Consider the following 115,343-nt stretch of genomic DNA (forward strand, 5'->3'; position numbering starts at 1 on the left):
CGTCTGCCGGGCCACCTCACGGTCAGTGGGTGTCGGTGCGCTTTTCGAGGCGGGTGCCGTTGCGAAGGGTGATCGACATTAGGTCGCTGGGCGCCTCCAGCTCCAGGCGGTGCCAGCGGCCGCGGGGGACGATCACGGCGGCGCCTGCCTGCAACTGCACCATGTCCTCGGCGTCGCCGGGCCTGTCGGGACGGAAGTAGAGGCGGATACCGCCGGTCAGGCAACACACCGCTTCTGCTGCTTCCGGGTGCATCTCCCAGTAATCGGCGTGCACGTCGGCGTCGGTCTCGACGTGGAACGTGGCGATCTGCCAGGCGCCGGAGCCGCTGCTCGTCGTCTGCCGTTCGACGGCTCGGACGTCGCCGTCGGGGTGGAAATGCAGCGCCGAGGCGAACAGGTCGACGGTGGTGGTCGTCATCATGACGGTGTTCCTTCCAACTGGTTCTGGGTGGGGGCGGTGGATTGCGGGAGAGGTGTGACGGCCCGGCGGCGCGGCAGCACGCCGATTGCCACGACCGCCGCGAGCACGAAAATGGCGGCGGCGATGGCCAGGCCCGGGGCGACGACGAACTGGGCGACGGCGGCTGCCGCCAGCACCACTCCAGGTCTCCCACGAGAGTTTCTATACATGTAAGAAAAATTAGCCCAGAGAGGTGGCCCGTGTCGACACCTGGGGGATGATGGGGATGCCGCAACCGTCCGCACCGCGCAAAGTCCTGGGCCGACCTCCCCGTATCTCCCGCGAGGAGATCATCGAGACAGCCCGCCGGATCGTGGCCGAGCAAGGAGTGGACCGGCTGACCATGCGGCGGCTGGCCACGGAGATCGGCAGTACGCCTATGGCGCTCTGCCACCACGTCCGCGACAAGGAAGAACTGCTCGTCCTGCTGCTGGACGACTACGCCGCACGGACCCTGCGCCGACCCGAACTGCCCGCCCACCTCCGCGAGCGGGTCATTGCCGCCACCACCGCCATCCACTAGGCGCTCGCCGCCTGCCCCTGGATCGTGGAGGTACTGACCGCCGACGACCTGCTGTCCACATCCGCGCTGTGGTTCGTCGAGCAGATCGTCGACGGCCTGGTCGAATGGGGCCTCTTCCCCGACCGGGCCGTGCACGGCTACCGCGCGATCTGGTACTACACCGCCGAAGAGATCGTGGTCAGGACGACAGCGGCCCGACGGCGCGCAGACAATGACCGTGCGACCTACCGCGAACATGTCTTCGCCGAACTCGACCCGAGCGAGCTACCCCGCTCGGCACAGGTCGCGGACCGCTGGGCACCGCTGACCGCCGAGGACACCTACCTGGACGGGCTCCGGGCCCTGCTGGACTGCCTTCTCGCCGGCCGCTGACGACTTGCCGCCGGACCACTGGCCGGACACCACGGCTCTCAAGTGCCGTCAAACGAACGAATGACGACAGGCACCGTACGCGTCCAATGAACCCGGACATTCCGGGGCCCGTCGGCGGCTCGGATCCAATCAGATCCGATGACGGATGATGACAGGGTTTGCTGACAGCTAGGGTCGAATGCGACCACCGACACGGAGAGCGGCATGGCCAACCTGGTCTACAAACGGGTGTCGACCGACCAGCAGTCGACCGACCGTCAGAACCTCGTCTTGGGCGAGGCAGGGATCGAGGACCCGGTCGTCTTCGAGGAACATGCCGGCACATCCAGCCGCCTCCACCCGCTGGAACGGCCGAAGTTCGGCGAGCTGCTCGCCTACGCGCGGCCGGGCGACACCGTGCACATCTCCGAGATGTTCCGCCTCGTGCGCAGCACCGGGCACGTACTCGACGTCCTCCACCGCGACCGCCTCGCCCTGCGCATCCACGACGGCGCGCTCTCCGCCATGGACCTCACCGCCCGCCCCCGCGCACCGGAGAGCTGCTGTCCACGGTGAAGTTCATGGCGCAGACCCTCGCCGCCGGCGAACTCCAGCGCGAGCTGACGTACGACGGACTGCGGGCCGCCGACGCCAAGGGCAACAAGGGCGGCCGCCGGCCGGCCATCAAGGCCGACAAGACCGACGACGTGCGCGCCGCATACCTGGACGGCCGGTCCATCGCCGCCCTGGCCGGCGATCCCGGCACAGCGCAAGGCCCGCCGCGAGTACGAGAACCGCGTCGACGTGCTCATGACTGACACCCGGCACTGAGCGGAAGCCGGTTGCCACACCAGGATTGATCAATGGCGGCTTTCGAGCTCACCTCGGCGATACCCCTGAGGAGAACACGCTTCCCGACCTCGGCCCGGTGACCGGGCGGCCCCCGGCGGACCACCGGAATCGACGGGTGGACGCGGGCCGCGCACTGCTTGTGGCCGTCCCGTCCGGCTTGGAGGCCCGTGCCCGCTCCAGATGGACGTCGACCGTGATCGCGGCCCGGCCCTGATCGGTGACTCCGAGGGCGAAGCAGACACGGCTCGCGTCGACACGTCCGCACACGCGCCGGATGACAGCCTCGGGCCCCTGATACGGGACGCTGTACCGGCTGTCGGCACCGAGCGACCCCGCCTCCAGCAAGCCGGAGACGGGAGTGGCGGCACGCTCACGCCTTCGGAATCACCCCGGCCCCAGAACGCGGCTGCCAGTACGCCGCCCGCGACGAGTAGACCGAGGACAGCAGCATTCCGCCGAGGCGGGGTCCACAGCCCCCGGCCACAGCGCGACGCCGGGCCCGTCCTCCAGCCGGCGAATTCCCGCATCATCGCCGGCTGGTTCCGCAACTGCCATGACGGGGCCGGGCCGGCGACCAGCCCCGTAACACCCGGATCGGTGTCGGGGGCGCCCATCACGCTGAGCGTCTTCTTCGTGAGGGAAGCGCCTCTCGATTCCGGATCTCGTATCCTCCGCCTTCCCGGGACGGCCCGGAACATACCGGCGGTCCGGGCCGTCGTCGTGTTCGGGAAGCGAGCCGCAGCGGTGTTCCGTCAGACAGGATGCCTACGGATCCGCCAGAAGGAGAGGGCGGCCAGGAGGGCCGTCAGGGCGGCGAAGAGTGCGGTTTCCACGTACTGGAAGGTCCAGTAGCGGTCGGCCGGCTGCTCGGCGATCTCGACGTGGACGTCGCCTTTGGCCAGGCAGGCGGGCAGCTCGGAGAGTGAACTGCGCTCCATGCAGTCCTGGAACCACGTGGTGTGGCCGACCTCCTTGCCTGCGGAGTCGAGGATCGGGCTGGTCTCGACGACCCACGGTCCACCGGGGATTCGCAGGCCGCCGATGTCCCCGTAGGTGCCGATCTTCGTCAGGCGGCCGACCAGTTCTGCGGTGAGTGGCACCGAGGTGCGGGCGGGCGCCTCGTAGTGCGGGCGGATCATCGCGGGTACAGCGATCTGGAGCACGGCGAAGACCACCAGCGTGGCGGCCATGGCGGGCACGGTACGGCGAAGGACCAGGCCCAGGGTGGCGCCCAGGGTGAAGGCAAAGGCCGCGTAGCCCAGCGGAGCGATGTTGCGCGAGGCGAAGAGCGCCGGTTCGAAGCGGTTGTTGAGGACGTTGGCGACCGGGCCGGTCGCCCAGGTCAGCAGCAGGCTGTACAGGCCGGCGCAGGCCGTGCTCACCAGGCCCACCAGGCCGAGTTTGGCCGCGAGCCACCGGCTGCGGGTCACACTCTGGTTCCACACCATGCGGTGGGTGCCGGCCTCCAGTTCCCGGGCGATGAGAGGTGCGCCCCAGAAGACCCCGATGGCACCGGGGACAGCGAGCAGCAGGTAGCCGAGCAGGTCGGTCTGGAGGCTGTAGCGGTCGGCGAAGGCACCCAGCGGTCCGGTACATGCCTCACGGCTCGCGCAGTGGGCGAGGGTGTCGTCGTACGCGCCGTGGATCTGCCCGCCGAGCATGACGAGGTACACGGCGAGGAGCAGGAGCGCCCCGAGGGCCACCAGCGCCTGGGTTCGGAACTGACGCCAGGTCATCCAGATCATCGGTGGGCCTCCACGGCAGTCGGAACAGGTCGGCCATCGGTCCGGTCCGTCCGGCCGAGGTAGGCGAGAACCAGCTCTTCGAGGCCCACGTCCGCCGTCGCCCATGGACCACCGGCCAGCAGCCTGCGGTCGGCACGGACCAGGGCGGTCCTCTCCTGCTCGGTGCGGTCGGTGAGCGCGACGACATCTGCATCGGCGGGCAGGGCCGAGAGGGCGGAGCGAGCGCCGGTGATCCGGACGTGGCCGGCCAGCAGCTCTGTCACATCACCGGCCAGCTGGATCCGCGAGCCCGCCAGCACGATCAGGTGGTCACAGACCCGCTCCACGTCGGGCAGGGCGTGGGAGGAGAGGACGGCGGCGGCGCCCAGTTCGGTGACGGACTCCATCAGCTGGTCCAGGAAGGCACGCCGGGCCAGCGGATCCAGGGCGGCGGCGGGCTCGTCGAAGATCAGCAGCTCGGGTCGTTTGGCCGCCGCGAGGGTCAGGGCGAGCTGGGCACGCTGGCCGCCGGAGAGCCGGCCGGCCTTCTGCCGGGGATCGAGGTCTGTGCGGGCGAGGCGGCGCCGGGCAAGTTCCTGGTCCCAGCCGGGATTGAGCCGGGCGCCCATCCGCAGGTGGTCGGCGACGGACAGTTCGGCGTAGAGGGGTGTGTCCTGGGCGACGAAGCCGACCTTGGCCAGGTGGGCGGAGCCGGCGGCGGGTGTGGCGCCCAGTACACGGATCGTGCCCGAGCTGGGCGTGATCAGTCCGCCGGCCAGTTGCAGCAGCGTCGATTTGCCGGCGCCGTTCGGGCCGACCAGTCCGATCACCCGTCCGGGCGGGACGTTCAGGTCGCAGTCGGTGAGCGCGTGGTGGCGGCCGTAACGCTTGCTGAGCTTCACGGCTTTCAGTACCGGTGTCATGTGTCTTTCCCTCCGGGTCAGCCGCGAGGGGCGCGCTTTGCGCGCCGCGACTTGACGAACCGGTAGGCGCCGTAGCCGACCGCGATCAGCACGGCGAGGTTGAGCGCCCACCAGGCGTACAGCAGCGGGCTTCGTTCGGTCTCCTCGGCGTGCGCCGCCGCGGCGAGCAGGAGAGGTACAGAGGTGAAATCAGGCATGTGGCCAGCCTGTTGATCGGCCGAGGGCCGCGCACCGGCCGAAGGGACGCATCTGGGTGCACGGAGTCGTACTTTCGGCTGGTTCGGCGGTCCGCCGGGGCGGGCTAGCGTGAGCCGGGTGAGTACAGCAGAGCGGCCGGTCCGCAGGCCGACAATCGTGGTGAACGCGGTGCTGGGCGCGTTCTTCGCGCTCGTACTGACCGTCGTGGCGGTGCAGTACAGCATGCAGGGCCGCGTCTGGGCCGTCGATGCGTGCGTCGGCGCCGTCGTCTGCCTGATCGCACTCGGCAGGGAGCGCCATCGGGGCTGGGCCGCCGCGGCCGGCCTGGTCGTCGCGGGGGCGGGCGCGGTGACCGCCGGGGTCGCGGATCTGCCGGGCGAGCCCGGCGCCGGCGCCGTCGTGGGGCTGCTCGTCCTCGGCGGCTCCGCTGCGAGAACGCTTTCGTGGCGCCCGACCGTTGCCGTCGCTTCAGCCGGGCTGGCGCTGATGGCCGCCGGGCTGCTGACCGCCGAGGGTCCGGGAACGCCCTTCCGGGTGGGGATCGAGGGCTGGATCCTCGCGCTCGGGGCCGGGCTGGGGCTGCGCTTCGTGGACTTCCGCCGACGGGCCGCCACCGACGCGGTCCGGCAGGAGGAGCGGCTCGCTCTGGCAAGGGAGTTGCATGATGTGGTCGCCCATCACATCACCGGCATCGTCGTCCAGGCCCAGGCCGCGCGGATCGTGGCCGGGCGGCGGCCCGAGAGTCTGGACGCCACTCTCACCGACATCGAGGAGGCCGGTGGCGAGGCGCTCACCGCGATGCGTCGGGTGGTCGGGTTGCTGCGCGATACCGACGACGTCGCCACCACGGCTCCCACCGCACCCGGTCGGCACGAACTGACCGAACTCGTCCGCCGGTTCGACGGGCACGGCCCCGAGGTGCACCTGCGACTGCCCGCCGACCCCGCGCCCTGGGCACCCGAAGTGGCCACCACCGTCCACCGGATCGTCCAGGAGTCCCTGACCAACATCGCCCGCCACGCCGGGCATGCCCGCTCCGCCGTCATCGACATTGCCCACGGCCCGGACGGCGTCACCGTCATGGTCACCGACGACGCCCCACCCGGCCACACCCGACCCAAACACCACGGCGGCTTCGGCCTCATCGGCATGCGTGAACGCGTCGAGGCACTCGGCGGCCACCTCAGCGCCGGCCCTGGCCGGGACACCGGCTGGTCGGTCCGCGCAACCCTGCCCGCCCCCGGCAAGGAGACCCGTTGAGCATCCGAGTCCTGCTCGCCGACGACCAGGCGATGATCCGCAGCGGCCTGCGGCTCATCCTGGAGGACCAGGACGACATCACCGTGGTCGGCGAAGCCGCCGACGGCGCCGAAGCGGTCGAACTCGCCCGTCAACTGCGCCCGGACGTGTGCCTGGTCGACATCCGCATGCCCGCACTGGACGGCATCGACGTAACCCGTGCCCTGGCCGGCCCCGGAATCACCGACCCGCTCCGGGTGGTCATCGTCACCACCTTCGACCTGGACGAGTACGTCCACGGCGCACTGCACGCCGGGGCGGTCGGCTTCGTCCTCAAGGGCGCCGCCCCCGCCCTGCTCACCGAGGCCGTCCGGGCCGCACACGCCGGGGACGCCCTGATCTCCCCGTCCATCACCCTGCGCCTGCTCCGGGACCTCGCCCCGGCGCGGGCGGCGTCCGCAGCCCGGCCCGCACGGCCGCTCTCGGCACGGGAGATGGATGTGATCCGGGCCATCGCCCGGGGCCGCACCAACCAGGAGATCGCCACCGCGCTGTTCATCACCCTCAGTACCGTCAAGAGTCATCTGGCTACTATTCAGGACAAACTCGGCGTCCGTAATCGCGTCGAGGTCGCCGCCTGGGCCTGGCAGAGCCGTCTCATGGACTCCTGGGCACCACGCACCTGAGCACGTGAAGCGGGCTCGGTGCCGGTGCTGTTGGGTCTGGTCTCGTTCACTCCGGCGCGCTCCCATTTCACCTCGCGGACTGCGTGGACCGCGAGACTGCGCCGACACGCTGAAGAGGCGTTCTCAGAACTCGCCAACGTTCCAGGCATCACCGACGTGTTGATGCTCTCCACGCTCGGCTACAAGCGTTCCTCGCTCCCGCCTGCGTAGCCACAGCTCAGAGTCTGGCGCGATGCAGGGTTCAGCGGCGATTTGTTTCTGATCTTGTTGACGCGGCGATCGTTGTGGGAGCGATCGTGCGCGGCGGGGTGCTGAGAGCCGGTGGCCGCGTCGCATGGCCCCGCTGACGGTCATGCCAGGGCAAGGAAGAGTTTCTCCAGCTCCTCCTGCGACATGGGCGGGGTGTCAGGGTCTCCCGCGAGGCATTGCCTCATTCCGCTGGCGACGATCTTGAATCCGGCCCGGTCCAAGGCGCGGGAGACGGCGGCCAGCTGCGTCACGACATCCTGGCAGTCGCGACCCGCCTCGATCATCGTGATGACCGCGGCCAGCTGCCCCTGCGCCCGCCGTAGGCGGTTCAGGACGGGGCGCATCGATTCCTCGTCCACTTGCACGTCATCCTCCTTCGATCTCGACAACAATACCCAGTGGGGTATTAATCCGGGCATCAGTCGGCCCGGTCGACGGCTTGCGCCGCCCGGGATCTGAGCCGCGGAGCCGGGGTGGCCAACCTCTCGGGGGGCCCAGGAATCGCCAGTGCCGGCCGCGCAAGGCTTGTCCCGCACGGCGCGCTTCGGCGGCCTTGTCGCCTCGGGTCGAAGCGTCCAGCCGTGCGTCACCCCGGGTGTGTTCGCCGGGCGGTGCCTCCTCGATTCTTGATACCCCCCAGGGTATTTGACAATGCGGGCGGAGCTTCGTACGGTCGAAGGTGTAATACCCCATGGGGTATCCATTGGTCCGGGGGCTCGTGGCCCTCGCCGAGTCGAGCCCCGGCGGGTCGAGTCCCGGCGGGTCGAGAGCCGCATTCGGGCCCCGTCCCGTGCGCCGCCCTCGCGCCAGGCCGACTCTTGCTCGGATTAATACCCACCGGGGTATCTGGCCTGTCTTGTTCTGGAGGTTTCCGTGTTCTTCTCGCAGTACTACCTTGAGTGCCTGTCCCAGGCGTCGTACATGATCGCCGACGAGACCACGGGGCAGGCCGTGGTCGTGGACCCGCGCCGGGACGTGTCGGAGTACCTGAACGATGCCGAAGCCCGTGGTTTCACCGTGGTGGGTGTCATCAACACGCACTTCCACGCGGACTTCGTCGCCGGTCACCTGGAGGTGGCCGACCGCACCGGCGCGTGGATCGGTTACGGGCGCCGGGCCGAGACCGAGTACGCGATCCGCGAGCTGGCCGAGGGCGACACCGTCAGCCTCGGAGACGTGACGCTGAAGATCATGGAGACCCCGGGCCACACGCCGGAGTCGATCAGTGTGCTGGTGTACGAGCGTGCCGAGGATGCGGTCCCGTACGGCGTGCTGACCGGTGACGCGCTGTTCATCGGCGATGTCGGCCGCCCGGACCTGCTGGCCTCGGTCGGGGTGACCGCCGACGAGCTGGGCGCGATGCTGCACGACAGCGTGCAGCACAAGCTGATGGCCCTGCCCGACGAGGTGCGGGTGTTTCCCGCGCACGGCGCTGGTTCGTCCTGCGGCAAGAACCTGTCCACCGAACGGCAGTCGACGATCGGCGAGCAGCGCGCGACGAACTACGCGTGTGCGCCGATGAACGAGCGGGATTTCGTCGCGCTCGTGACCGCCGGGCAGTCGGCGGCTCCGGGATACTTCGCCTACGACGCGGACCTCAACCGCCGGGAGCGGGAGCTGTTCGACCCGGCGAGCGCGCCGCGGGCGCTGAGCACGGCGGATTTCATGGCCCGGCGTGCGGCGGGCGCGGTGGTGGTCGACGCGCGTGACCCGCAGGAGTTCGCCGCCGGTCACCTGCGCGGCGCGGTCAACGTCCCCGCCGACGGCCGGTTCGCCGAACAGGCCGGCACCGTGCTGCCACCCGGAACGGAGCTGCTGGTCGTGGCGCCGGGGGAGCGTGAGGAGGAGATCGTCACCCGGCTTGCCCGGATCGGCTTCGACCGGGTCGCCGGGTACCTGGCCTCCCCCGACGAGGCCCTGGAGGCGGTGGCTGACACGGTCACCCCGGCCAGCCGCCTGACCGCCGCCCAGCTGCGCGCAGAGCTGGACGGTGAGAACCCGCCGGTCGTCCTTGACGTCCGCAACTGCGGTGAGCGCGGCGAGAACGGGTTCATCGAGGGTGCCCTGCACATCGCCCTGGGTGAGCTCCCCGGCCGTCTCGACGAGATCCCGCGCGACAGGCCGCTGGTCCTGCACTGCGCGGGCGGTCACCGCTCTTCGATCGCCGCAAGCCTGCTGCGCCACCAGGGCTTCGAGGACGTCTCCGACGTACTCGGCGGATGGGCCGCCTGGGCCCTGCTCGACACGCCCGCCGCCTGACGCGCCACCCTCCCTCTTCCTTCGGCTGCCGGACTCCCGCACAGGACCTCCAGGTGTCCTGACGCCCCTTGCGCGGGCGTGCCTGCTCTCCACTTCCCGTCCCTGTTTTCGTTTCCTCTCCACGGAGTAGTTCTCATGACCACCGACGCTTCCCGCACCTCCGTCTTCACGCCCGCCACCCTTCAGCACCTGATCAAGACCGGCGAGGGCCCCCGTCTGATCGATGTGCGTACATCCGGCGAGTTCCAGACCAGTCACATCCCTGGCGCCTACAACGTGCCCCTGGACACTCTGCGCGAGCACCGTACGGAGCTGGGGCGGCACCTGGACGAGGACGTGGTGCTGGTCTGCCGCTCCGGAGCTCGCGCCACCCAGGCCGAGGAGGCGCTCGCCGATGCGGGCCTGCCCAACCTGCGAGTCCTCGACGGCGGCATGATGGCCTGGGAGGCTTCCGGTGCACCGGTCGACCGCGGCCAGCAGCGCTGGGAACTGGAACGTCAGGTCCGTCTCATAGCCGGCTCGATCGTGCTTGTCAGCGGCGTCGTGGGCTTCTTCGTCCCCGGCGTGCACCTGATCGGCACCGCGATCGGCGCCGGGCTGACCTTCGCCGCGCTCAGCAACACCTGTGCAATGGGCATGATGCTCTCCAAGCTGCCCTACAACCGCGGCCCGCGAACCGACGTCCGCACCGTCATCGCCTCCCTCCGGAACGGGTCGTGAGCATCGCGCACCCATCCTGGCCGGCGATCCTCCGACGGGAATCGCCGCAGCAGCCTCGCTCCCGGCGACCGCTGTGAACCCCATCTCCAACCCTGCCGGCCTCGCGTTCGGCCGGGGTTCGGACCCGGCGGCGACGTGCCGGGGAACACCCGAGAACTGAACAGGTCCCGGGCGTCACGTCCTGGGGGAGAGTTGCCCCACACCAAAATGCAAATACCCCCTGGGTATACTCGATTCAGTGGATACCCAGGGGGGTATTAAGGGGAAGGGAGCAGCTTCGTATTCTTCATCGACACCATCGAGTTTGAGGGACTTGGCAATCGTCACTGCACCGTGACCGTCGACGCCGGTCTCGTGCTGCGGGCCGTCGCCACCCGGGGACACACCCCGCACCACGCCGCGTACGCGCTGGAAGAAGAGGGCACCACCGTCGCCGAGTTCACCGGCGGTTCGCTGCTGATCGCCATCGGCACCGTGGGCCGCCCCGACCTGGTGGAGCCCCGGCCGACCGAGGAGCCGGCCCGAGCCCAGCACGCTTCCGTACACCGTCTGGCAGCCGAGCTGCCGGATGCGACGGCCGCCCTGCCGACGCACGGCTTCGGCAGCTTGTGCTCCTCCGCGCAGGCCGAGGGCGACCCCACCACCATCGGCCGGGAGAAGTCCGCGAACACGGCGCTCACCACCGACGCCACTTCCTCTGTCGCCGAGATCCTGGCCGTGCCTCGCGGACATCCCCGCCCACTACGCGCACATGGGCCCGGCAGGCACCGTGTGGGTGCGCTGCGCGGGTGGCATGCGCGCCGGAATCGCCGCCTCTCTCCTCGACGCCGCCGGCCGTGACGTGGTCGCCGTCGACGACGGCTTCGACTCCGCCACCACTGCCGGGCTGCCTGTGGTCACCAGCTGAGCAGACAGCCGGCCGATACCGCACGCGTCCCCCGGGCAACCGGTGGCCGCCCCGATTCCTGCATGAACTTCCTGCACGACTGCATTCGAGAGGTCCTGTGATGTCCCTGTTCTCCCAAGACAAGAAACGCCTCACCGTCGAGGAAGCCCATCGGCGCACCCAGGGCGCCCACGCCCCGGCTGTCCTGCTGGACGTACGTGAGCGGGGCGAGTGGGACGCCGGGCGGGCGCCCGGCGCAGTGCACGCACCGCTGTCCGCCCTGGTCGCGGGGGCTGCACTGCCACAGGCTGCCCAGGGACGGTCGCTGGTGGTGATATGTCGCAGCGGACACCGCTCGCAGCAGGCCGTCGAGCTGCTCCGCGCGCACGGCGCGGACACGGTGGACGTCAAGGGCGGCATGCAGGAGTGGGCTGCCGCCGGGTACTCCGTCGTCGACGGAAGCGGCAATGAGGGCTCGGTGGCATGACCGCCCTGATCATCGCGCTCGTAGCCGGAGCCGTCGTCGGCCTGGCGCTCGGCGGCCTAGGCGGTGGCGGCAGCGTCCTCGCCGTCCCCGCCCTGACCTACCTGATCGGCATGCCGCCGGCGCAGGCAATCACCGCCAGTCTGATCATCGTCACCCTGACGTCCATCACAGCGCTCACCGGGCACGCCCGGGACGGCAACGTGGTCTGGCGGACCGGGCTGCTCTTCGCAGCGGCGGGCATCGTCCCCGCCACGCTCGCCGGCACGGCCGCCGGCCGTCTGCCCCAGGCGGGGCTGACCATCGCCTTCGCCGTCGTCGCGGGACTTGCCGCACTGCGCATGCTGCGCCCCGCACCCGCCCCGGCCGCGGGCGAGGTGCGCCCCGTCAAGGCCGGCGCCGCCGGTGCCGGCCTCGGCGCCGTGACCGGGCTGCTGGGTGTGGGCGGCGGTTTCCTCGCCGTGCCAGCCCTGGCACGAGTGCTGAATCTCCCCATGCGCAGGGCCATCGGCACCAGCCTGCTGGTCATCACCATCAACTCGATCGCCGCGCTCGGCGCCCGGGCCGGTACCGGAATGCATCTGGACTGGTCCGTCATAGCGCCCTTCACCGCCGCCGCGATCCTCGGCGCCTGGGACGGCAAACGCCACGCACAACGACTCAGCGGCAACACGCTGCAACGCCTCTTCGCCTACGCCCTGCTCGCGGTCGCGGCCCTCATGCTCGCTGACGCGTTCATCTGACCCTCCGCCGTTCTCCTCCCGTCCGCCGTGCCGGTTCCCGGCCAGGTCCGCACCCGCACACCGCGAGGACAGTTCATCCTCCTGGTCGTCGTCGACGTCACCGTCGGCGGCCTCGTGGGCCTGGAACGCACCACCGTGCCGCTCATCGGCACTGACATCTTCGGCCTGACCAGCGACCCGGCGGTCTTCACCGGACTGTTCGTCCAAGTGGCAGGCTTCATCCTCGCCCTCGCCCTGCTCGGCCATCGCCGGCGTCTCCTCCGCCGGAGCACTCCTCGCGGCCATCCTCGGCCTTCACACCGCTGCGCGAGCAGGACCTGATCGCCGCCGGTCCCGGCCAGGCCGCCTGAACCGTGAGGTGAACTAGCTGGTGACGCCCTTCACGGGAGCGGGCCGGTATACGCCAGAATCCTGCCGCGAGGGTCAGTCGCCAACAACGTGGCCTGGGCAGGCGATCCGACACCGCTGCGGTGGGGACGGGGTCTGTGACGGTTCTTGTGAGTGCTCGCCGTATTTCATCAAATTTCATCAGAGTGACGCCCACACTGTTCTGCCAGCGGCAGAACACCGGCCGGACCGGGCTCGACGATCACTACAGTCCAGTCCCATGACGACGATTACGACGCGTACGGTCGAGTACCCGGCCGACGGTTTGACGATGATCGGGCACCTCGCGCTCCCGGCCGGTGTCGACCGCCGGCCCGCGGTGCTGCTCGGACCAGAGGGCACGGGACTCAGCGACGTCGAGCGCCGCCGGGCCGATGCTCTCGCCGAACTGGGATATGTAGTGCTGGCCTTCGACCTTCACGGCGGGCGCTATTTGGGTGACCCCGAGGAGATGCTGGCCCGTTGCATGCCACTGCTCGCCGACCCCGACCGGATGCGGGACATCGGCCATGCGGCGCTCGACGTGTTGCGTACCGAACCGCGGACCGACCCCGACCGGATCGCCGCCGTCGGCTACGGCACCGGGGGTGCCATCGGGCTGGAACTCGGGCGCGGCGGCGTCAGCCTGCGCGCGATCGCGACGGTCAACGCACTGACCACGGGCCGACCGGGCGAGGCGGCACACATTCGCTGCCCGGTGTGGGCCGGGGTCGGGTCGGAAGACCCGATCATGCCGCCCGCACAACGGGACGCGTTCACCGCAGAGATGCAGGCCGCGGGCGTCGACTGGCGCCTCGTGGTCTACGGCGGCGCCTTGCACGCCTTCCACCACCCGCCGGTCGACCACACCGTGCGCCCCGGCGTCGGCTACCACCCACGGCACGCACAGCGCGCCTGGCGCGACGTCGTCGACCTGCTCGCCGAGTGCATGCCCGTGACGGAGGATCTGGGGGCATGACCCAGGTAGGCATGCCGGCGCCGGGCCTGGTCGGCGCCGGGCACGCACCGTCCGTCCTCTCCACTTGAGACGGTGTCCTATGTGGTGAGTCGGAGGATTCGTTTGCAGCAGGAGAGGGTGGCGGCGAGGCCGGGGAAGTCCAGGTAGTTGCGGGGGTGGGGTTCGTAGCGGTGGTTGAGTCCGCGGTAGCCGGTCAGCCATGACATGGTGCGCTCGATGACCCGTCTGCGGCGTCGGAGCCCCTCGCCGCACTCGGTTCCTTTACGGGCCATGCATACGCCGATTCGTTTTCCGGGCAGTCATTTCCGCAGGTCAGGGATGTAGTACGCCTTGTCCGCGTAGAGCTTGCCGGGTCAGTAATGCCAGCCGCGGTGGGGGTCGTGTCTCGATTGGAGAGCGGCCACCATGGGCTTCAGGCCCCTCACTTGAGCGGGTCCTGGGCTCCCGGCTCGACCATCCGGCCGTGCTGGTTCTCCTTGAACACTATGGCTCCACAGCTCAGTTGAGGAAGGCCGCCCGGCGCGGCTGGTATCCCTGCTGCGGCCCAAGGCCCCGCGCACGGCCGAGCGTCCCGCCGAAGACATCTTCGCCGCACTGGACGAACAGACCGTGGTCACCCCGGTCACCGACGCTGCCGCACTGATCGTGCCCGGCCTCACCGGCTCCCTCCGGTTGGTACTCGACCAGCGGAAAATCCTCGCTACCAAGATCGAGGAACTGCTGGAGGCCCCTCTTTCCCAGTCCTGATCTCCATGCCCGGCATCGGGGTCAGGACCGCAACGAGGATCCTCATCGACATCGGCGACGGCAGTAACTTCAAGACCGCCGGACACCTGACCGCCTACGCAGGGCCAGGCCGTGTCTCCTTGGCCGGCTTCGGCTTCGGCTTCGGCTTTGGGTCCGGATCAGGATCAGGATCACGGCGAAGCTGGTGTACCACCCACCAGTCCTCCCCGAACGAGAATCCGGTTGCCTGGGCTGCCGGCCTGTCCGCAGACTCTCGATCATGATGCCTCACGCACGTGCCGTGGCCCTCGAACGCTTCCGGTGGATCGGCGGCCACGCCGACGTCTGGCCGATCTTCCGCGACCCCGGGGCGCTCGCCGTGGTGGTCCGCGGCCTGGCCGGGCCGTTCCGGGACGACGGCGTCACGGCCGTCTGCGGCGTCGAGTCGCGGGGATTCCTGCTCGGTGCGGCGGTGGCCGTCGAACTCGGCGTCGGCTTCGTCGCAGTACGCAAGGGCGAGGGGATCTTCCCGGGGGACAAGGTCACCCGGCGCAGCGACCCCGACTACCGGGGTACCCGTCAGGAGCTACGTCTGCAGCGGGCGGCGGTGGGCCACGGGGACCGGGTGCTGCTGGTTGACGACTGGATCGAGACGGGCAGCCAGGCGTCGGCCGTGCGGTCAATGGTCGAAGAGTGCGGCGGACAGTGGGCCGGCTGTTCCGTCGTCGTTGACCAAACGGCCCCGGCCCGGCGGGCGGACTTGGGCGTCCGCAGCATCGTCGCCGCTGCCGAACTTCCCGCCTGGGACGGGAAGTCCTGACACATGTCCGCTCGGCCGGTTGGTGAGTCAACTGGGCCTGTATGTCCGATTGGTGATCACTGATGCGATGTGGGACCGGATCGTGCCGCTGATGCCGGCCGATCCGGTTCGCGAACGGCGGTGGGCCGACCACCGCCGCACACGTGAGGCAATCGCATGGAGGTACCGCACCAGTTCGCCGTGGCGAGACCTCCCGGACGAGCTCGGCCCGTTCCGGACCGCGCACAAGCGCCTGATCGGATGGGCCGTCGATGGAACCTGGAAACGCACGCTCGCTGCCGTCCTGGCCGACCGTGCGTATTCCTCACGCGCCATCCGGACCCGCCTGCGGCGGCGAGGGATCCGCGCTGTCATTCCACAGCCGTCCGACCGGGTTGGCCACAGCCTGAGGCGGGGCCGACTCGGTGGCCGTCCGCCCGGCTTCGACAGCGAGGCGTACAAAAAGCGGAACACCGTCGAGCGGTGCATGTGCGCCACGAGGCGCCTTGTTGTATCCCCGGCACAGCCGGGAGGAATTGGAGGGATATTCCTGGGCCTGATGGCTCACCTGGATCCGAAAGGTGAAGGGGACCAGAGCATGCCAGAAAATCAGCGACCGGGCTCAGTTGCCAGGGGCGGTGCGCTGAGGGGCCCGCGTGATAGGGCGAAAGCTGGATTGCCTGAACCCCAATCTCCAGTCGATGAAAGTTCGCATCCATCGGAAAGGCTACTGAAACCGATGCCATGTTCTGTGACGGCTTTGATGCATGGCCGACATACCTTCCGTGACATGGGGCGATGTCCAGTGAGGACATTGAAGGAGATGAGTGGGGCACCTACGTCACGCTATGACGTACAACAAGGACGAACGTGGGATCGCCTACGGGGTGCGAACCCTAGGGCGACGGAGTGCCCGTAGTAGTCGCAGGAGTAACGACCTGCCGAGGAGAGTGGGAAAGCCGCTCACAGGGCGAAGGGGCACAGGTGACTGGATGCGAATGAGACCGGGAGGTATGCGAAATGCAGAGTGCCGACACGGTGTTGGGCATCCTTCGTGAGCGCGGCAGACGTGGTCTGCCGTGCAGTGAGCTGTATCGGCAAATGTTCAACCCGCAGTTATACCTGGTGGCTTACGGTCGCATCTACTCCAACAAAGGGGCGATGACGCCGGGAGTCACGCAAGAAACCGTGGATGGCATGTCGTTGGGGAAGATCGGTCGCATCATCGATGCGATGCGTCACGAGCGCTACCGGTTCAGCCCAGTAAAGCGAGTCAACATTCCCAAGAAAAATGGGAAGACCCGGCCGCTTGGACTGCCGACCTGGTCGGATAAACTCGTCGGCGAGGTGATGCGTCTCCTTCTGGAGGCATACTTCGAGCCGCAGTTCTCCGACCGTTCCCACGGGTTCCGACCCAAGCGGGGCTGCCACACCGCCTTGACGGAGGTGGGCAATACCTGGACGGGTACGACCTGGTTCATCGAAGGTGATATCTCTGACTGCTTCGGCACGATCGACCATCAAGTCGTTATCGAGACCCTGACAGAACGGATTCACGATGGCCGGTTTCTTCGGCTCGTGCGCAACATGCTTGAGGCCGGGTACATGGAAGATTGGACCTGGGGAGCCACGCTCAGCGGGGCACCTCAAGGCGGAGTACTCTCTCCGCTGCTGTCCAATATCTACCTGCACCGCCTGGACAGATTTGTCGAGAAGGTTCTGATTCCGCACAACACCCGAGGGCGAAGCAGGGCGCGCAACCCTGCCTACCTGGAGGTGGTCAACGCGATCGCGCGCGCTCGCAGGCGGGGAGATCGGGCTGAAGTCCGGTCACTTCGCAAGCAGCAGCGCAGTATTCCCAGCGTGGATCCCAACGATCCGGGCTTCCGGAGACTGCGCTATGTGCGATATGCCGATGACACCCTTCTTGGGTTCATCGGGCCGAGATCCGAGGCCGAGGAGATCAAGCGGCGTCTCGCGATATTCCTCCGAGAAGACCTCAAGTTGGAACTATCGCCGGAGAAGACACTGATCACCCATGCCCGTAAGGGCGCGGCATCGTTCCTCGGATACGAGATCACCGTGCAGCACAACGACAGGCAGGCAACCCGAGGCCGTAGGACGGCTAACGGTTCGATTGCTCTACGTGTGCCAGCAAAGGTGATCCGAGACAAGGCAGCCCTATATCTCAGTCGCGGAAAACCCGCGCACCGGCCCCAACTCCTGAACGATGACGACTACACCATCGTTAACATCTACGGGGCCGAATACCGGGGCATCGTCCAGTACTACCTCCTGGCCGGCAACGTATGCCGATTGCATCGGCTGCGTTGGGCCATGGAAACCTCGTTGCTCAAGACACTCGCAGCGAAGCACCACTCGACGGTGTCCAAGATGGCGGCCCGTTACAAGGCCAAGATCAAGACACCGAATGGGCCCCGCACATGTTTCGAAGCCAGCGTCCCCCGCAGCACAGGCACGAAGTCACTGGTCGCACGATTCGGCGGAATCTCACTCACGCGACAGAAGGCAGCGGTTCTCACGGACCGTCAAGCGGCCAACCCCCACCCCAGAAAAGAGCTGATTACCCGGCTCTTGAAGGGGAAGTGCGAGCTATGCGGGACGTCGGAAGACGTGCGGGTGCATCACATCCGAAAACTCGCTGACCTCGACAGGGTAGAGCCGCCTACCGAATGGCATCGGGTCATGGTGAAGAAACGGCGCAAGACTCTGGTTGTCTGCATCGGCTGCCATGACACGATCCACTCAAGAAAGCCAACCAGTCGCGTCACGAAATAGGTCACTGGAGAGCCCGTTACGGGGAAACTCGTACGGCGGGTTCGGAGGGGGGCCGTGCGGAAAAGGGCCTGCACATGGCAGGGACCTCGCCGCGCGGCCTACCCAACCAACCAGCTCAAGCCAATGGCGCGGCCTGGCCACACGAACCGATGAGCTCGTGATCGCCCACCAGGCCGCCCCGCACCTCGCGGGCATCCTCATCCGGGCCCGACGCCGACCAAAGAGACAGAACCTGGCCGTCGATTGTCACGGCCATGTCCTGGTGCCCGGTGATCACCTGGGCGATGTGCGGGGAGAGGGCCGTTGACGATGGCGTCGTGATGAAGATTCGGCGGCGTGGGCGAGGGCGAGCAGTGCGACGGCCGCCAGCAGCACCGGCGTTGTCGTGATGTGGCCGAGGAGCGTGAGGACGTACGGAGTGAACATGCCGAGGTACGCCGCCGTCCAGAACCGGGCCGTCCAGCGGGCGAGTTGGTGGGGCGGGGCGAGAGCTGCGGTGCGGGTGAGGCCGTAGGTGAGGGCCAGTCCGTAGCCCGCGCCGAGAACGATCGCGGCAAAGAGGGCGAGGAGCCGGCTCTCCGTCGCGGCGGCAACGGCGGCGGTCGCCGTTCCGACCGCGACGACCAGCAGGCCCGCAGTGGGCGTGGACCCAGCCCGCCGTGCGGTGAGCAGACCGGTGCCGGGGACGACGGCCGTCGCGACGCCCGTGAGGATCAGGCCGGTGTGAAGGGTGCTCGGCAGCGTGACGAAGCCGATGGTGGGGGCCGCGAAGACCCAGGGCGCCATGGGCAGGACCGTGCGCCGAAAGCGCCGGCCGTGCTCGTGGGCGGATTCGGAGCTGGATACCGGGAGCGGGCTGTACGTCTCCGGCGCGGCCAGGGCGAACCATCCCGCCGCCGCTCCGAGGACGACGTGCGGGACGTACGCCGTCACCATCGGCCAGGGCGCCCACTGTGCGACGAGCGCCGCCACGAGGCCGCCCGTCGCGAATCCGGCCGAGACGAACAGCCCGGGTCGGCGCGGCGAGTCGGACAGCTCCTTGATCCAGGCACTGCCCGCAGCCAGCAGCGCGCCCGCGCTGACACCGGTCAGGAAGCGGCCGGGCAGCAGCAGCCAGGTACCGCCCCAGGCGCCGCCCGCCATCAGGAGCAGGGTCGACAGGACGTTGAGGAAGAGAGCCACGAGCGCCACCCGGCGCCGCCCCCTGCGGTCCGCGAGCGGCCCCGCGATCAGCAGCGCCGGGATCAGACCGACGACGTAGACCGCGAACAGGCCGGTCACCGTGGACTCGGCCAGACCGAGGTGGCTGCGGTAGGCGCCGAGCAGCGCCGAGAACTGGTTCGCGCTCCAGCCGGAAGCCAGCATGATCCATGCGGCACGGGCGCCCCGGGAGCCGGTTGCCGCACGGACGGGCATGGCGGGCACGGGTTCGGCAGGAGCGGTGACGGGCGGTGCGGTGACAGGGGGTGCGGTCATGCCTCATTCGTACGTCCCCGGCCGTCCGGCCCGCGCCGCCTGCCCGGCTCCCCGTCTACCCTGGTCGTATGGCGCTTGACCTGCGACTGCTGTCGTCGTTCCTGGCGGTCGTCGAGGAGGGGCACTTCGGGCGGGCCGCAGCACGGCTGTTCCTGTCGCCGCCCGCCGTCACCCAGCACGTACGCCGCCTGGAGAGCCAGGTCGGCGCACGGCTCCTCGACCGGTCCGGTTCCCCCGTCGTGCCGACGGCCGCCGGAGCAAGGCTCGCCGGACACGCGCGCACACTCCTCGACGCCGCGAACGCCGCACTCGACGACCTGGCGGACGTCACACGGAAGACGGATGACGGGCGGCCACTGCGGGTGGGGATCATGGGGCACGGTTCGGCGGAGCTGACGCCCGCGGCCATCAACGCCTACCGGCGGGCCCGGCCCGGGATACGGGTGGAGATCCGGCAGCTGGACTTCACGGAGCATGTGACCGCGCTGGTGGAGGACCGGGTGGACGTGGCTTTCGTGCGGCCGAGCCCGGACGACGAGCGGCTCGTCGCGGACGTCCTCACCACCGAGCAGCGGATCGTCGTCGTGCACGAGCGGTCGCCACTGGCCGACGCCCGGACGTCCGGGGTGGGCATCGCGGACCTCGCCGAGCTGCCCCTGTTCCGCGTCCCGGGGCACACCCCTCACACGTTCACCGACTATCTGTACTTCGATGACCGCGCCCAGCGCCGCAGCTCCCAGTTCGCCGTCACCCCGCAGGAGGTGCTGACCGGCGTGGTCACCGGCCGCGCCGCGGGCTCCGGCCTGCACTCCTTCGCGCGGTACTACGCGTGGCCGGGCGCCGTCTTCGTACCCGTCCTCGATGCTCCGTGGGAGAGCAGCTATCTCGCGGTACGGGCCGACGACGACAACCCGGAGGTACGGATCTTCCGGGCGCTCGCGGTGGCCCTCGCGAAGGGCACGGGCCCCGGGACCCACTTCTCCACCCCGGGGTCCGGTTGACAGGACATGCGACCGAAGGCGTCGTGGAGGCAGCTCTCGGCCTGGCAGGAGTCCAGGATCAGAGTTCATCCGACGGCAGGCCGAGGTGGTCGTGCCATGCCTTGCGTCCGGCGGGTGTCACGAGGAGGGCACGGGTGGTGCCGATGCGCGTGATCCATCCGGCGGTGAGTGCGTGCGCGCGCAGTGCGGCGCCCACGGCACCGGCCAGGTGGGGAGGGCGTCCGGTCCGGTCGAGGCACGCGCGCACCGGTGGCCGACACGAGCCGACAGGCACCGTGATCCCGGATTCGGCCGGCCAGAGGGCGCCCTCGCCCGCGTTCTTCTGCCGGCCCGCCAACTCGCGGCGATCCACGCGCTACGACGCGTCGAGCGGCCCCGAAAGTATGTGGCGTTGACGACCGCCGACACCGTCGTCGTCCCGAAGGGCGCCGACGAGGACGTATGGGCCGCGGCGATCGACGTGATCCGCAAGCCCGCGCCGCCGTGCGAAGGGCGTATCCTCCACCGGGACTTCCAGCGGGGCGACGTGCTGTTCGACGTACCGCCTTCAAACCCGGAAGAACCGCCCCCGATCCCGAGGACGCACTCGCCTGCGCCGGCGTGGCCCGCGCCTGGACGGCCCCCGCCCTCGACGCGGACCAGGAGCCCGAGCCCGATGAGTCCCTGGGACGGCAGCCGGTCTGGAAGCGACCCCGAAGGCAGAAGCCGAAGTCGAAGAAGAAGCAGGAGCTGCGCAAACAACGACGGCGACTCCAGGGCGCCGGGGAACCCTGCTTTGCCGCCGCCGGGCAGTCGTGCCGGCCCGCTCCCGGCAGAACCGGATCGGCAACCCGGCCCGCGCGTCGGGACGCGCGCCGGGACGCCTGCGGCTTGTTCCGGTTGCGGCACTCCAATGCCTGACTGTGGTGACGACGCCGGGCACCGTCCACCGAGTGGAACGCCTGATGTTCCGCACCCAGTGGCGATGCACGACATCGGGTGGAGCCCCATGTCAGCGTGTTCTCGACATGGACGTTCAGGACGAGAACGCCGATGCCCGTCTGAGCGCTCCGCCCCTGGGCGCGTAGGGTGCGTGGGGCGTACGTCAACGGGTTCACGCAATGTGGATGAACACCTCGCCGTGGACTCTCGTCCCGCCCCGCCTTGCCCGGACCTTGGAGGCTCGCCCTGTGGCCGGCCCCGCAGAACACGCACTTACAGTTTGTCGCTCGATGCGGGGTGAGAGGCGGCGCGGTCCCTGTAGAAGGACGGCTGGAGTCGGCCGGTCAGCGCCAGGAAAGCGACGAGCGCGCCTGTGGCGATCCAGCCGGGCCATCCGACCATGCTCATGTGCAGGGGATCCAGTGTCGACTTGGAATCCGCGAACTCCGTGACCATGGCGACACTCACCGAGCTCACGAACGCATGGCCGATGACGGCGGGTACGACCGAGCCGGAGCGCAGCCGCAGCCATGTGAAGACCGGCAGGATGAGGAGGCAACTCACCACCATGCCGGGCACCGACACATACCAGGGCCGCCCCGGGTACTGGCCGCCCATCAGCAGCGTGGGCAGGTGCCACAGGGCGAAGGCCGCGCCGGTGATTGCGTACGCCCGTATCAGGCTCCGACGGTCACCGCCTTGTGCGAGGCGCGGAAAAAGGTAGCCCTGCCAGCCCAGTTCCTCACCGAAGAAGAGCGGAAGCGACAACAGCATGCCCAGCACTGCTGAGATCGCCCACGAGCCGAGCCCGTTCCAGTGCACTCCACCGAACTGGTAGCGGCCGGCGAAGGTGCTGATGACAAGAGCAGCGGCGGTGAGGCCGGCGGGGACGAAGAAAGCCAACAGGCACGCCCGTGCAGTACGCCCCCAGGGCTTCGACCAGCGCAGGGCGAGCGTGTCCCGCACCCGACCGCTGCGCTCGACCCAGCGGACGACGAGAATTGCGGCGAGGGCAGGTGCCAACATCGCGGCCGAGATGCACACCTCCTGCAGTGCACCGGTCTCCTCGCGTGCGTCACCGCGCTGGTAACCGCTGGCCAGGAGCGGTGACATGGCCGCCCACATGCCGAGGTAGGCGACACCGAGGAAGATGAACAGACCACGTCGCCGGTTGACAAGTGGTACGTGTTTGGTTGAAAGCGTCATGACGTGAAACCTACGGATCGGCGCAGCAGCGAGGAATCCAGCTAGAACGCATATCGACAGTGGAGCTGGCTCCCCTTCCTGCTGGGAGAACTCTCCACCCGTCGAAGACGGCCAGCGGCTGACTTCGAGGTTCATCAGGACTGGCCGAGCCGTAAGGGACCGGTGGCACCCGTCGCCACCCAGCCCTCCGACACCGCTCCGCGCCGACGCCGATACCGCCCCTGACACCGAGCGGGCGGAGCCGGGACCTGACCGCGTGGGTCTCCGCGGTCACCGCTGCATTGGGGCTGGTGCTCGGGTTCTTCGGGCTGCCAATCCTCGTGAACTCGCCGACGGCACGCTCCGCGACTCCGACAGTGACCGTGACTGTGACTGTGACCGAATCCGTCACGGCGCAGCCGCGGACTCCAAGCGCGTCGCGGGCGGCAACCACACCGGCCTCGCCTGCCGAGACGAGGGGGCTGACCGTCTGGCGTACCGTCCCTCCCGACGAGGCAACGAACAGCTCAAGAGAGCCTTCTGCCTCGCCGCCTTTGCGTCGCTGTCGCAGCCGGACTCACGCGCCCACTACGACTCCGGAACGATCCAACTCCACGTATCCCGCCCCATGAACAGCCCGACGAGCGATCACCACATAGGACACGGTCCAAGGATGAGCGGCGGCTGACAGCCATTCGCGCGGCCCTGTGAGAATGGCTGAGGGGCGGCCCCTGACGTGAGCTGACGGCCACCATCGTTGTTTCGATCGCCACTGAGCGCCCCACGCGCTCCCCGTGATCCACTGCGTCGAGCGGTACTGACTCCTGTCATGGGTGTGCCTGGTGCGCTCACCATCGCCCGCTTCCAATACTCCAGCTGCAGATCGCGATCTCGCTGATCGGAGAGGTGGTCATGGGGATGGATCGATATCGGATCGCCTGAGGCGGTCGTCAACTGGCAGGCTGCGTCCATGGATCACGCGGAAGTACTGCTCATCGGGGGGCGGGCCGGTGTCGGCAAGACGACGGTGGGGTGGGAGGTTTCGGCGTTGCTGCGCGCCGTGGCGGTCTCCCATGCGGTCATCGATGGTGACTTCATGGGACAGGTGCATCCGGCACCAGAGGGGGACCCGCACCGTTCGGAGATCACGGAGAGGAATCTGACAGCCGTGTGGGAGAACTTCAACCGGCTCGGCTACTGCCGCCTGATCTACACGAACACCGCGTGTGTGCTGCCTGAGGCGACCGGCATGTTCGAGCGTGCCATGGGGGCGAAGGTACGTATCACGCGAGTTTTGCTCACCGCTTCCGACGTCACCGCCGGCGAGCGGCTGGTCGGCCGGGAACTCGGCTCGGAGCTGGAGCAGGAGCTGGAAGGCGGTATCCGTAAGGCACGGCTTCTGGACCAGCGGGCCTGCGCGGGGACCGTGCGGGTGGTGACAGACGGACGGCCTGTCGTGGACATCGCGGGCGAGGTCGTGACCGCCACCGGCTGGGCCGGGAATGGACCTTTTGCTGCTCCAGCCACTTGAAGATTTCGGTCCTCTCGCAAAGGACCTTGGCGTTTCTGCCTCGGCCGAGCTTGTAGCCCTTCAAGCCCAATTTCGATGCTTCCCGATCGACTCAACTTGTGGACATGTTGAGCATCGCAGCGACCTCAGAAGTTCTCAGAAGGCGGTATGTGACGTGATGCCGTGTTTGTTGTCGCTGGAATGTGGGGCAGGTGCGTATCGGGGCTGATCGGGGTGTTCTGCCGTGGTGGAGTGTTCCTCATGAGCGACCGCCAGCCCTACAAGAGCGACTTGTCCGACGAGCGGTGGGCCCTGATCGAGCCCGTCATCGCTTCCTGGAAGGCCCGGCATCCCTCGGTCAGTGGCCACCAGGGCACTTACGAGATGCGGGAGATCGTCAACGCCCTGCTCTACCAGTCCCGTACCGGATGCCAGTGGAGCTACCTTCCCCACGACCTGCCCCCGGCCGGCGCGGTGAAGTACTACTTCTACAAGTGGCGGGACGACGGCACTGACCAGACCATCCATGATCTGCTGCGCTGGCAGGTCCGCGAGAGCCGGGGGCGCGAGGCCGACCCGAGCCTGGTGGTGCTGGACACCCAGAGCCTGCACGCGGCCGTCGGGGTGCCCGCCGACACCACCGGAAGGGACGCGGCAAATAATGTCCCGGGCCGCAAGCGCGGCCTGGCAGTTGACGTTCTCGGTCTGGTGATCGCGGTGGTGGTGCTGGCTGCGTCGGCGCACGACAACGCCGCTGGGATCGCTTTGCTGGACAAGGTCGCCGCCGACACCGACACGGTACAGAAGGCCCTGGTGGACCAGGGGTTCAAGACCACCGTCATCGATCACGGGCAGAAGGTCGGCATCGACGTCGAAGTCGTCGAGCGCAACCCGGCAGCCGGCGGTTTCGTCCCGCAGCCCAAGAGGTGGGTGCCGGAACAGGTGAACGGGATCATGATGCTGCACCGCAGGCTGGTACGGGACTACGAGCACCGGACCGCCTCAGCCGAGTCGAGGGTGTACTGGGCCACAAGCGACCGGATGGCCCGGATGCTTACTGCGAGCTCCACCCCCTCCTGGCGCGGCGCGTGAGCGACAGCCAGCTGACCTTGGGAGCCGTGCTGGCGCGCCTGGAGGAGCAAGAGCGCGAGATCGCCGCACAGAGCGAGGCCACTCGGGGACGCATCGCGGAACTCACTGCACAGCTGGAGGAGTTCGACCGGGCCGCCGAGGAGGTCCGCATCACCCGCAAGACCCTGTTGGCGCTGCCTGACCCGTCCACGCCGACGCCACCGGCCGCGAAGCTGCCGGACCATCCGGCCTACCGGCAGATCATGGCAGTGTTCGCCGCGGCCGACGCCCCGCTACGGGCACGAGCGGTCTGCGAGGCGATGGATCTGGAGATCGCACCCAACAACGTCAACAACGTCCGGCTGAAGCTCAAACGGCTGGCCGAGCGCGGAATCCTGGTCGAGACCGAGCAAGGCCTGTTCGCCCAGCCGCGGCCGTAGCCGCCCGGCGACGCCGCAGCCAGCGCGCTTCCACCCCCCCTGAAAGCGCGAAACGGACATCAGGTCACGTACCGCCCTCTCACAAAGGACCGCCTCAACCTCGCGCCATTCCGCAAACCCGGCAGCCACCGGTGGGAAAGTGGCAGCGCCCTCTCTTTGGGCCCTCTGGCTGTAGTCCAGCTCTACACCACCAACGCCAACCCTCTGATCGAGGGCAAGGGCCACTCGCCGCTGTGCCGGCACGCCCACGACAGCGCGGCGGTAGTGCGCGGAGATGACCTCCTGACCGTCGCCGATCTCATTGCGCGCACCGACTCCGATGGGTGCAGCAAGTGTGGCGGCTACGCTCTCCGCAGACTTACCGACACCCAGCTCTCCTACTACCGCGCGGCTCACCGTCTGCACGACATCAAAGAGCAGCTTGACAACCAGACCGGAGTACCCGACTCAGACCCCTCTGCGGTGATCGCCTGCCTGGACGAACTGGCGACCTGGCAGCCGGTCGATGAAGCAGAGTGGTGCAGCAGCGACTCCTGGCAATGGCAGGAAACTGTCCGCGAGCTCACGCGAATGGCCACCAGGTCTCATGCCGTTACAAGGCCCTCGTTAGTCCGCTACTTGACCTGCCGGCGGCCCTTGGGGGCGCGTGTGTCCTAGACACGCTGAGGGGACCCGGGACCGGTTCGTAACCGGCGCCTCGGCAAGCTCGCCGGCCCGGGTCCCCCTGCTCAGAGTCGGTGAGTTTGCCCCGGCACGACTCTCCTCAGAGCGGCGGGCTGGGCGACGGCTTAACCGAAGAGGGTGTGGCGGGGTCGATCGCGGGCATCGTCCGACTCCGGGCGAGGGTCACACAGTGTGCCCGGCACCGCGCAGCAGCGGCGGGTTGAGCAGCCAGGCGTCACCACGGCGGTAGAGGGCAGCCGGGCGGCCGGTGGGGGGGAAGCGTTGATCGCCGGTGGGCTTGACGAAGCCCGTGGTGTTGAGCACCTTGCGGCGGAAGTTACTCGGGTCCAGTTGCTGGCCCCAGATCACTTCGTAGACCGTGCGCAACTCGCTCAGGGTGAGAAGTTCCCCGCAGAAGGCCGTGGCGACGGCGGTGTATTCGAGCTTGCTCCGGACCTGCTCCAGGGCTTCGGCGAGGATCGCCGGATGATCGAACGCCAACGCCGCCTGCTTCCCTTCCAGCTGGGACACGGGAGCCCAATAGGCGCGCCGGGCGTCGGTGCCGCCCACGGGGGCGGGCAAGTCCGGTCCCAATGCGAGATAGGCGATAGTGACCACTCGGCCCCTTGGGTCGCGTCGGGGGTCTCCGTAGGCGCCGAGTTGTTCGAGGTGCAACTTGTTCCCGTCGATTCCGGCCTCCTCGCGGAGTTCACGGAGCGCGCCCTCACGCAGGGTCTCGTTCTTCTGTACGTAACCGCCGGGCAGCGCATGCCGACCGAGGAAGGGCTCCACCCCGCGCTCGATCAGCAGCACCATCAACTGCCCGGACCTGATCGTGAAGATCGCCAGGTCGACGGTCACCCATGACGCCTCCACCTCGGTGGAGTTTTTCAGCCATTCATCCACGCTGAACCCCTAAAGGTCACATTGACTTAAACGCCTGCGCGACTTATGGTCTCACAGACCAAAACTCAACGAGGGCAGGGGTAGGGCATGTTCACTTCCCATGCGCCATCAGCCAAGGCGGTGGGGGACGAACCTTCCGCCGCCACCCGTCACTTATGCAGCGGCGTATACGTGGACGAGCGCTTCCGAGATCTCGTGATCGACGAGGTGTGCACCGCCCCGTATCGCAGGGTCGCCCCGTCCTACGGGTTCGACATCGTCCCAGTCATGCGCCACGCGTGGCGGGCCGCCGCGCTGACCGCGCTGCTGCGGGGGACGGTGGCCGGCGCGGTGGGTGTCCCGGTCTTCGTTGGCGCCCTGCCCACCGCCGTCATGGTCTCCTGCGGTCTCGCCCTCCTGTGCCTGATTCCGCTAGCCGTCGAGCTGAGGAAGTTGGACCGGGAGCCGGAGCTCGACCGGATCGGCCGGACCAGGCGCAGCAGGCAGAAGGCGCGGAAGTCTAAGCGCCGGGGGCTGGGGCCGGTGCCGGGCCCTCGGGCTCTGTTGAGATGGCTGTTCCCCCGTAGGTACTCGGAGAGCGCACACGCCCTCAGACGTGTCGGCTGGGCTGCGCTGTCCCTGACGCTGGTCGGCCTGATGTTCACGCTCACCCATCCGCGCCAGGCGACTACCACCATCCACATAGGCGCGGGTATCACGTTCGTATGCCTCGGCGTCGGAGCCGTAAAGCAGTTGATACTGCACCGCATCATGAGGGCACCGACTCTGCGGCCCCGATACCTGTCCCGCCGGGAGCAGGCGGCGGACTCGGAGCAGCGCCATCCCTGTGCGGTCTACCGCCGCGCTCGTCACAGCGAGGACGATGACGAGGACGACTTCGCTGTCTCCACGCTGTTCGGCGACGAGTCGCCCTTCATCGGAGCGGGTGAGCTGGTCTACCAGTGGAACCCGCCCATGAGCATCCAACTGCTCCGACCCTCTGACGACGACGGCGCACCGCTGCGCGAACGTGAGCACCCCATCCCTCCGTTCAGGGCGCATGAACTGGTCGACTATCTGCGCGAGGCGGTCCAGCTGCTCGACACCGACAGCCAGGACGTCCGGCTTCCGGCACGAGTCACCGACCGCGTGTACGTCGCCGAGACCGATGTGGCGATTGACCGTTCGCTTCTGACCCGCGAGTTCGACGCAACCCGGCTGCGGGAGATCATTAACACGCCCGGATCGAAGGAGTACCACTTCCTTGAGGTGACCACTCCCGCCGAAGGGGCCGAGTTCGTCGCGACGGTCCTGCTGCACATCAGCGTTCAAGGGCGCACGCTGAGCATCTCCACCGCCGCGTGCGTACTCGCCCACACGCCGAGATCTTTCCAGCGCACCGCGGAATTCGGGCACCATGGTGTCCTGGCAGTCGCCTGGGCGGCTCTGCGTGAGCTGACCATGCTGCCTTCGGAGATCCGACACTCCTGGCGACTCGTGCGCTATCTCTATTCCCTGGGAAAAGCGGTCATATTTCCCCGCGATCTCACCTCCAGGCCAATCCGTAACGTTCTGATCGGCAGCCGCGTGAGCATACGAGAGAAGTCGGCGCAGGAATGGTCCAAGGTCCAGCTGGAGAAGACCGACATTCTCGGCCGGATGAAGACGATCGAGCGCCGGCTACTTCGGGCTACCGGTGACTTCCTGGCCACTCACGACGTGGACGCGTCCGAGTTCAATGACCGCGCAACCAAAATCATCAACAGCGGCATCTTCAACTTCGGCGACAACAACAATTTCAGCAACAACGCCGTGGGCGACGCCGCGCAGGTCGGCGCGTCCGCACATGAATCGTCAGGCCCCAATCCCAGCGGTGGAGGAAACAAGTGAACACCAATCGCGGAATCGTCAGCCACGGCGACCACAACACTTACAACAACAATGCCATCGGGGAGTACGCTCGCGTCTCCCCGGCCGATTCCTCCCACCACTCCACACGCCCCGCCGAGGTCAACTCGGACGACGAACCGGCCTCCGCCGGATGGGACATCGGTGTGGTCACAATTTTGAGTGAGGAACTGCGCTCCGTAGTAGACGAGTTGAAACTCGAACGGCGCAAGGTGGGCGGCGGGCTGTATTTCTATCAGGGCGAACACACCACCCCGGAGGCAACCGTACGCATCGTGGCCACCCAGAGTCAGAGCCAGGGGCAGCGCTCGGCAATGGCCGCCCTGGAAAACCTGCGTCGCCACTACAACCCGCGACTGTGGGCACTCGTAGGCGTGGGCGGTGGAATCCACGATCAGCACGCGCGCGTCGGCAACGTCATCGTCTCCACGGAGATCGTCTACTACGAGAACCGCAAGATCAACCCGCTGGGGGACGTCCGCCGGCGCGGCGAGCACCGCCAGGCCCCCGCGCCGGTCGTCCACGCAGTGAACGCCTTCTTCACCGATCACGGAACCCCGGCACGGATCCACGGCCAAATTGCCACGCACGCATCGGAGGAATTCGAAGTCTACCCAGGCTTGATCGGATCCGGTGAAGCTGTCATCGCCGACCGGGAGAGCGACATCCGCGAATGGCTCAAGAAGTATCACGAGAAGGTCCTGGCAGTGGACATGGAAGCCGGCGGACTGAGTCAGTACTGGCAGGAGAACTCAGTCCACGACGCCACCAATCCCGGCTGGATCGTTATCCGGGGCGTATCCGACAATGCCGACCAGGACAAGGGCCACGGATTTCACGAGTTGGCGGCCCGGAACGCCGCGTACATCCTACGAGAACTCCTGCCCTATCTCTGCTGACTCCCCGCCGAACGCCAAATCCGCCCGCCCGAGATCAGCCATACACAGGGAGATGGCTCGCATGACTGCTTTTCTGTTCGGAATACTCAGCTCGCTCGCAGCCAGCGCGATCATCCTCGTCCTCGGCCTCGTACGCGGCTCCCGCCCTCTGTGGTGGCTGGTCGCAGTCTGCTCGCGCCTCACCGGCACCGGGCTCGCCCGTGTGTACCGTCACCAGTCGTCCGCCGAAAGCGACATCGCCCGCGACCTCGGCCAAGCCAGTTGGATCAAGGTCATGGCGGGACGAGGAAACGTACTCACCCGCGAGGTCTTCTCACCCCTGTGGTCGGGAGAGCTATCCCCGGGATCCGTCCAGGTACTGCTGCCCGACACGCTCGCGCCGGGCGACTCCTGGCTCGACCGACGCTCAGAGGATCTACGCCTCTTCGATCCCGGCTACACGCCCGACCTGCTCAAGAACCAGGTTCGGGCGAACATGGAGTACATCGCCCAGGTGACCCGCGAGCAACCCCACGTCCAACTGCGCAGCTTCAACCTCCCCAACACCTGCCGCGTGATCGCCACGGACCGGGCGGCCTACCTCACCTTCTACAGCAGCTCCAGCCACGGCAGGAACTCCCCTTGCCTATACGCTCGGGCCCCCGGACTCCTGTACTCGATAGCCCTCCAGCAGTTTGACGTGGCATGGACGAACAGTTCCTCAGCACGCCCCACTCCCTGACCTCTACCGACCCGATGGCCAAGAACGACTCAACCAGGGGAACACGGCGTGAGTGCGCCGGTCGATGTCCACCGCCCAGGCCGCCACGTACGGCACCACCCCCCTGTCCTGTCGCAGTCCGCGCCCGGCTCGGTGCCCGAACCCGGCGACGACGGCGGCGCCGCGCGGGCGCGCTACGCAGAGTCCAGCGGGACGATCGGGCCGGTGCCACAGTATCCGCCGCACTCCACCCGGCACACGTGTGCGTCGTGGCTCGTTCAAAAGGGCGTCTCGCTGTACGACGTCCAACACCTACTCGGCCACGAGAGCTACCACACGACACAGCGGTACGCCCATCTTGCCCCCGGCGCTCACCAGGCTGTCCTCGGAGCCTGGGAACGGTTGGACTCCCAGCTGGTCGTGTCGGCGTAGGGCGGCGTGCGGTCCGGCGAATAGGAGCCGGTGACGACCTTGTCTCTGCTGAGCGTCCCGCCCGTTGGTTCGCGGATTCCCTGCTGCATGCCAGGCGTCGGCGAGGGCGCTCACATTAGGCAGGCGCTTATCCGGCTCGACCGTGATCGCCTTTGTGATGACAGTCAGCCGGGCAGGGGTTCCGCGCCACTGCGTCTCCTTGCCGCCGGCGTCGAGGAGGAGGCGCAGTGCCCTGCCAAGGTTATGACCGTGGTGCGGATGTTCATGAGCGAGCCGCGGACGGACTCCTCGGGGTCCGTATAGCGTCATTCCCTGAATGGTGTGACTCTGTGCACTGGCGTGCAGCGGTTTCGCGGCAATGCCCGGCGGCGTGGGTGAGGTCGCTAATGGATCTTCTGCTGATCCAGCCACTTGAAGACCTCGGTCTTCTTGTAGAGGACCTTCGCTTTCCTGCCTCGGCCGAGTTTGTATCCCTTCAGGCCGAGTTTCGAGGCTTCCTTGTAGACCCAGCTCCGGGACATGTTGAGCATCGCGGCAACCTCGGTCGAGTCCATGAGTGCGGGCTCGACCGGGCCTTTCCCGTGGGTCGAGCCGGTTCCAGAGATCTTCCTTTCGAGGGGCGTTTGCGGGTCTGTGGGCAATGGTGCTCCTTTGGGGCTGGCCGTGCCGATCCCGAAATCGGAGCGGCACGCGGTCTGGCAGGAATTGGTGGGCGCCCGCTAAGTGGCACCGCCAGGCGCTGTCGCGCGGACAGCATCAATGGGCACGAGAATCCCCGGTTTGGCTAACCGGGCTTTTGCGGCTATGTTGCCGCGCCCACCCGGGATGTGCCGTTGCCCATCGCGAGCGGCGCAGCCAAGTGCGTCGGAGTAGGTGCCGCAGCCTGGGCGGGTTGATCCGTGTGCAAGCGTCGACGCGCGCCGACGGCCGACCCACCGCCGTGGATCCGCTCACAGCGAGGGTGTTCCCGGACGACCGCCGACGGTCGTTGCGTAGGCTGGCGTCGTCGTGGTGGGGGAGCGAGTGAGCTAGCTGAGCCCCTCGAACCAACCTGACGGTGCGTCAGGAAAGTCGGCAATTGGTCAGCATCAGTCCTCAAAAACCTGGTGAAAGCTGACTGAACATGCGACTCGTTGTAAGGTAGGGAAACCGCCCTTGACCTGCAAAAACGCAGGCAGGGAGCCTAGCTCCAGGAGTACCTCGATGATGCGTACGATGTTCAAGTCCAATATCTAGCTTTTGGGTGTTTCGGCAGGTCAGAGCTGATCGCCGCCTCCAGGTCAGCAAGCGGTCAGCAACAGGCCGGACGGTTCCCGGCTTGCTGATCTGCACCCGCGGCAGATATCGGCTGCCTCGCCCGATGCCCTGCTCGGAAGGCTTGATACGTGGCTCGACAGCTCGCTCGTGGGATGGGGTCGTTCTTCAAGGAGTGCGGTTGTTCCAGGCCGATCCGTTGCCCGCACCCGTACGCGATTCGGTTCCGGGACGCTCTCGGCACGCAACGTGAAGAGGCCGGCTACAACACGCAGGACGACGCGATCGAGCGCCTTGCGCAGCTCTACGCGGAGAAAAGGAAGACGGCGCCGTCCGTTGCCGAGGCCCGCCGCGAACTCGGTCAGCAGACGGTCGCGGAATACGCGAAGCAGTGGCGGCTGCGGCAGCGGAGGATGACGGAGTATTCCACGGGCTGGCACGTCGGCAGCTCCATCAACGTGCACATCATCCCTCGTCTCGGATCAAGAAAGCTGAACTCCGTCACGCCGATCGTGGTCGAGCGTTTCCTGGACGAGTTGGAGGCCGATGGGGTGGGCCGCGGAAACCAGGTGAACATCTTCCGCACTCTGAAGGCGATCTTGCGAAACGGGGAAGCTCGGGCAGTGAACGTCAACAACGTTGTGGCGGATGACGTCTACCGAGTGCATGAGCAGATCCACTCCAACACGCACAAGCCGGCGAAGCTGAAGCACCGCAAGGCGGGGGAGTTCCGGGAGGTCTCACTGCCGCGTTCGGTGCGGGAAGCGATGGAACGCCGCCGTGTGCAGAAGCTCTTCATGAACCTCCCCACGGAGCTCGCGCTGATCGGCGGCCGGTGTCCACGGTGAAGATCATCTGGCTGGGCGGTCAGGGCGGTCAGGGCGGTTCTCGGGTTCCGCTGCGCCTGGTGTAAGGGTCCGCCTACGAGCCGTGGCCGTGCGGATACGTCATCGGATCGCGGGGAGGGAGCGGGGATGTCCGACCTGGAGCGAATCACGGCTCGTCGGAGTGAACTGCAGGCGCTCGCCAAGGAGTTGGGTAAACGGCTTCAGGAGGTCGAAGCGGAGCGAGAGGAGTTGGTGAGCCTGAGGCGGGTCTGTACGGTCAGTTTGCTGTACAGACCCCCTTGGCAGGAGAAGACGTCAAGACCTGTGGGATCCGCGGCGTGGGCCGGGTGACCGGATGGGTAGTCACGGTGTCACGGCGAGCAGGTGGCAGGGCGGCTCGCGATGGTCCAGTATGTGGTGCTGGGGTGTGAGCCCGGCGGCCTCCAGAGCGGCCAGGACGTCAGCCACGGGGCGGAGGGTGAAGCCGTGCTTGGTGAACGGCTGACGGGCCATCCAGTCTGGATCGGCGATGCCGATCACGCCACGGCCGGTCGGTGCGAGCACCCGCTTCAGCTCGCTGAAGCCCACCGTGGGATCGTCGATGAAGTAGAGAGTGTTGAGGCTGATCCAGCCATTCAGCGCGCCGTCAGCGAACGGCAGGGAGTCCATCGTCGCCCGGTGCAGCTCAAGGTGCCCGGCAGCAACGTCGGACCGCCACGTTTTGCCGGCTCGGGTGAGCATGGCCGCGGAAGGCTCGACGCCGTGCACGCGACCACCGTCGTTGGTTGCGTCCAGCAAAAGCTGAAGCCCGAACCCGCCGCCGAACCCGATATCGGCCACCTTCTCGCTACCGCTCAGGTCCAGGGTCTCCACCGCAGCGGTGATCAGCGCGGCGTTGCTCTTGTTCAGCATCCTCGCGACCAAGGCCCCGAGCGGACCCGAGGGGCCACCCAGTTGGCGGCTGAAAATGCGGAGCCGGACGTCGGACACACGGATGTGGGGCACGGGGCCACTATGGCAGCCACACCCTTGGTGCGGAACCGGTTGGCCAATCAGAGTTCCTCGGGAGGTGCGCCGCTTCCGTGCCACCCGACCGAGGGTAAACAACGGTCATCCACAGGTTCTGATCACCGCTCTGGCGGCCTCAGAGGCTGGTGATCCGCCTTGCCCGCACCCAGCTCCAGCCGCAGGACGTCGGCCTCGATACGTTCGCAGCCTGCCACTACTGGCATGGCAATGAGCGGTGTGCATTGTGAAGTTACAGGTCATGGGTCTGGTGTGCATGGATGTCGGCGTGCTCACGCTGGTCATAGGCTTATGACTCTCGTGAAGATCATCGGTCAGCGGGCGACTTCGCGGTTCGTCGGGACCAGCAGGGCCCTCACCAGCGTGGTCGCCCACTTCGGGTCGGTGCGTACCTGGCCGAGCACGCGCCAGTTCTTCAGGTGCGCGAAGCCGTGCTAGGCCGGGGCACGTCCCGCGGCCAGCGCCTTGTCGGACAGTCTCTGGCTGCGGGTCAGGGGCCGGTTGCGGGTGGCCTTGTAGCCGTGATCATCGCCGGGTCGGCGTCCGGGCCGCTGTCGTCGAGGCCGACGAAGCCCAGGTCGGCGATGGCGCCGAGCCCGGCCGCGCGGAGACGGGCGGTGAGTTTGTCGTGCCGGCAGGCACTGATCTCCGAGGTGCGTCCGGGCCTGGCCGCCGAGATCCACAGCAGGCGGCCCCGGTCGTCGGTGAGCGCGATCACGAGCAGGCTGTGGCATTTGTGCTTGCCGGAGTGGTTCTTCCGGTTCGCAGTTCCGGTGCGCCGCCGGGTGCGAACCAGGGAGCCGTCCAGCAGTACGATTCCGCCACCGGATCGGTGATCTTCTTCAGGGCGCGGTCCAGGCGCGGGGCGTGGGCGGCCAGCAGGCCGACGACCTCCCGCACCCAGCGGGTGACGGTGGTGCGGTGCACCCCGTTTCCGCCGGCCAGATCGCCGGGCCGCTTGGTCACAGCGCAGTACCGCCAGGACGATCCCTGCGCTCCTTCCCGCGGGCAGGGCCCGCCACCGCGAGCCGATCTTCTTGCAGTGGCCGCGTATCAGGGTGGCGAGATAGTTCAGAGTGGCGCTCGACAGCGGCAGGAGGGCAATGTAGACAAGGCCGCCAGGGCCCTCGACGGTGTCGTTGTTTTTCTTCACACCAAACTCAACTGCCGCCGAGGGACCGCCGGTTACGCCCCGACCGTCCCCGCCCCCGTTTCGGCGTGGCTACCGGCGTGCGATGAGCCGTCCGTCGGGCCGTTCATGCAGCCAGCCACGTTCGGCGAGCTTGGTCATCTTTGCCCGCAGCGGCTCCAGCTTCCCGCGCAACCCCACCTCAATGCCCAGCTCCTCGCCCACCGCCCTGACCTGCACCGGACCATCGGCGGCCCGAACGATCGCCAAGATCCGGCGGTAGTCACCGGGCAGCGCGGTCTCCTCCAGATCATCGCCGCGATGCGGGACCAGCAGCACCGCACGCCCCGCCACCTGCGCTTTCGCCGGAGCCACCAAGGCGGCGGCCTCCGCCTGGAGGCGGTCCCGCTCGGCCAGACGGTGCAGCACCCGCTCGGCGATCACCAACTCCTCCCGCTCCGCTTCGACCTCCTGAAGCTGTTTGCCCAACTCCTCGGCGAGCGCCTTCAGTTAACTCCGGAGAGCCGTGATCCGCTCCAGGTCGGACATCCCCGCTCCCTCCCCGCGATCCGATGACGTATCCGCACGGCCACGGCTCGTGGCCGGACCCTCACACCAGGCGCAGCGGAACCCGAGAACCGCCCTGACCGCCCAGCCAGATGATCTTCACCGTGGACACCGGCCGCCGATCAGCGCGAGCACGGCAAGATGCACGCACACCAGTCCACCTCACCTGCAGTTTTCACGATGCACACCGCTCATTGAGGAGACGTATCGGACCTGCTGGCACTCGATGCCTGGGAGCATCGCGAAGGCGGCTCGCATTTTGGATGCAGGCTTGTGGGAAGTGGCCTAACTGATCGTTTCAGAATGAAGCGCTTGGCCAGAGAGTTATGCGCTGCGAAGATGCGAACTCGACTGGACGGTGGAGGACGGGGACACCAGATGACGCGGTGGCAGCTCTTACAGGGAGACGTCCTGGTCGGTGAGCTCAGTGAGTACGGCTGTGATCAGCCGTTTTTCCTGGCGCGCTTCACCCCGGGACCGGGCTGGGAAAGCGTGAGGCCGTTGTTCGAGGCATGGGCGGCCTACAGGGGCCCTGACCCGGATGGGTTCAGGTTCGTCGCGCTGGTCAAGCCGTTGCAGGATTTGGGGCTCGCGCTGGCTCCGGTTGACGGCCGGCAGCCTCCGTTGCAGCTCTTCAAGGACTGCATGGTGCGTATCAACGGGCCTGAGGCCCGTCTCCGCTACTGGCACAGCGTTTGACCGTCCTCTGGAGCCGGCGCAGACATATCAGGCTGCAGGCCAGTTCAAGCAGGCCCCGGTGGAGATCGACGCGTCGTTCGTACCGGGTTCGGAGGCGTTTGAACTGGTGCAGCCAGGCGAAGGTGCGCTCGACCACCCAGCGCACCTTACCCAGTCCGGAACCGTGGGCGACGCCGCGTCGGGCGATCACGGGTTTGATGCCGCGCTTCCACAACAGACGGCGGTACTTGTTGAAGTCGTAGCCCCGGTCGGCGTACAGGCGTCGGGGCTTGCGGCGGGGACGCCCTCGTAGTCCACGGATCGATGGGATGGCGTCCAGTAGCGGCATGAGCTGGGTGACGTCGTGCCGGTTGCCACCGGTGAGGGTGACGGCAAGTGGGGTTCCGTGACGGTCAACGATCAGGTGGTGCTTCGAGCCTGGCCGCGCGCGGTCCACGGGTGAGGGGCCGACGTGATCCCCCCTTTGACAGCCCAGACATGCGCCCCGTCCACGGAGCAGTCGTCCGGTCCAGCAAGCTGGCACGGCGCAGCTCGACCAGCAAGGCCGCGTGCAGGCGCGGCCAGACGCCGGATCAGTTCCCCGCGGGCGTCGGGCGGGTCGCCGGGGTAAGGGTGGTGCGCGCTGGTGACACGGTTGGGGCCAGATGTAAAGGTGCCGCTCCGGGTTGCCCGCGAGGCGGCCAAGGGAGCCGACGCCGGCTGTGGCGTGCGTGCCTGGGTGACCGTGATTGGCCGATCACGGATGGTGGCGTCTCTCCCTTGTGAAAAATTTGGTCGCTTGACCTATATTAGGTGCCATGAACGACGAACTCTTCTTTGACGCCGACGGACCTGTGCTCCTGGTCGGCGGATACGGCACGGTCGGCACGGAACTGGCGCGGATGGCGGCCCCGTCGTGGCCGCTGGTACTGACAGGACGGACCGTGCGGCGTGGAAAGCGACTGGCGGACGAGACGGGCGCGGAACTGCGCGCCTGGGACTTGGCGGATCCGGCACCGTTCCGGGCGGGGATCAGCGCGGTTGTCACCGTGGTCAACGATCCGGACGACCGGGTGCTGCGCGCCGCGATCAGCGGTGGGGTGCCGTTCGTGGACGTCACACGCTGGACCACGCGGTTGCAGCGTGCGGCCACCGTCGCGGCACTGGCGGGCCCGACCGCACCGGTACTGCTGTCCTCTGCGTGGATGGGAGGTGTGACCAGCCTCGTCGCTGCCAGTCTCGGTGACCGGTTGGGGGGCGCGGACACGGTCGACGTGGCGATCCGCTGGGACCTCGCCGACCGGGCGGGCGCGGACTCGGTGGAGTTCATGGACCGTCTCGGACTGGACTACGAGGTGATGCAGGACGGGCAGCGGCACACGGTCATGCCTCTGAGCGATGCCGGCCGCGTCCGTATCGGGGAGACACTCACCCGGGTCGCGAGGATCGACACCCCCGAGCAGTTCACTCTCCCCCTCACCCTCTCCGCGCAGACCGCAACCACCCGGATCGGCTTCAGCTCGTCCGCATCCACGGCGGCCCTGCTGGCTGCCAAGCGGCTCGGGTTCTTCCGCTGGGGCCGCGGCGAGTGCTTCACCGGTACGCGCCGCGGATTGCTGTACGCCCCCGGTGAGGGAGGCACGGCTCAGCTCCGCATCGATGTCACACGTGGGGGCGACACCCTCTCCGCGACCGTGACCGATCCGGCCGGGCAGGCCCATCTGACCGCCCTGGGCGCCCTGATGGGGCTGCGTCGGGTGCGGGGCGAAGACGGCGCCCCCGCACCGAGCGGCGTGGTCTTCCCCGAACAGCTCCCGAATCCGCAGAACGTGACGTCGGACCTCGCCGCGCAGGGCGTCGACCTGGTTGTGCGCAGGGCCGTGCGCCACGAACACGCAGAGGGCAGGGCGGCGTGAGCGAACGATCTCCGGAGCAGGAGAAGCGCACGGCAACCACGCCCAAGGGTGCCCAGCGGCGTACTCTGATCCTGGACGCCGCCGAGCAGATCCTCTTCGAGTCCGGGTACGGCGAGCTGACCATGCGGGCGGTGGCCGTCACGGCACAAACGCGCCTGGGGCACGTGCAGTACTACTTCCACTCCCGCACCGAGTTGATCGCCGCTGTCCTGCGCCGCACCCTGGACCGTTCGCTCGACCGGCTGGCCCCGTTGTTCACCGACGCCGCCATGCACACTTCGTCGGACACGGAGGGGCTGGTCCGTCAGCTTCTGGCCGAGCACGATGATCCGCAACTCGTTCGGGTCTACGCCGAGTTGTGGGCACTGGCGGGTCGTGACGAAGCTGTCGCGGCGGTCCTGCGCTCCTTCTACGGCGATTACCAGGACCATGTGGCCAGGCTCCTCCGCACTCGCAACCCCGCTCTCCCCGAAACTCTCTGCCAGGCGCGGGCAAGGGTTTTCACCGTGCTGATCGAAGGAGCGGCGCTCTTCCGCTCCGGCATCACTGCCCAACGTACCGAGGCCGCCGACGCGGAACTCATCAACACGGCCACCGCCCTGCTCGGCTGACAGCGCCGTTGGAAGAACGAAATAGCACCGGCGCGGGGTGGCCCGACCGTCTTCCGCCGACAACGGCGATCTCACAGAAGAACAGATGCGGTGGATTTCGCTGACACGCGGCTCCTGTGCGGGCAGATCAACCGGCCCGCCGCGCGCTCAGCAGTATTCCCCCGTTGCCGCCCAGTTGAATCGTGGTGAGCGGCTCCTCGACCGGCAAGACCAGAGCCTGCCGGGAAGCCCTCGCCCTGCTGCGCGAACCGGATGAGCACTGGCGGCTGTGGCGTCCCCTCGACTCCACCCTGCGAGTGCCGAATGATCGACCGGGAGCCTACTCGGTGGGAAGCAAGGGTTGAGCCGTTCTCGGCCGTTCGCCGGACCGGTCAGGTGCGATCGACCCAACGCGGTTCGGCCGCACAGGAGTTGCAGTGCGATGTCGACCGGCTCGACACGGTCGAGGGAGGGAACGAAGTTGAGAGGATGCCAGGCGGCGAGATCGGTGGACCCGTCGGGGTCCTGATCGTGACATGAGCAGCGACAGAGCGAAAAACATCCGAGCCACGAGGTGCAGGAGGCACCGTTTGACCGACAGCGAGGAGATGCCGCTTGCCCTGACAGGCACTGCCCCGGTCCAGCGCGCAGGTCGTCAGGCGTCCGGAGTGATGATCTTGATGCCGCGGTTCAGATGCGGGCGGACCGTGTATTCACCGTCCGGTGAGGGCCGGTGCGATCCCCCGTCCTCGGGCTCGTTCGCGCCGATGACGGGCCAGAATTTCCCCTCCCCGTCCGTGGCAGGCAGCGATGGGTACGGTGCAGGACATGTGCAGGACGTGGAAGATCCGAACTGGCCGGACTGAACCTTCCAGCCGGGAGTGGCCGGCAGGACCGAGACCACGCGGTGGTAGGGCACCCCTCGCGCCGTAAGCGTGACAGGCCGTTCATCCGGCCTCGCCGCGCCGGTGCAATGGATGGATGTCCGCGGGTGAATACCACGGGGTTAATTCAGTTTTTTCCATGATTATCAGGCGTTACGATTCGAACGGTATTGATCAAGAACCCGTCGGTTCGAGCGTGGCCGGGGCGACGACCATTCGACGTGACTTCCTGTGGAATGCACACGACCTGAACGGCCACTCGCATGTCAGCCCGCCACCGCAGTGGTTCCGCGGCGTACGGCCGGTGGCGCGGAAGGGCCGCGCAGTGGTGTCCTTGCCGATTTCCGCCTTGGACCGGATTTCGGGCATTGTCACCTCCGCCAGTTCGCCGTCTTGCATGTCACCCGCAGACGTCCTTGCAGACGTTGCCCTGCAACAGCGATCGAGTCGCGTCGCGCGAATGGAGTCGAGCCGTCGCGGGAGGCCTGGGCCTCCAGTGTTTGAGCCCTACGAACGGCGTACCAGCGACAGTCACACCGAGAACCCCTGGTCTCGCGATCGTGCGAATGGCCAGAGCAACCCCCCATTGAAAGGCAGGACCCCTGTGAGCGGGACACCGCATCACGTGCCCGAGCCGCGCGCACTGCGCGACCGGGTGACCGCCCCTTCGACCATCGAGCTGCCCACGGCTGGTGAGGGCCTCGTCTGGAGACCGGCCACTGCCGCGGACATCGATCTGATCCTCAACCTGGAACGCGCCGCAGGGGTGGTCGATCACCCGCGCTCCCTGGTGATGAGGGACGAGTTGGAGGAAGATTTCGCCGACGAGACCTTCACCCCCGAGCGCGACGCGGTGATCGCTGTCGACCCCGACGGGCGGGCCGTCGCCTACGGTTCGGCTGTCGCCCCGTCCAGCACGGAGACCGTCTTCTGGGTGGAACTCGACGGAACGGTGGCCCCGGACCGTCGTGGCGAGGGCATCGGCAGCGCGCTGTTGGCGTGGCAGGAGGCCCGTGGTCTCCAGCATCTCGCTTCCTGCGACGCCGCCCTGCCCGGGTGGCTGGCGGTGGGCGCGGACGTCCGTGCCACGCGCACGATCCGGCTCCTGGAGGCGCACGGCTACGAGCGGGCCAGGTGGTGGCTGGAGCTGGAACGCGACCTCGTGGCGCCACTCGCCGAGCCGCCTTCCCCTCCGGGGGTGCGGCTTGTGCCCTACAGCGAGGAATGGGCAGAGCCGGCCAGATCCGCATGGAACGACGCCTTTCGCGACCACTGGGGCACCCAGCCGATGACCGCCGCCGAATGGGCCGCCGGTGACCGCCTGAAGGCGTCCCGCCCGGACCTGTCCGTACTCGCGGTCGCCCCCGGAACAGCCGACGCATCCGAGAGCGAGCGCGTCGTCGGCTTCGTCCTCGTGGACGTGTCGCCGGAGGAATGGCCGCTGCGCGGGGGCCCGTTCGGATACATCACGTCCGTCGGGGTACGGAGGGAGGCGCGAGGGCGTGGGCTGGGCCGCGCCATGCTGGCCCACGTGCTGCGAACACTGCGGGCCGATGGCCTGGGCTGCGCCGTGCTGGACGTCGACGCCGAGAGCCCCACAGGCGCCCTCGGCCTGTACCAGAACCTGGGATTCACCGTCACCGACCGCTCGGTCAGCCTCGTCAAGCGCTTCTGATCTCGCAGACCCTGCGGCCCTGAAGACCTGCGAGGAGCGAGGTCGTTATTGCCGGATCGGACGCCGAAGAGGGGAGGGCTCCGGTGGGATCACCGACAGGTGATCGACGCGATCCCCTTCAAGTACCGGACCGGGACACTGCGGATGAGCCTGCCCCGAATATCGGGTGATGGACAGAAGTCCATGTCCGGCTTCGGAAACGGGCACCCGACAGCACATGAGAGGAGGTGCTTACCGTCCTCGTCGTTCCAGTCGACTTCGTAGACGATTTCGACTGGGACGTCGCGGTCGATTCCATGGCTGTCCTTGCCTGCCGGCGCGCGGCCGGGGTCCACAGAAGGGGCCCCGGCCTGCGAGCCGGACGACCATGCCTGCGGACGCTCCCGCAAAGGGCTGACTACCAAGGTCCGCCTCACGGCCGAGGACCGACGCCGGCTCCCGGCCTTCTTCCTCACTCCTGGCCGGGTGGCCGACGGACCCGCGTTCCCGGCGCCCGATTACGTGTGGCTGGGCATTCGGCCACCCCGAGACCAGGCCGGAGGTGATTCAGGCGGACAAGGCGCGCTCCTCGCGCGAGCCGCGCTCACCTGCGGCGCCGCGGCCGCGTCGAACAGCGAGGGGAACTTCCCGTCGCGGTCGCGGATCAGGAACCGTGTCTGGCAGCCGGTGTCTTCGAGGTCCATGACGAGATTCTTCGTTGTCTGCGTCACCCAGGAGGCGCTCGGGTGCGCGGTGGCACCGAGGATCCGGATCCGCCGGTCGGCATGCTCGATCACCGCGAACACGTACAGCCACGCCCCGGGCAGTGTGACCGTCTCCGGAAAGTCGCACGCAGGCAGGGCGTCGGCCCGGGAGCGCGGGAAGTCCACCCACGTGCAGGAAGCGCGTTCCGGTGCCGGGGCGATCCCGGCCCCCTGGAGGATCTCCCAGACGGTGGAGGCGGCCACCTTGATTTCGAGAACGAGGAGTTCGCCGTGGATGCGCCAGCAACCTCACCCTGCGCAGCACTTCCGACGGCAACTGGTGCAGCAACGCCGCCAAGAACGCTCGACTACGAGCAGGCCGGGGTGGCGCCGGGCGACGTCGACGTGGCCGACGTATTTGACGCCACCGTTCGGCGAGATCCAACAGGTGGAAAATCTCGGCCTCTGGCCGATGGACGACGGCGGCCCGTGGTCGGCCTCCGGCGTGAGCGCGCTGGGCCAGGAGCGTCCGGTGAACCCATCCGGTGGACTCGCGTCCCGGGGACATCCCGTGTCCGCCACCGGACTGGTCCAGGTGTTCGAACTCGTGACCCAGTTCCGTGGCCGCGCCGGTGACCGACAGGTCCCTGGCACGCGCATCGCGATCGCCGAGAACGGCGGCGGTCTCTACGGCATCGAAGAGGCAGTGGCCGCCGTGACCATCCGGAGAAGGCCCTCGTGATCCAGCACACCAGCCAGGGGTACGCGGACCTGATCCTGTCCGCGCTGCGAAGACGGCCCGAGCACGTCGCGTTCCGGTTCACCGGAGACGACGGCACATGCCACGCCTGGACCTATCGGGAAACGGCAGAGCGGATCGAACGAACCGCGGCCGCGTTCGGACGGCTGGCTCTTGCTCCCGGGAGGGGCCTCGCCCTCCTGTCCGGGCCGCGGCCCGAGCCGTTCACTGTCATGGCCGCCGCCTGCCTGGCGGGGCGGCGCTACACCGCCCTGCGCCCACTGGGCACCGCGGATACCGATCTCTACGTCCTGCGCGACAGCGCCGCCGACGTGCTCATGGCGGACGACGGCCAGACCGCGGCCCGTGCTCGACCCGACGGTGTACAGGCGCTGGCACTCGCTGAACTCGGCCGACTCGCCGACGGCAATCGCCCCCGGTCCGAGCGATGGAGTCCTCCCGACGGGTTCACCGGAAGGGCACCGCCGAGTGCGCTCGCGCCCGAGTCCGACCACGGCCGCCGCAGTAGGCGCTTGCCCTGGTCGAGTGCGAGTGTGGTCCGCTCGGCACCCTCGCGCTCCACGGTTGCGAGTTTCACGACCCGCAGCGTCGGTGCCGAGGACCTTGGCCCCGAGGTCGGCGAGGAACAGAGTCGACTCGCGGCTCATCCCCGGGTGGTGGAAGAACTCCGCGTCGGACAGACCGTAGCGCTCCTGGCCGGTGCGCAGGAGGACCGCGCCGCCGACCGGGACCGCGCCGCCGACCGGGACCGCGCCGCCGACCGGGACCGGGGCGCCGTTGGCGGCGAGGGCGGACTTCGGGGCCTCGACGGTGATCGGGGCGTCGGGCTCGCACCGCTCGCACAGGTCCAGCACGAGGGCCTCGCACCACAGTTCGTCCAGGGCGATGTCGGTGATGGTGCGGGCCGGCCTGCCTTCGCCGGCCTGCCTTCGCAGGTCGAGCCGTAGTGCAGCGGAGCATCTATGTGGGAGTCGAAGTCGGTGAGCAGTTCCGCACCCCAGCCCTCGCTGCCCGGGTGGGCATAGGCCACGGAGGACGTGATCACCGAGGCGAGTGGGCGCGGCTGTTCGGGGAGCAGCTCTCGGTCGGCGGGGTCCAGCGTTCTGGTCAGGTCGATCTGTTCCATGACGGGTCCTCCTCGATTATTGGATGCTCAGCATGGAACTGGACCGCTAACATAGGCAAGGGATCGCCGTCCTGGTACTAACTGGTCAGCGCGACAGAATCGACCGTGCCAGGCGGCCGCGACGTTTGGAAGGACACCGCGTGGGTGCGACCTGCAAGCAGGAGATCTCCGCCGAGACCCAGCGCCGGCTGGTGGCCGCCGCGTGGGGACTCGCCGCCGGCGCCTGACCAGCACCCGCCTCTGGGGCTGCGCCGAGCGAAGGAAGCGGTCCCACTCCATCCACGGCCACACGGGCGCCGCAATGGTGCCAAAATCCACCGACCGACCGAGGAAGCCCCATGCCGCAGCATCAGAGTTCCCCCGCCGTCCGCCCCATAACCGACACCGACGTCCCCGTCGCGGTGGACACCCTCACGCGGGCCTTCACGGGCGACCCCTACATCCGGCACGTGATCGCCGCCGACGGCCATGAGGAGCGGATCCGGCGCTTCCAGGAGCTCTGCCTGACCCGCATCGGGATGGTGTACGGGCGCGTGTGGGTTGCCGATGAGGGGCGTGCCGTCGCCGTCTGGAGCACCGCCGACCAGGACCCCTCGCCCGCCTTCACAGAGATCGGCCCGCTGGTCGACGATCTCACCGGGGACCGGGCGGATGCCTACGAATTCGCGGAGCAGGCCGTCGAGCCGTACCGGCCGCATGAGCCGGCCTGGATCCTCAACACGGTCGCCGTCGCCCCCGAAGCCCAGGGGCAGGGCCTCGGCAGTGCAGTGCTGGCCCCCGGGATCGAGGCAGCCGCACTCGCCGGACACCCGGCGTTCTTGGAGACCTCCACGGAGCGGAACGTCGTGTTCTATGAGCGCCTCGGCTTCAGGGTCACCGTTGAGGTTCCGCTCCCCGACGGCGGCCCCCGCACCTGGTGCATGCGCAAGGACCCCTGGACGAGCACCTGACCGGATCGGCCGAGCCGGGCCGCAGTGCCCGCAACGGCTACCGCTCGGGGTCGGTGACGGCCAAGGCCGGGCCGGTCACGGTCGAGATCCCGCAGGACCGGGCCGGAGCCCTCTCGAAGGCCGAAGGTGCAACCGAGACATACGCGTCGCACCGAGGGCCTGGACAGGCTCGCTCACCGCGAAGGCCCTGACCTCGGGCGAGATCGTGGCGCACCTGGCCGAGGTCCATGGCACGGCGGTCGGCAAGGAGACTGTCTCCACGACCACCGACCGGGTACTGGAGGGCATGGCCGACCGGCGAAGCGTCCGCTTCATCCGGTCCTGTTCGTGGACTCGGTGAACATCGAGGCTCGTCTCACCCTGGAGGCCGACGCCCTGGTTGTCCGTACCCCCGTGCTCCTTCCCGAAGGCGCCCGGATCGCGCGCAAGCAGATCGCGGAAGCCGATCGGCTGGACTGGAAGGATGCCGGGGTCGGCTCCCGTACCGGCTGCGACACGATTGAGCTGACTCCGTTCCGCGAACCGCTGAACGTGGAGGTACGGCTACGCGGCGACCACGGCTTCGCCCCGGCCCGAAGGCTTCACCACGGCACCTGGATCCGGCACTTCGCCCGCAGATGTCACCGATCCGCGCGGTTCCCGGTACCGGGCGACCGCTGCCGAAGGATCCGGATCCGTGCCAGACACCCGGTGGACGCCCTCACCGCCCTGACTGAACAGGTAGCAAACTCAGGAATATGTCCTCGACCAGGCGCTCGGCCATGCGCGGTGCCTTCGGCCGCAGCAGCGTGACCAGGCGGCGCCGGCCGGCCTTGCGTATCTGGGCCGGGGACCCGAACCGCTCCGGCAGGGCCAGGACGGCCGGGTACTGAAGCCGCGGCCCCAGGACCCGTTCCAGCGACGGGTGGATCTGGGTGAGCAGGCCGTGGAGCCGGTTCGCGACCCGGGTGGCCTCGCCTGTCAGGTCGTCGTCGAAGCCGACGATCATCTCCGGCTCGGCGATCGTCCCGTCTTCGAGGTCGATCGAGCGCAGGGTGTGGGGCATCGCGCGGGCGGCATCCGCGATGATGAATGCGTCGCGGGCGTCGGTCTTGGCCTCGCCGGGACAGAGGTCGGCGATCCGTCGCATCGTCAGGCCAGGCACGATCCGCATTGAGGAAAACGATAGGGGTTACGGGACTTCCCCGATCCTCCACAACTGTCGCGACCGCACCTTGCAGGAATCGACAGGTGTCGGCCCGCTGCCGGGCGCGCCGGCGACCGGTGCCGCCGAGGCCAATGGGGCCTTTACCATGCAAGACATGGCCTCTGAACTGCAGCAGTTGATCGATGCACTCAGCGCGCGGCTGGGGCGGTCCGTGGCCATGGATGACGCCCGCATCCGGCTGCTCGCCCACACGGCGCACACCGGCGACGTCGACGACGCCCGCATCGAGTCGATCATGAACCGCGGGGTGTCGGCCGCGTTGTCCGCTCACGTCGCCCGGCACGGTGCTGCCCGAGCCGCCGACGCCTTTACCGTCCCGCCGTGCCCGGAGATCGGCTTCACGGTGGAACGGACCGGCATGCCGGTCCGTTACAACGGGGCGCTGCGGGGATACCTCTGGCTGATCGGCCCCGCCACTCCCAGAGACGTCGAGGCGCTGCGGGAGGCAGCCGGACAGGCCGCCTTGATCCTGCACCGTGATCACCTGGCCGACGAGGTCTCCCGGAGCCACGAACGCGAGCATGTCCGTGACCTGGTCGCCTCCGATCCCTCTGTGCGGGACGAAGCCGCCGCCGCGCTCGTCGAGGAGGGGCTGGTGGTGGCCGGTCCGGTCACAGCACTGGTGGCCACGGTGTCGCACGGGGCTGGGGAACCGCTCGCCGAACAGCAGCGGCTGGCGCTGGATCTCTCGCTCGACCACGCCCGGCGGAGGCTGTCGCCCGCCCGTGCCCTCGTCCTGTCCCGGCCGGATCATGCCCTGCTGCTCAGTATCTGGCCGGGATCCCGGAGCGATGGCACCGAACGCGCCGTCGGCGAATTGGCCAACATCCTGCACGAGAAGCTCGTCGCCGAACTCGGCACCGGCCGAGGGACGTCCTGCTGGGTGGGTATCGGCGGGAGACACCGCCGCCTGACCGATGCCCACATCTCCTACCGGGAGGCCCGTCAAGCCACCGATGTCGCACGCGCCACCGATGTGATGGGGCCGGTGGCCGCCTATACGCGCCTGGGGGTCTACGCGTTGTTGGCCAAGCTCTCACCGGATGAGCTGGCCGAAGGTATCCATCCTGGCCTGCGCCGGCTACTGGAGCCGGAGTCCGGGCACCAGGACCTGGTCGAGACCCTGCGTACCTACCTCGATCACGCCGGCGACGCACAGCGGGTCGCCGCCCGGCTGCACATCCACCGCTCCACGCTCTACCAGCGGCTACGGCGAGTCGAGGAGCTGACCGGCCTGAACATGTTCTGCGGAGACGATCGGCTCACTGCCCATCTCGGCCTGAAGATGGCGCAGTTGCACCGACCGCTATGACGTTCCGCCTTCCCTCGACGCCCCGGCCGAGCAGCGCTGCCCGGGCGGCGCTCGACTTCGCGGAAGGCTGTACGAGCGATGTCCTGCCGGCATCATGTTGCCCGCCGTTCGGAGCCGCGAGGCCGTCGGGGCTGCGACCGATCGTGCGGAGAGGACCAGATCCTCCTGAATGGCAGTCAGGCCCACGATCTCAGTGTGTCGTTCCGGCCGAGCACACTGAGGTCGTACTCGGTGAGACCGGCTTCGAGTGCGAAGTACACGCTGGTCCCGGTGGTAGGGGGACCGGGAGTCGTCGCCCCGTGTCCGCGCGCGAGTTTCGGCCGTGTGGCTCGGGCCGGCTCGGGCTGGCTTGGAGCGGGCTCAGTGTCGCTTGCTGCGCGGTCGGGGCGCCGACCCGTTCAGCCGTGCTGTATTCGGGCAGCCCCGGTTTCAGGCGGCCCGGCTTGACCACAACAAGTGTGCGGCAGGCTTCGGAGTCGAGTCTGCGGTGATCGGCTCCGAGTGGCGTGCAGGAGCATCACTCTCGATCCCGGACTGCCGTACGATCCACATCGATAGAGGTGGACCTGCGCGAAATCAGCGCGAACAACCCATTGTGGTGGGCATTTTCACGCAGGTACCGAGGTCGCGGGGCAGATCGTGGACACACTGCCCGCTGCCGCCGTGGAGCTTCTGCTACGAGGCCGAGCTCACCGGCAAGAAGGATGAGGAAGGCACAGCTTTCCGAGCGCACGGTCCCGACCGGTTCCTCTGTCTCCGGCGCCCGCCGGGATCGTCCGTAGGCCCTGTGTCAAGTGGAGTGCCCCTGACGGACAGTGGTCTGTGTGATCCATGACGGCGACTTCCTGGCGACGGGACAGGAGATCGGCCCGCCCCACCCGACCGGTATCCCGGCCGGGTGGGGCGGCACCACCGTGACGAACGGCATCCCGCCCCGTTCCGGACCTGAGTTGCGTCTGTCGGGGCCGGCGGCGCCCGGTCGGTCTGCTGACAGCGACGATCCGGTGTACCTCTCCGCCTTGCTTCGAACCGGAGTGTCGCGGCGACCGCCGGCACGGATCGATCTGTGAGACGGGTTTTTCGCACGACGCGGTCAGAGCCGGAAGGTCCGTACGACGAAGGTCTGGCCGGCGACCGATGGCCAGCTCGCCCAACTCCGGTCCGCGTCCAAGGCGGGCGCGCCGACGCCGTCCGGCAGGCCAACTGCTGTGGACACCACGCGGAGCGGCAGGGGGCCCTTGCCGCGGGTGCGGATGACGACGTCTATGCCGTCGGGGGGCGGGGCGGCGTAGCTGAAGCTCCAGTCCCAGTCGCCCTCCGGGTGCTCGGGGCCGCCGCCGAGCTTCGCGCCCTCCACGGTGGCGTCGAGGATCTGATGGTCGCCGGTGCCAGCGTGGACATCGATGCTGTGGGCACCGGCGGCGGCCTGGATACGGACCCGGATCGTGCGTACGCCGTCGGCCTCTGTGGCTGAGGCGTTCTTGGTACGCGGGGTGTCCAGGGGGGCGGCCTTGGCGGCTCCGTTCGAGAGCGCAACGCCGGCCAGCGGGGGAATACGGTCGTCGTAGCCGGCCGGTTCATCGGTGAGTAGCTTGCCGACGGCGGGCTGGGAGGTGTCGCCGAGGCTGACCCAGGTGGCCTTGCCCGTGTCGGACTCCAGGACGTATCCGAGGCTGACGGGCCGGGGCTCGTCAGCGCTGTAGCCGTCGAGCGCCGTTCCCACGCTCAGCGTGCCCGCACCTGCCACCGCCACCGCGAGTATCCCCGCGGTGACCGCCCGGCGCGGGGGAAGCGGCTCCAGGAGGCTCAGCAGCACAGCTCCGAGCAGCGCCGCGAGGACCAGCGGGGCGGCGGTGAGCGACAGCCCCAGGGCGGGCAGCAGCAGGAGTACGACCGGCAGGACGAGTGCCACAGCCGGTACGGCAGTCACCGCTCCGGCCACCGCCCGCCACGGGGAGTCGGCAGGTGTGAACCGCAGTGTCACGGCGACGAACGCCAGCCCGATCAGCGTCGGCCAGGTGAAGAGGTAGGCGGCCCCGGGCAGCAGCACCGCGCAGGCCACGGCGAGCAGCGCGAACCAGCCGAGCACACCGACCACGATGTCCAGCGGTGAAGCCTTGCGGCGGACCCAGCAGTACCAGGCGACGAGCAGCGCCAGAAGGAGCAACGCCTCGCCCCACGCGTACCGGTCGAGGTGGAACATGCTGCCCTCACCGAGCACGAAGTCCGGTCGGGCCAGGCCCAATGCCCACCATCCGGCCAGGCCGATGACCGCCGCGCCGATCAGCGTGAGCGGGAAGGTCACGGCGGCCCGTCCGGCCCCATAGGGCGACAGCCCTCGACGCCGGCCGAACCACAGCAGCAGCGGCACACCCAGGAGGGTCACCACGGCGAGCGGCAGGACCAGCCACGCCGGATACGACACGACCGTGGCGAACAGGGAGAAGTAAGTTGCATCCGGACCGCTCCGTGAGAGGTCCGACCCACCGAGCTGACGGACCGCTCCGAGTGCCGTGTCCCCCATGTCCTGCACGCTCGCGCGGTCGAGCCGGGCGATGTCGTCGTGGGCGGTGTGGTAATGCGCGGAGCCGTCCATGAAGGCGAAGTTGAGCCCCCGCATGCCGGCCTCATCGAAGACGGTCATGTCGGTGTCGTTGGGCAGTTGGTCGTAGATCGCGGCGGAGAACGACGTGGTGAGTGCACCGGAGGCCCTCACGGCAGGGGCGAGACCGGTTCCCGCCATCTGGAACATGACGACGGGACCGGAGGGGCCCCGGGCCTCCATGTTCACCACAACCGTCTGCTGAGGGGCGGCAGCCCGGCGCGTCCCGGCCTCGGCATCGACGAAAGCCTGCGCGCCGAGCAGCCCTTGCTCCTCGCCATCGGTGAAGAGGACCTCGATGTCGTTGCGAAGCGGCGGTCCTGCCTTGAGGATGCGGGCGATCTCAAGGATCGCGGCGACGTTGGAGCCGTCGTCGGCAGCGCCCGGGGCGATCGGCACGGAATCGTAGTGGGCAACGACAAGGACCCGGCCGGTGGACTTCTTGCCGGGAATCGTGGCGTGGATGTTGGAGACGGACCCGACGATGGCCGGGTTGTCGTCGGCCCTGGAAGGAGCGACCCGGGTCTGGACCTCGGGCCGCAGCCCCAGCTTCCGCAGCTCACCGACGAGATACTCCCGCACGTCCGACTGGGCGGCCGAACCCGCCGGGTGCGGGACCTTCGCGATTTCGTCGAGTCGGGCGACCGCACGGGCCGCCGAGAAGTCGTCGGCGGGAGCGGAAGCCGGTCGGGGCTCGACAGTACGCAACGGCAGCATGGCCGCGACAGTGGTGAGGAGCAGCAGCAGAAGGGCGGCCAGTGCCGGTATCCGTCTGCGCATCTTGGTCAGGACTTGCACGGATGTACCTCATAGCAACAGTGGGATGGGGCGGGGGGCGGTGCGCGCCGAGCCGCGGCGTCGATGGTGATGATTCACAACACAGCAGCGCAGTGCTCACGGGCACGGTCGCGCGGCCAGAGCTGGTCGGTGCCCGGGAACGTCTTGGCGACGGTGACGCTGCACCAATTGGTCGCGGCAGCCCTGCGGATCGACTTGGCCAGCAGATGTACCAGTTGCAGGCCGCGTAAGTCCACTGCAAATCAGCCTGCGTTCGACAGGCACCGGGCAGGTGACCTCGTCACTCCCCGAGCAAACCTATACGCGCGGCAGCAACTCTGGCGAACGCTCACGCAGCGAGGTGTCCGGAGGCCTTTCCGGCAGCGGAAACCCCAACCACTGCGTGGCATACAACTGTCGCTCACGTCGTACAAAACACTCGACATCTGTTGATTGATATCGCCGACCGGCGCTACCCATCATGGGAGGGCAGTCTTGCCCTCCGTAAAGTCCACCACGATGTGACACACCGTGTACCGCTGTGTTTCGCGTGCGCAAAAGCACGTACCGGGCTTGAGTATGCGCGAGGGCACAGACCAGAGGACTATGCATATGGGGTGACGATGGTGGTGATTCCCGGCGCCGTCGCGGATGTCTGCACAACGGCGGAACCACCTCAACAGGAGCGACCGGCCAGGTTCATTGTCCATTCCTCACCATTCAAAGGGCCGCATACGGCTGCGGCAGAACGGACAGGCCCGTGGACCGTCGCCCGGTCGGCAGGGGCGAGGCGCCTTCCCCCGACCTCACGTCGGCGAGTCGGGGCCCGCCGCTTCCTGGCCTTCCGTCTGCTGGGCGCGGCGCCACCACTGTCTCCTTGCTTCTGTCGCGTGCGACCAAGCCGACCTAATTCAATTCTCTCCGCCGTTTGCAGTCGATACGGTCGGATCAGTAACGAGCAAGATCTGCACGGGCCGAGTGCGGCCGAGGCACTTCTCACGAGACGCAAGCCACACACACCCGCTTCCCTGTCGGCTCGCCGCCGCAGAGAACCCCGAAGTGGGTGCGGTCAGTCCGAGAAAGGATCCCCATGAGTGGGACGACACATCACAGCAGCGAACTCCGCCCACTGCGCGAACGGGTGACCGCTCCGTCGTCGATCGCGCTGCCCACTGCAGGGGACGGACTCACCTGGCGGCCCGTCACCGCCGCCGACATCGGCCTGATCCTCGATCTGCAGCGAGCTGCCGGAAAAATCGATCATCCGCGTTCGCTGGTGATGCGGGACGAGCTGGAGGAGGAGTTCGGGAGTGAGGTCTTCGATCCCGAGCGTGACGCGGTGATCGCCCTCGACGCCGCCGGGCGGGCCGTCGCCTACGGCTCGGCCGTGGCCCCGGCGAGCCAGGAGACGATCGTCTGGGTCGAGCTCGACGGAACAGTGGTCCCGGACCGCCGGCGTGAAGGCATCGGCAGGGCGCTACTGGCATGGCAGGAAGCTCGTGGGCTTCAGCATCTCGCCGCCTGCGACGCCGTGCTGCCGGGATGGCTCGCATCGAGTGCGCAGGACCATGCCACTGCTGCGATCCGGCTTCTGGAGGAGCAGGGGTACGAGCGTGCCCGGTGGTGGCTGGAGCTGGAGCGTGATCTTGCCGCGCCTGTCGCCGAGCCCGTGTCCACTCCCGGAGTGCGGCTTGTGCCGTACGGGGAGGAGTGGAGCGAGCGGGCCAGGTCCGCGATGAACGAGGCTTTCCGTGATCACTGGGGTTCCCAGCCGGTCACTGCCGCCGAGTGGGCCTCGGGCGACCGGCTGGAGGCATTCCGCCCGGATCTGTCCGTACTCGCCGTCACCTCCGACCCGGACGGGGGTGAGCGCGTCGTGGGGTTCGTCTTCGTCGACGTGGCGCAGGACGAGTGGCCGCTGCGAGGTGGCCCGTTCGGTTACATCACGGCCGTCGGTGTGCGGCGGGAGGTGCGGGGGCAGGGGCTGGCCCGCACGATGCTGGCCCAGGTGTTGCGGGCGCTGCGGGCCGTCGGTCTCGGCCATGCCGTGCTCGATGTCGATGCCGAGAGCCCCACCGGTGCTCTCGGGCTGTACCAGAGCCTCGGCTTCACGGTCACCGACCGTGCGGTCAGTCTCGTCAAACGCTTCTGACCTCTCCCGGTCCCGGCCGCCCAACCACCACGAACAGAAAGCGCCCGCCGTGTTCCCTTCCCCCATCACCAATTTCTGGCTGACCCCCTCCGTGACCAGCCGTCTCCTCCACGACGACGGCACCTTCAGTGTCACCGTCGATGCCGCCCTCGACGAGGACGAACGGCTCACCGTCCTCACTACGACCGACGGGAACACGCGCGTTCTGCTCACCCCTGCGGTCGCCGAGGTGCTGGGTCTGCAGTTCGGGCAGCCGGTCGACGAGGCGGGCTTCCGGCAGCGGCTCGAGAAGTCCGGCATCGCTCTGCACGGCGCCGACAACCTCTTCTACTTCACCGATGAGGCCCGGAAAGCCTTGCTCGGCGAGCCGGATGCCCCTTCGATCCGCCCGCTCACCGAGGCCGACGCGCGGGCTTTCGCGCAGTTCGAGGCAGCTGCGTCCGAGCAGGATCTCGACGACTCATCCGTCGAGCTGGACCACTGGGCGGTCTACGGAGCCTTCGAGGACGGGCAGCTGGTGTGCGCGGCGAGCATGTACCCGTGGGACGATGCGCCGCTGGCCGACCTCGGCGTGCTGACGCTCCCGCCGTACCGGGGCAAGGGCCACGCCCGACGCCTCGTACGCGCGATCTCCCGGCACGCCCTCGCACGGGAGCACGAGCCGCAGTACCGCTGCCAGCTCGACAACCACGCCTCGGTGGCGGCGGCCGGATCGGCCGGCCTGACCCGATTCGGAACCTGGGACATCATCTCGCCGGACTCGGCCGTGTAGGCACCGCCCGCCCGTTCCCGCCGCCTGACGAACCCGCCGAAGCCCTCCGACGCCCTGGTGGCCGCGCCGAACCTGCTGGCCTGCACCAGCACGGCCGCTGCCAGGGCGGGCACCGCCGGGGCGACCCTGTCGGCCGGCCTCCGCATCTCGATCTGCTAGGATCTCTGGGTGCTGATTGTGATGTTCATCTGACGGTCCTGGGTCTCTCCCGCCCAGGTTCCGATCCGTTGAGGGTGTGGTTTTTCATGCCATCCGGAATTCGATCACCGTCAGACTTCAGCGGCCGCGCGCAGGACCCCGGTCGCGCATCATCGGAGCTTCTTCATGCTCGCAGTGCTTCTTCTTCCTGGCGCGCTTCGCGCCTTCCTCCCCGCCCTGGTCGCTCGGTCCGCTCTCGCGATGGGCGGTCTCGCTCTCCTCCTCACCGTCCAGGACAGTACGGGTTCTTACACGCAAGCCGGATTCGCAACAGCGACGTTCGGAATCGCCAATGTCATCGCCGCCCCTTGGCGCGCCCGGGCGGTCGATCGACTGGGTCAACGAATCGCACTCACCGCTATGGCGTCAGGCCAAGCATCCGGGTTCGTCGCTCTCGCGCTCATCGCGGAAGCCGAGGGAGTTGCGGATATCTGGTTCCTTGTTCTCAGCGCGGTGGTCGGCCTGACGACGCCACCGCTGGGGGCCGCGATGCGAATGCTCTGGGCGTCACTCACGACAGCCGGTGACCAGCGAACGAAAGCATTCAGTATCGACGCGGTGTGCGAAGAGCTCCTCTTCGTCGGTGGGCCCGTCGTCATCACCGCAGTCATCGTGGCCACTTCTCCCAGTACCGGACTCTGGGTGACCGCTGCCGCGGTTTCGCTCGGCACTGCTGCGATGACGTCCAGCGCCTTGTCTGGGGCTCTTCGCGGAACAGGAGAGGGAACCGCGCGAGGTGATCGCCCGCTTCGCCAGCCAGGATTCGCAAGGGTGTTGATCGTCCTCCTGGGTGTCGGCGGTGTGCTCGGCGTCGCGGAGATCGCAGCGCCGGCAGTGGCTGAGCAACGTGATGCCGTCGCAGCTTCGGGGTGGATCCTGGCGGCCTTTGCCGGCGGAAGCGCTCTCGGAGGATTCCTCTACGGGCAGCTGAACCTGAAGGCAGACATCTCCAAGAGGCTGTTCGCCCTGTGCATCGGCATGGGACTTGCCGCGGTGCTCGTGTCCCAGCTGGACACGCTTGGCCTCTTCGCTGCGGGCCTCGCGCTCGTCGGCCTTTTTCTCGCTCCCTCTCTCATCACCGGATATCTCATCGCCGACACCATCGTTCCGGAATCCAGCCGGACGGAAGCGTCGACATGGATCAACACCTCCGTAAACCTCGGCGCGTCACTGGCGTCCGCGGCAGCGGGAATCGTCATCGACAACTCCAACGCCTGGTTCGCCCTCCTGCTCATGGGAGCGATCGCTCTCGCGCTTGCCACAGCTGTGCCATTCGCACGACTGCGCAAGATCGGACCGCCCGCAGTCCATGCTCCCGATCGTTGCGAGCACAGCTGACCAGTAACCCTGCGGCCGGCCGCCCACAACGGAGGCGGCCGGCGAGCCGCTCATAGCCGATCTTGTACGCCTGCCAGACGATCTCGTTCAGGTCCTGGCCGTTTCCGGTGGCGAAGGCCAGGGGCGCGGTGTCGGGCAGAAGCCGGCCGAGCCAGGTGGCGAACTGGTCGCGCAGCGAGATCGACGCGGAGCCGGGAATGTGCCCGGCGGCGTAGTCGGCGGCCGGGCGGACGTCCACCACGTGGCCGCCATCGGCTGTCAGGGCCGGACCTGCTGCGCGGAGAGGGAGGGAAGCTCCGGCTGTGCGGGCAGCACCGCAGGGCCGCGCCCGTTGATCGCGCCGAGGCGGTCGAAGCGCGCGGGGCAGGTGCCCAGGCTCGCGATGAGCTGGGCCGCGAAGGTGTCCTCGTCAGGGGCGGCGTAGCAGCGGGTTGGCCTGCTTCTGCGCGCCGATGGTGGTGGTGCGCTCGGTGCCGGGCGGCGCGGAGCAGAACGAACCGGCGCCGTGCGTGGGCCACATGGCCGTCTCGTCCGGCAGTGCGGTCAGCCGCTGCAGTGATCGGTACTGGGCGCGGGCGAGTTCCTCGGTGCGCTCTGGGCCGAGGAGGCCGGTGCGGGCGGCGGAGTTCACGATCAGCGACCCGCCGGTGAACACCTCAGCTGGCGGGAGCCGTCCAGCAGCAAGGACAGGTGCTCGTCGGTATGGCCGGGGGTGGCCAGGGCCCGCAGCGTGAGTCCGCCGAGGCCCACCTCGTCGTCGTCCGCGAGCGCCTGGTGCGCGAAGGCCCGGCGGCCGGCCGCGGAGGCGAGCACAGTCGCCCCGGCGTCGTGGCCGAGCTGGACGGCACCAGAGAGGAAGTCAGCGTGCAGATGCATGTCCGCGGCGAACGCGATGCGCAGCCCGCGCCCCTCGGCTGCCGCCCGCCGAGCGCGCAGGTCGCGGCTGGCGTCCATGGCCGGGGCGCGGCCGTCGCCGAGGTCGAGGAGATACACGCTGTTGCCCAGCCCCTCGTCGTCCACCGGTATGAGGTGATCGTCCGCGAAGCCCACGGCGTCCTCCAAGATCTCGGAAACGGGGGCGTGTGGTCACACCCGCCAGACTCAACTACAATAATCCATGGATTTATGGAGGATGCCATGTCGGAGAACACGAAGAGCACTACGAAGGCCCGGCTGTACGACGCGTTCGCAGCCAGCGGCAAGGCGCTGGCCAGCGGAAAGCGCCTGGAACTGCTGGATCTGCTGGCTCAGGGCGAGCGCACCGTCGACGCGCTGGCGAAGGCCGCCGGGCTGAACCTGACCACCGCCTCCGCGCATCTGCAGACGCTCAAGCAGGCTGGGTTCGTCACGACCCGCCGTGAAGGCGTACGCATCCACTACCGGCTCGCCGGTGACGACGTCGCCCAACTGTTCGCGCTGCTGCGCAAGGTCGCCGAAGCCCACCAGGCCGCCGTGCCCGCCGCACGCGATGCCTACCTCGGCGAGGACACCGCCGCCGAGCTCAGCCGTGAGGAACTGCGGGCCCGCATCGCCTCCGGGGACGTCGTCGTGCTCGACGTGCGGCCGGTGGAGGAGTACCAGGCCGGCCACATTCCCGACGCCCTCTCCATCCCGGTCGACCAGCTCGCCGACCGAATCAACGAGCTGCCCGAGGACCTGGAGATCGTCGTCTACTGCCGTGGCGAATACTGCGTCCTGGCCTACGACGCCGTCCGGCTGCTGACCGACCGCGGCCGCCATGCGATCCGCCTCAACGACGGCATGCTGGAGTGGCGCCTGTCGGAGCTGCTCGTCGACACCTCGGACCTGGAGTGAGTGCCCCAAGCACTCGACGCACGCCGACCCCACCCCGTGCGCCGGCCCGCAGCGCTGCCCATCCGGCGCCGGGCCGGCGCAACGACCGCCCTCTCTCCTGCCAAGACCGGCCAGGCTCTCCCTGCCGGTCCCGCACCGCTCACCGCAACTCCGGAAAAGAGACATGACCAGCACCGCGCCCATCAGCACGACAGCCCTCATACCCGACCCCGCCCAGGCCCAGCCCCGGATCCTGCGCGTCCTGGTCGCCTCTCAGGTCCTCAGCGGCGCAGGACTCGCCGCGGGTGTCACCGTCGGCGCCCTGCTCGCGCAGGACATGCTCGGCTCGACCAGCCTCGCCGGGCTACCGAGCGCCCTGTTCACCGCCGGCTCTGCCCTCGCAGCCATCACCGTCGGCCGCATCTCCCAGGCTCACGGCCGCCGCCCCGGCCTCGCCACCGGCTACCTCACCGGCGCCATCGGCTCCGCCGGCGTCATCACCGCCGCTGTCCTGGACAACCCCGTCCTGCTGTTCATCGCCCTGTTCGTCTACGGCGCCGGCACCGCCACCAACCTCCAGGCCCGCTACGCCGGAGCCGACCTCGCCCCGGCTGGCCACCGCGCCCGGGCCGTCTCCACCGTCCTGGTCGCCACCACCCTCGGCGGCGTCGCCGGACCCAACCTCGCCGCCCCCGCCGGTACCCTCGCCGAACACTTCGGCATCCCCCACCTCGCCGGACTCTTCATCATCTCTGGCGCCGCCTACGCGCTGGCCGCGCTCGTCCTCGCCCTCTGGCTGCGCCCCGACCCGCTGCTCCTGGCCCGAACCGTCGCCCAGGCCAAGGAAGCCGACACCGCAGCCAGCCCGGCCACCGCCGATGACGCCGACACCAGCGAGGGCCGCGGAGGTGTGGTCCTGGGCGCGCTGGTCATGATCCTCACCCAACTCGTCATGGTCGCGATCATGACGATGACGCCGGTCCACATGCACGACCACGGCCACTCCACCGCCGCCTCCGGACTAGTCATCGGCATCCACGTCGGCGCCATGTACCTGCCCTCACCGCTCACCGGCTGGCTCGTCGACCGCTACGGCCACATGAAGATCGCCGCCGCCTCCGGCATCACCCTCCTGGCAGCCAGCCTCCTCGCCGCCGCAGCCCCCGGCGACTCCGTCGCCCTCCTCGCGCTCGCCCTCGCCCTGCTGGGCCTGGGCTGGAACTTCGGCCTCGTGACCGGCACCGCGATCATCACCGACACCGTCCCGCTGGCCACCCGCGCCAAGACGCAGGGCCTGGTCGACGTCTCCATCGCCATCGCCGGAGCCACCGGCGGAATGGCTTCCGGCATCATGGTCGCCGCCACCAGCTACCCCGCCCTCGCCCTCACCTGCGGCGCCCTCGCCCTCGCCCTCCTGCCCGCCGTCGCTGCCACCGCCTACCGCCGATGAACCCCACGAACCACGAAACCCCCGCACCCGACATCACCGTCGACGGCACCGGCCTGCTCTGCGTCACCCTCCTGCTGCGCCTGTGCAAGGAGATCGACGGCGCCCAGCCGGATACCGTCGTCCACGTCATCGCCACCGACCCAGCCGCACCACTCGACCTGCCCGCCTGGTGCCACATGACCGGCCACCACTACCTCGGCCCCGTCCCCGGGAACGAACGGCCCGTGTATGTCGTGCGGATCGCCGCCGGTGCCCGTCCCATCCCACCCGAGCCGGCGCTCCCTGGCAGGTGGACGACCGCGAGGGTTGACCGCCGACGGGCGTTGACCCCGGATCTTGGACACCGTAGACACTGGATCTTGAAGCCAGTGTGGTGCTCGTCGCCGTCGAACCGCGACCTCGCCGGCCTGTCCACCGCTCTCGACGGCATGCCGCACTGACCACCACAGCCGGCCGGCCCTGCCCCCGGTCGGGGCAGGACTACCTGCATTCGGTCCTGGGCGCTCGGCTTTGCGTAGTGAGACCTCCCCGTGCCACGGCACTGCTCCCCGTGACGCCGTATGTCTGCTGACCGTTCGCCGTCGCGGATTCACTCACCGCCTGGAGACGAGTTGCTCGGCCCAGATGGTCTTGCCGGTGCGGGTGTAGCGCGTACCCCATCGCTGGGTGAGTTCAGCGACCAGGAACAGGCCGCGGCCCCCCTCGTCGAAGACACGGGCGCGGCGCAGGTGCGGACTTGTACTGCTGCCGTCGGATACTTCGCAGGTCAGTCCTTCGTCCTTGATCAGCCTGAGGCGGATCGGGCCGCTGGCGTACCGAATGGCGTTCGTCACCAGCTCGCTGATGACCAGCTCCGTGACGAACGTGGTTTCCTCCAGGCCCCATGCGGCCAACCGGGCGCAGGCGTGGCGGCGAATCTCGGCGACGACCGCAGGATCGGCGGGAACATCCCAGGAGGCGACGCGGTCCTCGCCGAAGCGGCGGGTGCGGACCAGGAGCAAGGCGATGTCGTCGGCACGTGGTTCGGGACCCCGTGTGTCCAGGACAGTGTCGCATAGGGCTTCGAGCGAGGATGCGGGCCTGGCCAGCGCATGGCGTAGGGCGTTAAGCCCCTCGTCGACGTCGCGACCGCCGGCCGACAGGAGCCCGTCGGTGAACAGCGCGAGGAGGCTTCCTTCGGGCACGGTGACCTCGGCCGCCTCGAAGGGCAGACTGCCCAGGCCCAAGGGCGGGCCGGCGGGCAGGTCGATGACCGTGCTGGTGCCGTCCGGGTGGACCAGAATCGGGGAGGGATGGCCGGCCCGGGCCAGGGAGCAGGTGCCGTGGAGCGGGTCGTAGACGGCGTACAGACAACTTGCTCCGATGTCGCCGGGAATCTCACCCGTGTCGGCTGTGTCGCGCTCGCCCTCGGCGTGCGTGACGATGTCGTCGAGGTGGGTGAGCAGCTCGTCGGGGGGAAGGTCGATGTCGGCGAGGGTGCGTACCGCCGTACGCAGACGGCCCATGGTGGCTGAGGCGTTGATGCCGTGGCCAACGACGTCGCCGACAGCCAGTCCGACGCGGGCGCCGGGCAGCGGGATCACGTCGAACCAGTCGCCGCCGGCCTGCACCCCGACGCCCGCGGGAAGGTAGCGGGCAGCCGTCTCCACGGCAGGATGCAGGGTCGGGCCCCGTGGCAGCAGGTTGCGTTGCAGCGCCAGCGAGATGCCGCGTTCGCGGGTGAACCGGCGGGCGTTGTCCAGGCAGACGGCGACCCGCGCGACCAGGTCCTCGGTGACCGCCAGATCGTCAAGGCCGAATGGTTCGCGAGACGTCGCGGATCTGACGAACATGACCGCCCCGAGGGTGGTGCCGCGGGCGTGGATGGGCACGGTGATCAGCGAGCGGACCTCGTACGCACGGGCTTGCGCCGCCTGGGCAGGGTCGTCGGCGAACCAGCGGACGATCTCGGGGTCGTCGACGTGGCGCCGTTCCGCCCGACCGGTGGCCAGACACCGGGCGATGGGAGAAGAAGCGACATGGACGCTGATCTCGCCCGGGAACGGATGCTCCCCGCACATCCCGGGCGCCACCCCGTATGCCGCGCGGCGTAGTAGGACGGGTCCGGACAGGACAGGTGTGGGCACATCTCCCTGGAAGACGGGATCCGGCAGATCGACGCTGACGATGTCGGCGAAGCGGGGTACGGCGAACTCGGTGAGCTCGCGTGCGGTGCCCACCACGTCCAGGCTGGCGCCGATGCGAGTACGGGCCTCACTCAGGAGGGCCAGCCGCTCCCGGGATTCGTACTGCAGGGAGTAGTCGTTACCCAACAGACCCACCCCGTGCATCTGGCCGGCCTCGTCCGTGAGCGGGAAGATGTCAACAGCCCAGGCGTGTGCCTTCGGCTCGCCCGGGAGCCTCACGAAAATTTCGGTGGACTCGGGCTTCCCGGTCTGGAGAACCCGGCGAATTCGCTGCTCGACCTCCTCCTGTTCAGGGCCCTTCAGGATGTCGGTCAGGAACAGGCCGCGGACCGCGACCTCGGGAAAGCCGGTCACCTGCTGCATCACCTCGTTTCCGAACAATATGCGGGCGTCGAGGTCATAGATCGCCAGGGCGAGGGGCTGCTGCTCGAACATCCACCGCTTCAGTGAGCACTCGTCCGCGGCATCCGTCTTGGGCTCCACAGTCACCAGGCACCCGGACGGCAGCCGGTAGAGGTGCACCCGGGCATCCAACAGCCTGCCGTCGCGGTGCCTGAGCACTGCGGGGCCGGCGGTGAACAGATCGGCCAATGGCCTCCCGATGGCCTCCTCGGGGGCGTATCCCCACAGCGCCTGCGAGCCACCGCTCCAGTGGGTCACCAGGCCATCGTGGTCCGTGACCGCGATGACCGCGGCCGTGTCGAGGAAGCACCCTGCCGACGCTGGAGGGAGTCGGTTGGGCGGCTTGTCGGACGTCATCACCGCGTCCTAATGGGCCGGTTTCGCGGAACTTGCTGACCATGTTCACGATCCCCCTGAGGGCGCCAGGTTTCAAGCCGGGCGCCTGCGCCCGCGCTGCTCGGCCTGAACGGCGTCTGGACCCAAGGCCGTGAAGTTATGGCTCGGGTGGGGTTGTCCAGAAGGCCTTGAGGTGCGGTTTCGTCGGACATGAGCGCAGTCGACCAAGACAAGCCGTTCACAAGACCGGAGGCTCTGCTGTCCGAACAGCGTGCCATCACGCGTACCGTCACGGTCGCCGGCGGCCGGTTTGCGCCCGGTCATCTGGGCGAACTCACCCAGCTGGTGCCCTTCGAGACGGTCGATGCGGCCCTGAGCGCGACCAGGGCCGTGCAGTGCCAGCTGCGGGATCTGCCCTCCTTGGTCGTGGTGTATCTGGTCCTGGCCGCGTGCCTGTTCCCGGAGACGGGATACCTCGGCGTGTGGCGCAAGCTCACCGGGGCGCTGGCCCAGGCCCGCCGCCGCATCGGCGGCGAACCGCTGCGGTGGCTGTTCGACCTGCTGCGGGCCCGGCCGCGACCGGGAACGGGGATTTGCCGGCACGGTCTGCCGGTGGCCGCGCTCGACGGCACCGCCCTGACGGTCCCCGACACGCCCGCTGTCACGACCAGGTTCACCAAGCAGGCCGGCAACCACGGCGGGACCGGATACCCGCAGGTCCGCCTGCTCGCCCTGGTCGCCTGCGGCACCCGCACCCTCATCGACGCGGTATTCGGCCCCATCACCGCGGGCGAGACCACCTGCGCCCCGCGCCTGCTGCCCAGTCTGCGACCCAGGATGATCCTGCTGGCCGACCGCTGCTTCGGCGCCCAACGGCTCCTGGCTGACATTGCAGCCACCGGAGCCGAGGTCCTGGTCCGGCTCAAGAGCGGCCGTCACCTTCTTGATCGCAGCGGCGACAACAGCGTCGTACTCGCCGTGGTGGTGAAGGTCTGCACGATGTCGGCAGGTGCCGAGTCCTTGGAGCCCACCGATCTGACGCAAGGATGCCGCCCCGGCAGCTCAGACGGCGGCTGAGCCGCGCCCGAACCGACAGCCGAATCGTTTCGCATCCTGTGTGGGCCTTGCTCGTCGAGCTGCCCCCTGGGCCGCGGCCTGATCCGTCCACCACGGTTGCCCCTGCAAGCCACACCGGCACTCCTTGTGCCGCCCACGGGCCTTGGCCCGCGAGCGTCGACTCCACGGCGGCGTCCAGGGTGTCAGCTGCGGAGTCGGCCCACTGCGCACATCGTGGCCTCGGACGAAGTATCCCGCTGTCATCAACTGTCGCGGTCTGTTAGACGAATGCCCGCTACACATTGCCGTCGGCATTGCGGTGGCGGCACGCAAGGCAGGGGCCGTACAGGGAACTGCGACCCGGGTGGTCGACAGATGTCGAGTCGGACGCCGTAATCACTCGACATCTGACGGCTGGTAAGTCCTGCCGCCGCGAGTAGCGTCCGCGAGACCGCCACATCCCGATCGACAGGAACCGCGATGACAACCAGCACGATCCAGTACACGGGGGCTCAGGGAGCAGCCGAATCGGGCGGAGGCCGTGTAGGCCCGAAGCACCCCGTGAACGCGTCACAGGCTGTGTGTGCCAGCCAGCATCCGATCGTCACCGAGACGATGGTCAACGTGCTGCGGGACGGTGGCCACGCCGCCGACGCAGCCATCGCCGGATGTCTCGTACAGGCCGTCGTCCAACAGGACATGACGAATCACACCGGCACGATCACCGGCCTGTTCTACGAAGCCGCCACGGGGCGGATCCACGAGCTGAATTCCATGGGCCGCATCGTGCCCGGTCTGCCTGCGCACCACCGGGTGCCGGGCGGCAAGGGTCTGTACGCGCCGGCCGGAACCCGGGGGCCCATGTCGGTCATCCCGGGATTCATGCCGGGAATCAAGGCCATGTACGAGAAGTTCGGCACCAAGCCGTGGGACTACCTGGTCGCACCCTCGATCGCTGCCGCTCGGGACGGACACGTCGTGTCGTCGTTCGAGACGCTGGTGCACGCCCAGACTGTCGACTTCTTCCTGTACACCAAGTCCGGTCGGGCCCACTTCACCCCCAACGGCCACCTGCCGCAGGCCGGCGAACGTTGGTCCCAGCCCGCGCTCGCTCAGACTCTCAGCAGCCTGGCAGCCGAGGGGCCGGACTACTTCATCACCGGCGGGTGGGCACAGCACTTCGTCGAGCGGGCCAACGAACTGGACTGGCCGATCACCCTGGACCACATGTCCCTCCTGCCTGCACAGTGGCGTGAGCCCAAGCGGTGGAAGCACGGCGACTACGAGATAGCCCAACTGTCCGCGCCGGACCGTCAGGCGGTGTTCTGCGCGATGGTCCTCGGCATCCTGCGCCACCTCGACATCTCTTCGCTCGGCCACTTCACCGAATCACCCGAGGCGGCCTATTACATGGGACACGCTCTGCGTCTGGCCCATCTGGAGACCGGCTTCATCAACGACCCGGCGACCTTCGAGGATCCGTCCGATGTTCTGATGGACGACGACTACCTCGCCTTCCTCGCCGCCAAGCTCAAGCGCAGCCTGCCGAAGGTCGACCTGACCGCTCATGTCGAACTGACGAGGGGTCGCAATGCCCTCGATGCCGCAGGGTCGGCTTCCAAACAGCCGGCCGGAAGCTGCGAGCTGAGCCTGGTCGACTCGGAGGGCAACTGGGTACAGATGATGAACACACTCCAAAGTGGCGGCATCGCCGGCGAAGTCGTCGATGGTGTCCCCATGGTCGGCAGCCACATGATCAACGCTCTGACGTCGCCGATCTCGGGCTGGCTCACCGGTGGCGGCGGGATGCGCTCGATGCTCAGCAACACGATCCTCCTCAAGGACGGCAGGCCCGCGGTCTCGCTCGGCAGCCCCGGCAATGTTCACTGCACTGTCCCCCAGGTCCTTGCCAACATCGTGGAGTACGGCATGGACCCGAATGAGGCTGAAGACCGGCCTCGCATGCTGCCCCTGACAGACGACTACGAACTGTCCATCGAGAGCCGGGTCGGCAGCGAATTCGTCGACGGGCTGGCGCAGCTCGGCGTTCTGGTCAACCCTCTGCCGGAATACGACTTCCACATGGGCTCCTACCAGATGAGTTGGCGAGAAGGCGGCACTCTCAAGGGCTATGCCGGACCGCGCAGGGAGGGCATGGTGGGGGCTTTGTGACCTGAACGGCGCACACCGGAAAGGGCCGACGCGAGTCGAGAAGCCTCTCGCTGCCCACGACAGCCCAGTTGCCAACTGCGTGCACAGACGAAACGACATACCCTCTTCGGCCGGGATGTTGCGGTCCCGGTCGGAGTGTTGGCGGCCTCCTTCTTTCCGTTCCGGCCGAGGAATCGCGGAACAGCACGGCCGATTCGATCTTCAGGGCGGCCCTCTGCAATTCTGCTCAGTCGAGCGGAGGTACCACTCGGTTCGCCGGGGGTTCGACGAATGTAGCGTCGAACTGATGGGTTCCTCGACAACCATCGATGGTTGAGATCGATTCTGCCGTCTCATACTCGTGCCCTGACCCGCTGGTCCGGTCGACCCGTCTTCCTATGAGGAGCGAGCAATGCGGCTGAGCTTAATACACCATGGGCGAACAGGTAGAAGACCCTTTCGGGCAGTCGGCATCGGGGCCATTGGCATGTTTCTGGTCGCCGGCTGCACGAGCGGAACCATTGCCAGCAATGGCGGTGCCGGCGCGGGAACTTTCACCTTCGCGCAGGCCGCCGCACCTCTTTCTTTGGACATTCCCAAGCACTACGACGGAAATGTCATGCAGATCATGGCTCTGGCAACGGAAAAGCTTGAGTACATCTCCACTGAAGGTGAACTCTCGCCGGGCCTGGCCACCAGAGTCACCCAGCCCGATGCCACCACCCTCGTCTACACCATCCGCAAGAACGTGAAGTTCTCCGACGGCAGCATCCTGACCGCGGACGATGTTGTGTGGAGCTTGGAGCATGTGACCGATGTCAAGAACGGCGCACAGACGGCCGGCAACGCCCGCTCGTTCAAAAGCGCCCGGTCCACCGCCCCTCTTGAGGTGACGATCGAGCTCAGCTATCCGGACGCGACGGCACGCAAAAACCTCGCCGTGATCAGCTTCATCCAGGAAGCAGAGTTCGCGCAGGCCCATGCCAAGGATCTGGGAACGCCGAAGGCCGTCCCCGTCGGCACCGGCCCCTTCAAGGTTGCCGCGTACAGCCCCCAGGCAGTCAAGCTGACTCACAACCCCGGCTACTGGGGCGCCAAGCCACCGGTGGACGAGATCAACTTCACGTTCATCGCCGAGGACAACACCGCACAGCTCGCGATGCGCTCCGGTGACATCCAGGGCGCTCTCATCGGCAACCTCAAGACGGCCGGCCAGTGGAAAGGCATCAGGGGCTCCACGCTGTATCCGATGCCTTCGTTGAGCAGTTCCTTCCTGTCCCTGGACACCACGGTGGCGCCGATGGACGACATTCACGTCCGCAAGGCCATCGCCTACTCCATCGACCGCTCCGGCGTGATGTCCGCGGGCTACGGCACGTACGCGGATCTCCTGCAGGGCATGGTTCCCGCCGGTGTTCTGAGCCCTGTGGCTCCCACGCCGGACGCGGCGCAGAAGTTCCTCGACGGCCTGCCGCAGTACGGCTTCGATCCGGCCAGGGCCAAGGCGGAGCTGGCACGTTCGAAGTACCCGAAGGGCTTCACGCTTACGGTTCCCTATGTAACCGGGCTTCCGTCCTCGCAGCTCGTGGTTCTCAACCTCGAACAGAACATGAAGCCGCTCGGCGTGACCATCAAGCCGAAGGCGCTCACGCAGAACCAGTGGACAGCTGCCGCCTACGGGCACCAGGAGGGTCCGCAGACGATGCTCCTGACCGCACCCATCCCCGACCCCATGTCGATCCTGAGCAAGGTCACCGGCAAGGAGAACATCGCACCGCGCCGTTTCAACCTCGCCAACTGGACCACACCCGAGACCGAGAAGGCCTACGAACAGCTGACGACCTCCACGGACGATCCGGTCCGTTGGAAGGCTGCTCGGACACTGGTGGCGAGCATCGCCGACGACGTGCCCTACGTGCCGCTCTACAACCCGGACAACATCGCGGTCCTGGGCGGTGGTTTCACGTTCGACATGAAGATCACCTTCTTCGACCTGTACATCAACGGCACCTGGGTTTCTGCCTTGAAGGCGGGCCGAGCATGAACGGCATGCCCCTGCCCCGCGAACGGAGGTGACCACCGGTGCCTGTCGTCTCGTTCATCGTCAAGCGTCTGGCCGGCGTGGTCACCATCGTTTTCGCCGTCAGCCTCCTCGTCTTCAGTCTCCTCGCCCTGAGTCCCGGATCTCTCGTGGACACCCTCCTGGGAGATCAGCAGCCGACGCCCGAGGCCGTTGCTGCGATCCAGGACAAGTACCACCTCCGCGACCCGTTCATCGTGCAGTACTGGCACTGGCTGGCCTCCGCGCTCCAGGGCGACCTTGGACGGTCCATCCAGTCCGGTGAATTCGTCACGGACGTGATAGCCGCGCACGTGCCGCTGACCCTCCAGCTGGCCCTGTTCGTCCTTTTCATCGTCGTTGTGTTCGGCATCACCACCGGCATGGCGGCAGGGATCCGCCAAGGCGGAAAACTGGACCGGATCAGCTCCGCCCTCACCGTGATCGGAATGAGCACACCCGGCTTCGCGGTCGGCATTCTGCTGATCTACGTCTTCGGCGTACAGCTCGCCTGGTTTCCCGTGTACGGGGCCGGCGGCAACGGATTCGCCGACCGCGTCTCCCACCTCGCCCTGCCTGCCGTCGCGCTCTCCGCGGGTCTGGCGGCGCTCATCATGCGTCAGACACGGGCCGCCGTACTGAATGTCATGGAGCAGGACTACATCACCTTCGCGCGGGCCCGCGGCCTGGGATGGGCTCGGATCATGACCCGATACGCGTTGCGCAATACAGCTCTTCCCATGGTGACGGCCTCGGGCCTGCTGCTGATCGCCGCGATCTCCGGAGCAGCACTGGTCGAGTCCGTGTTCTCCCTGCCGGGCATCGGCCGGCTGATGGTGCAGTCCGTCAACGCCAAGGACGTCCCGGTCGTGCAAGGCCTTGCATTCTTCGTGGCTCTTCTCGTCGTCCTGGTCAACCTGTTGGTCGACGTGATCGCCCTGGTCCTCGACCCCCGAACCCGCACCGCCGCAAGAGGGTGACCCGATGACCTCGACCGCCACCCCCAGCCCTGCAGTCACCGCGGCGAAGGGGCGGCACCGTATCCGTGCCGTCCCCCTCGTCTGCGGCATCCTGTTGCTGTTCGTGTTCCTGGTCACCGTCACCGGGCAGGCACTGGCACCTCACGACCCGGGGGCGCAAAACCCCGCGCTCAGCGTCAGTGCTCCCGGCCCCGGCCACCTGCTCGGCACCGACCAGCTCGGACGCGACGTGCTTTCCCAACTCATCGGCGGCACCCGCTCAGCACTGCTCGGACCACTCGTCGTCGCCCTCGGCTGTCTGGCCGTAGGCGCCGGCCTGGGCATGGCCGGCGCCTACTTCGGCGGCATCACCGACAGCCTCGTGGGCCGCTTCGCCGACCTGGTCTACGCCTTGCCCGCCCTGCTCATCGCAATCGTCGCCGTCGGGGTACTCGGTGGCGGGTACTGGGTCACCGCTGCCGTGCTGCTGGTGTTGTCCGTGCCGGGGCAGATCAGGCTCTGCCGCAGCGCCACCATGGTCCACGTGCGCCTGCCTTATGTAGATGCTGCCCGGACCCTCGGACTGTCGCCGTGGCGAATACTGCTGCGGCACATCCTTCCCAACACCCTGCCCACCGTGTTCGCCACCTTCCTCCTCGATTTCGTCGGGGCGCTGATCGGCTTCACCGCAATGAGCTACCTCGGGCTGGGCGTTCCCGGCGGCAGCCCCGACTGGGGACGCATGCTGGCGGACGGACAAGCCCTCATCGCGGAGAATCCGTGGCTGTCCATGGCTCCCGCAGTCCTGCTGTGCCTTACCGCCGCCAGTGCCTCCCTTCTGGGCGACTGGCTCCAGGAACAACTCGACCGGCGAGGAGACCGCACGTGAACACCCCCCGTCTCACCGCGCTGAACTCCGCGCAGGCGCCGGTCTCCTCGCAGCCCGACAACCCCTTGCTGTGCGTCGACCAGCTCACCGTCACCCTCGGCAATGGTGAGCGCCAGGCTGTGCTCGTACGCGATGTGGACCTTCGCCTCCATCGGGGCCAGACGCTGGGCATCGTCGGCGAATCCGGCAGCGGCAAATCCTTGACCGCGCGGGCCATCACGGGCCTGCTGCCACCCGGCCTGCACGCACGCGGATCCGTCACCTACGGCGGAGCGCAGCTACTGGGAGCCGGCGAGAAGGATCTGCGCCCGATCAGGGGCTCCCGCATCAGCCTTCTCCTGCAGGACCCCTTCACCATGCTCAATCCTCTACAGACGGCCGGTGCGCACATCGCGGAGTCCCTGCGCGATGTGCGGCGTGACCGCTCACAGACGCACGCAGAAGTCGTGCGCCGCCTGGCGGAGGTCGATCTGCAGCCCGGCATCGCCGACCGCTACCCCTTCCAGCTGTCCGGGGGCATGCGCCAGCGCGTCGCCCTGGCCTCCGCACTCGCCGGCGACCCGGAACTCCTCATCGCCGACGAACCCACCACCGCGCTCGATGTCACCACCCAGGACGAAGTGCTCGGACTTCTCAAGGACATCCAGCAGCGCCGCGGCATGGCCCTCGTCCTGATCACCCACGACTTGCGCGTCGCCTTCGAGGTCTGCGACCGCATCCACGTCATGTATGCGGGCTCCGTCGTCGAAAGCGCCCCCGCACAGAAGCTCAGGAACAATCCGGCGCACCCCTACAGTCACGGACTGATGCTGGCCGAACCGCCCGTCACACACTACGTCGACCAGCTGGTATCCATCCCCGGAAACGTTCCGCGGGCCGACGACGTCGCCCATCGGTGCGGCTTCGCGGACCGCTGCCACTGGGTTGCCGAGCCGTGCACAACGGCCCGTCCACCCTTGGCCGTCCTCACCGACGACCGTACGTCGGCCTGCACGCGCCTTTCGGATATACGCGGCGAACTCGCCGCAGACGTGCAAGAGGCCGGGCACCTGGCCGCAACCCCGCCAACGCCTTCCGAGGGACGGGTGATCGCCACTCTCACCGACGTACGAAAGACCTACCGCACCACCCGGCTGGTAGGCCGCGCCGTCACCGCCACCGCACTCGACGGAGTCAGTCTCACCATCCGAGAGGGGGAGTCGGTCGGACTCGTCGGAGAGACAGGCTCCGGCAAGACCACCATCGCCCGCTCCATCCTCGGCCTCGCGACCCCCGACACCGGCCGCCTGGAGCTGGACGGCATTGACGCGTCGGACTACCGGCGCCTGAGCCGTGCCCAGCGGCAACAGGTGCGACGCTTTGTCCAAGTCGTCTTCCAGGACCCCTACGCCTCGCTCAACGCCTCCCTCACCATCGGCTCCACACTGCGCGAAGCAGCCAATCGCACCGGTGTCCGCCGCGAGGGATCGGCGACCGCGGCCGAACTCCTGGCCCGCGTGGGCCTGCCCGCCTCCTACGCCGGACGCAAGCCGGCGGCACTGTCCGGCGGTGAACGCCAACGGGTCGCCATCGCCCGTGCCCTGGCTGTCCGGCCCACTCTGCTCATCTGCGACGAACCCGTCGCAGCCCTCGACGTATCCGCCCAGGCCCACATCCTGGAACTGCTGCGAGACATCCGGCGAACCACCGGCATGAGCATGCTGTTCATCACCCACGACTTGTCCGTCGTGCGACAGATGACCGACCGCGTCGTCGTCCTCCACCATGGCGAGATCGTCGAAAGGGGTGGCACGACCGCCGTCCTCGACGCCCCCCAACACCCGTACACACAGCGCCTCGTCAGCGCCCTGCCCGGGGCACGTCCAGAAGCGGGCCGGCACAGCGGACATCCGCGGAAAGCAGGCGACACATGAGCGTTCACGCAGAGACCGTCGACCGTTACCTCAAGCACAGCCTTGGTCCAGGACTCGGCAGGATCACCGACGTCACGGACCTGGCGCCCTCCCCCGACGGACGTCACATCGCCTTCACCGGCACCGTACGCGACGCCCTCGACGAACCGCCCCGCGCTTCCGTCCATCTGATCGATGTCCCCAGCGGGCGGATCACCGACATCGGAGGCACCAGAGGACCTGCCTGGTCCACCGACGGATTGCACCTTGCCTACATCGACGGTCCGTCCGGCGTCACAGTCACCACCCTCGCCACCCGGGCCCGCCGCACACACCACCTGCCCGGCTACGTCGAATACCTGCGCTTTCAGCCAGGCACTTTGCAGATTCTCGTGGGCCTGGCCCAAGCGGACGCCGACCGTTCCGGAGCCGACGGCTCAGGCTGCTACAGCGCCACGCCCACCACGCGGCCCTACACCGAAGGACCCGACACGAACGGCGGCTGGCGCCACGCGTGGGTTCTCAACGCCGCCGACGACGGCATCTCCCGGATCTCGGCCGCCAACCACAGCGTCTGGGAAGCGGACTGGTGCCGCCGCGGCGTCGTGGCGATCGCCTCCGACGTCCCGGGGGAGAGCGCGTGGTACCGGGCCCGCATCGTCACCTTCCCGAGCCCGGACGAGCCTCCCGTCGAAGTCGCGACGTCCTCGTCACAACTCGGGCTGCTGACCTCATCAACCGACGGGCAGCGGATCGCCTACGTCGAAGCGATCTGCAGCGATCGAGGTGTCATCGCGGGCAACGCCAGACTCCTGGACCTCGACACCGGCGAGATCACCACCGTCCACACCGGCGGAGTGGACATCACCTCCCTGTCATGGCGTGACGACTCCACACTCCTGGCCGCAGGCCAACGCCGTATGGAGACCGTCATCGGTGAGATCGATGTGTCCGGCACGTGGCAGGAGACCTGGTCCTCCAGGCATCGGACTGCCGGCACCTGGTATCCCAGCGCCGCCCCCTTCCCCTCGGGCAAAGGTTCCTTCGTTGCCGCCATGCACGGCTACGGCGAGCCGCCTACCCTGGTTGTCGTCACGCCCTCCGGTGAAACCACACTGGTGACCACCGCTCACGCCGGCACCAAATACCTGCGCAAGGTCGGCGGAACCGCGACGGTCGCCTCATGGAAGGCGCCGGACGGGCTCGAGATCGAAGGGGTTCTCGTCACCCCCGACGGCCAGGGCCCGCACCCCCTCATCGTGCTCATCCACGGTGGCCCGGTCGCTGCCTACCGGCCCTCCTGGCACATGATCTACAACTGGACTCCCCTGTTCGCATCCCAGGGTTACGCCGTCCTGCATGCGAACCCCCGCGGCAGTGGGGGCCGCGGACAGGCCTTCGCCGCCCACGTTCTGGGTGACATGGGCGGCGCCGACACCCAGGACTTCATCAGCGGCATCGACGCGCTCGCTGCCCGAGGCTTCGTCGATCCAGCCCGCGTCGCCGTCGCCGGCCGCAGCTACGGCGGCTACATGTCCTCCTGGCTCGTCACCCAGGACAATCGGATCGCGGCAGCAATCCCCATGGCACCGGTGACCAACTGGTTCAGCCAGCATTTCACCTCGAACATCCCCGACTTCGACGAAGCCTTTCTCGGCGCGTCAGTCACCGACCCGACCGGAAATTTCTTCACTCGCAGCCCGGTTTTCTTCGCCGACCGCGTCACCACCCCAGTTCTGAACATCACCGGTGGAAACGACCGTTGTACCCCGCCCACCCAGGCGATCGAATTCCACCACGCTCTCACTCAACACGGCGCGCCCAGCTCTCTCGTCGTCTATCCGACCGAAGGCCACCACATCGAAACCCCGGCGGCCCACACGGACCTCCTCACCAGAATGCTCGACTTCCTCCACGCCCAGATGCCCCCTGTCACAACCATCTGAGACGCCCGGCAGCCATGCCCCACCGTGGCGGAATCCCTCAGGGCTGCCCCGTAACCACTGATGGGCGTGGGATTACGGGACAGCCCTTCGCCGCGCAAGAAGCTCCCGTTCGGAGCGCGGGGATCGACACGTGTCGGGGCAGCACGGGGAGAAGGTCGACACGTGTCCGATGTGCGAGCGGATCCTGCCCTCCGAAACTTGGTAGCGCAGCCGCAAGGACGGGCGCCGAGCACCGGCGCAGGAACCAGTCATGGGAGAGCATGATGACAGCGGACCACTTCACCGAGGTAGATGATCACTTCCGGCGCCTGCACGAGCCGGCATTCGGCAAAGTCAGCGCCGCCGCCGATCCGCACATACATCCCGAAGGAACGGCGGTTGTGTTCACAGGATCGCTCATGACCGAGCTGGCGGGCACGGCACCCACACGGGTGTGCCTGGCGGAGGCCGGAGCGGTGCGTCTCCTCACCAGCGGGGCCGGCAGCCAGCGGCTGCCGCGCTTTTCTCCGGATGGAACGCTGCTCGCCTATCTGTCGGACGGAGATGCCGAAGGCGACTTCCAGCTACGAGTAGTCGATGCCGTCACTCTGGAGCCGGTCGCCCAGGCACAGGTGGACGGGTGTGTGGAGTCGCTGGCCTGGGGGCCGGACGGGCGCGCCGTCCTCGTTCAGGTGGCCGCCTACGGAGCAGATCTCGCCGGCGGACAGGGGTCAGGGACGACGGCCGTCCCCGGCGGGAGCACCGAGCCCTGGAAGCCCGAGGTTCTGCGGGGCGGCGCGCAGACACATGGATGGCGTTCGGTGTGGGTCGTCTCACCCGCATCGGGTGCGGCACGCCGGGTGAGCGCGGAATCGACGAACGTGTGGGAAGCCGCTTGGGCGGGACCTGATGACCTCGTCTGCGTCACGAGTCCCGCGCCGGGAGAGGAAGCCTGGTACTCCGCCGACCTGAGACTGATCAAGGTGGGCAGCGGCGAGGAGACTGTGCTGTACACCAGTGACAAGCAGCTGGGGATTCCCGCGGCGTCGCCGTCGGGGCGGACCGTCGCCTTCGTCGAGGCACTCTGCTCGGACCGTCAGGTCGTCGCCGGCGACCTCATACTGGTGTCCACCGCGGCCGCCGGGGCAGGAGTCGACGGAGTGGAGCGCGTCGACACGCACGGGGCGGACGTGACCCACCTGGGCTGGGTGAGTGAGGGCGAGCTCGGCTACGCCGCCGTACGTGGGCTCGAAACTGTCGCAGGCCGCTGCCACGTCAATGACGCTGGGGCGGCGAAGGCGATCGAAGCGTGGGTCAGTACGGAGACGCTCGGGGACCGCTACCCGGAGCTGTCCTTCTCTGCCGTCGGCGACGCGGGTGTCCTGCACAGCTACGATCGCTATCCGGAGTTGGTAATTCTCAACGGGGGCTCGCTGTCCACCGTGGCCGAGCTGGCGCATCCCGGAACCACCTACCTGAAAGGAATCGCCGGCACGGTCCGGTCCGTAGACTGGACCGCCCCCGATGGACTGCGCATCCAGGGCTTGCTCTGCACCCCTGAAGGTCCGGGCCCACACCCGCTGGTGGTGCATCTGCATGGCGGCCCCGTGTGGGCCTGGCAAAATGCCTGGTCCATGGGATTCCCCATCACTCCCTTGCTGGTCAGTCATGGCTACGCCGTCCTGCACCCCAACCCACGAGGCAGCGGCGGCCGCGGCCAGGCCTTCGCCGAGGCCGTATTCGGGGACATGGGCGGCGCGGACATGCACGACGTGCTCAGCGGCATCGACTCGCTCGTGGACCAGAAGCTTGCCGACCCGGATCGGATCGGCGTCTTCGGAGGCTCCTACGGGGGCTTCATGTCGGCCTGGCTCATCACCCAGGACCAGCGGTTCGCTGCCGCAGCCCCGATTGCTCCCGTCACCGAGTGGTACACCCAGCACCACACGTCCAACATTCCGTATTTCGATCAGATGCTCCTCATGGACGAACCCCAGGCGCTCAACGGCCGCTATGTCGAACGCAGTCCCGTACGATTCGCCGCCCAAGTGCGCACACCCACACTGCAAGTGGCCGGAGCACTCGACAAGTGCACGCCTGCCAGCCAGGCCCTGGCGTTTCATCAGGCGCTCGTGGAGAACGATGTCGAGTCGGTATTGGTGACCTACCCCGGGGAGGGGCACGGCGTGCGCAACTTCCCGGCTGTCACTGACTACTGCGCACGTCTGCTGGAGTGGTTCGAGCGCCACATGGGTGCCGTGGCTTCCCCGCCCCTGCCTTAGCTTCGATCCACCGGGTAATGGTTCGTCCAGTGCCTGGAAATGAAAGTGGAGTTGCGCTCTGAGTTGGGAAAACAGGAGTTCTCCGAACGGTGTGGGCTGCCGGACCTGGTGACGCGGAAGGTGAAGCCGACCAGGACGACAAATGGCTCGGGGCTGCGGCGGACGCCGAGATCAGCAGCGTTGTGGCCGGCATGGCGGCGGGCGCGGACAGCATCGACGGCCTCCACGTGCTGCGGCACGGGGCGATGCCGGCCTTGTTCGGTGGTATCCGCGCCCCGTCCATGCTGGGCGCCTTCCTTCGGGCGTTCACCCACGGTAACGCCCTCCAACTCCACGCTGTGCACCGCAGATTCCTGGTCGCGCTGGCCGCGCGCACTCCACTGCTGTCCGGCTCCGGAGAGAAGGCGTTCATCGATCTCGACTCCACCCACAAGCGCGTCTACGGGCGGACCAAACAGGGCGCCGAGTACGGCCGGTATGACTTCGTTGCACTCACGTGGCACTTCAGGGCCCGTGACCTTTGAGGAAGAGGAACACCGGCATGGCATATGAAGTCCATGGCGTGATCGCACAGGGCAAGGGCGAACCGGTCCGCGTCGAGACGATCCTCGTGCCCGACCCCGGACCGGGCGAAGCGCTGGTGGAGGTCCAGGCCTGCGGAGTGTGCCACACCGATCTGCATTACCAGCAGGGCGGCATCAACGAAGACTTCCCGTTCCTGCTCGGCCACGAGGCGGCCGGCGTGGTCGAGGCAGTCGGCCCCGGCGTCACCGAGGTAGCTCCGGGCGACTCGGTGGCCGTCATCGGCTGCGGCGGTGTCGGCAACGCTGCCATCGCCGGCCCTCGCCTGTCGGGTGCCGCGAAGATCATCGCTGTGGACATCGACGAGAGGAAGCCGCGGACGGCGCATTCGATCGGCGCCACGCACACGGTCGACTCCAGCAAGAGCGACCCGGTCGAAGCGATCAGGGAACTGACCGGCGGCCTGGGCGTCGACGTCGTCATCGAGGCGGTCGGACGCCCAGAGACCTACGAGCAGGCCTTCTACGCCCGCGACCTGGCCGGCACAGTCGTGCTCGTAGGCGTGCCGACACCGGAGATGCAGCTGAAGCTGCCCCTGCTGGACGTCTTCGGGAGCGGTGGAGCTCTGAAGTCGTCCTGGTACGGCGACTGCCTGCCCTCCCGCGACTTCCCCATGCTCATCGACCTGTACCTGCAGAGGCGTTCGGATCTGGACACGTTCGTCACCGAAACCATCCAGCTCGACGAAGTGGAGAGCGCGTTCGAGCGGATGCACGGCGGAGATGCCTGCGCTCGGTGGTGGTGCTGTGACGGCTCCTCCGCCTCGACCACCGGCTCCTGCTGTGGGCGGAAGCGCTCCATCGACGGCCGGACGCGCGTCTCAGTGACCGGCGCACGCTGTCGATTGAGGCAGGTGGCAGCATCTGCCGGGAGCCCGTCGGCCCTGCGTCGGCGGGACGCGTGCCGTGGCCATTCATATGTCCTGCGGGTGGCCGGGTTTCACACGTGTGCTTCGCCCGAGGGCTGTCCCGTAGTCCCTGGCGGATCAGCGCACGGCGTCGGACGTGGGGCATCGCAAGGCGGAAGGACGCCGCGTACTGGACGCATGCGGGCGATCCAACAACGCGGCGAAGCATCCCAGCCTTCGTCGCGCGTCCGCCACGGACTACGGGACAGCCTTTGGAGTGGCACCGCCTGCCTTCAGGCAAGCAGGGGCTAATGAGAGGACGGTGTTCCTATGCAGCAGTGGGAGAGCGATATGCACGTGGACGGACTGCAGGAGATCGTCGACAGTCTGGCCGATCGGCTCCAGCGGTCCGTGGCGCTCGACGACCGTGCCATCCATCTGATCGTTGCCAGCAAGCACTACGGTGACGAGGACTCCGTGCGCATCCAGTCGGTTCTGGGCCGGGAGGTAGACGGTGCCATCGCGGAGACCATTCTGGCCACGGGAATCGACCGTGCCGAAGGACCGACGCGAATCGCGCCGATGCCTCAATACGGATCGAAGTCCCGGGTCTGCTTCCCGATCCGGTACGCACAGCTGCTCCTGGGCTACCTGTGGTTGATCGACGGGGACAACAGTCTCACCGACGAGCAGATCGCCGATGCCTCTGCCGTGACCGAAGCGATCGCTCTGATGATGTACCGGCGAAACCTTCACTCCGAGCGCAGACAGTCCTTGCACGACGCCTTGCTGCGCGAGCTGTTGGCGGCCGACCCGGTGGCGCGCTCCAGGGCCGAGGCCGACCTCAAGGACGAAGGTGTGCTGCGGGACACGTCATCCGTCACCGTGGTCGCCGTGCAGGTCGTGCGCACCGAAGGTGACAGCGGCCCCGCCGATGTCGGCGTCATGGCGGATGAGGCCGAGGTCGCACTGGGACAGGTCGTCCGGCAGGCAGCCGGTCCGTACCTCGAAATGGAAGTACTGACGTCACTTCAGCGACGCCGGGCAGTGCTCCTGCTCGCGGGCCGCCGCAAGTGGAGTGACCAGCACATCACCGACGTGTGCGGACGTATTGTCGATGACTTCACTCGCCTGACCGGACAGCATGCGGTCGTCGGCGTCGGCCTTGCCCAGAATGGTCTGCGAAAGGCTGCCGTCTCCTACGAACAGGCACTGGTGGCTGCACGGGCAGCCGAATTCCTGCCCGGTCTCGGATCCGTCCTGTTATGGGAATCACTTGGCGCATACGCGCTCTTGGCTCAGATTTCCCCGCATGAACTGAAGTCGACCTCGTATCCCGTTCCCATGCTTCGGCTGGCGCGCAGCCGCAACGCTGAGGCCTTGATGACGACCGCAGAGGTCTATCTCGATCTCGCAGGCGATGCACAGCGTGCTGCCGATGCCCTGCATGTGCACCGGACCACCCTGTACCAGCGCATCAGCCGGATCGAGGAAGTCTCCGGGCTGGACCTGCGCGACGGGCTCGACCGGCTGACGTTGCACCTCGGCTTGAAGCTGGCCCGCCTGACCCGCTTTTGACATGCTGCGGCATTAGGTACCGCTTCGAGGCGCTGTGTCGTGCCCTTCGTGGAGGGATGCCGGAAGGCCGAAGCGGCTCTGTTCGCCTCGGCACTCCGGCCGCGAGACGGCCCGACACGACGCTTGTCACGTTCACTCCGCCGAAACATCAACACCTGTACGTAGTAGTAAGAATCTTCTGTTTCTAGGCTCAAGCTCGTCAGTTTCCATTGAATGCAAACACACCTCAAACCCTGTGAATAGCCGTTTCATACGGTCTGGGCATCTCATTCCGCGTACAAAAGCCATTCTCCAGGAGGTATCTCCATGCCCGATGAGTCATTCGACGCCGTAGTCATCGGAGCCGGCGTAGTTGGCTGCTCCATCGCATATGCCCTCGCCGCTGACGGAAGACAGGTCTGCGTGGTCGACCGTGGGCCGGCAGCGGGCAGTGGGTCGACCAGCGCGTCGTCTGCCGTCGTGCGCTTCAACTACTCCACATGGGCCGGAGTGGCGAGCGCGTGGGAGGCGAAGCAGGCCTGGGACAACTGGGCTGATCACCTCGGGGGAGTCGATGACGCAGGCCTTGCGCGCTTCGTCACGACGGGCGGCCTGACGCTCGACACCCCCAATCAGGACCGGAGCGCCGTCCTGTCACTGTTCGACCAGGTCGGTGTGCCGTACGAGGAATGGGACGAGGAGACGCTCCAGGCACGGATGCCACTGCTCGATCCCGGCCGCTACTACCCGCCCAGGGCCATTACGGACGAGGCCTTCTGGGACGATGCCAACGGCAGGCTGACCGCCTACTGGACCCCTGACAGCGGCTTTGTCGACGACCCTCAACTCGCCGCCCACAACCTGATGGTGGCCGCGGAGCGTCACGGCGCCCGATTCCGCTTCCGTTCCGCAGTCACTGCCGTCAGCAGGACGGACCACGTCACCGGGGTCACGCTCGCCGACGGCACATCACTCTCGGCACCGGTCGTCGTCAATGTCGCCGGCCCGCACTCGGGGGCCATCAACTCCCTTGCCGGCGTGGGCGAGTCCTTCCGCGTCTCCACCCGCCCTCTGCGACAGGAGGTCCATGAGCTCCGGGCCCCCGAGGGGTACAGCGACAACGGTGCGGGCCCCCTTGTCGCCGACGTCGACCTCGGCACCTACTTCCGTGGGACTCCCAGCGGCGGCCTCATCATCGGCGGCACCGAGCCGGAGTGTGACGAACTGCAGTGGCTCGCCGACCCCGACACGTACAAGATCAACCCCACCAAGGCGGTCTACGACGCCCAGACGTTCAGGGCAGCCCGCCGCATACCCACCCTGCCCGTACCCGGTACTCCCCGCGGGCTCGCCGGCGTCTACGACGTGTCCGACGACTGGATCCCGATCTACGACAAGACCGAACTGCCCGGCTACTACGTCGCCATCGGCACCAGCGGCAACCAGTTCAAGAACGCACCGGTCGTCGGGGGGTTTCTCGCCGCAATCATCCACGCCTGCGAGAACGGCCACGATCATGACATCGACCCCGTCCACATCCAGCTTCCGCGCACGGGTCACAAGGTTGATCTCTCGCACTACAGCCGCCTGCGCGACATCAACCCGAACAGCAGCTTCAGCGTGATGGGCTGATTTGTCACGCTCGACCGGGAGAGTTCCTCAGCTTGTCGACTTGAATCACAAATATGCTCGACAACCGGAGAGTGCCCGCACTGCCTGCACCGGCTTAGCATCCGAGTGACCGGTCACCGCGAGAATGCACCCCCCATGGAAAGGGATTCCGTCTGTGGATACCCAGGAACCGAGCGAAGCCGTCGTCGATCTCACGTCCTCAAGCTGGGCACCGGGTGAGCGAGATCAGTACATGGCACAACAGTGCGCGACCCGTACCACGGCCGGCGCTGCCGACGGCAGCAACGGCGCCGTCACCGTCTCCTACGGTGCCTACGCGGCACGGGCCGGGCTTGAGGCACTCAAGCAAGGCGGTGGTGCCATCGACGCGGCGATGACCACGGCTCTGACTCAGGTCGCCCTGACAGCGGGTGCTCCGATCAGCTACTTCGGCATCATGTCGCTCGTGTACTTCGAGGCGAGGACGGGCCGTGTGACCACCATGAACGCGGAGTGGAACACCGTCGCCGCGGAGACCGACCCGATGAGCATCCCGGGTGCCGTGGATTTCGCGCCCGGCACATTGCCGCTCGGTAAGGAGCCCAGCGGCCGGACGGCACTCGTCGGAGGCTTCATGAAGGGAGTCGAGGCCGCGCACACACGTTTTGGCAGGCTGCCCTTCGCGGCTCTCTTCCAGCCGGCCATCGAGCTCGCCGAGACCGGCACACCGGTGAATGACAGCGTCGCCTGGTGTTACGAGCAACGCCACGACGACCTGGCTCGGCTGCCGGAGACACGAGAAGCCCTGCTCAAGCCTGACGGCTCCCGCTACCGCGAGGGCGAAACACTGCTCCAGCCGAAGCTCGCTGCGACCTTGCGCCGTATCGCAGCCGAGGGTGCCGGATACATGTACGGGGGCGAGTGGGGCGAGCGCCTGGTGAAGGCCGTCCAGGCCGACGGCGGCAGGATGACGCTCCAAGACCTCAAGGACTATGAGGTGATCTGGGCGGATGCGCTGACCGCCGACATCGGCGACGGCTACTCCATTGCGACGGCGCCCTGGCCGAACAGCGGCGGTGTGGCAATGATCGAGGCCCAGAATCTCGCGCGTGTCGCCGGCCTCGCCAAGGGCGCGCACTGGACCAAGTCGTCTGCCGCACTGTGCACAGCCCTGGACGTCTCACAGCTGATGGCGCTTATGTTCCTCCCGCCCGAGGGCCTGGCCGACCTCTATCCGGGCATCGATTTCTCACCCGAGGCACGAGTGACCCTGGCGCACGCGGAGAAGCTCTGGGCCCACATCGCAAACGGATCCGGGGTCTCCAACTGGAAGCGCACTTCGCCCATGCACTCCGACGATGTGGTCGCGATCGACGCCGAGGGCAACATCGCTTCCGTCACTCATTCGATCAACAGCGTCCTGTGGGGCAAGACCGCGATCAACGTCGACGGCATCTCCATCGGTGATCCGGCCTCCTTCCAGCAGCCGCTGGTCGCCCAAACACGGCCCGGTGAACGGCTTCCGGCGCCGACCGAGACCGGCGTCCTCTTCAAGGACGGCGAACCTGTGCTGGGCTTCGCCTCGATGGGGGCAGGACTCCACCAGCGAACCTTCCAAGCCCTGTTGAATTACACCTGCTTCGGGATGACAGTCCAGGAAGCCATCAATACACCGGACTTCTACGTACCGTCCTTCGACCCCCGGACCGGGGAAGCCACTGTCACCGTCCCGGCAGGCCGTTTCGATCACGCCGTGCTGGAAGGGACGGGCCTGGCCTGGCAAGAGGTGGACGGGGAGCACGCACTGATGGCCGGCGAGGGCCTCTGGGTGGCCATCGAACGCGACCCGGCAACGGGGCGCCTGAGCGCCGGTTCGCACAACCGCAACAACAGCGCAGCCGTCGCCTACTGAGGTGTGCAGTGAGCGGGGCCGGTCCGTGAGCGATGGCAGTGCTCCACCATCAGCCGATGTGCCGGCTCACCCAGCCGATGGTGGGAACGGGTTCGGGCTCGGTGTCGGCCCAGTCCGGCAGCCAGTTTCCGGCGGTGTCCGGGCGCACTGTCCAAGTCAGGTCAGTGGGCTCCCACAGGAAGTCCTCGGGCGCGAGCCGCTCCAGGTGGCATGTGAACAGTGCACAGGTCATGTCGAACTGCCAGCGCAGTAGCTCACGGCGGGGATTGTTCATCGTTCGATACTCGCGCGCTGCCTTGAAGGGCAGCCATCACGTCGCCTGGTGTGGTGCATCAGAGTTTCACGGTGTAGCGAGCAGCAGGTCGCGCGTGAAATGAATTTTCGCGAGCGTCGCGGGCGAATGCGAGCAGGTCAGGTCAGGCCGTGCCAGAGGAAGGGCCGTACGGGTTGGGTGCGTTGTGAAGCTGACCTGGGCCCGTACGGCCTGCAACCATCCTGCCCTGTCCGCGGTCTCCCGCGCACATTTCGGGGAGTTGCTCGAAGAACTCGCCCCGCCCTGGGCGGCGGCCCGCGCGTCGCCCTGCACGTGATGAGGGGCGGCCCCCGCAAGCGGAGAGGGTGCTGGACGCAAGCCGCGCCTGGTGTTCACCGACCGGCTCGCGGCCACCCTGGTCCACCTGCGGCTCGGGCTGCCACATGCCGCCCTGGCCGAGCTGCACGGGGCGGACCGCTCCACCGTCTCCGCCGCGATCCGCGAGGTCAGACCCTTGCTCGCCGCGCGGGGCTTCGCCATCCCCGACCGCCCCGGTCTGCGCATCCGCACCCTGGACGACCTGTTCGCCTACGCAGATGCCGAAGGCGTCGACATCCGGCTCGACGGCACGGAAGTCCAGGTCCGACGCCCGCGCGCGGGTCGCTCCGGACGCAAAGCCTTCGTCGCGGGCAAGAAGAAGCAGAACACGACGAAGACCACCACATGCAGCGACCACCAGGGCCGCACCCTGTTCTCCGGCGACGTCCGCCCGGGCCGCATGCACGACCAGACCGCTGTGCGTACCGAGGGCATCGCCGAACAGTTCCGCCTCCACCACGATGTGCACGCCGAGGTCGACTGCGGCCACCAGGGTCTGGCCAAGGAGTTCCCGCAGCGTTGCTATCGATATCGGGCTCCCAGATGCTCAGTGACAGGTGTCGCGCCCAAGCGGCAACTATTTCGGCCAGTCACAGTAGGCAAGTTCCGCCGACCTTGAGCCAGTACTGTCAGTGCGGCCTGCCACCCTGTACGTACGCCCGGCGGTGACCTCACCTCGAAGCCGATGCCACCGTCGGGCAACACCCGGCGACGACCAGCACATATAGGTGGTGGCCAGTAGCGCCGCACGGGCGATGGCGGGCGTCGAGGGCACGGGACTGGTCATTCTGCGGGGTGATAGCGCCGTGGGCGAATCGTCCGTCGTGCGAAGCCCAGGCCGGCGGTTTCTTGAACTTGTCAGCCGCGATCAGTACCCGCGCCGGCCGGACAACCGCTCCGTTCGTCACCTTGCTCTCCATCCGCCACCTTCCCCGCATCCCTCTGCCATCGAACAGGCGATCGCACCGTCTCGTTCCTCTCCCTGTCATCCCTGATCGCAGACATGCCACCCTTCACCTTCCTGGGCGCCACGTGCCCGGAACCGCCCGGATGATCCGGACGGCTCAGCCGAACCGATCCGACAGCCAGCTGTCGATCGCCTGGGCCGCCCGGGCGATTCCGGTGGGTTCACCGGGGGTCAGGGCCGCACCGAAGTGCGTGCCCCGCAGTCGCAGATGTTGTTTGTCGGCGGCGCCGAGGGCGTTGAACATCGTGCCGGCCTCCTGGGGGGTGCAGGCCTGGTCGCCGCTCAGTTCGATGAACAGGGTCGGTGTCCGGACGCCAGGTGCACATCGGACGAAATCGGCGTTGGTACTCAGCCCGGACCAGGTGGACAGCCAGGCGTCGGCGGTGGTAATTCGCCCGAACCCGGTGAGCCCGTAGTTGGTCAGGTCCGGACGCGGACCGAAAAGCGAACCGTAGGGACGATCGTTCGGATCCAGGGTCGGGTCGACGCAGGCCAGATCGGCATCGGTCCGGTACACGATCAGCAGGCGGGGCGCCAGGGCGCGCCGTCGGCTGATGATGTCATCCGTGACTGCCCGATACCGGTCGGCCTCCGCGACGAGTTCGCGCGCCCGGTTGTCGATGCGCGCCACCCGATCGCGCTGGGCCTGCCGGTATCGGGCGACGAACTCCGCGGAGAACGCGGAATCCTGTGGAGGCGTGGCGAATCCGTTGTCGGGGTGATACGGATCCAGTTCCGGAACGGCGGACATCGGGTCGGTCTCGTCGGCGACCGACGGGTCAATCATCTTCATCAGCAACGCCCCCTGCCCGGGGTGCGGTGCAAGGAAGACGGTGGCGTCCGGCACGGGCATCGTCGCGGCCGCCAGCCGAGTCGGTCGACCACTCGGTGTCGATGATTCACGCTCGTCCGGTGTACGCGCGGCCTGTTCCTGGTAGTAGGCGAACAATGTGCCACCCCCGGAGTGGCCCAAGGTGACGACGTGCTCGAAACCCGACATCCGCAGGAACTTCTGCCCGGCCGCGATATCCAGGAGCGCCTGCTCGTGAACGAGGGCTATGTCGTTGTTCACCGAGCGGGTGCCCTGGGTCCATACCGCATGATGGTGACCGAGAAGTTCGGCCACGATGGGGTGGTGGGTCAGATCCTGTCGCGGATGGGCGAGGCAGACAACGGTCTTCGCGCCGGGCACGGTGTGCAGCAGCCCCGTTACCTGAGCGCCGTCGTCGGTCCGTAGCCGATGGACCGTCGTCCGGGTGTGGCCGGGCAGAGGAGTGCCCGGTCCCGATGGCGGCAGGGCTGTCCGCCGCCCGGTCATCGGACCACCGCGACCAGGGCATTCGAATCCCACTGGGTGATACGGGAATGGAGGGTCCCGGCGATGCAGGAGTACCACACGGCGTGCCGGCATCCGGTGGTGCGCCGGTCGATGGTGATGTCCCTGTCGGAAATCAGTGCGATGTAGGGTCCGATCCGTTCGGTGCGGACATTGCCCGAGGCGATCGCCGTTTCCACCACGGCGACGTTTTCGGGGACGTCGAGGATGAGGAGCGCGCTCATTACTGGCTGACCTCCTCCCGCTTCCTGGTCCACAGTGGCGCCTGTTCCACGATCAGTTCGGCCTTGCGGGTGAGCAGAGCGGCCATGTTGGGCTCCCCCCGCGCGATCACGTCCAGCAACGCGTCGATGGTGAGGTTCGCGTCCAGGTCCTCCTGCGGCGTCACCGGGCGCAGAGCCCGAGTGAACTCGATCAGATAGCCGTTCGGGTCGTGGGTGTAGATCGACTCGATGGTTTCGTGCTGCAGGCGGAGCTCGCACGGCCATTCACTCGCGTCCAGGCGACGCTGGTACTCGGTGAGCTCCTCGTCGCCGGCGACGTGAATGGCCAGGTGCCGGGACCGTACGAAGTAGAGCGGGACATCGTTGCCGTGGGTGGTGTAAGCGTCCCCGCGGGCACCCTGATCGAACGGCTCGAGGCCGAAGTAGTAGAAGAACGCCAGCCGGTCGCCCTTGCCGATATCGAAGAAGAAATGGATGAAGTCCGGGTGCTTCTCCGGTCCCCAGCCCGCGGCGCAGATCGAGTGCACCACAGGGAATCCGAGTACATCACGATAGAAGTGCACGGTGGCGGTGGGATCGAATGTCGGGTAGGCCACGTGATCGACACCGTCGGCGAGATGGCTCTTGGTTGTCATGGTGGGAGCCCTTCAGGAGATGGTGGACGGTTGTGCAGCGAGCAACTGGCCGGCCCCGGGGATCTCCGGGGGCAGTCCGAGACCGCGCAGGATGCTGAATGCCCCGGCAGTAGCGGCGGACAGCACGGGAATGCCGAACTCGGACTCGGCCTGGTCGATGATCGACAACGACGGCATCTGTACACAGGCGGAGATGACGAGGGAGTCGGCGGCCGAAAGATCAAGCGACCGGGCCGCTTGGAGGACGCGGTTGCCTGGTATGCATCCGACCTCGGCGTTGTCGGCTACCTCCAGAGCACACCAGTCGACAATGTCGAAGCCCTCGGCCCGCAGATAGTCCATGACCATCTCGGCCAGCGGACGCATGTAGGGCGTGACGACGGCGATCCGGGTCGATCCGGATGCCTGCAACGCCTCGACCAGGGCCCCGGCACTCGACCGGATCAGCGCACCGGAGCCGCCAGTGGCGAGCTGTTCCCCGATGAGACCCTCCACCCGGCGATGCTCGCCCGGACCGCCCGCCATCAATGCGATGAGGCAGGCGTAGAGGATCGCGTCGGGTGCGGCGTCGGCGATCTCCATCACGCACCGCTCCCGCTGTGCATTCATCGCGGCGAGCTGTTCGGGGGACACGGTGTGCATCCTCATGCGGCTGGCGTGAAACGTGAACTCGCCGGATGAGTGCCGTGACAGCAAGGCCGGGATCTCGTTCTCCACGGTCACGTTTGAGCTGGGGACCACCAGCCCGATGCGGTGCATCATCCCAATACCACCTCTATTTGACGTCACTGTTGAGTATTCGACGCGTGCGACAGAGTGTCAAGCGGTGATCCCTGTGCCGGCCTGCGCGACCCTTGACGAGACCGACTCGGTCGTCAGATATTGAACGTCAACGTCAATCACGCTGTATGAGAACGCGGCGCTCGTCAGAGGAGGAACACAGAGTGGAACTGCCCCCCGGGGGTGACCGCCTTGTCCCGTACCCGTTGGCTCGCGCCGATCGGTACCGACGGTCGGGCGTCTGGAGCGATGTCCCGACCGCCGTCCGATTCCACGAGGTGGCCACGAGATTCCCGGACCGGATCGCTGTGGTGGACGAGGACGGCGCCACCACCTATGCCGAACTCGATCGCCGGACGGACCTCATCGCCGCCGGTTTGATCCAACTCGGGGTCCGGCCGCGCGATCCGGTGATCTTTCAGGTCACCAATCGGCTGGCGTGCGTGCTCGCGTGGTACGCCTTCCTCAAGGCCGGGGCCATCCCCGTGGCCACCCTGGCCTCGCATCGCGGCCACGAGATCGGATACATCAGCCGGAAGGTCGGCGCCACTACGCATCTCGTCGACGCGGATCTGCCGAAGTTCGATCTGGTCGAGTTCGCGCAGGAACAGGCGGCGGATCACCCGACGATGCGGCGGGTCGTCACGATCGGAACCCGCGTGGCACCGGGGGTGAGCCGCGTCGAGGACTTGGGGGCCGGGCTCGATCCGGCCTCCGCTCGGGACCAGGTCCAGGAGATTCAGAAGCAACTGTCGCCCACCGATGTCGCGGTGATCCAACTGTCGGGCGGAACCACCGGTGTGCCCAAGGTGATTCCGCGCCTGCACGCCGAGTACTGGAACAATGCGCTGCTCTACGCCCGCAGACTGGGCCGTACCGAGACCGCCCGCGTCGCTTACCTGGCACCACTGGTCCACAATGCGGGAGTGCTCTGCGGTCTCCACGGGGTGCACGCGGTCGGCGCACGGCTGGTATTGCCGCCTCTGGAAACCGGCGCCGCCCTGGCGTTCATGGCCCGGGAGCAGGTCGACGACGCGCTGTTCGGTCCGGCATCGTTCGCGTGGCCGGAACGCCCTGACTATATGGAGCTGTCGCGATCGCTACGGACGGTCGTGCTGTCCGGTGCGAAGGTTCCGCGCGAGGTGTTCGACAAGGTACAGCAACTCGGGGCACGGGTCGGGCAATTGTTCGGAATGGCGGAAGGGCTTTGCGCGGCAACGGATCCCGATGCGCCGGAACAGGTCCGTAGGAACTACGTCGGATCGGTACTCGCGGCCGAGGACGAGGTCCGGATTGTGGATGTGGTGTCGGGGGAGGAGGTTCCCGACGGACAGGTCGGCGAACTCACCTGCCGCGGGCCGTACACGATTCCCGGGTACTTCGATGCCGCCGACCACAACGCCTGCGCCTTCACCGACGACGGCTTCTACCGGACCGGTGACTTGGCGAGGGTCGATTCGGTCGACGGGATCCGCTACCTGGCCATCGAGGGACGGATCAAAGACGTCATCAACAGAGGTGGCGAGAAGATCAATGCCGAAGAGATCGAGCTGCTGTTGTTGCGTCATCCAGCGGTCGCACGGGTCGCGGTCGTTGCGATGCCGGATCCGCGTCTGGGCGAGCGAACCTGTGCTTTCGTGGTGCCCGCGTGCGACGGGGTGTCACTGCCTGAGGTGCAGCAACATTTCGACGGTCTCAGCGTGGCAAAATTCAAATGGCCCGAGCGCATTGAGTGTGTCGAGTCCCTGCCGCAAACACATGTTGGAAAGACCGACAAGAAGCTGCTGCGTGAGCGCATCGCCGCCACTCTTGTGACCGAAGCCGACGAGCAGGCTGCGGACGGTGACCAAAAATGAACCTCGACAATCGTTGTGATCTGTCCGGCCGGGTCGCGGTGGTCACCGGAGCGTCGCGCGGGATCGGGCTGCTGCAACGCGAGACCTCGCCGGTGCACGGCGACTTCCATCTGCTCGACGTGATCACCGAGCGGAGTACGGCCGAGGTGGAGGCGGTACCCGACCGGGCCGACGAACTGATCGCGCAGTCCCGGGCCGTCCCCGTCAAGGCCGGAATCCGGCGTCGGGAACCGGGCACCTCATCGCATTCGTGCCGCGCCAATTCGCGCTGCACCGACCAAGTGATCGGAGATACAAGTGGTACAGGGAAGCAGGAGACAATTCCTCATCGGCGCCTCCGCGGCGGCAGCGGCAGCGGCGGTGGTCACAGGGAGCGCGACAGCGTATTCGACGACAGGTGACGGTGGCCACCCGAGCCACGGAGGGGATGTTCCGCCGCTGCCGGCTCCCCTCAAGAAGGAGTTGAAGCAGCTGACCGACTCCAAAAAGGTTCTGGGTTGCAGTGTTTCGGTGGTATCGCGAGACCGGACAATGTACGCCGATGCATGGGGTACCGCGCGGGCCGGGCGGCCGATGACCACGCGCAGCACCCTGAACATCGGGTCCGTGAGCAAGACGGTGACCGCAACCGCGGTGCTGCAGCTGGTCGCACAAGGGCGACTGAGCCTCGACAGTGATGTCAATGACGTTCTCCGGCAGAGCAAGATCTACGGGCCACAAGCTGTTCGTAGCCCGCATCATCCACGGGTCCCGATCACCGTGCGCCACCTGCTGACGCACCTGACACCACTGACCAGCGGGCCCGAGCCGGGCCCGTACGGGTACACATATCGCACCGGTGGCGCACCCGATCCGGCGGAGTTGGGGCGATGGCTCCATGACTTCCTCACCCCTGCACCCCGCGGCTGGATCTATGATCCCGAGCAGAACTTCGCGAAAACAGTGCCGGGACAGGCTCACCTGTACTCCGACATCGGATTCGACCTTGCCGGCCATATCGTGCAAGCGGTGACCGGCCGATACTTCGCGGACTACTGTCGCGACCATGTCCTACGGCCGGCCGGCATGAACCAGTCCGACTTCGACCGGGATCGCATCCCCAGGAATCACCGGGCGCGGGCGCATGCCTGGTACGCCGACGGCGTCAAGACCGGTATGTGGCTCGACTACCGCAATCTGATTCCGCAGAGCATCCCGGAAGATTTCACCGGCCATGCCGAATACGCGCCGTACACCACCTGTCTCGCGCCTGCGGGTGGGCTGTGGTCGAACTCGACCGACCTCGCGCGGTGGGCCAGGCTATGGCTGGGATCGGGCACGATCGACGGTAGGTCGGTGCTGCCGGGCAGTGTTGCGGCCGAGGCGCTCACCGGTCGTGTGCCGGCCGAGATCCTGGCGAAGTCGGAGGCACCATTGCCATTCGTCTCGCAGGGGTACGCGTGGCACCGGCTGCGGGGTGATGCGGACGGGATCTGGCAACACGCAGGCAGCGACCTGGGCACTGCCACCTATGTCATGTTCGATACCAAGCGGGGCGTGGGAGCTGCGATCGTGTGCAATACCGAGGTCGCGATCGATGCCGACCCGCGTGGCCAAATGCTGCAACTCCTGTTCGATGCCGCCTCCGGTAGCTGAGGCGGGCGCGTCAGTCGTCCTTCAGTAGGTTCTCCAGCAGATCCAGGTCCTGGCGGAGCAACGCGATCGCGCGTTCGGGGCTGCCGGCGGACTCGCCCCGTTCGGTCGCGAGCGCAAGCGATCGCACGGCCATGTCGGCGAACTGTGCGGCGATCTCGTCTTCGCCGGATTTCTGACCGGGGTTGTGCCACCAGGCGATCCAGTTGGTCATCCCGATAAGGCCGAGCGCGGCGGTGCGGGCGTCGACGGGCCGGATCTGGCCCGCAGTGATGCCGTCCTGGATCACCGCGGTGAACTCGAGCAGCACCCGTCGCCGTCCCTTGTCGTAGGCGCGGGAGATGTCCTGGGGCAGTTCCCCTTCGGAGCGGAGCAGCAGCCGGAAGCGTGCGGGGTCCCGCGCCAGCCTCCGTGCGCTGCTGTAGACCATGGCGTGCAGGCGTTCCACCGCGCTACGGCTGGTGTCCATGCGGATCTCGTGCAGTTGGTCGGCGACCCCGCCGGCGTCCTGGTCGACGAGCTTGGCGAGCAGGTCTTCCTTGCTGCTGACGTAGTGATAGAGGGCCGGGCGGGTGAGCCCGGTCGCCTCCGCGATGTCCCGCAGGGTGGTTGCGGTGAATCCGCGCTCGGAGAACAGTGCGATCGCGTGCTCGAAGATCTGACTCTCCACGAGCGCGCGACGGGGGTTGCTGCGTGCTCCGCCCCGTTGGCCCCGCTTGCCGTGAACCGGGGCATCGGTGCCGTCTGCGGTCATCGTCGTATCCTACGCGCAACGAACGGCCCGTCACCACGACCACCTGTTTCGATCGCGATGTCGATCCGCCCGCTCGCCAGCGCCGCTGCCAGGTCGGCGCGCAAGGTGCCGGGTGCGCTGACGGCTACGACCTTCGTCGTCCGACGCCGGATGTCGTCTCCTACTTCAAGCCGGTCCAGCACATCATCACGCTCATCCGAGCCATGGAGCCAGACCACGTCTCGGTCGCTCAAGGCGGCACGCTCGACGTGTTCGGATCGATCGTCGGCCCACAGTGCACCGGAACGTACCTGGAGTGCCAGCGCCGCAACTGCTTCTGCGTCGGTGATGTCCCGTCCGTCGATGACGTGTGATCCATCCACGTCGCCATGATCTGACCCGCACGCGTACCACCGGGTCGGCGATTCCAGCAGCGGATGGTGCAATGGACGGTCGAGGACCCATTCGGCAGGGGAGCCGGTGGGGACGTCGTCGATCCGGGCGCCTGCGTACTGTGCCAACCCGCGACGGGCGATCGCGGGTGTCGTTTCGAGGAAGCGGTCCAGCGGCACCTTCCCTGCGCGGGTCATGTACGCGACCATCAGCTGCTCGATCGGCATCTCGATGCGCTGCGGGAAGGTCTCCCACCACAGTTCGCTTCTACGGGCCACGTCCTGCAGACCGGTTACCGCGGTGTGACGCCGGGCCGCGTAGGTCTCCAGCGCCTCGGTGAGCGACTCGGCGTCCGCCAGGCTGCGGTCGAGCTCGATCGCATCCTCCATGGCCAGCTTGGTGCCGGAACCGATCGAATAGTGTGCGGTGTGTGCGGCGTCGCCGAGGAGCACGATGTTCCGGTGATGCCATGTGCGGCAACGCACCGTCCGGAACCTCAGCCAGCGAGTCCGGTTGCCGACCAAGCGCCGGCCGTCGAGGATCTCGGAGAAGGCCGACTGCAGGTGGGTCAGGGACTTCTCGTCACTTGCGGCCGGGTCGCTGAACTCGATGTGGGCGTTGAATCCTGCTCTGCGCCAGGTTGTTTCGTCGGTTTCGATGAGAAAGGTGCTCGCATCTTCGGCGTAGGGGTACGCGTGGGTGACGAAGGTGCCGTCGGCGGTTGAGCAGGGTGCGAACATCGCGTGATCGAGCGCAAACTCGGTGCCACACCAAAGATAGAGTCCGGCACTGGTTTTCACGTGGGCGCCGAACGCGGACGAAAACCGTTCGCGGGTGGCACTGTTCACGCCGTCCGCGGCGATGATCAGCTCGGCATCGAGCTGATCGACTGATATCCGGTCGCCGAAATGCACCCGCACGCCGACCTCCTCGGCCTGCCCCCGCAAAACCCGGAGCAGCTCGGTGCGGGCGATCGCAATCGTGCTGAAGTCAGCGAATCGGACTGTGCGCGAACCGATGTGCATCGCCGCGTCGTGACATCGGCCTACGGCCTCGATGGCGGCGACTGTGGCAGCGTCGACGGCGCGAAGGTTCCGTTGCGCGCCGGCGGGCAGCCCGACACCGAACCCGAAAGTGTAGTCGGGCGGGCTTTGCTCGTAGACGTCGATCACTGCCTTCGGATACCGCAACTTGAGCAGTCGACCTGCGAACAGTCCACCCGGTCCGCCGCCGAGGATCGCGATCCGGCTGAGTTTCACGATGCGCCCCTGTCAGTCGTAGCGTCGTATGAGTCAATTTTTCGACGCGAGCGTCGAAAAGTCAAACCCGGAATCGGTTGACTGGTTTGACGTGCGAGTCCAATAATTGAAGTTGAAGTCACGCTAAGGAGGCGTTATGACCACGCCCGTAGAGGCGGCTCCATCCGGCGATGACGCCGAACGCATCGCACAGGCTGCCGATTGGGACAGCAGGTTCGCGATGCATGTGCATCGTCCGCCGGGCGGCGAGGCACTCGGCACCGCGGTGGGCGCAGCCGGTTCATGGCTGACTCTGGCCGATGGCACTGAACTTCTTGATCTCCATGGCCAATACATGTCCATGGGAGTCGGTCACAGTCACCCCAGAGTGCGCGCGGCCCTGCACAAGGCCGTCGACGACCTCGGGTACTGCGTTGATCTCTTCGCGCACGAAGGCAAGGGGCGCGCGGCAAAGCTGCTTGTCGAGGACACGATGGAAGGCTCGGACTGGGCCGGACGGGTACGGTTCGTCGCCAGCGGAACCGAGGCCGTGGAGACGGCCCTGATGATGGCGCGGATATATACCGGACGCCAGGTGGTGGTCACCCGGCAACTCGCACACCACGGCTGGACCGAGGGTGCTGCGGCGGTGTCGACCTCGACCATCAATCGGGGAGACTACTTCGACCTGCCGGAGGGGCGGGTGCGCAATGTGGTTGTGCAGCATGCGCCCATCGCCCCGGCACCGTTCTGTGCAGACTGTCCGCTCGGCAAGACTCCCGGACACTGCAAGGACGCGAACAACACCTTGGCCTGCGTCCGGGAGACTGAACGGACCATTCGATCGGTGGGTGTCCACAACGTCGCCGGCTTCATCACCGAGCTCTACAACGCGGCCGGCGCGTACATGGTGCCCCCGGAGTATCCGGCCCAGATCCGGGAGATGACCGAGCGCCTCGGCATTGTGTGGATCGACGACGAGGTCGTCGCCGGGGTCGGCAGGACCGGAAAATGGTGGGCCTTCCAGCACTACGGGGTAACGCCGGACATCGTCGTGGCCGGCAAGGGGCTGTCGAGTTCGGCGGCCCCGGTTGGCGCCTGCATCATCAGTCGCAAGATCTCCGACTACTTCGACACCGGGATCTGGACCGCGGCGGGAAGTTTCCATGGACACCCACTGTCGGTTGCCGCGGTTGCGGCGACGCTGGAGACAGTGATCGAGGAAGACTTGGTGACGCACGCGGCGGAACTCGGCGAGCATGTGCGCGGCCGACTGACCGAAATGATGTCCAGACACCCGAGTTTCGACAACTTCGAGGGCAGCGGGCTCGCCTGGATACTCAACTTCGTCGACCCTGCCACGGGGCGGCCGTGGACGCCGACCGACCGTTGGTATGACGTGACGGCCGACGGCGATACGTTCAAGCCGTCGGAGTTTCTCACCGAGGAATGCGTCAAGCGTGGCGTCCTGCTGTTCCCGTTCCTGCCGAACAGCATGCATCTCGGTCCACCGCTGACAATCACCAGGGAAGAACTCGATTTCGGGCTGGACGTGCTGGATGAGGCACTGGGCGAGCTCGATGCGCAGCCTACGGAGGCAGTTGATGGCCAGGGGCACTGACCGCGGGTACTCGCCGGTGGTACGGGTCGGCCTGCATGCGTGGGTCTCCGGGGTGGTCGCGATGGACGAGGCCGGCCGGATGGTCGGCGGAGCCGATACCTACGAGCAGGCGCGCGCGGCCTTTGCCGGTGTTGACCGGATACTCGGCACGGTGGCGATGACCATCTCCGACGTCGTGCAGACGCGGATCTTCCTTGCGCCCGAGGCTGACTGGGCGGCCGTGGCCGCCGCCTTCAAGGAGACATTCGCCGACATCCGGCCGGCGGCGACGATGGTCCGGGTCCATTCACTGGCATTGCCGGAACTACAGATCGAGGTCGAGGCAACAGCTGTCGACCGTCGTGAGGCGACCAACCAGTAGCCGAAGCGAACCAGAGGAAGACCGCCTCCGGGCCCCACTGGGTGGTGGCCCGGTCGGCAGCGAGCGTAGGCACCGTCATCGCGGTGTATGTGAGCGACTGGTGCGGTGGCCGGAAGGGTTTGCCGGTGGCTCGCGGTGTCCGGTGCGGCGCAAGGCGGAGGTCCGCAGTTCGTACTCGCCGTACTCGCGCGGTCCGACAACGCGGCCTGGGAGTACCGCCCGGGGCCGCCGGGCCCAGGGGGAGCGGGGCGTCGCGGGCCGGTAGACGTTCCCAGTCACCGCACTAGCGGATCTCCGCCGGCGGCCGGACCGCGGAGACGCACTGTCTGCGCGCGGCCTCGATGTGCGAGGCGAGGAGATCGAGTGCCGTCACTTCATCGGAGACGAAGAGGGCGTTCAGGATCGCCCTGTGCTCCCGGTCGTCGGGGGTCATGGACGTCACGCGGCACAGCACGTAGCAGTACGCGATCTCGGTGGCGATGGTGTCGTACGCGTGCAGGAGCCGCGGATTCGCGGTCGCCTCCACGAACGCGCGGTGCACCTGGCGATCGGCCTGCAGCGTCTCGTGGGTCGCACGCTCGGAGGGTTCTCGTCGTTCGATCTCCTCCAGGCGATCGAGGTGGTCCACGGCGGCGACGACGCCGTCCAGAGGCGGGCTGCGTCGACAGATGAGCCGGACGGCCTCCAACTCGAGTGCTTCGCGCAGGTCGAACGCGTCGTCGATGTCGGGGGCCGTGAACTCGCGCACGCGTGCGCCGCGGTTGCGGTCGTGGACGAGGATGCCTTCGGACTCGAGGAGCGCGATCGCCGAGCGGACGGTGTGCCTGCTCGCGCCGTACCGCTCCGACAGCTCGGTCTCGCGCAGTGGACTGCCGGGGTAGAGGTCCAGTCGCAGGAGCCGAGCGCGGAGGTCCTCGGCGATGACTTCCGCCGCACTCCGCGCGACGCCTTTTCCTGTTGTCATGACCCAATCTTGACACACAGTTTTGTGCTTCAATATTGTGGCGCAAAATTGCCGACGCGTGTAGGTGACTTTCGGACAGGCCTCCGTTCCGTGCCGGATTCGGAGTGCGGGGGTGACTTCTGGGCGGCGGCTCTTCGCCTCATCGAGGAGGACCATCGTGACCCGGACGATCCAGACCGCACGCGGGGCGTGCACACCGCAGGAGCTCGGCCCGACGCTGCCCCACGAGCATCTGTTCTGCAATCTCCTCCAGGAACATCGAGCCGAAGGGCTCTTGAACGACGAGCGGCTCATCATCGAGGAACTCGCACGGTTCGTCGCTCAGGGCGGGCGGACCGTCGTCGACCTGACGACTGCCGAACTCACCCGCGGCGCGAGCCCGACCGCGTCGAGTGACCGGTGGAGCGATGAGGGGAGCCGGCAGCCGGGCAACGTCGAGGCGATCCGGCGCGTGTCCGAGGTGACGGGCCTCAACGTCGTCCTGGGTACGGGCCACTATCGGGACCCCTATCTCGACCGACAGTGGTTCGACCGGCACGACGTGGACGCCATCGCGGAACGGATGATCGCGGACATCGAGGTCGGGTTCCCCGGGACGGACGTGCGGGCCGGGATCATCGGTGAGATCGGGTGCGACGCGTGGTTCACCTCCGCAGCAGAGGAGCGGTCGTTCCGTGCGGCGGCACGCGCGCATCTCGCGACGGGTGTGGCGATCCACACGCATGCCGCCCACTGGCCGGTCGGCGGTCTGCAACTCGACCTGCTCGAGTCGGAGGGCGTGGATCCGTCGCGCGTCGCCGTCGGGCACTGCGACCTCGTCCGGGTGCCCGGGTACGCGCTTGAGATCGCCGAGCGAGGGGCGTTCGTGGGGATCGACACGATCTTCGTGCAGCGGGAGTCCGAGCTCGCCTGGCGGCTCTCCCTGATCACGGAGCTCGTCGAGGCCGGCTTCGCCGACCGCGTGCTGCTGTCGCACGACGTCTGCCTGACCGGCGATCTCCACGCGAACGGCGGGGGTGGCTTCGGGTTCGTCCACGGTGCGTTCCGGGACCTGCTCGCGGAGTCCGTGCCGGGCTTCGACGACGAGCTGTTCCGTCGTTTCACTGTTGACAATCCCAGGCGACTGCTCGCGCAGGAGTGAGTCGCGCGGGCTCGGCTCCGGAGTGCGGGCCCGGTCGCCGCCTGCGGTGGGCGGCCTCGCGACCGCCGTTCGCCCGCGGCCGTCCCGTCACGTCGGCGTGGGGTGGCGTGAGTCCGGATCCGCTTCGCGTGTCCGCTCTGCGGCGGCGGGGAGGTGATCGCCCGCGCTGCCGGTCGTCGCCCACGGGGCGGGGTGTGTATCGGCCCCCGCGGTGGTATTGTGCAGCAATATTGTGCAGCAATCATGGAGTGTCAATGCAGACAGGGGAGAGACATGTACTCACGAGGACGTATGCGGCGGCGCCTCGGCGCCGCCGCGCTCGCGGTGAGCGCCACCGGGGCGCTCGTGGGCTGCGGGACCGCCGCCGGCCCGTCGAAGGCAGCCGGTGACGCGAGTGCGCCGCTGCACCACCTCCTTCCCGGATCTGTCGCCCGGGCGGGACGGCTCGTCGTCGCTACGAACGCCACCTACCCGCCCATCGAGTACTTCGCGAAGGACAACCGGACGATCATCGGCTTCGACCCGGATCTCGGTGCGGCGCTCGGCAGAAAGCTCGGCATCGAGTTCAAGTTCGTCAACGTCACCAAGTTCGACGCGGTCATCCCGGGTCTCGTCGCCGACCGCTACGACATCGCCATGACCTACATGAGCGACTTCAAGGACCGCTACGACAAGGTCCACTTCGTCAACTACTACGAGGACAAGACGGTCCTCGTCACCACGGCGGCGAACCCCGCCGGTGTCGATTCCTTCGACGACCTGTGCGGGAGGACCGTCGCCGTCCAGACGGGCTCGTTCGCGGAGATCAACACGGCGGAGGCGCAGAGCAAGGCGTGCGTCGCACGCGGCGACGCGGTCGTCGGCATCGTGCAGCTCCCCGCCGCGACGGACAAGCAGACGCAGCTTCAGTCCGGGCGGGCGGACGCCGCGATCACTGCCCTGCCCAACGCGAGCCATCTCGTGGCGCAGAACCCCGACAAGTTCACCATCGTCGGCAAACCGATCACCGCGGAGGGGGCCTACGTCGGCATCGCCGTGCCGGCCGCGGAAGTGCAACTGCGGGACGCGCTCCAGGCCGCGATGCAGGCGCTCCTGGACTCGGGTGAGTACCGCAAGCTCGTCGAGCGGTACGGACTTGAGGCGGGCGCGGTCAAGAAGGCGCTCATCAACCGGGACGGAGCAGGGTCGTGAGCCCGGAACCACCGGGTGTGAGCCAGGTCGTCGTGGAGGCGACCGGGAGTGCGCCCGGACCGGAGCTGCGCACCGTCCCGCTGCGACACTGGGGCCGGGTGCCGCTCGCGATCATCGTGATCGCCGCGATCGTCGCGCTCCTGTACGCCGTGGCGGTGAACCGCAACATCGATTGGAGCATCGTCGCGGAGAACTTCACTTCCTCGGCGATCCTCAAAGGGGTCGGCGTCACGATCGTCCTGACGGTGCTCTCGATGCTCATCGGCATCGTGCTCGGGATTGCCGCGGAGGTCATGCGGTCGTCGAGCAACCCCGTGTTCGCGTCGGTCGCGCGAGGTTACATCTGGATCTTCCGGGGAACCCCGGTCCTCGTCCAGCTCATCTTCTGGTACAACCTCAGCCTGCTCTTCCCGACCGTCGGGCTCACCCTGCCGTTCCTCGGCGAGGTGTGGAGCGTCGAAACCAACATCCTCATCACGGGGTTCACCGCCGCGCTGCTCGGACTCGGCCTCAACGAAGGCGCCTACATGGCCGAGATCGTCCGTGCGGGCCTCGCCTCGATCGACCGGGGGCAGACCGAGGCCGCGCTGGCCGTCGGCATGAGGAAACGGCAGGCGCTCTCCCGGATCGTCCTGCCGCAGGCCCTTCGGGTCATCGTGCCTCCGACCGGGAACGAGGTCATCAACATGCTCAAGACCACGGCGCTCGTGTCGATCATCTCGGGCTCGGACCTCCTCACGACCGCGCAGACGATCTCGTCGCGCAACTTCGCCGTTATCGAGCTGCTCATAGTCGCGAGCATCTGGTACCTCGCCCTCACGACGGTGTTCAACGTGGGCCAGTGGGCCTTCGAGCGTCGGCTCGCCCGCCAGAACGGCGCACGGACAGCCGATCGCAGTGAAAGGGGACGGACATGAACGCCATGCTCGAAGCCACCGCCGTCCGCAAGAGCTTCGGAGCGACACAGGTCCTGAACGGGATCGACCTGACGGTCGAGCGCGGGTCGGTGGTCTGCCTGCTCGGCCGCTCGGGCTCGGGGAAGAGCACCTTCCTCCGGTGCATCAACCACCTTGAGACGATCGACGGCGGCGAGATCACCATCGACGGCCGACACATCGGGTACGAACGACGCGGGGATCGACTCTTGGAGATCCGCGAGCGCGAGATCGCTAGACGCCGCTCCGAGATCGGGATGGTCTTCCAGCGTTTCAACCTGTTCGCGAACAAGACGGCGGTGGAGAACGTCGCACTCGCGCCGGTCACCGTCAAGGGGACGCGTCCCGATCAGGCACGACGTCGTGCACTCGAACTGCTCGACCGGGTCGGCCTCGCCGACAAGGCGGAGCTCTATCCGACGCAGTTGTCCGGCGGACAACAGCAGCGCGTCGCGATCGCTCGCGCGCTCGCCATGGATCCCAAGTTGATGCTGTTCGACGAGCCGACGTCCGCACTGGACCCCGAGCTCGTCGCGGAGGTCCTGAACGTCATGCTCGACCTCGCCCGCGAGGGGATGACCATGGTCGTGGTCACCCACGAACTCGGCTTCGCCCGGAAGGCAGCCGACCGCGTCGTCATGATGCACGACGGCGTCGTCGTCGAGGACGGTCCTCCAACCACCGTGTTCAGTGTGCCGGCGCACGCGAGCACACAAGCGTTCCTCTCTCACTGGGCGGACCAATCAATCGAAACGGAGACGAAGTGACGTCAGCCAGCGCATTCCCTGAGCAGGGCATCCCTTGGCGCACGCTCGAACAGGAGCTCACGGCCTACCAGGTCGGAGAACTGCCCTACGAGCGGGGCATCTTCGAGCGCTACTGGCCCGCGTACCCGACGGAGGTGTACCTGGCCGCGAGGTCGGCTCAGGAGATGTTCGCACACACCAACCTGTTCTCGATGAACGCGCTCCCTTCACTCAAGCGGATCGAGCGCGAACTCCGCGAGATCGTGGGTGGCGTCCTCGGCGTGCCCGAGACCGGGGCAGTGAGCCTGACCGTCGGCGGGACCGAGAGCAACTTCCTCGCCGTCAAGGCGGCGCGACGTCGCGGGCGGATGCTCGGCATCGAACGGCCGAATCTCGTCATCCCCATGACGGGGCACCCGTCGTTCGACAAGGCCGGTGACGAACTCGGCGTCGAGATCCGCCGCGTCGAGGTCGACGCGCAGTACCGGGCCGTCCCGGAGCTCATGCGGGCGCACTCGGACGAGAACACCATCCTCATCGCGGGGTCGGCGCCGTCCTACCCGCAGGGCGTCGTGGACCCCGTCGAGGAGCTGGCTGCCATCGCCGCCGAACGGAACACGTGGATGCACGTCGACGCCTGCGTGGGCGGATTCCTCCTCAACTCGCTCCGCGAGGTCGACCCGAGCACGCCGCGCTTCTCGTTCGACGTCCCCGGTGTCTGGTCGGTGTCCGCGGATCTCCACAAGTTCGGCTTCTGCCTCAACGGGATCTCCTCGTTCTCCGTGCGCGATCGCGAGCTCCAGGACTTCCACACCTTCACGCTGCCCGAGCACGGCTGGCACTACCGCGGCTATCAGCGCGTGGGATTCGCCGGCTCCCGCCCCGGCGGCACGCTCGCCGCGGCCTGGGCGACCTTCCGCACGATGGGCCGCGACGGTTACGTGCGGAGCGCCGCGAGCATCCACCGTTCGGCGCGACGGCTCGCGGAAGGTGCGGCCGAGATCGACGGCCTGCGCGTGGACGTCCCCCCGGAGGCGGGCATCGTCGTGGTCTTCGCAGAGCCCGGTCTCGACCTCGAATCGGTCTCCGCGCAGATGCTCGCCCGCGGGTGGGATGTGTCGACCGCCCTCACACCGCCGTCTCTCCACATCCTCTTGAGCCCGTACATGGAGCACGTGATCGACCCGTTCCTCCACGAGCTGCGGGAGGCCGTCGCCGAGGTTCGAAGCACCGGCGCCAGAGCGACGACGGCGTTCACCTACGGGGACTGACGACATCGTCGACGCGCGGACGGGGACGCGTCGCCCGCGCCTCGGGCATGCGACGCGATCGGTGCGTTCGGCGAGGCGTTGTGACGGAGAACCCCAAGCACACAGGAAACAGCAGGAAACAAAGGAACACGTATGACGCACACCTGGGCTGTCAACTGCTCGATCATGTTGAAAGACCGACCGATCGAGGAACGGCTCGCCGCCGTCGTCGAGGCCGGCTTCGAAGCGGTCGAGTTCTGGTGGCCGTTCGATTCGGCCGCACCCGACAAGGAGCAGATCGACGCGTTCGCGAGCGTCATCGAGCGGTCACGACTGGAACTGACCGCTCTCAATCTCTACGCGGGCGACATGGCGGCGGGCGATCGCGGGATCGTGTCGTGGCCGGAACGCGAGGCCGAGCTGCGCTCCAGTACGGATGTCGCCGCGCGGATCGGAGAGCGCCTCGGCACCCGCCGCTTCAACGCGCTCTACGGCAATCGGATCGACGGCGAGCGGGCCGACGCGCAGGACGCGCTCGCGGTCGACAACCTCCGGCGGTCCGCCGATCGTGTCGCCGAGATCGGCGGCGTCCTGCTCATCGAGCCCGTGAGCGGGGCGGATCGGTACCCCCTTCGGACCGCTGACGACGCCGTCTCTGTCATCGACCGGGTGCAGGCCGCAGGGGCGGAGAACATCCGACTCCTGCTCGACGTCTACCACCTCGCGGTCAACGGGGACGACGTCTCGGCCGCCATCAGGCGGCACGCGCATCGCATCGGACACGTGCAGCTCGCCGACGCGCCGGGCCGGGGTGCACCCGGAACCGGCGGACTCCCCGTCGGGCGCTGGGTGCGCGAGCTTCGCGACGCCGGCTACGACGATCGGATCGCGTTCGAGTACGTGTCGGAGGACGAGGACCCGCTCGCCGCGCTCGGCGACGGATTCCGGAAGGAGGAGCGGTGACTGACATCGCATTCATCGGACTCGGGGTGATGGGCGCGCCGATGTGCCGGAACCTCGTCGACGCCGGCCATGACGTCGTCGGGTTCAACCGCTCACCCGCCAGGGTCGAGGCGCTCGTGGCCGCCGGAGGGCGCGGCGCGGACTCGATTGCCGCCGCGGTCCGGGACGCCGATGTCGTCATCACGATGCTGCCCGACAGTCCGGACGTCGAGGCCGTGGTCCTGGGCGACGGTGGTGTGCTCGAGTCCGCCCGCGACGGCGTGATCCTCATCGATTGCAGCACCGTGCGGCCCGAGACGAGCCGCGCCGTCGCCGAAGCCGCCGCCCGACGCGGAATCCGCCCCCTCGACGCCCCGGTCAGCGGTGGCGAGGGGGCGGCGATCGATGGTGCCCTGTCCATCATGGTGGGCGGTGAGCCGGATGTCTTCGAGGCGGCGAAGCCGATCCTGGAGGCGATGGGGACCACAATCCTCCACGTCGGGGAGGCCGGTTCGGGACAGACCGTCAAGGCCGCGAACCAGCTGATCGTCGCCGGAACCATCGAGCTCGTGTCGGAGGCCCTTGTCTTCCTGCGCGCCTCCGGGGTCGACCTCGAATCGGCCGTTCGGGTCCTCGCGGGCGGCCTCGCTGGCAACGCGATCCTGGACAGGAAGTCGGCGGGCATGATCGGGCGCCGGTTCGAACCGGGATTCCGGGTCGACCTCCACCACAAGGACCTGGGGATCGCGCTCACTGCGGCACGGGACGCGGGCGTCGCCGTCCCGATGGGGGCACTTGCCGGATCGCTCATGGCTTCGCTCCGCGCGCAGGGCAGTGGATCCCTGGACCACTCGGCGCTTCTCCTCCAGGTCGAGCGTCTCTCTGGGCTGACGAACGAACTCGACGCCGTGCGGCGCTCGGATTGACAGGGTCACGCCGCGATCCGAGCGACACAGGGTCGCGGCGCGACTGCCGTCGCGCCGCGATTTGACGACCCGTACGTACACCGGGCATCTCACGCTGCACCTGCGCTGGTGCATGCGGACGGGCCGGGACCGGCGGGTAGCGGCCGAGGAACTGGGGCTGTTCGCCGTCCGGCAGAAGTTCGGCTCGAAGCAGATCTACATGCCCGGGCGCCTGGTGAACCGGGCCTCTCACGGTTACCGCGGTGAGGGCAAGACCGACGCCCGAGATGCTTACGCGATCGCCGACCAGGCCAGGATGCGCCGCGACCTGCGGTCCATCCGTCCAGGCGACGAAGCCGTCGTCGAGCTGAAGCTGCTGACCGGGCGTCGGTCCGATCTGGCCGAGGACCGCACCCATGTGGTCAACCGTCTGCGCGGCACACTGCTGAGCATGCTCCCCGCCCTGGAGGGGGCCCTGGACATGATCAACATCGGCCCGCTCATCCTGCTGCCCGGGGTACCAGACCCCGGGCAGCGATCCGCCGCGCCGGGGTCGCCCGGCTGACGAAGTGGCTGGCCAACCGCAAGTTCCGCAACGCGACACCTCTGGCTGAAGCGGCCGTCGAGCGGCAGCACACCGCCGTTCCCGGGGAGAAGACCACAGTATTCGTGACCGACGGCGCTACGAAGTGGCACCACCAGTGACCGCAGCAGCTTGACAACAGCGTTAGGACGCCAGGACGTGGGCCCGGGTTCTGGCCGCCTGACGGGGACCTGGGCGTATCCGATCTCAACTTTGGTGCGGACGAGCGGTTCGGGCGACTAGGGGCCCGGCTCGTCGGCCGGTTCGGGGCGGTCATGGCCCCGGAGCATGTCGGAAAACGGTGGCACGGGTTTGTTGAATGACCTTGGTATTGAACGGGTTTTTGAGGGCGGGACCTACGGCCGCAGTGTGATGCCGGCCCCGCGGAGCAGGGCAGCGAGGTCGTCCGGGATCGGCATGGGGGTGGTCAACCCGACCCGGGTGCGGCCGGTGTTGCCGTCCGGGTAGTTACCGGCCGCAGAACCGGGAGCGGCGACAACCATGCGCACGAGCTGGCCGAACATCTCCCGCACGTCACGGTCGTGGAGGGCGAGGCGGAACATCACGCCATGAGTACGGGTGTGGGGCCAGGGCCAGGGCTGGGACAGGATGTGGGCCCGCTCCACGGCCCGCCATCGCTGCGCCGTGGGCCCTGAGGCGCGGGCCGCGGCCATCTCGGCGGTGAACGCTTCGAGCAAGGCGGGCGGCATGGGAGAGCGTCGGGGCATTGCAGACCTCCAGTAGTTCAGGATTTCTTGGATTGAGGAAGGGGGCGACTGCGGGCTCCCTCGTCCCGCCGTTCTTTTCGGGCTCATCGCAGAGTCGAGCACCGTGCTGGAATCGGCCGACGGCACCGTTCGCGTGACTGCCTTCTTCTGTTCTGGACGTCCCGCTGACGGGGCTTCCGGAACATCGGGCGCGCAGGTCAGTGTTCGTGCGGTCCCGGGCGGTGGATGGGGCCGTGGGGTTCCTCGCAGTGGCCGGCTCCGGCGCCGATGAGTTCGCTGTGCTGCGCGTGGTCGACCTGGAGCGTGCTGTGGGTGATGCCGTATTCCGAAGCAAGGAACCGTTCGAGGTCGCGGCGCGCGGTGTGGCAGTCGGCGTCGTCGTCGACCAGGACGTGGGCGGACAGCGCGTTCTGTCCGGAGGTGATCTGCCAGACGTGCAGATCGTGGATCTCGACCACCGGCGGTTCGCCGACGAGCCGGTCACCCAGGGTGTCGGGGTCGATGTGGGCGGGGGCCGCCTCAAGGAAGACGCGGCCGGATTCCCGGATGAGGCCGTGGCCGGCCTTGGCCATGAGGACGACGACGACGAGGGTCGCGATGGCGTCCGCCTGGACGAAGCCGGTGAGTACGACGATCAGACCGGAGACGGCGGTGCCGATGAAGGCGAAGAGGTCGTTGAGGATGTGCTGGTAGGCGCCTTCGACGTTGAGCGAGCTGCGGTTTGCCCTGGAGAGGCACATCGCCGCGATGACGTTGACGACGATGCCCACCAGCGCGGTCACGAGGACCAGGCCGCCCTCGACCTGCGGCGGGTCGATCAGGCGCTGGACGGCTTCGTAGGCGAGCCAGGCCCCGAGGAGGAGCAGGGACAGTCCGTTGAGCTGGGCGGAGAGGATCTCGGCACGCTTGAGACCGTAGGTGAAGGCGCCCTTGGCCGGCTTGGCGGCGAGGCGCATGGCGATCAGGGCGAACACGATTGACGCCGCGTCGGTCAGCATGTGGGCCGCGTCAGAGATGAGCGCCAGGGACTTGGCGGCGATGCCGACGACGACCTCGACGGCCATGAATCCGCCGATGATTGCCAGCGCCAGCGTCAGCCAGCGACGGTCAGCATCGGCCGATACCCCGTGCGAGTGCCCGCCATGCCCGCGCCCATGTACGTGCCCGTGTTCGTGGTTGTGTTCCATGCTCATCACGGGTCCTTCCTCGGTAGTGATGTTGGTGACTGACCAGAGTGAAACGCATACGGCATCTACATGGCAAAGGCTGTATTGATGTCCGTTGTCATCGCCATCGAGAAGCCCTCTGACCTGCGAAAACGCTGTCAGTAGGAGGCTGCGCGGTCCGGACGTCCGGCACCGGGACGAGCCAGAGCCCAACGCCTTCGCCGTGGCCGCGGTCACCGGCCCGGGACGGCTCCGCCAGTACTCCGCCGACCACACCATGGGCCAACCTGCGCGTCCATGACGGAGTTGCAGTCGACCTCATCGAGCACCACGACGGCTGGGTTCGTACGTCCCTCGCCACAGCCGCGTTCGCCACCGTCCGTGAGGCCGAGACCCCGACCGCCTGGTGCTGCTCACCACCGACGGCATTCACGACACCGTCAACCACACTGAACTGGAACCCCTGGAACACACGCACCAGGACCGCCGGCAGACCGTCGTTGATGCCCTGACCGCTGCCACCCGCGACAGCTACTGAGGTCGAACTCGTGGTGTCGTAGGGGCTGACCGCTGGCTGCGTTATCACTGGAGGCATGCGGCATGCGGCATGCGGCATGCGGCATCCGCAGAGGGGAGGCTGACCGTCGAACGCCAGCATTGGCCAAGGTGTTCGCGAAATAGCCGCCGCCGAACCCCAGCCGGCAGTCGGTCCTACGACGGCCGCGTACTCCCGGCTGGCGCAGAACGTCGGTTCTGGTGGTCATGGTGGGAAGTTCTTTGCGAGGTATTGTCAAATCCTGTGGACTGACCCGACAGCCCAATGGCCGGTCGATCAAGCAAGCGGCTTGCGGTAACGGACGTACTCGTTCCGCCGCCGGAATCCCACACTCTCGTAAAGGTCGTAGGACCGGTGTGGATTTGCCGTGCCCGTGAACAGCCGAGCGGTCGTTGCACCCTGCTCGCGAAGGCTCCGCAGCCCGTCCAGCAGCAGGACCCGGCCGATTCCGAGGCGTCGCTGGTCCGTCCGGACACTCAGCTCTTCCACCTCGCCCACGGTGTGGTCGTGACGGCGGATGGAGCACAGGGCGACGCCGACCATGTCCTGCCCGTTCCAGGCAGCCCTCCAGCATGCCGGGTCGGCGGTGTCGACGAAGTCCTGGAAAGGCCATCTCTGAGTGAAACCGCGGTCCGCGTACGAATCGACGACCGTCCTCCAGGCTGCACGGTAGTGGCTTGTCCCGATTGGCCCTGTCCGTATTCCGGCCGGCAGCTCGCTGCCCGGCTCGGGCACCTGCTGCAGATCGCCCAGCTCCAGCTCGACCAGGCTGAAGACATGTCGGTAGCCGGCTGCGCGCAGAAGTGCCGTGGCGTCCTGCTCGGAGGCCATGGCGTTCGCGCCGATCACTGCCGTCCGCGCCGGTCCGTGCTGTTTGACGAGCTGGCGGATCCGCTCTTCGGCCCAGCTCAGCATGGCTGAGCCGATGCCCTGGCCGCGATGCCCGGGCAAGAGGTAGCCGCGGTGCAGGTACAGCCACGTATCGTCCCGCTCTTGCCACCACCGGATCGTCGCGTAGCCGACGACGCTCCCGTCGAGCACCACCAGGATCTGGTTCTTGGACGGCTCCTCCAACTTGGCAGAAGCTTCGGCGATCTCGGCCGCTGTCGGGAGCCCTTCCACTACCGAATGGACATCGACCCGGTCCCGTTCAACACACCCCAGCCGCACCGCGGCCATGGCGCCGTGGTCTTCCTCGCCGCGATACGGCCGGAACCCGAGGCCGACCGGAAGGTCCTGTCCTGCCGTGCCATCCAACATGACCGGATGTTCTCGAACTTCGAGGCAGGTCCGCCACCCTATTCACGCCGCGGTCGTCTGCGACCGTTCAAGGAGCCGGCCGCGTTCAAAACGGGCCCCAGCGCGAACGAGGGCAACGAGGGGGGTGCATTCACGGCTCGCCAGCGGGCCTGGGCGGACTCGACGAGCTTGAAGAACATCGCCAGGGCGGCGGCCCGGGATCCGGCGCCCTTGGTGACCTCGGCTCGCAGACGGACGGTCGCAAAGGTCGACTCGATGGGGTTGGTTGTCCGCAGGTGGATCCAGTGCTCGGCGGGGAAGTCGTAGAACGCCAGCAGCTCATCCTCGTCATCGACGATCTTCTTGACGGCCTTGGGGCGGGGCGGTGACCTGGTCCGAGAACTCGTTGGCCAGCCCCCGGTAGCCCTCGTCGACCTTGGCTTTCACGTCCGGATGCAGGCGGAGCTGTTCGGCGATGCCTTCGGTGCGCATGGCGGTCTGATCGTGCATGCGCCCAGGTCGGTCGGCACCGGACCACAGGGTGCGGCTCAGGCAGTCGCTGATCGTGGTGGTCTTCATGGTGTTCCTTACGTTGTTGGTGGGTCGCTTCCGGTCGTTCGTAGGATCGGGAGACCCGGGAGTATCGGGTGTGGCTCATGGTGTTCCTGACCTCGGTGGCTGAAGCAGACTGGCCGCCCGATGCTCCGCGACGACTCGACTGCTAATTGGGACAAGCGAAGTGCATCGCTGTGTAAGGACACGTCGGCGAGGCCGTCTGCCGGGACAGCTACAAGAACATGGACGACGGAGGCTCTGGTGCCCGAGATCTGGGCTGGTACGGACGCGGGCAGGCCGAACATCACCGCACGGTGATCGACGCCGACGGCGCTGGGATGCTCTCGCGTCGGGTGCCCAACAGCGGGCCTGAGCTGCTGGAACTGATCGCGGATGTCCTGAACGTCAGCGAGGAGGTGACCTGGGCGATTGACCTGAATGCAGGAGGTGCCGCCTTGCTGATCGCCCTGCTGGTCAACCACGGGCAGAAGGTGCTCCATATCCCCGGCCGCACCGTCCACTACGCGTCGGGCGCCTACCGCGGCGACGGGAAGACGGACGCGAAGGACGCCTACGTCATCGCCGATCAGGCCCGCATGCGACGCGACCTTGAGCCTCTGGCGGTCGGGAACGACGTGTCGGTGGACCTGAAGATCCTCACTGCCCGTCGCTACGACCTGACCGCCGACGCACCCGCGCAATCAACCGGATGCGTGCACAACTGCTGGAATACTTCCCCGCATTGGAGCGGTCCTACGAATACAGCCGGACCAAGGGGGGCACTGGTCTTGCTGACCGGCTACCAGACCCCGGCTGCACTGCGCAGGATCGGCACAAGCCGCCTCGCCACCTGGTTGAAGAACCGCAAGGTCCGCAGTTCCGCCGCGGTGGCCGCCGCCGCGGTCCAGGCCGCCGAAGCCCAGCACACCGCCGTCCCCGGGGAGAAGCCGGCCGCCGCCATGGCGGCCAAGCTGGCCAGGGAGGTAATGGCCCTCGACGAGGAGATCTCCGAGACCGACACCTTGATCGAAGGGCGGTTCCGCGAGCACCAGCACGCGGAAGTGATCCTCAGCATGCCAGGGATGGGCCCGCTGCCGAGCGCCGAGTTCATCGCCGTCACCGGCGGAAACATGGACGCCTTTGGCACCTCCGACCGCCTGGCCGACGTCGCAGGGTTGGCCCCCGTACCCCGGGACTCCGGGCGCATCAGCGGAAACCTGCACCGGCCACGTCGCTATAGCCGCCGACTGCTGCGGGTCTTCTACTTGTCCGCTCAGGTCGCCGCCCGCAGCTGCCCAGTTTCCAAGCGGTTCTACGACCGTAAACGCAGCGAGGGCAAAGGACACGAGCAGGCACTCCTCGCCCTCGCCAGACGCCGGCTGAACGCCCTGTGGGCGCTCATACGCGACGGACGCCCCTTCGAGACCAATCCGCCTCAAGTAGATACCGCAGCGGCATGACTCCCTCGCGGAGAGCCACTTCCCCAGCTTGACAAGTCCATTGGGAATCCTGCTTCTTCTTGCCCGAGACGAACGCGCAGCGGCCCGGCCTGTTGGCCTTGGGACGACGGACCTGGGTCTCGGTGCCATCGATACGCAGCTCGATCCCCTCCGCGGACGCGTAGGCGAACACGTCGGCCAGAGTCCGCAGTCGCACGCCGGGCCGGTCGGGTACGGCGAAGCCGCGGTCGGCGAGGAGCGGGCGGACTTTGCCGATCGCCTCGGTGACGGTCGAGCGGCCCACCCCGTACAGCTCGGCCAGCGCCGCGTGCGGCAACTGCGTGCGCAGGTGCACCAAGGTAACCAGGACCCGGTCAGTGAACACCAGTTCGTGTTTGCGGCCTGCCCCGACCTGACGCCGGCGGTCTCCGCCGCGCCGCTCGTGCAGCGCGGATTCCCGCCGGGCCTGCCACCCAGGAGCCAACTCTTCGATCAACCTGCCGAGATGCGCGCGGGAGATGCCGGTGAAGACAGGAAGAGACAAGGCCGCACGAGCTCACTTCGTTCTCACACTCGAAGAACCCGTGCAGCCCCCCTGCCAGTCACGGCACATCGCGAGCACGGCACCAAGGCGTCCGGTCGGCTATGCCCACGTCACCTGCCCGCGAGCGCCTGCGCCACCGCTTCCGAAGCATTGAGAACGATCGAGTGGCAGCCGTCGATCCGCGACACGATGGCCTCGCGCGGACCCTGTCGCCAGGCGTCACTGGCGTAGAACGCCTCCTCCTGGGCGCTGTGCTGTTCGAGTGAGGCGAACGCGCGGATCAGGTACGCCTCCTCGTGCCCGCCTCGGACACCAGGGACGCTCCGCAATCCACCACCCGGATACCGGCCTTCTCCAGCAGCGGCACGGACTCCTCCCGCATCACGCGAACGAACTCGTCTCCCGTGCCCGGCTTCAGCCTGTACGTGCGGATCTCAAGAATCACTGTCAGTCTCCTGCGGTACGTGAGTCAACACCGGCACCCCCGCGGGACGCCGTGCTCGACGCTACCGGCGCCCACTGACACCCCCGTCAGGGAAGCCAGTCGATCAACACATCCCGATGCACACGGCCGATCCCTCAATTGTCGACAACGCCGTAACTGCCCTTCGTGTTCGTCAACCTCGACCGCGTGGAATACGGGGCACTCGATGTCCGGCAGAACGACGAAACAGCGTGCACACTCGCCGAGCAGCGCATGCACGCGAGCCGGGTTGCCTTCGCCCGGGACGGCGACCCGGGCCGGCCGCGCACCGCGTCGGCGATGCCGTTCTCGCGCATCAGGCGTTCGACGGTGCGGCGGGTCACGTCATGGCCCTGCCGGGCCGCGTGCTGGGTCGGCACGCGGCAGACCGGCTCGACACCGGTGAAGCGCTCCCGGCGTCCCTCGGGGTCGCTGATCAGCGGGTCAGTTGGCGACTGATGACGAGACGCTGGATCTGGTTGGTGCCTTCGAAGATCTGCATGATCTTCGCTTCGCGCATGTAGCGCTCGACGGGGTGGTCGAGGGTGTATCCGCAACCGCCCAGGACCTGGACGGCGTCCGTGGTGACCTTCATCGCGGCGTCGGTGGCGATCAGTTTGGCGACGCTGGCCTGCCGGCTGTAGGGGAGACCCGCGTCGCGGCGGCGGGCGGCGTCGAGGTAGGTGGCCCGTGCCGAGTCGACGGCGGCAGCCATGTCGGCCAGCAGGAACCCCAGCCCCTGATGGTCGATGATCTTGCGGCCGAAGGTGGTCCGTTCCTGCGCGTAGGCGACCGCGGCATCGAGGGCGCATTGGGCCAGGCCGGTGGCGCAGGCAGCGATGCCGAGCCGTCCGGAGTCCAGCGCGCTGAAGGCGATCTGCAGGCCCTGGCCTTCCGCGCCGATGAGCCGGCCGGCATCGATCAGTGCATCGTCCCAGAAGGCCGCAGCGGTCGGAACGGCGTGCAGGCCCATCTTCTCCTCCGGCTTGCCGAAGGTGAGGCCGTCGACCCGGCCGGGAGCGAAGAAGCAGGAGACGCCGTTGCCGCCCGGGCCGGTGCGGGCGAACAGGGCGTAGAAGTCGGCCTTGCCGCCGTGGGTGATCCAGGCCTTGGTCCCGCTGACGCGATAGCCGTCCGGGGTGCGACGGGCACGGCAGGTCAACGCTGCCGCATCGGAGCCTGCCTGAGGTTCGGACAGGCTGTATCCGCCGACCATCCGGCCGCTGAGAACGTCTTCGGCCCAGCGCCGGCACTGATCGCCGCTGCCGAAATTCAGCAGGGGGAACACGGCGAGGGTGTGGACGCTCACGGCGACGGCGACGGATGCCCAGCGCGCGGCGAGTTCTTCGACGACCTGGAGGTAGACCTCGTAGGGCTGGTCGCCTCCCCCGAACTTCTCGGGCCAGGGCAGGCCCAACAGGCCGGTTTCGCCGAGCCGTGCGAACAGGCCCACGGGGTAGGTCTCGGAACGTTCGTGCTCCTCCACGCGTGGGGCGAGTTCCTTGTCGGCGACGTCCCGGGCAAGAGCGACCAGGTCCTTGGCTTCCTGCGTGGGCAGCAGGCGGTCGACGGGCATGACGGTTCTCCTTCTGGACGACTGCGTCCGGTGGTCAGGAAGCGGTGGCGGGGGCGGACTCCAAAGCGCCGAGAGCACTGCGTGCCTGATCGCGGAACTCGGCGAGGCGGGCCAGCTTGATGTCCTCGTAACCGCGGATGCCCTCGACGAGCCGCACCAGTTCCTCGACCGCAGCGGCGTTGTCCGGGGTGAGATGCGCCAGCGCGGCGCGGACCAGCCGCGGGTACTCCTGGAGCAGGGCGCGCTCCTCGCGGCGGACGTGGGCGTAGCCGAACACGTCGAATGAGGTTCCGCGCAGCCCGCGCAGCGCGCGCAGGGTCCGGAAGGCGAGCGGAGCGGTGCGCCGCAGACGTATCTTGCGCCGCAGGCCCAGGGCCCTGAACACGGGCGGATGCAGCAGGACCGACACCGATGCGTCCGGGCCGAACTGGTCGCCGATCTTGGCGTTTTCCACCGTGTCCAGATGCAGTCGGGCAACGTCGTACTCGTCCTTGTAGGCCATGACCTTGTACAGGCCTCTGGCGTACGCCACTGCGATCCGCTCACCGGACTGGTCGCCGGCGAGCCGCCTGGCCGTAACGGCCACCGAGTGGACCTCCCGGACGTACTTCCGCGCGTACGCGTCGTTCTGGTAGGCGATCAGGTCCGTGGAACGCAGGGCGACCACGTCCTGCAGTGTCCCGGCTGTCAGGTGCTCCGCGGCCATGGTTCGTGCCGCCGGGCCGACCTCGACAGCCGGCCGGGCGGGCACGCTGATCGCCTTCACCACAGCCTCGTGGTCGAGGGCCGCGGCCCGCCCCCATCTGAAGGCCGCCAGGTTCTTGTCCACAGCGGCCCCGTTGAGGCGGATCGCCGCTTCGATCGCTCCCTGTGAGAGCGGAATGCAGCCGTGCTGGAAGGCAGCTCCGACCAGCAGCATGTTGGTCGGCATGTGGTCCCCGAAGAGGGCCTCGGACAGCCCCTGCGCATCCAGGTAGAGATTCTTCTCCGGACGGGTGAGGTCCGCGATGCGCTCCAGCGCTTCGTCGGGAGACCCGGGGACGACGACCCGGTTGGTCACCATGGCCGCCGTGGGCACGATGGCGGTGTTGATCACCGCGATGGTGCGGTCGGGCCGCGCCACCTGCAGATTCGTATCGGCAGCCGCACCCAGCAGATCGAAGCCGATGAGCACGTCCGCCGTGGCGCGGGAAGCGCGCAGCGCTCCGGTGACCGGCGTGCTGGAGATCCGCACATCGCTCACCACCGGTCCGCCCTTCTGGGCCAGGCCCGTCTGCTCCAATCCAGCGGCGTAGCGGCCGTCGAGGTGAGCGGCCATCTGCAGAATCTGCGAGGCGGTGACGACCCCGGTGCCACCGATGCCGGGCATGCGCAGCAGCGTGCTCTGGTCCGACACGAGGGGAATCGGATCGGTCAGCTCCACCAGGAGCGTCGGGAGCTTGCGCCGCGGTGCCGTCTTCGGCTCCACCAGCAGGAACGAGGGGCAGTCGCCTTTGAGGCAGCTGAAGTCGGAGTTGCAGGACGCCTGGTGGATCCGGGTCTTGCGGCCGAACTCCGTATCGACGGGCTGCACCGACAGGCAGGTCGACACGTCACCGCAGTCACCGCACCCCTCGCAGACCCGCTCGTTGATGACGACCTTCTCGGCAGGGGTCGGCAACTGACCGCGCTTGCGCAGCCGGCGTTCCTCGGCCGCGCACTGGTCGTCGTGAATCAGGACGGTCACCCCGTCGACGGCGGCGAGTTCCTTCTCCGCTGCGGGCAACTCGTCCCGATGGCGGACCTTTGCGATCGGGTCGAGACGTATGCCCTGGTAGTCGGCCGGCCGCGCGGTGGTGACGACAATCCTCCTGACGCCCTCCAGGGCGAGCCACCGGGTGAGGGCGGGCACGTCGAGGCGTCCCTCCGGCCGCTGCCCGCCCGTCATGGCGACGGCATCGTTGTAGAGCAGTTTGTAGGTCATCGTCGCCCCGGCGGCCACGGCCGCGCGGATGGCGAGAGATCCGGAGTGATGGAAGGTGCCGTCGCCCAAGTTCTGCACGAAGTGCCGGTCGTCGGTGAAGGGGGCCAGCCCGATCCACTGGGCGCCTTCGCCTCCCATCTGGGTCAGCCCGATCTGGTTGCCGCGGCCCGCGCCGTCCAGCGCGATCATGATGTGGCAGCCGATGCCCGCGCCGACCAGCGTGTCGTCGGCGGTCTTCGTGGAAGTGCTGTGCGGGCAACCGGAACAGAAGTAGGGCGTGCGCGACGAAACCATCGGCAATGCCGTCCGCTTCTTCGGCGGTGGTGCCAGCAACGCCAGGTGTGCGCCTGCGGTACGCGGCAGCCGCTCCGGTTCGATCCGCGCCGCCAGGGCCCGCGCCACGTCCTCGGCCGCCAGGGTGCCCCGTGCGGTCAGCAGCGGACGGCCGTTCTCGTCATGCCGTCCCACCACAACGGGCGGATCGCCGATGCCGTAGAGGGACTGCTTCAGATGCCCCTCCAGGAAGGGGATTTTGTCCTCGACGACGAGCACCTGTTCCAGATCCGCGGTCATGGCCGCCAGATCCTCGGGAGAAACCGGGAAGGGCATCGCGATACGGATCAGCCGGAGGCCGAGGGCTTCCATGGCAGCCTCGTCGATGCCGAGATCGGCGAGCGCCCGCTGCACCACGGCGTAGGAAGTACCCGGGGCGAGGATGCCCAGGGTGGCACGCCGGGCACTGAAGTCGATGCGGTTCAGACCCGCCCGACGGGCGTAGTCGCGTGCCAGATCGAGTCGGCGGGTGAGCATGTCGTGCTCGGCGTCCAGCGAGGCGGGGCCGACGAGTGTCGGGGGCGCGCCGCGGTCGGCCTGCGGAAGAGCCGGAATATCGGGCCGCACCCCGTCCAGGTCGACGACCGCGGAGCCATCCGCGATATCCGCAACGATCTTCAGTCCGGCCCACAGGCCTGTTGTACGGGACAACGCCACTGCGTGCAGGCCGAGTTCGATGATCTCGGCCACCGACCCCGGCGCGAGCAGCGGCATGGCCAGGCTCTGGCACATCGGCTCGCAAGAGCTGGGAACGGTCGAGGACTTGCTGCCCGGATCGTCACCGATCCACGCCACCGCGCCGCCCGACGCCGCGGTGCCCGCCACGGTGGAGTGCCGGATGGCGTCGGCCGCCCGGTCCAGCCCCGGATTCTTCCCGTACCAGAATCCGGTGACGCCTTCATGGCGGCGTCCGGGAACCTGTCCGAGCAACTGGGTGCCGGCCACGGCCGTCGCCGCGAGCTCCTCATTCAACCCGGCCCGGAACACCACACCGGCGGGCTTGAGAAAGCGGCGTGCCCGGCCCATCTCCAGATCGACACCACCGAGCGGCGATCCCTGGTATCCGCTGACGAAGACGCGGGTGTCCAGACCACGTGTCTCGTCGAGGCGACGCTGCTCCAGAGTCAGGCGGACCAACGCCTGGACGCCTGAAATCAGGACACGACCACCGCGAGCGGCGTACTTGTCATCCAACGTCACGGCTGTTGGGTCAGTGCTCACGCAAGCCTCCTCGGCGCGATCCGGTCGGGGCGCCCAGGACAGCAAGACATTGCCCTTGACGCAAGCAAGTTGTGACTCATCAGCCTAAACACGCAAACTACTGTCGAGGATTGGGTTATATGATCAAATAAATTGCATCGATTATTGTCTGCCGCTGCCGGGAGCTTCGTGTGAACGAGATCGACGATGTGGACCACCAGTTGCTGCGCATGCTCAAGGAGGACGGCAGGCGCACGTTCTCTGAGATGGCCCCCGCAGTAGGGCTGTCGGTCGCCGCGGTCAAGCGCCGGGTCGACCGACTCCGGGACAGCGGCGTCATCACCGGCTTCACGGCCCAGGTCGATCACTCGAAGCTCGGATGGACCATCGAAGCCTTCGTCGAGCTCACGTACACCGGCACCACACCCGTGGGCGAAATCGTCCGCACCGCCTACAAGACGGCTGAAGTGCAAGCGGTCTTCACCATCGCCGGCGCTCCGGACGCCCTCGTACACGTGCGCGTACGCGACATCGGACACCTGCAGCACGTCATTGACGGACTACGTCGCGCCGGCAACGTCACCGGTACCAAAACCCTCATGGTCCTGGGATCGTGGACGAGGAACTGACCCCACGACGACGACGACGGCGGACCGCATGTAGCGAGCGCAGGTCACCAGGCACGGGCGTGCGGTCGCCGGGGCCGACCGGGCCTCGCAGCGACGAGCCGGCCCCGGCGCCGCGGAGGCGATGGTGCCCAGCCGCAGCCCGCCGACGGTCCCGCTCGCGGCCGCGACGTCAGGGGCGAGCCACCGCTCGCCGACCGGAACTCACGTCCTACGAACCCCACCGGTGTGACCATGGCGCCACCGGGACCGACCATGGGGCAGGCCGCCCGAGGGGCGCGGCCGGCCCGCACGGGATGCCGGGCGCACGAAGCCGGAGAGGTCTGCGTGGTGGGGGAGGAACAGCAGGGGAGATCACCTCACCGGATGTGGGCCGGTACCCCGCGCTGCCGACGCAGGGCGAGGTGCATGGCGGCGCGTCCGCCGAGTTCCAGATCGTCCTCGAGGGCCCGGAGCGCGACCTCGCCGCCCACCCGGAGCTGGTCGACGAGGTGCCGATGCACCATGGCCAGCCGCGACGC

The 115,343-nt window shown here is 67.7% G+C and carries 101 protein-coding genes and 15 pseudogenes (1 of these 116 running past the window's edge); 72 read left to right on the top strand and 44 right to left on the bottom strand.

The features are described from left to right. Positions 1-22: 22 nt before the first annotated feature. On the bottom strand, positions 23-418 hold the full coding sequence (locus AADR41_RS01510) for a cupin (protein WP_342279651.1): 396 nt from the start codon (positions 416-418) through the stop codon (positions 23-25). Next, positions 418-600 carry a hypothetical protein gene (locus tag AADR41_RS01515; RefSeq protein WP_342279539.1) on the bottom strand — a complete coding sequence of 61 codons (183 nt, stop codon included), beginning with the start codon at positions 598-600 and terminating at the stop codon, positions 418-420. Before AADR41_RS01515 ends, AADR41_RS01510 begins: the two co-directional genes overlap by 1 nt. 86 nt (positions 601-686) lie before the next feature. Between AADR41_RS01515 and AADR41_RS01520 the strand changes: the two are divergent. The 3 genes and pseudogenes from AADR41_RS01520 (at position 687) to AADR41_RS01530 (ending at position 2,152) form a co-directional block, all read left to right on the top strand. Continuing rightward, positions 687-1,355, top strand: a pseudogene (locus AADR41_RS01520) (TetR/AcrR family transcriptional regulator). A gap of 204 nt (positions 1,356-1,559) precedes the next feature. Next, positions 1,560-1,910: a recombinase family protein gene (locus tag AADR41_RS01525; RefSeq protein ID WP_342279540.1), complete on the top strand. Its 351-nt coding sequence runs from the start codon at positions 1,560-1,562 to the stop codon at positions 1,908-1,910. A 5-nt stretch (positions 1,911-1,915) separates the two neighbouring features. Then, positions 1,916-2,152, top strand: a complete 237-nt coding sequence (locus tag AADR41_RS01530) for a hypothetical protein (protein ID WP_342279541.1) — start codon at positions 1,916-1,918, stop codon at positions 2,150-2,152. A gap of 786 nt (positions 2,153-2,938) precedes the next feature. Here AADR41_RS01530 and AADR41_RS01535 read toward each other — a convergent pair. Genes AADR41_RS01535 through AADR41_RS01545 form a run of 3 tightly spaced genes read right to left on the bottom strand, consistent with a single transcriptional unit; the run spans position 2,939 to position 5,030 of the window. After that, positions 2,939-3,931 carry an ABC transporter permease subunit gene (locus AADR41_RS01535; protein ID WP_342279542.1) on the bottom strand — a complete coding sequence of 331 codons (993 nt, stop codon included), beginning with the start codon at positions 3,929-3,931 and terminating at the stop codon, positions 2,939-2,941. Continuing rightward, on the bottom strand, positions 3,928-4,833 hold the full coding sequence (locus tag AADR41_RS01540) for an ABC transporter ATP-binding protein (RefSeq protein ID WP_342279543.1): 906 nt from the start codon (positions 4,831-4,833) through the stop codon (positions 3,928-3,930). Before AADR41_RS01540 ends, AADR41_RS01535 begins: the two co-directional genes overlap by 4 nt. 17 nt (positions 4,834-4,850) lie before the next feature. Beyond that, the gene (locus AADR41_RS01545) at positions 4,851-5,030 is read right to left on the bottom strand and encodes a hypothetical protein (protein ID WP_342279544.1); all 180 of its coding nucleotides are present in this window, start codon (positions 5,028-5,030) and stop codon (positions 4,851-4,853) included. Between the two features lie 118 nt (positions 5,031-5,148). Here AADR41_RS01545 and AADR41_RS01550 point away from each other — a divergent pair, with 118 nt between their 5' ends. Together AADR41_RS01550 and AADR41_RS01555 are read left to right on the top strand one after the other, a co-directional pair. Further along, complete coding sequence (locus AADR41_RS01550; RefSeq protein WP_342279545.1) at positions 5,149-6,291, top strand: sensor histidine kinase; 1,143 nt, start codon at positions 5,149-5,151, stop codon at positions 6,289-6,291. Continuing rightward, positions 6,288-6,956 carry a response regulator transcription factor gene (locus AADR41_RS01555; protein WP_342279546.1) on the top strand — a complete coding sequence of 223 codons (669 nt, stop codon included), beginning with the start codon at positions 6,288-6,290 and terminating at the stop codon, positions 6,954-6,956. Before AADR41_RS01550 ends, AADR41_RS01555 begins: the two co-directional genes overlap by 4 nt. A 350-nt stretch (positions 6,957-7,306) precedes the next feature. Here AADR41_RS01555 and AADR41_RS01560 read toward each other — a convergent pair whose 3' ends face one another. Continuing rightward, on the bottom strand, positions 7,307-7,549 hold the full coding sequence (locus AADR41_RS01560; RefSeq protein WP_342279652.1) for a metal-sensitive transcriptional regulator: 243 nt from the start codon (positions 7,547-7,549) through the stop codon (positions 7,307-7,309). 529 nt (positions 7,550-8,078) lie between these two features. Between AADR41_RS01560 and AADR41_RS01565 the strand changes: the two genes are divergently transcribed. The 7 genes and pseudogenes from AADR41_RS01565 to AADR41_RS01595 all read left to right on the top strand — a co-directional run bounded on the left by AADR41_RS01565 (position 8,079) and on the right by AADR41_RS01595 (position 13,642). Next, positions 8,079-9,464, top strand: a complete 1,386-nt coding sequence (locus tag AADR41_RS01565) for an MBL fold metallo-hydrolase (RefSeq protein WP_342279547.1) — start codon at positions 8,079-8,081, stop codon at positions 9,462-9,464. A 135-nt stretch (positions 9,465-9,599) separates the two neighbouring features. Next, positions 9,600-10,184, top strand: coding sequence for a rhodanese-like domain-containing protein (locus tag AADR41_RS01570; protein WP_342279548.1), 585 nt, complete (start codon positions 9,600-9,602; stop codon positions 10,182-10,184). A 330-nt stretch (positions 10,185-10,514) separates the two neighbouring features. Continuing rightward, positions 10,515-10,947 (top strand): annotated as a pseudogene (locus tag AADR41_RS01575) (MBL fold metallo-hydrolase); the annotation flags it as partial. Positions 10,948-11,191: 244 nt separating this feature from the next. Continuing rightward, a complete protein-coding gene (locus tag AADR41_RS01580) occupies positions 11,192-11,557 on the top strand; it encodes a rhodanese-like domain-containing protein (RefSeq protein WP_342279549.1) in 366 nt (121 codons plus the stop codon). Further along, positions 11,554-12,297 carry a sulfite exporter TauE/SafE family protein gene (locus tag AADR41_RS01585; protein WP_342279550.1) on the top strand — a complete coding sequence of 248 codons (744 nt, stop codon included), beginning with the start codon at positions 11,554-11,556 and terminating at the stop codon, positions 12,295-12,297. The genes AADR41_RS01580 and AADR41_RS01585 overlap by 4 nt, the downstream gene beginning before the upstream one ends. Before the next feature lie 27 nt (positions 12,298-12,324). Then, a complete protein-coding gene (locus AADR41_RS01590) occupies positions 12,325-12,618 on the top strand; it encodes a hypothetical protein (RefSeq protein ID WP_342279551.1) in 294 nt (97 codons plus the stop codon). A gap of 286 nt (positions 12,619-12,904) precedes the next feature. Then, complete coding sequence (locus AADR41_RS01595) at positions 12,905-13,642, top strand: dienelactone hydrolase family protein (RefSeq protein ID WP_342279552.1); 738 nt, start codon at positions 12,905-12,907, stop codon at positions 13,640-13,642. 77 nt (positions 13,643-13,719) lie between these two features. Here AADR41_RS01595 and AADR41_RS01600 read toward each other — a convergent pair. Then, positions 13,720-14,061: pseudogene (locus tag AADR41_RS01600) on the bottom strand (IS5/IS1182 family transposase); the annotation flags it as partial. Here AADR41_RS01600 and AADR41_RS01605 point away from each other — a divergent pair. The 4 genes and pseudogenes from AADR41_RS01605 to AADR41_RS01620 form a co-directional block, all read left to right on the top strand. After that, positions 14,061-14,493: pseudogene (locus AADR41_RS01605) on the top strand (transposase); the annotation flags it as partial. The pseudogenes AADR41_RS01600 and AADR41_RS01605 overlap by 1 nt on opposite strands. A gap of 155 nt (positions 14,494-14,648) precedes the next feature. Continuing rightward, the gene (locus AADR41_RS01610) at positions 14,649-15,188 is read left to right on the top strand and encodes a phosphoribosyltransferase family protein (protein WP_342279553.1); all 540 of its coding nucleotides are present in this window, start codon (positions 14,649-14,651) and stop codon (positions 15,186-15,188) included. Positions 15,189-15,255: 67 nt separating this feature from the next. After that, positions 15,256-15,657, top strand: a pseudogene (locus AADR41_RS01615) (transposase); the annotation flags it as partial. 530 nt (positions 15,658-16,187) lie between these two features. Next, positions 16,188-17,966 (top strand): reverse transcriptase/maturase family protein, encoded by a 1,779-nt coding sequence (locus tag AADR41_RS01620; protein ID WP_342279554.1) that lies wholly within the window; start codon positions 16,188-16,190, stop codon positions 17,964-17,966. A 273-nt stretch (positions 17,967-18,239) separates the two neighbouring features. Here AADR41_RS01620 and AADR41_RS01625 read toward each other — a convergent pair whose 3' ends face one another. Continuing rightward, complete coding sequence (locus tag AADR41_RS01625; protein WP_342279555.1) at positions 18,240-19,442, bottom strand: MFS transporter; 1,203 nt, start codon at positions 19,440-19,442, stop codon at positions 18,240-18,242. A 68-nt stretch (positions 19,443-19,510) separates the two neighbouring features. On the opposite strand from AADR41_RS01625, the gene AADR41_RS01630 reads away from it, so the two are divergent. Then, positions 19,511-20,443: a LysR substrate-binding domain-containing protein gene (locus AADR41_RS01630; protein WP_342279556.1), complete on the top strand. Its 933-nt coding sequence runs from the start codon at positions 19,511-19,513 to the stop codon at positions 20,441-20,443. A gap of 58 nt (positions 20,444-20,501) precedes the next feature. On the opposite strand, the gene AADR41_RS01635 is transcribed toward AADR41_RS01630, so the two are convergent. Further along, a complete protein-coding gene (locus AADR41_RS01635) occupies positions 20,502-20,795 on the bottom strand; it encodes a hypothetical protein (RefSeq protein ID WP_342279657.1) in 294 nt (97 codons plus the stop codon). Between AADR41_RS01635 and AADR41_RS01640 the strand changes: the two are divergent. After that, positions 20,742-20,999 (top strand): annotated as a pseudogene (locus AADR41_RS01640) (aminoglycoside phosphotransferase family protein); the annotation flags it as partial. The gene AADR41_RS01635 and the pseudogene AADR41_RS01640 overlap by 54 nt on opposite strands. A 638-nt stretch (positions 21,000-21,637) precedes the next feature. Here AADR41_RS01640 and AADR41_RS01645 read toward each other — a convergent pair. Beyond that, positions 21,638-22,570, bottom strand: coding sequence for a CPBP family intramembrane glutamic endopeptidase (locus tag AADR41_RS01645; protein ID WP_342279557.1), 933 nt, complete (start codon positions 22,568-22,570; stop codon positions 21,638-21,640). Positions 22,571-23,519: 949 nt separating this feature from the next. On the opposite strand from AADR41_RS01645, the gene AADR41_RS01650 reads away from it, so the two are divergent. The 3 genes from AADR41_RS01650 to AADR41_RS01660 all read left to right on the top strand — a co-directional run bounded on the left by AADR41_RS01650 (position 23,520) and on the right by AADR41_RS01660 (position 25,570). Next, positions 23,520-24,080, top strand: a complete 561-nt coding sequence (locus AADR41_RS01650; RefSeq protein WP_342279558.1) for a hypothetical protein — start codon at positions 23,520-23,522, stop codon at positions 24,078-24,080. A gap of 240 nt (positions 24,081-24,320) precedes the next feature. Continuing rightward, the gene (locus AADR41_RS01655; RefSeq protein WP_342279559.1) at positions 24,321-25,151 is read left to right on the top strand and encodes an IS5 family transposase; all 831 of its coding nucleotides are present in this window, start codon (positions 24,321-24,323) and stop codon (positions 25,149-25,151) included. Then, on the top strand, positions 25,148-25,570 hold the full coding sequence (locus AADR41_RS01660; protein WP_342279560.1) for a hypothetical protein: 423 nt from the start codon (positions 25,148-25,150) through the stop codon (positions 25,568-25,570). The genes AADR41_RS01655 and AADR41_RS01660 overlap by 4 nt, the downstream gene beginning before the upstream one ends. A gap of 846 nt (positions 25,571-26,416) precedes the next feature. Here AADR41_RS01660 and AADR41_RS01665 read toward each other — a convergent pair. Next, positions 26,417-27,139, bottom strand: coding sequence for an NUDIX hydrolase (locus AADR41_RS01665; protein WP_342279561.1), 723 nt, complete (start codon positions 27,137-27,139; stop codon positions 26,417-26,419). Positions 27,140-27,226: 87 nt separating this feature from the next. Between AADR41_RS01665 and AADR41_RS01670 the strand changes: the two genes are divergently transcribed. From AADR41_RS01670 to AADR41_RS01685, 4 genes are all read left to right on the top strand, one after another. Beyond that, entirely contained in the window at positions 27,227-29,008 is a 1,782-nt protein-coding gene (locus AADR41_RS01670) for a hypothetical protein (RefSeq protein ID WP_342279562.1), read from the top strand. Beyond that, positions 29,005-29,925 carry a 5'-methylthioadenosine/S-adenosylhomocysteine nucleosidase family protein gene (locus AADR41_RS01675; protein WP_342279563.1) on the top strand — a complete coding sequence of 307 codons (921 nt, stop codon included), beginning with the start codon at positions 29,005-29,007 and terminating at the stop codon, positions 29,923-29,925. Before AADR41_RS01670 ends, AADR41_RS01675 begins: the two co-directional genes overlap by 4 nt. Positions 29,926-29,986: 61 nt before the next feature. After that, the gene (locus AADR41_RS01680; protein WP_342279564.1) at positions 29,987-30,646 is read left to right on the top strand and encodes a hypothetical protein; all 660 of its coding nucleotides are present in this window, start codon (positions 29,987-29,989) and stop codon (positions 30,644-30,646) included. A 204-nt stretch (positions 30,647-30,850) separates the two neighbouring features. Then, a complete protein-coding gene (locus AADR41_RS01685; RefSeq protein WP_342279653.1) occupies positions 30,851-31,057 on the top strand; it encodes a tyrosine-type recombinase/integrase in 207 nt (68 codons plus the stop codon). 383 nt (positions 31,058-31,440) lie between these two features. On the opposite strand, the gene AADR41_RS01690 is transcribed toward AADR41_RS01685, so the two are convergent. Then, positions 31,441-31,698 carry a helix-turn-helix domain-containing protein gene (locus AADR41_RS01690; protein ID WP_342279565.1) on the bottom strand — a complete coding sequence of 86 codons (258 nt, stop codon included), beginning with the start codon at positions 31,696-31,698 and terminating at the stop codon, positions 31,441-31,443. Between the two features lie 768 nt (positions 31,699-32,466). Here AADR41_RS01690 and AADR41_RS01695 point away from each other — a divergent pair. After that, entirely contained in the window at positions 32,467-33,159 is a 693-nt protein-coding gene (locus tag AADR41_RS01695) for a hypothetical protein (protein WP_342279566.1), read from the top strand. A 342-nt stretch (positions 33,160-33,501) separates the two neighbouring features. Here AADR41_RS01695 and AADR41_RS01700 read toward each other — a convergent pair whose 3' ends face one another. The 5 genes and pseudogenes from AADR41_RS01700 to AADR41_RS01720 all read right to left on the bottom strand — a co-directional run. Next, positions 33,502-34,050, bottom strand: a complete 549-nt coding sequence (locus tag AADR41_RS01700) for a methyltransferase domain-containing protein (RefSeq protein ID WP_342279567.1) — start codon at positions 34,048-34,050, stop codon at positions 33,502-33,504. Between the two features lie 604 nt (positions 34,051-34,654). Then, positions 34,655-34,981 carry a transposase family protein gene (locus tag AADR41_RS01705; protein WP_342279654.1) on the bottom strand — a complete coding sequence of 109 codons (327 nt, stop codon included), beginning with the start codon at positions 34,979-34,981 and terminating at the stop codon, positions 34,655-34,657. Further along, a complete protein-coding gene (locus AADR41_RS01710; RefSeq protein ID WP_342279658.1) occupies positions 34,879-35,130 on the bottom strand; it encodes a hypothetical protein in 252 nt (83 codons plus the stop codon). The genes AADR41_RS01705 and AADR41_RS01710 overlap by 103 nt, the downstream gene beginning before the upstream one ends. A gap of 256 nt (positions 35,131-35,386) precedes the next feature. Further along, a complete protein-coding gene (locus tag AADR41_RS01715) occupies positions 35,387-35,782 on the bottom strand; it encodes a hypothetical protein (protein ID WP_342279568.1) in 396 nt (131 codons plus the stop codon). A 733-nt stretch (positions 35,783-36,515) separates the two neighbouring features. Then, positions 36,516-37,131, bottom strand: a pseudogene (locus tag AADR41_RS01720) (IS5 family transposase); the annotation flags it as partial. Between the two features lie 225 nt (positions 37,132-37,356). Here AADR41_RS01720 and AADR41_RS01725 point away from each other — a divergent pair. From AADR41_RS01725 to AADR41_RS01735, 3 genes are all read left to right on the top strand, one after another. Further along, positions 37,357-38,454, top strand: a complete 1,098-nt coding sequence (locus AADR41_RS01725; protein WP_342279569.1) for a saccharopine dehydrogenase — start codon at positions 37,357-37,359, stop codon at positions 38,452-38,454. Then, positions 38,451-39,065, top strand: coding sequence for a TetR/AcrR family transcriptional regulator (locus AADR41_RS01730; protein ID WP_342279570.1), 615 nt, complete (start codon positions 38,451-38,453; stop codon positions 39,063-39,065). The genes AADR41_RS01725 and AADR41_RS01730 overlap by 4 nt, the downstream gene beginning before the upstream one ends. 1,488 nt (positions 39,066-40,553) lie before the next feature. Then, the gene (locus tag AADR41_RS01735) at positions 40,554-41,603 is read left to right on the top strand and encodes a GNAT family N-acetyltransferase (protein ID WP_342279571.1); all 1,050 of its coding nucleotides are present in this window, start codon (positions 40,554-40,556) and stop codon (positions 41,601-41,603) included. Between the two features lie 497 nt (positions 41,604-42,100). Here AADR41_RS01735 and AADR41_RS01740 read toward each other — a convergent pair whose 3' ends face one another. Further along, complete coding sequence (locus AADR41_RS01740) at positions 42,101-42,550, bottom strand: hypothetical protein (RefSeq protein ID WP_342279572.1); 450 nt, start codon at positions 42,548-42,550, stop codon at positions 42,101-42,103. 31 nt (positions 42,551-42,581) lie between these two features. Here AADR41_RS01740 and AADR41_RS01745 point away from each other — a divergent pair, with 31 nt between their 5' ends. Both AADR41_RS01745 and AADR41_RS42765 read left to right on the top strand, forming a co-directional pair. Beyond that, positions 42,582-43,028 (top strand): thiolase C-terminal domain-containing protein, encoded by a 447-nt coding sequence (locus AADR41_RS01745; protein WP_342279573.1) that lies wholly within the window; start codon positions 42,582-42,584, stop codon positions 43,026-43,028. Continuing rightward, positions 43,025-43,384: pseudogene (locus AADR41_RS42765) on the top strand (AMP-binding protein); the annotation flags it as partial. The gene AADR41_RS01745 and the pseudogene AADR41_RS42765, both read left to right, overlap by 4 nt. A gap of 300 nt (positions 43,385-43,684) precedes the next feature. On the opposite strand, the pseudogene AADR41_RS42770 reads toward AADR41_RS42765, so the two are convergent. After that, positions 43,685-43,900: pseudogene (locus tag AADR41_RS42770) on the bottom strand (hypothetical protein); the annotation flags it as partial. A gap of 610 nt (positions 43,901-44,510) precedes the next feature. Between AADR41_RS42770 and AADR41_RS01755 the strand changes: the two are divergent. Next, positions 44,511-45,122 carry a GNAT family N-acetyltransferase gene (locus AADR41_RS01755; protein WP_342279575.1) on the top strand — a complete coding sequence of 204 codons (612 nt, stop codon included), beginning with the start codon at positions 44,511-44,513 and terminating at the stop codon, positions 45,120-45,122. A 53-nt stretch (positions 45,123-45,175) separates the two neighbouring features. Further along, positions 45,176-45,313, top strand: coding sequence for a hypothetical protein (locus AADR41_RS42775; RefSeq protein ID WP_446750970.1), 138 nt, complete (start codon positions 45,176-45,178; stop codon positions 45,311-45,313). Between the two features lie 533 nt (positions 45,314-45,846). On the opposite strand, the pseudogene AADR41_RS01760 reads toward AADR41_RS42775, so the two are convergent. Then, positions 45,847-46,266 (bottom strand): annotated as a pseudogene (locus AADR41_RS01760) (IS110 family transposase); the annotation flags it as partial. Positions 46,267-46,336: 70 nt separating this feature from the next. On the opposite strand from AADR41_RS01760, the gene AADR41_RS01765 reads away from it, so the two are divergent. Both AADR41_RS01765 and AADR41_RS01770 read left to right on the top strand, forming a co-directional pair. After that, on the top strand, positions 46,337-47,641 hold the full coding sequence (locus tag AADR41_RS01765; protein WP_342279576.1) for a PucR family transcriptional regulator: 1,305 nt from the start codon (positions 46,337-46,339) through the stop codon (positions 47,639-47,641). 824 nt (positions 47,642-48,465) lie between these two features. Further along, positions 48,466-48,711 carry a hypothetical protein gene (locus AADR41_RS01770; protein ID WP_342279577.1) on the top strand — a complete coding sequence of 82 codons (246 nt, stop codon included), beginning with the start codon at positions 48,466-48,468 and terminating at the stop codon, positions 48,709-48,711. 23 nt (positions 48,712-48,734) lie between these two features. On the opposite strand, the gene AADR41_RS01775 is transcribed toward AADR41_RS01770, so the two are convergent. Both AADR41_RS01775 and AADR41_RS01780 read right to left on the bottom strand, forming a co-directional pair. Continuing rightward, positions 48,735-51,041 carry a M20/M25/M40 family metallo-hydrolase gene (locus AADR41_RS01775; RefSeq protein ID WP_342279578.1) on the bottom strand — a complete coding sequence of 769 codons (2,307 nt, stop codon included), beginning with the start codon at positions 51,039-51,041 and terminating at the stop codon, positions 48,735-48,737. Between the two features lie 74 nt (positions 51,042-51,115). Further along, complete coding sequence (locus AADR41_RS01780) at positions 51,116-51,277, bottom strand: hypothetical protein (protein ID WP_342279579.1); 162 nt, start codon at positions 51,275-51,277, stop codon at positions 51,116-51,118. Between the two features lie 833 nt (positions 51,278-52,110). Here AADR41_RS01780 and AADR41_RS01785 point away from each other — a divergent pair. The 3 genes from AADR41_RS01785 (at position 52,111) to AADR41_RS01795 (ending at position 55,480) form a co-directional block, all read left to right on the top strand. Continuing rightward, on the top strand, positions 52,111-53,172 hold the full coding sequence (locus tag AADR41_RS01785; protein WP_342279580.1) for an N-acetyltransferase: 1,062 nt from the start codon (positions 52,111-52,113) through the stop codon (positions 53,170-53,172). Between the two features lie 49 nt (positions 53,173-53,221). After that, positions 53,222-53,944: a GNAT family N-acetyltransferase gene (locus AADR41_RS01790; protein ID WP_342279581.1), complete on the top strand. Its 723-nt coding sequence runs from the start codon at positions 53,222-53,224 to the stop codon at positions 53,942-53,944. A 399-nt stretch (positions 53,945-54,343) separates the two neighbouring features. Further along, positions 54,344-55,480 (top strand): MFS transporter, encoded by a 1,137-nt coding sequence (locus AADR41_RS01795; protein WP_342279582.1) that lies wholly within the window; start codon positions 54,344-54,346, stop codon positions 55,478-55,480. Here the strand turns inward: AADR41_RS01795 and AADR41_RS01800 are convergent. The 3 genes from AADR41_RS01800 to AADR41_RS01810 all read right to left on the bottom strand — a co-directional run bounded on the left by AADR41_RS01800 (position 55,374) and on the right by AADR41_RS01810 (position 56,530). After that, entirely contained in the window at positions 55,374-55,721 is a 348-nt protein-coding gene (locus AADR41_RS01800) for a rhodanese-like domain-containing protein (RefSeq protein WP_342279583.1), read from the bottom strand. The two genes, AADR41_RS01795 and AADR41_RS01800, sit on opposite strands and share 107 nt — an antisense overlap. Before the next feature lie 168 nt (positions 55,722-55,889). Beyond that, on the bottom strand, positions 55,890-56,111 hold the full coding sequence (locus AADR41_RS01805) for a hypothetical protein (protein ID WP_342279584.1): 222 nt from the start codon (positions 56,109-56,111) through the stop codon (positions 55,890-55,892). 2 nt (positions 56,112-56,113) lie between these two features. Continuing rightward, a complete protein-coding gene (locus tag AADR41_RS01810; RefSeq protein ID WP_342279585.1) occupies positions 56,114-56,530 on the bottom strand; it encodes a hypothetical protein in 417 nt (138 codons plus the stop codon). A gap of 87 nt (positions 56,531-56,617) precedes the next feature. Between AADR41_RS01810 and AADR41_RS01815 the strand changes: the two genes are divergently transcribed. The 3 genes from AADR41_RS01815 (at position 56,618) to AADR41_RS01825 (ending at position 59,164) form a co-directional block, all read left to right on the top strand. Next, positions 56,618-57,295, top strand: a complete 678-nt coding sequence (locus tag AADR41_RS01815) for an ArsR/SmtB family transcription factor (RefSeq protein WP_342279586.1) — start codon at positions 56,618-56,620, stop codon at positions 57,293-57,295. Positions 57,296-57,458: 163 nt separating this feature from the next. Further along, positions 57,459-58,724 carry an MFS transporter gene (locus tag AADR41_RS01820; RefSeq protein WP_342279587.1) on the top strand — a complete coding sequence of 422 codons (1,266 nt, stop codon included), beginning with the start codon at positions 57,459-57,461 and terminating at the stop codon, positions 58,722-58,724. Then, the gene (locus tag AADR41_RS01825) at positions 58,721-59,164 is read left to right on the top strand and encodes a sulfurtransferase TusA family protein (RefSeq protein ID WP_342279588.1); all 444 of its coding nucleotides are present in this window, start codon (positions 58,721-58,723) and stop codon (positions 59,162-59,164) included. The genes AADR41_RS01820 and AADR41_RS01825 overlap by 4 nt, the downstream gene beginning before the upstream one ends. 153 nt (positions 59,165-59,317) lie before the next feature. On the opposite strand, the gene AADR41_RS01830 is transcribed toward AADR41_RS01825, so the two are convergent. After that, entirely contained in the window at positions 59,318-61,669 is a 2,352-nt protein-coding gene (locus tag AADR41_RS01830) for an ATP-binding SpoIIE family protein phosphatase (protein ID WP_342279589.1), read from the bottom strand. A 189-nt stretch (positions 61,670-61,858) separates the two neighbouring features. Here AADR41_RS01830 and AADR41_RS01835 point away from each other — a divergent pair, with 189 nt between their 5' ends. The 13 genes and pseudogenes from AADR41_RS01835 (at position 61,859) to AADR41_RS01895 (ending at position 81,370) form a co-directional block, all read left to right on the top strand. Continuing rightward, positions 61,859-62,725 (top strand): transposase domain-containing protein, encoded by an 867-nt coding sequence (locus tag AADR41_RS01835; protein ID WP_342279590.1) that lies wholly within the window; start codon positions 61,859-61,861, stop codon positions 62,723-62,725. Between the two features lie 540 nt (positions 62,726-63,265). Then, on the top strand, positions 63,266-64,876 hold the full coding sequence (locus tag AADR41_RS01840; protein ID WP_342279591.1) for a gamma-glutamyltransferase: 1,611 nt from the start codon (positions 63,266-63,268) through the stop codon (positions 64,874-64,876). A gap of 466 nt (positions 64,877-65,342) precedes the next feature. Next, a complete protein-coding gene (locus tag AADR41_RS01845) occupies positions 65,343-66,899 on the top strand; it encodes an ABC transporter substrate-binding protein (RefSeq protein ID WP_342279592.1) in 1,557 nt (518 codons plus the stop codon). Positions 66,900-66,937: 38 nt separating this feature from the next. Then, on the top strand, positions 66,938-67,894 hold the full coding sequence (locus AADR41_RS01850) for an ABC transporter permease (RefSeq protein ID WP_342279593.1): 957 nt from the start codon (positions 66,938-66,940) through the stop codon (positions 67,892-67,894). A gap of 4 nt (positions 67,895-67,898) precedes the next feature. Then, entirely contained in the window at positions 67,899-68,762 is an 864-nt protein-coding gene (locus AADR41_RS01855) for an ABC transporter permease (protein ID WP_342279594.1), read from the top strand. After that, positions 68,759-70,675 (top strand): ABC transporter ATP-binding protein, encoded by a 1,917-nt coding sequence (locus AADR41_RS01860; protein WP_342279595.1) that lies wholly within the window; start codon positions 68,759-68,761, stop codon positions 70,673-70,675. Before AADR41_RS01855 ends, AADR41_RS01860 begins: the two co-directional genes overlap by 4 nt. Before the next feature lie 239 nt (positions 70,676-70,914). Beyond that, positions 70,915-72,600, top strand: a complete 1,686-nt coding sequence (locus tag AADR41_RS01865) for an alpha/beta hydrolase family protein (protein WP_342279596.1) — start codon at positions 70,915-70,917, stop codon at positions 72,598-72,600. Between the two features lie 260 nt (positions 72,601-72,860). Beyond that, a complete protein-coding gene (locus AADR41_RS01870) occupies positions 72,861-74,861 on the top strand; it encodes a S9 family peptidase (RefSeq protein WP_342279597.1) in 2,001 nt (666 codons plus the stop codon). An 89-nt stretch (positions 74,862-74,950) separates the two neighbouring features. Further along, entirely contained in the window at positions 74,951-75,385 is a 435-nt protein-coding gene (locus tag AADR41_RS01875; protein ID WP_342279598.1) for a hypothetical protein, read from the top strand. 17 nt (positions 75,386-75,402) lie between these two features. Further along, positions 75,403-76,193 (top strand): annotated as a pseudogene (locus AADR41_RS01880) (zinc-binding dehydrogenase). Positions 76,194-76,620: 427 nt separating this feature from the next. Further along, on the top strand, positions 76,621-77,868 hold the full coding sequence (locus tag AADR41_RS01885) for a helix-turn-helix domain-containing protein (RefSeq protein ID WP_342279599.1): 1,248 nt from the start codon (positions 76,621-76,623) through the stop codon (positions 77,866-77,868). A 306-nt stretch (positions 77,869-78,174) separates the two neighbouring features. Continuing rightward, positions 78,175-79,479: an NAD(P)/FAD-dependent oxidoreductase gene (locus tag AADR41_RS01890; RefSeq protein WP_342279600.1), complete on the top strand. Its 1,305-nt coding sequence runs from the start codon at positions 78,175-78,177 to the stop codon at positions 79,477-79,479. 232 nt (positions 79,480-79,711) lie between these two features. Then, positions 79,712-81,370: a gamma-glutamyltransferase gene (locus AADR41_RS01895; protein ID WP_342279601.1), complete on the top strand. Its 1,659-nt coding sequence runs from the start codon at positions 79,712-79,714 to the stop codon at positions 81,368-81,370. Positions 81,371-81,422: 52 nt separating this feature from the next. Here AADR41_RS01895 and AADR41_RS01900 read toward each other — a convergent pair. Then, positions 81,423-81,644: pseudogene (locus AADR41_RS01900) on the bottom strand (DinB family protein); the annotation flags it as partial. A gap of 367 nt (positions 81,645-82,011) precedes the next feature. Between AADR41_RS01900 and AADR41_RS01905 the strand changes: the two are divergent. After that, positions 82,012-82,620 carry a transposase family protein gene (locus AADR41_RS01905; RefSeq protein WP_342279602.1) on the top strand — a complete coding sequence of 203 codons (609 nt, stop codon included), beginning with the start codon at positions 82,012-82,014 and terminating at the stop codon, positions 82,618-82,620. Between the two features lie 445 nt (positions 82,621-83,065). Here the strand turns inward: AADR41_RS01905 and AADR41_RS01910 are convergent, their stop codons facing one another. From AADR41_RS01910 to AADR41_RS01925, 4 genes are all read right to left on the bottom strand, one after another. Beyond that, positions 83,066-84,160, bottom strand: a complete 1,095-nt coding sequence (locus tag AADR41_RS01910; protein ID WP_342279603.1) for a hypothetical protein — start codon at positions 84,158-84,160, stop codon at positions 83,066-83,068. A 122-nt stretch (positions 84,161-84,282) separates the two neighbouring features. Beyond that, positions 84,283-84,528 (bottom strand): hypothetical protein, encoded by a 246-nt coding sequence (locus tag AADR41_RS01915; protein WP_342279604.1) that lies wholly within the window; start codon positions 84,526-84,528, stop codon positions 84,283-84,285. Continuing rightward, positions 84,528-85,163, bottom strand: a complete 636-nt coding sequence (locus tag AADR41_RS01920; RefSeq protein WP_342279605.1) for a VOC family protein — start codon at positions 85,161-85,163, stop codon at positions 84,528-84,530. The genes AADR41_RS01915 and AADR41_RS01920 overlap by 1 nt, the downstream gene beginning before the upstream one ends. A 12-nt stretch (positions 85,164-85,175) precedes the next feature. After that, a complete protein-coding gene (locus tag AADR41_RS01925; protein ID WP_446750969.1) occupies positions 85,176-85,925 on the bottom strand; it encodes a maleate cis-trans isomerase family protein in 750 nt (249 codons plus the stop codon). A 296-nt stretch (positions 85,926-86,221) separates the two neighbouring features. Between AADR41_RS01925 and AADR41_RS01930 the strand changes: the two genes are divergently transcribed. From AADR41_RS01930 to AADR41_RS01940, 3 genes are all read left to right on the top strand, one after another. Next, positions 86,222-87,799, top strand: a complete 1,578-nt coding sequence (locus tag AADR41_RS01930) for an AMP-binding protein (RefSeq protein ID WP_342279607.1) — start codon at positions 86,222-86,224, stop codon at positions 87,797-87,799. Continuing rightward, complete coding sequence (locus tag AADR41_RS01935) at positions 87,796-88,200, top strand: hypothetical protein (protein ID WP_342279608.1); 405 nt, start codon at positions 87,796-87,798, stop codon at positions 88,198-88,200. The genes AADR41_RS01930 and AADR41_RS01935 overlap by 4 nt, the downstream gene beginning before the upstream one ends. A 61-nt stretch (positions 88,201-88,261) precedes the next feature. Next, positions 88,262-89,434 (top strand): serine hydrolase domain-containing protein, encoded by a 1,173-nt coding sequence (locus AADR41_RS01940; RefSeq protein ID WP_342279609.1) that lies wholly within the window; start codon positions 88,262-88,264, stop codon positions 89,432-89,434. A gap of 10 nt (positions 89,435-89,444) precedes the next feature. On the opposite strand, the gene AADR41_RS01945 is transcribed toward AADR41_RS01940, so the two are convergent. Then, the gene (locus AADR41_RS01945; protein ID WP_342279610.1) at positions 89,445-90,185 is read right to left on the bottom strand and encodes a TetR/AcrR family transcriptional regulator; all 741 of its coding nucleotides are present in this window, start codon (positions 90,183-90,185) and stop codon (positions 89,445-89,447) included. Then, on the bottom strand, positions 90,182-91,816 hold the full coding sequence (locus tag AADR41_RS01950) for an FAD-dependent monooxygenase (protein WP_342279611.1): 1,635 nt from the start codon (positions 91,814-91,816) through the stop codon (positions 90,182-90,184). The genes AADR41_RS01945 and AADR41_RS01950 overlap by 4 nt, the downstream gene beginning before the upstream one ends. 136 nt (positions 91,817-91,952) lie before the next feature. Here AADR41_RS01950 and AADR41_RS01955 point away from each other — a divergent pair, with 136 nt between their 5' ends. Both AADR41_RS01955 and AADR41_RS01960 read left to right on the top strand, forming a co-directional pair. Further along, positions 91,953-93,416: a class-III pyridoxal-phosphate-dependent aminotransferase gene (locus AADR41_RS01955; protein WP_342279612.1), complete on the top strand. Its 1,464-nt coding sequence runs from the start codon at positions 91,953-91,955 to the stop codon at positions 93,414-93,416. Further along, the gene (locus tag AADR41_RS01960) at positions 93,400-93,777 is read left to right on the top strand and encodes a Rid family hydrolase (protein WP_342279613.1); all 378 of its coding nucleotides are present in this window, start codon (positions 93,400-93,402) and stop codon (positions 93,775-93,777) included. Before AADR41_RS01955 ends, AADR41_RS01960 begins: the two co-directional genes overlap by 17 nt. Before the next feature lie 283 nt (positions 93,778-94,060). Here AADR41_RS01960 and AADR41_RS01965 read toward each other — a convergent pair whose 3' ends face one another. Beyond that, positions 94,061-94,741: a GntR family transcriptional regulator gene (locus AADR41_RS01965; RefSeq protein WP_342279614.1), complete on the bottom strand. Its 681-nt coding sequence runs from the start codon at positions 94,739-94,741 to the stop codon at positions 94,061-94,063. 157 nt (positions 94,742-94,898) lie between these two features. On the opposite strand from AADR41_RS01965, the gene AADR41_RS01970 reads away from it, so the two are divergent. From AADR41_RS01970 to AADR41_RS02005, 8 genes and pseudogenes are all read left to right on the top strand, one after another. Continuing rightward, complete coding sequence (locus AADR41_RS01970) at positions 94,899-95,882, top strand: phosphotriesterase family protein (protein ID WP_342279615.1); 984 nt, start codon at positions 94,899-94,901, stop codon at positions 95,880-95,882. A gap of 273 nt (positions 95,883-96,155) precedes the next feature. Further along, positions 96,156-97,073: an ABC transporter substrate-binding protein gene (locus tag AADR41_RS01975; RefSeq protein WP_342279616.1), complete on the top strand. Its 918-nt coding sequence runs from the start codon at positions 96,156-96,158 to the stop codon at positions 97,071-97,073. Then, complete coding sequence (locus AADR41_RS01980) at positions 97,070-97,990, top strand: amino acid ABC transporter permease (protein WP_342279617.1); 921 nt, start codon at positions 97,070-97,072, stop codon at positions 97,988-97,990. The genes AADR41_RS01975 and AADR41_RS01980 overlap by 4 nt, the downstream gene beginning before the upstream one ends. Beyond that, positions 97,987-98,775, top strand: a complete 789-nt coding sequence (locus AADR41_RS01985) for an amino acid ABC transporter ATP-binding protein (protein WP_342279618.1) — start codon at positions 97,987-97,989, stop codon at positions 98,773-98,775. The genes AADR41_RS01980 and AADR41_RS01985 overlap by 4 nt, the downstream gene beginning before the upstream one ends. Beyond that, complete coding sequence (locus AADR41_RS01990; RefSeq protein WP_342279619.1) at positions 98,772-100,025, top strand: pyridoxal phosphate-dependent decarboxylase family protein; 1,254 nt, start codon at positions 98,772-98,774, stop codon at positions 100,023-100,025. Before AADR41_RS01985 ends, AADR41_RS01990 begins: the two co-directional genes overlap by 4 nt. A 132-nt stretch (positions 100,026-100,157) precedes the next feature. Then, positions 100,158-100,967 carry a hydroxypyruvate isomerase family protein gene (locus AADR41_RS01995; protein ID WP_342279620.1) on the top strand — a complete coding sequence of 270 codons (810 nt, stop codon included), beginning with the start codon at positions 100,158-100,160 and terminating at the stop codon, positions 100,965-100,967. Continuing rightward, complete coding sequence (locus tag AADR41_RS02000; RefSeq protein WP_342279621.1) at positions 100,964-101,872, top strand: 2-hydroxy-3-oxopropionate reductase; 909 nt, start codon at positions 100,964-100,966, stop codon at positions 101,870-101,872. Before AADR41_RS01995 ends, AADR41_RS02000 begins: the two co-directional genes overlap by 4 nt. A gap of 196 nt (positions 101,873-102,068) precedes the next feature. Continuing rightward, a pseudogene (locus tag AADR41_RS02005) lies at positions 102,069-102,511 on the top strand (IS110 family transposase); the annotation flags it as partial. 279 nt (positions 102,512-102,790) lie between these two features. Here AADR41_RS02005 and AADR41_RS02010 read toward each other — a convergent pair. Beyond that, a complete protein-coding gene (locus AADR41_RS02010) occupies positions 102,791-103,162 on the bottom strand; it encodes a DUF3703 domain-containing protein (RefSeq protein ID WP_342279622.1) in 372 nt (123 codons plus the stop codon). 197 nt (positions 103,163-103,359) lie between these two features. After that, positions 103,360-104,355: a cation diffusion facilitator family transporter gene (locus tag AADR41_RS02015; RefSeq protein ID WP_342279623.1), complete on the bottom strand. Its 996-nt coding sequence runs from the start codon at positions 104,353-104,355 to the stop codon at positions 103,360-103,362. A 379-nt stretch (positions 104,356-104,734) separates the two neighbouring features. Between AADR41_RS02015 and AADR41_RS02020 the strand changes: the two genes are divergently transcribed. Continuing rightward, complete coding sequence (locus AADR41_RS02020; RefSeq protein ID WP_342279624.1) at positions 104,735-104,866, top strand: hypothetical protein; 132 nt, start codon at positions 104,735-104,737, stop codon at positions 104,864-104,866. 294 nt (positions 104,867-105,160) lie between these two features. Here the strand turns inward: AADR41_RS02020 and AADR41_RS02025 are convergent, their stop codons facing one another. The 3 genes and pseudogenes from AADR41_RS02025 to AADR41_RS02035 all read right to left on the bottom strand — a co-directional run bounded on the left by AADR41_RS02025 (position 105,161) and on the right by AADR41_RS02035 (position 106,702). Then, the gene (locus AADR41_RS02025; RefSeq protein ID WP_342279625.1) at positions 105,161-106,144 is read right to left on the bottom strand and encodes a GNAT family N-acetyltransferase; all 984 of its coding nucleotides are present in this window, start codon (positions 106,142-106,144) and stop codon (positions 105,161-105,163) included. Positions 106,145-106,186: 42 nt separating this feature from the next. Continuing rightward, a pseudogene (locus AADR41_RS02030) lies at positions 106,187-106,500 on the bottom strand (transposase); the annotation flags it as partial. Beyond that, positions 106,472-106,702 carry a hypothetical protein gene (locus AADR41_RS02035; RefSeq protein WP_342279626.1) on the bottom strand — a complete coding sequence of 77 codons (231 nt, stop codon included), beginning with the start codon at positions 106,700-106,702 and terminating at the stop codon, positions 106,472-106,474. The pseudogene AADR41_RS02030 and the gene AADR41_RS02035, both read right to left, overlap by 29 nt. Before the next feature lie 218 nt (positions 106,703-106,920). On the opposite strand from AADR41_RS02035, the gene AADR41_RS02040 reads away from it, so the two are divergent. Beyond that, positions 106,921-108,138 carry an IS110 family transposase gene (locus AADR41_RS02040; RefSeq protein WP_342279627.1) on the top strand — a complete coding sequence of 406 codons (1,218 nt, stop codon included), beginning with the start codon at positions 106,921-106,923 and terminating at the stop codon, positions 108,136-108,138. 43 nt (positions 108,139-108,181) lie between these two features. On the opposite strand, the pseudogene AADR41_RS02045 reads toward AADR41_RS02040, so the two are convergent. Together AADR41_RS02045 and AADR41_RS02050 are read right to left on the bottom strand one after the other, a co-directional pair. Then, positions 108,182-108,661, bottom strand: a pseudogene (locus tag AADR41_RS02045) (helix-turn-helix domain-containing protein); the annotation flags it as partial. Positions 108,662-108,771: 110 nt separating this feature from the next. Continuing rightward, on the bottom strand, positions 108,772-108,990 hold the full coding sequence (locus AADR41_RS02050; protein WP_342279628.1) for a hypothetical protein: 219 nt from the start codon (positions 108,988-108,990) through the stop codon (positions 108,772-108,774). Positions 108,991-109,271: 281 nt separating this feature from the next. Between AADR41_RS02050 and AADR41_RS02055 the strand changes: the two genes are divergently transcribed. Continuing rightward, positions 109,272-109,583 carry a hypothetical protein gene (locus AADR41_RS02055; RefSeq protein ID WP_342279629.1) on the top strand — a complete coding sequence of 104 codons (312 nt, stop codon included), beginning with the start codon at positions 109,272-109,274 and terminating at the stop codon, positions 109,581-109,583. Here the strand turns inward: AADR41_RS02055 and AADR41_RS02060 are convergent. After that, entirely contained in the window at positions 109,561-110,700 is a 1,140-nt protein-coding gene (locus AADR41_RS02060; RefSeq protein ID WP_342279630.1) for an acyl-CoA dehydrogenase family protein, read from the bottom strand. The genes AADR41_RS02055 and AADR41_RS02060 overlap by 23 nt on opposite strands. Positions 110,701-110,734: 34 nt before the next feature. Beyond that, entirely contained in the window at positions 110,735-114,217 is a 3,483-nt protein-coding gene (locus AADR41_RS02065) for an indolepyruvate ferredoxin oxidoreductase family protein (RefSeq protein ID WP_342279631.1), read from the bottom strand. Between the two features lie 170 nt (positions 114,218-114,387). On the opposite strand from AADR41_RS02065, the gene AADR41_RS02070 reads away from it, so the two are divergent. Next, positions 114,388-114,825, top strand: a complete 438-nt coding sequence (locus AADR41_RS02070; RefSeq protein WP_342279632.1) for an Lrp/AsnC family transcriptional regulator — start codon at positions 114,388-114,390, stop codon at positions 114,823-114,825. A 356-nt stretch (positions 114,826-115,181) separates the two neighbouring features. On the opposite strand, the gene AADR41_RS02075 is transcribed toward AADR41_RS02070, so the two are convergent. Beyond that, a protein-coding gene (locus AADR41_RS02075; protein ID WP_342279633.1) for a GntR family transcriptional regulator crosses the window boundary here: on the bottom strand, positions 115,182-115,343 show its 3' portion. It continues 555 nt past the right edge of the window; 162 of the gene's 717 nt are visible here — the last part of the coding sequence; its start codon lies off the right edge, out of view — the gene reads right to left on this strand; the stop codon is at positions 115,182-115,184.

It is taken from the genome of Streptomyces sp. CLV115 (genome assembly GCF_038448545.1).
GTDB classification, from domain to species: Bacteria; Actinomycetota; Actinomycetes; order Streptomycetales; family Streptomycetaceae; genus Streptomyces; species Streptomyces sanglieri.

Bases quoted from the DNA above. Each gene is read 5' to 3' on its own strand.
- AADR41_RS01630 (WP_342279556.1), top strand. From the start codon at position 19,511: ATGGCGCTTGACCTGCGACTGCTGTCGTCGTTCCTGGCGGTCGTCGAG.
- AADR41_RS01925 (WP_446750969.1), bottom strand. From the start codon at position 85,925: ATGATGCACCGCATCGGGCTGGTGGTCCCCAGCTCAAACGTGACCGTG.
- AADR41_RS01985 (WP_342279618.1), top strand. From the start codon at position 97,987: ATGAACGCCATGCTCGAAGCCACCGCCGTCCGCAAGAGCTTCGGAGCG.
- AADR41_RS01725 (WP_342279569.1), top strand. From the start codon at position 37,357: ATGAACGACGAACTCTTCTTTGACGCCGACGGACCTGTGCTCCTGGTC.
- AADR41_RS01655 (WP_342279559.1), top strand. From the start codon at position 24,321: ATGAGCGACCGCCAGCCCTACAAGAGCGACTTGTCCGACGAGCGGTGG.
- AADR41_RS02060 (WP_342279630.1), bottom strand. From the start codon at position 110,700: ATGCCCGTCGACCGCCTGCTGCCCACGCAGGAAGCCAAGGACCTGGTC.
- AADR41_RS01885 (WP_342279599.1), top strand. From the start codon at position 76,621: ATGCAGCAGTGGGAGAGCGATATGCACGTGGACGGACTGCAGGAGATC.
- AADR41_RS01680 (WP_342279564.1), top strand. From the start codon at position 29,987: ATGACTGCTTTTCTGTTCGGAATACTCAGCTCGCTCGCAGCCAGCGCG.
- AADR41_RS01755 (WP_342279575.1), top strand. From the start codon at position 44,511: ATGCCGCAGCATCAGAGTTCCCCCGCCGTCCGCCCCATAACCGACACC.
- AADR41_RS01960 (WP_342279613.1), top strand. From the start codon at position 93,400: ATGGCCAGGGGCACTGACCGCGGGTACTCGCCGGTGGTACGGGTCGGC.
- AADR41_RS01870 (WP_342279597.1), top strand. From the start codon at position 72,861: ATGATGACAGCGGACCACTTCACCGAGGTAGATGATCACTTCCGGCGC.
- AADR41_RS01915 (WP_342279604.1), bottom strand. From the start codon at position 84,528: ATGAGCGCGCTCCTCATCCTCGACGTCCCCGAAAACGTCGCCGTGGTG.
- AADR41_RS01890 (WP_342279600.1), top strand. From the start codon at position 78,175: ATGCCCGATGAGTCATTCGACGCCGTAGTCATCGGAGCCGGCGTAGTT.
- AADR41_RS01595 (WP_342279552.1), top strand. From the start codon at position 12,905: ATGACGACGATTACGACGCGTACGGTCGAGTACCCGGCCGACGGTTTG.
- AADR41_RS01610 (WP_342279553.1), top strand. From the start codon at position 14,649: ATGATGCCTCACGCACGTGCCGTGGCCCTCGAACGCTTCCGGTGGATC.
- AADR41_RS01995 (WP_342279620.1), top strand. From the start codon at position 100,158: ATGACGCACACCTGGGCTGTCAACTGCTCGATCATGTTGAAAGACCGA.
- AADR41_RS01620 (WP_342279554.1), top strand. From the start codon at position 16,188: ATGCAGAGTGCCGACACGGTGTTGGGCATCCTTCGTGAGCGCGGCAGA.
- AADR41_RS01645 (WP_342279557.1), bottom strand. From the start codon at position 22,570: ATGACGCTTTCAACCAAACACGTACCACTTGTCAACCGGCGACGTGGT.
- AADR41_RS01745 (WP_342279573.1), top strand. From the start codon at position 42,582: ATGCGCCAGCAACCTCACCCTGCGCAGCACTTCCGACGGCAACTGGTG.
- AADR41_RS02035 (WP_342279626.1), bottom strand. From the start codon at position 106,702: ATGAAGACCACCACGATCAGCGACTGCCTGAGCCGCACCCTGTGGTCC.
- AADR41_RS02015 (WP_342279623.1), bottom strand. From the start codon at position 104,355: ATGAGCATGGAACACAACCACGAACACGGGCACGTACATGGGCGCGGG.
- AADR41_RS01510 (WP_342279651.1), bottom strand. From the start codon at position 418: ATGACGACCACCACCGTCGACCTGTTCGCCTCGGCGCTGCATTTCCAC.
- AADR41_RS01695 (WP_342279566.1), top strand. From the start codon at position 32,467: ATGGGGTCGTTCTTCAAGGAGTGCGGTTGTTCCAGGCCGATCCGTTGC.
- AADR41_RS01920 (WP_342279605.1), bottom strand. From the start codon at position 85,163: ATGACAACCAAGAGCCATCTCGCCGACGGTGTCGATCACGTGGCCTAC.
- AADR41_RS01670 (WP_342279562.1), top strand. From the start codon at position 27,227: ATGTTCACTTCCCATGCGCCATCAGCCAAGGCGGTGGGGGACGAACCT.
- AADR41_RS01525 (WP_342279540.1), top strand. From the start codon at position 1,560: ATGGCCAACCTGGTCTACAAACGGGTGTCGACCGACCAGCAGTCGACC.
- AADR41_RS01785 (WP_342279580.1), top strand. From the start codon at position 52,111: ATGAGTGGGACGACACATCACAGCAGCGAACTCCGCCCACTGCGCGAA.
- AADR41_RS01560 (WP_342279652.1), bottom strand. From the start codon at position 7,549: ATGCGCCCCGTCCTGAACCGCCTACGGCGGGCGCAGGGGCAGCTGGCC.
- AADR41_RS02010 (WP_342279622.1), bottom strand. From the start codon at position 103,162: ATGCCCCGACGCTCTCCCATGCCGCCCGCCTTGCTCGAAGCGTTCACC.
- AADR41_RS01835 (WP_342279590.1), top strand. From the start codon at position 61,859: ATGAGCGCAGTCGACCAAGACAAGCCGTTCACAAGACCGGAGGCTCTG.
- AADR41_RS01965 (WP_342279614.1), bottom strand. From the start codon at position 94,741: ATGACAACAGGAAAAGGCGTCGCGCGGAGTGCGGCGGAAGTCATCGCC.
- AADR41_RS01570 (WP_342279548.1), top strand. From the start codon at position 9,600: ATGACCACCGACGCTTCCCGCACCTCCGTCTTCACGCCCGCCACCCTT.
- AADR41_RS01935 (WP_342279608.1), top strand. From the start codon at position 87,796: ATGAACCTCGACAATCGTTGTGATCTGTCCGGCCGGGTCGCGGTGGTC.
- AADR41_RS01955 (WP_342279612.1), top strand. From the start codon at position 91,953: ATGACCACGCCCGTAGAGGCGGCTCCATCCGGCGATGACGCCGAACGC.
- AADR41_RS01535 (WP_342279542.1), bottom strand. From the start codon at position 3,931: ATGATCTGGATGACCTGGCGTCAGTTCCGAACCCAGGCGCTGGTGGCC.
- AADR41_RS01845 (WP_342279592.1), top strand. From the start codon at position 65,343: ATGTTTCTGGTCGCCGGCTGCACGAGCGGAACCATTGCCAGCAATGGC.
- AADR41_RS01975 (WP_342279616.1), top strand. From the start codon at position 96,156: ATGTACTCACGAGGACGTATGCGGCGGCGCCTCGGCGCCGCCGCGCTC.
- AADR41_RS02025 (WP_342279625.1), bottom strand. From the start codon at position 106,144: ATGTTGGATGGCACGGCAGGACAGGACCTTCCGGTCGGCCTCGGGTTC.
- AADR41_RS01530 (WP_342279541.1), top strand. From the start codon at position 1,916: ATGGCGCAGACCCTCGCCGCCGGCGAACTCCAGCGCGAGCTGACGTAC.
- AADR41_RS01825 (WP_342279588.1), top strand. From the start codon at position 58,721: ATGAACCCCACGAACCACGAAACCCCCGCACCCGACATCACCGTCGAC.
- AADR41_RS01945 (WP_342279610.1), bottom strand. From the start codon at position 90,185: ATGACCGCAGACGGCACCGATGCCCCGGTTCACGGCAAGCGGGGCCAA.
- AADR41_RS01820 (WP_342279587.1), top strand. From the start codon at position 57,459: ATGACCAGCACCGCGCCCATCAGCACGACAGCCCTCATACCCGACCCC.
- AADR41_RS01795 (WP_342279582.1), top strand. From the start codon at position 54,344: ATGGGCGGTCTCGCTCTCCTCCTCACCGTCCAGGACAGTACGGGTTCT.
- AADR41_RS01580 (WP_342279549.1), top strand. From the start codon at position 11,192: ATGTCCCTGTTCTCCCAAGACAAGAAACGCCTCACCGTCGAGGAAGCC.
- AADR41_RS01540 (WP_342279543.1), bottom strand. From the start codon at position 4,833: ATGACACCGGTACTGAAAGCCGTGAAGCTCAGCAAGCGTTACGGCCGC.
- AADR41_RS01700 (WP_342279567.1), bottom strand. From the start codon at position 34,050: ATGCTGAACAAGAGCAACGCCGCGCTGATCACCGCTGCGGTGGAGACC.
- AADR41_RS01830 (WP_342279589.1), bottom strand. From the start codon at position 61,669: ATGACGTCCGACAAGCCGCCCAACCGACTCCCTCCAGCGTCGGCAGGG.
- AADR41_RS01815 (WP_342279586.1), top strand. From the start codon at position 56,618: ATGTCGGAGAACACGAAGAGCACTACGAAGGCCCGGCTGTACGACGCG.
- AADR41_RS01855 (WP_342279594.1), top strand. From the start codon at position 67,899: ATGACCTCGACCGCCACCCCCAGCCCTGCAGTCACCGCGGCGAAGGGG.
- AADR41_RS01650 (WP_342279558.1), top strand. From the start codon at position 23,520: ATGGATCACGCGGAAGTACTGCTCATCGGGGGGCGGGCCGGTGTCGGC.
- AADR41_RS02040 (WP_342279627.1), top strand. From the start codon at position 106,921: ATGGACGACGGAGGCTCTGGTGCCCGAGATCTGGGCTGGTACGGACGC.
- AADR41_RS01585 (WP_342279550.1), top strand. From the start codon at position 11,554: ATGACCGCCCTGATCATCGCGCTCGTAGCCGGAGCCGTCGTCGGCCTG.
- AADR41_RS01545 (WP_342279544.1), bottom strand. From the start codon at position 5,030: ATGCCTGATTTCACCTCTGTACCTCTCCTGCTCGCCGCGGCGGCGCAC.
- AADR41_RS01895 (WP_342279601.1), top strand. From the start codon at position 79,712: ATGGCACAACAGTGCGCGACCCGTACCACGGCCGGCGCTGCCGACGGC.
- AADR41_RS01625 (WP_342279555.1), bottom strand. From the start codon at position 19,442: ATGACCGCACCCCCTGTCACCGCACCGCCCGTCACCGCTCCTGCCGAA.